We start from the raw sequence: 102,233 nt of genomic DNA, 5'->3' as shown, positions 1-102,233 counted from the left end.
GAGCCCGACCCAGGTCAGGACCGCGCCATCGCCCTGCAAGGAGTCCACGGCGACCTTGGCCCGGTGGGCGGTCTCGGCGAAGTCGTGGAACCGCGACGCGAGTTGCCGGACCCGGGAAGGGTCACCAGGAGTGGGGTCGCCGTCCATGTCGAGGACGTCCCAGTCAGTCGGCCGAGCCATCACCACTCCTGTCTATGCATGTGCCCGACGGAGTCTACGCAGGTAGTTACAGAGGGTTTTGATCCGTCGTAGTACTCTCCAATCGACGGTGGGCGTAGGCAGAGGCGGGTATGAATGGCTTCCGACCGGTTAACGGTGAATTTGGACGGCTTGGCGGACTTCGCCACGCAGTTGGAGACCATTCGTAGCGGTATGGACTCCGCCAGGTCCTGGATGAACGAGTTCTCCGGTGACCTGGGCGGACCCGATGTCGACGGTGCGATCAGTCACTTTGAGTCACATTGGCGCGACGGTCGTGGACAGGTCGACAAGAACTGCGACGCCCTGATCAAGATGGCGAAGCAAGCGGTCGAGAGTCTGCGCAAGGCCGACGACGACCTCACCAAGCAGCTACGTGAGAGCGCCGAGGCCTGATCCGATGACCGCACCGACCACCGCCACCGGATTCTCGATCACCGTCCCGGATTCCTGGTTCGAGATCGAGCTGCACCCCGACGCCCGCAACGCCGCCATCAACACCCTGGTCTCCGAGCGGCTCAAGGAGGTTCCGGAGCTCTACGAGCACCGGGCCGACCTTGCCCGGGTGCTGCGGGAGACGGCGCGGCGGGCGTACGACAGCGGGGCCCGTTTCTGCGGGACCCTGGTCGCCGGTCTCGGCGGGGCCGTGATGACCGCCACAGTGACCGTGACCATAGTCGACGCGCCCAATGAGGAGGGTGCGGCCGACGCGATCGCGTCCTTCCTCACCACGGTGCCGAAACGAGGCGCCGACTCCATCTGGCGTCAGGTCGAGTCGGTGGAGATCCCGGAGGCCGGCCGCGTGCCGCGCACCCGGGGCATCGACGACGTCACGCTGCCTGACGGCGCCGGTTGGATCCGGTCGCTGATCATGCAGACCTTTGTGCCTTTCCCCGGGCCCAACCCCACGCGGGTGGCCCTGATCACCGGTAGTTCTCCGTTGCTGGCGCTGGAGTCGGAATTCTTCGACGTCTTCGACGCCATCACCGGCACGTTCCGATTCATCGGCTGACCGGCCGACTTCTCAACACCGTGCCGTGCTTCGATTCCAAGCCGGCAGTAACCAGGGAGGCAAGACATGGCTAACGTCAATGTGACGTACCAGGAGATGCGTGACGCGGCCAACCGCCTCACGCGTGGCAAGGAAGACATCCTCAGCAAGCTCCACGAGCTGCAGAGCATGGTCAGCAACCTGGTCAACGGTGGCTACGTCACCGACTCGTCCAGCAAGCAGTTCGACGAGTCGTACCGTGAGTTCAACGACGGTGCCAGCAAGATGGCCGAGGGCCTCGAGGGCATGGGCAAGTACCTGACGGCTGCCGCGGACACGTTCCAGCAGGCCGACGAGGAGCTCGCCAAGGCTCTCAACAAGTAGGGCTTCACAAAAAAGGGCGACCCCGTGGGGTCGCCCTTTTTTATGTCCGACTACTCGGGGACCTGCACGGTCAGCGGTTCGCCGTCGCCGAGGTGCAGCATGGCGCGGCCCGGCCGCACCGGCTGGCCCACCGCCGTGCGCTGCAGCCGCAGGCCGACCAGGTCGCCGTCGGTGCGGTTCTGCGGGGAGAGCAGCGCGCCCCGCCGGCTGCGCCGGGCATCGACCAGCCAGCCGCTGAAGCCGACGCTGAGGTCCTCCGGCTCGCCCGCGAAGATGACGGCAAGCTGACGGGCCTCGCCGTTGCGGATGACGTCGCGCAGCTCGCTCGACGCGGCGACGTCCCGTAGCGCCGACGCGTCGTCGACCACGATCAGCGCCCGCCCGGTCACCTGGGCCAGCGCCTCGTTCAGCTCCTCCGGCGTCACGTCGGTGCCGGTGAAGACCGTGATGACGCCCGGGCGCCCGGCCAGGTCCCGCAGCGGCGACGTCCGCGGTGCCATCGCGATGACCTGCTGGCCGTTGTCCAATGCGGACCGTGCCATGGCGACCAGCATGGTGCTGCGCCCCGACTTGGCCGGGCCGCCGATGCCGAAGGACGGCACCCCGGCGGACAGATCCGGACCGTACGCGGTGAGCTGGTCCCCGCCCACGCCGGCCAGCACCCAGCCCTTGCCCACACCCGCACGGGGCAGCGTGGCCGCCTGGTCGTACGAGATCTGGCTGGGCAGCTCTCCCAGCCGGAACGGCCGCAGCTGCGCGGGCACCCCGGCGTCGCGTTGCGCGGACCAGCGCCCGATCTCGGCGAGCGCGGCTGCCTGCGCCGCACCGCTCGCGTCCGGCACCAGCAAGGCGACCTGTAGCTCGATGCCGCTCTCGGCCCGGAACGCGCGGCCGGGGGCGATCTCCTCCGGCAGGTTGCGCGGGTGCAGGCCGATCATCGACATGTCGCCGCGGTCGGCCAGCCGGAACGAGATCTTGTCCTCGGTGAGGGTGGCGACCCGGCCGCTGAGCACCGAACGGTCACCGGTGATGATCACGTGGACGCCGACGCTGGCGCCCTCCCGCAGGAACGTGAAGATCTGGTCGGTCAGCGTGCCGGCGTCCAGCTCGCCCAAGGTGGACAGGAAGCCTTCCCAGCGGTCCAGCAGCAGGAAGATGTGCGACAGCTTGCTCTCCGGGGCGGCTGCTGTGCGCTGCTCGGTGACGTCGGCGAACCCGCCCGCGGCGAGCACGGCCTGCCGGCGACGGATCTCCTCGCCGAGCTTCGTGATCATGCGGACGGCCCGGTCGACCTCGGTGCGGGTGACGACCGCGCCACAGTGCGGCAGCCCGTTCAGCGGCAGCAGCGCGCCGTTGCCGCAGTCCAGGCCGTAGAGGTGCACGTCGGCGCTGGAATGCGTGCGGGCCAGCGAACCGGCGATCGTGCGCAGCAGCTGGGACCGGCCGGTGCGGGGCGCGCCCGCGGCGATCAGGTGCCCGAACCGCTCCAGCTCCAGCACCGCCGTGCGTTGCGCCTGCTGCGCCGGGAGGTCCTCGATGCCGAACGGCACCGTGGCCAGCTTGTGCGGCACGACCGGCGTCGCGGCCAGGTCATCGATGATCACCGCGTCGGGCAGCGCCGCGAGCCACGGGCTGTGCTGAGCCGGCACCTGGGCGATCTCGGCGGCCTTGCGCAGCGCCTCGACCAGCACCTGCAGGTCGGTGATCTCCTCCTGGTCGACCGTGCGGGCCACCTTGGCGACCTCGATCGGCCGGGCCAGGTCGGCCCAGTCCAGGATCCGCAGGTCCGGCGGGGCGGCCTCGCCACCGCCGCTGCCCGGGCGGCGGCCACCGACCCGGCCGGCCTGGAACGGCACGAGAGAGGCATGCCCGAGCCGCACGTACGCACGACCGGGCGTGCTCTTCGAGATGCGTGCCGAGTCGGGGGCGTTGAGCACGTCCTGGCTCTCCGCCGCGTCGGTGACCCGCAGCGCGATCCGCAGGTTGGTGTTGGCCCGGATCTCGGGGGAGACCACGCCGCTGGGGCGCTGGGTGGCGAGCAGCAGGTGGATGCCGAGCGACCGGCCCCGCTGCGCGATGTTGACCAGGCCGGTGACGAAGTCGGGCAGCTCCCGGGCCATCGACGCGAACTCGTCGATGACGATCAGCAGCCGGGGGAGCTTGAGGCTGCCCGGCTGCCGGTCGGCGACCCGGGTGTAGTCCTCGATGTCCTTGGCGCCCGCCGCGGCCAGCACGTGCTCGCGCCGCCGGAGCTCCGCGGAGAGCGACTCCAGGGCCCGGCGCACGAGGTGCTCGTCGAGGTCGGTGACCATGCCGACGGTGTGCGGCAGGCGCACACAGTCACCGAACGCGCTGCCGCCCTTGTAGTCGACCAGCACGAACGTCATCGCGTCCGGCCGGTTGGCGGCCGCGAGCGACGCCACGATGGTCTGCAGCAGCTCGGACTTGCCGGAGCCGGTGGTGCCGGCGATCAGGCCGTGCGGCCCGTCGCGGCGCAGGTCGATCTCGAACGGGCCGTCGAACGACTCGCCGACCACCGCGGTCGTGGTGGCACCCCGGACCGCCCAGCGCGACACGATCGTCTCGGCCTGCGGCGGCTCCAGCGACAGCACGTCCAGCAGCCGGCTCGAACCGGGCAGCGCGGCGTCCTCCTCGTCATCGCTGACGTCGCGGATCGGGGCCAGCGACCGGGCCACCCGCGCGCACCACGCGGGGGACAGGACGTCGGGGCGGATCCCGGTCAGCTCGTCGGCACCGGTGCGCGAGATCCGCAGGGAGCCGCCCTCGGCCACGGCCACCGCCTGGCACTCGGCCGGCAGCAGTCGCTCGTCGGCGTCGAGGCAGATGGCGTAGACGCCGACGGACGGGCCGTCACGCAGCAGCTGGAGGACGCCGGGCAGCGACCGCAGCCGCCGTGAGCCGTCCAGGACCACGATCATGTCGGGCTCGCGGAAGCCGGCCGAGCCGGTCTCCTGGCGCACGGCGAGCCGCGCGTCGATCATCTCGAGCAGCGCGGCCACCCGGCGGCCCACCGACTCGGCGTCGACACCGATCATCACGGCCGGGGCGTTCGGGTTGTTCGACCGGGAGTGCGGCAGCCAGCGAACCCAGTTCCAGCTCTCCTTGCCGGCCGGTTCGGTCAGCACGCTGATCTGGACGTCGTTGGGGCTCTGCAGCACCGCGGCCTGGATCACCGCCCACCGGCCCAGCGCGCGGGCGCTGTCACCGGGCCCGGCGAAGCCGATGACGCCGTGGTCCTTCAGCGGCAGGGTGACCGGAACGTCCGGGATGCTCCAGTGCACCGTACGCCGGTGCTCGTCCTGCTCGGGGTCGTCCAGCGCGACCTCGGCGGGCAGCTCGCCGCTGCCGACCCGCAGCAGCAGGTGGTCCTCGTCGCGGCGGCGGCGCTCCCACAACCGCCGGCGCGGCCCGGTGGCGATCACCGAGATCAGCGCGGGGTCGGGGCAGCCCGCCCGGCGCTCGACCTTCTCGACCTCGAGCGCGTCCTGCGCGTCCTTCTCGATCCGTGCCTTGCGCTCCTGATATTCCTTGCGCAGCTCGGCGTAGGAACGTTTGCCCTGGCGGCGCTGCATCACGTAGTTGCCCATCACGGACAGCGGCGAGAGCAGGGCCAGGAACAGCATCGTCTTGTTGCCGGTCAGGAACATCAGCGCCAGCGCGCCGACCAGCGGCAGCAGCGCCACCAGCCAGGGCAGCGGGTTGCGCTGCGGCTCCTTCGGCGGGGCGGGCAGCCGGAAACGGGTCTGGTGCCGGGGCGCCCGGATCCGCGGCGGCCGGTTGTAGTCCAGTCCGGTGCCGTCCGAGGACGGCTCCAGCGCCGCGTCGGGGCGGGTGTACTCGGCGAGTTCCAGTAACGAGTCGCCGACCTTGAGTAGTTGACCGGGGAGCCACATGAACCGCTCGGTCACGGTTTCGCCATCAATTTCCAGCGGCACCCCGCCCTCTGGCTCCACGAAGCAGCGGGCCTGGACGTCGACACTGATCACCGCGGCGACGGGCGGGACCGCCGGATCGCCGACCGGCACCCAGCAGTGCTGGTCGTTACCGAGGTCGCCGATGCCGGCACCGAGCCGGGCAACGGCACCCGTCGAGGCGCCCGCGATCGTGCGTACCTCGAGCAATCCGGACTGTTCCGGAACAGGCCAGCCGGCAGGCCCGTCGAGGCCGATGACCGAGCCGTCCCGCACGGCCGAACCGTCGAGCGTAAGCGCCGGGTGCAGCGGTTTGCCATTGATATAGAGGGTGGCCGCGCCGGTCGCGCCGCCGGTACGCCGATTCGCGTCGCGAAGAAGCCGTTGCGCTGTGTAGCCGAGCGCATCCACAGTGGTGTGTCCCGCGGCGGTGAGCGCCACGTCAGCGGAGTCGCCCGTTCTGGGATCGACGATTGTCAGTAAGAGCTGCACCATGCCTCCGGGCCGAGGTGTTCCGCACGATCGCGGTCCTTCATCGGAGAGGGGCGAGGCGTGGCGACAGCGCGCGGACAGTGGGCCCAACGCTATCGCACCCCGTAAATGTAGGGTGGCCGCGTATCGGTGATCTGTATGCGAGGAAGTTGGCCATGGCCCGTCGAACATTCCGTCGAGCCAGCACCCTGGTGCTGGGTCTGATGCTCGCCGTGACGGTGGGTGCCGGGACACCGGCTCTGGCGTCACCGTCGTCGTCACTCCCAGGTCTGCACGGCTCTTATGCAGCCGAAAAAAGGGCAGACCCCAAGTGGTACGTAGTGCAGTCCAGCTACAAGGGTCAGCCCGAGTTCCTGTTCGAGATCGCCGAGCGCTTCCTCGGCGACGGCAACCGCAACCTGGAGATCTTCGAGCTCAACAAGGGCCGGCTCCAGTTCGACGGCAAGCGGGTCGAGACGGCCGAGGCGATCGAGCCCGGCTGGATCCTCGTGCTGCCCGACGACGCGAAGGGTGACGGCGTCAACGTCGGCCCCCTGCCGCCGCTGCCCGATGACCCCAACGCCTCGGGCGCACCCAGCGGGGCAGCCTCGGAGTCCCCGGACACCGACCCCACAGCCGCCGCTCCCGGCGCCGCCGACTCGACGAGCAACGGATCGCCGCTGCTGGTGATCCTGCTGATCGTCGGCGTCGTCCTGATCCTCGCCGGCCTGGTGATCGGGTTCCTGCTGATCCGCCGTCGCCGCAACGCCGCCGACAAGCCCCCGGCCGCCGCAACCGCCGGCACGCCGTACGCGCCTGCCGCCCCGAAGGCACCCAAGCCCCCGAAGACGACAAAGCCGCGCCGCAAGGGCAAAGCCGCCACCGGGATGTCGGCCCGCACGTTCGACACCGCCGCTGCCTGGACCGTCGACCGCGCCCTGCGCGTCCTGGTCACCGGCAGCGACGCCGCCGGCCGCCCGGTCCCGCCGGTCTACGGCGTCTCCCTCGACGACACCCGCATCTCGCTGCGCCTCGCCGTCCCCGGCGGCGACCCCACCGAGCCGTGGGAAGCCGTCGAGAGCGGCCGCGTCTGGCAGTCCTCCCTGCGTGACCTGCAGGCCCTGCCCGCCCGCAACGACGTGGTCAGCCCGACCCCGCGCCTCGTCACCCTCGGCACCACCGGCGTCACCCGCGAGCTCGTCGACCTGGGCCAGGCCACCGGCGTGATCAGCATCGAAGGCGACGGCTCCGTCGCCCGCGAGCTCGTCGGCGCCTGGGTCGAGGAGCTCATCCGCAGCCCCTGGGCCGACGACGTCCGCGTCATCGCCGGCGATGTCCGCCCCCACCTGCCGGAAATGGAACGCCTCACCTCCCTCGGCAGCATCCGCGACGCCCTCACCACCGCCGAAGGCGACGTCGCCGAGGGCGCCTACGCCCTGCGCAACGGCGGCAGCGGCGCCGGCCTCGGCGTCCTCATCCTTGGCTCACCCCCCGGCGCCCGCGACATGGAACGCGTCCAGAACCTCGTCAACCGCCCCGACGCCGCCTGGGTCGTCATCGTCGTCGGCCAGACCCGCCAGGGCCGCTGGCGCTTCACCGTCCACCCCGACGGCCGCCTCGACACCGGCGCCCTCGGCCTCAACGTCTACACCGGCCGCGTCCCCGCCGGCCAGGGCAACTAACAATTGTTCGACCTGGTCTTCCGCGACTTCCAGCCCGACCGGAAGCCGCTGCCGCTGTCACCTCCGGGACGCGCCTGGTACCTGCTCGACGGAGCCGCGTTCCCGGAGGTGGGCTGGTCCGACTTCCCGCTCTCCATGCCGGGCTCTGGCCGCGGGGCATGAAGTTGTGTCGAAACCCGCGCTGCCGCAACCTTCTGCGGCGTCAGCTGTCAAGCCTGGGCCATTTACATCTGGCCAGGAAACACATGATGTGCGTTCAGACATGATTGCCCGGATTTGACGAGCTTCACCGCATAAAGTTGACGCATCCCGATGCCCAGCGCAACATCTAGCCTTCCGGCCGGAACGGGATTGTGAAGAGTCCCGGAAGCCCACGCATCGGTCGCCGCGGCGACCGGCCGCGGTGACCAAGCGCCCTCGCCGCCTGAATGCGCACGAATCAAGGACTCGGGACGCTGGCTGGTCACGGGGTCCAGGGGTCGGCGGGCAGGCAGGCGGGGCCGGGGGTGCCGTAGATGACGGTGCCGGTCGGGTCGGTGTAGCAATGCGGGTAGTTCTGCGAGTAGGTGAAGAGGGGCCGGCGGTCGATCTCGGTGCCTGTGGCGTCGTAGCTGACCAGTTGGGCGTTCTTGCGGACGTCTTCGGTGAGGGAGATGAGGCCGAAGGCGCCGTTGCTGATCCGGGCGGTGGTGGTGCGGCCGTTGCCGTGTTCGAGGATCAGGCGGTCGACCCGGGCGCTGACCCGGCCGAGGACCGAGACCGAGCCGCCGTCGGCTTCTGTTGAGGTGAGGCTGAGGCGCTGGACCGGGCCGGGGAGGTAGTCGCGGTGGGGCCAGGCCTCGCCGCCGACGCTGCTCGACTGGAGTTTGCCGAATTTCATGTACATGTCGCAGGCCATGTAGCCGTCCTGCGTGAGGAACAGCACGGCGATCCAGGGGCCGCGCCGGGACGCGATGGTGACGTCCGCGGGCGAGACGGGCACGAACTCCAGCGGTGGGCCTCCGTCGTCGCGCGGTTTCATCTGTTCCAGGCAGTCGCGGACGGCGCGACGTAGCGACGGGTCAAGCTCGGCGCTGCTCATCGCGAGGATCTGGGTACGGTCGGTGTCCAGCTTGACCACGGCGACTCCCGCGATCAGGGCGAGCACCGCCATCGTCGCGACCAGTAGCCGCCGCCGATGAACTCGCGGGCCCCGGGCAACGGTCATCAGCTCCGCACGCATCCGAGCCGCGCGGGCAGGCGGCAGATCCCGGTCGGCGGGGGGCTTGAGCACGTCGTTCATCGCTGTTCCTCCGTGAGCGTGGCGCCGAGCAGGGTGCTGAGCCGAGCCCGGGCCCGGCTCACGCGGGAGCGGACCGCGACCTCGGTGATGCCCAGAGCCGCGGCGGCCTCCGGGTAGCCGACGCCCGACCACAGACACAGCGCGACGGCTTCCCGCTCGGCACGGGGCAGCCGCCGCACGGCCGCTAGGACCCGGCCCATCGAGCGTTCGTCGTCGAGGCGGCCGGCCACGTCGTCGGCGGGGTCGGGGTCGTGCTCGGCGGGCAGCCGGCCGAGCAGGGCCCGCAACCGCCGGGCCGAGCGCCATTCTGTCCGCGCACAGTTGCCAGCCACCACCAGCAGCCACGGCAGCGCTGTGTCGAGCGCGAGCTGCACCGTGCCGCGCTTGCGCCACGCGGCCAGGAACGTCGCCTGGGTAATGTCCTCGGCGACGCTCCACGAGCCGCAGAGCCGGAAGGCATGGTTATAGACCGCCCGCGAATGCCGGTCGAACAGCGTGCCGAAGGCGGCCTCGTCCCCGGCGGCCACCGCGGTCCAGAGGTCCTGGTCGGTCGGCCCGGTCTGCGTCATCACATCCTGCTATGGCCGCCAGGCCGGTATGTGTTGCGGCAAGCTCTAACGCGGGATGTTGCGGAGGTTGGTCCGGGCCAGGTGGAGCATCGAGCCGACCCCGCCACCGAGGACGGTCTTGCCGATGGAGAGCGCGAAGCCCTTCGCCTCCTCGGCGGTGATGTGCGACGGGACCGACAACGCGTCCGGGTCGGTCACCACGTCGAGCAGGGCGGGACCGTCGTGGTCGAGGACGGAGCGGAGAGCGCTGCGGAGTTCGTCCGGCTTTTCTACGCGTACGGCGTGGAAGCCCGCGGCCCGGGCGATCGCGGCGAAGTCCACCGCGTCGTGGTCGGTTTCGAAGGGTGGTTCGCCGTCGACCATCATCTCCAGGCGGACCATGCCGAGGCTCGAGTTGTTGAACACGACAACCTTGACCGGCAGGGCGTGCGTCTTCGCGGTCAGCAGCTCGCCCAGGAGCATGGCCAGGCCGCCGTCGCCGGACATCGAGATGACCTGCCGGCCGCGGTCGACCATCTGGGCGCCGATCGCCTGCGGCAGCGCGTTGGCCATCGTGCCGTGGACCCAGGAGCCCATCAGCCGGCGGCGGGCGTTCGGCGTGATGTAACGGGCGATCCACGTGCAGCACATGCCGGTGTCGGCGGTGAAGACGGCGTCGTCCGCGGCCTCCTCGTCGAGGACCGTGGCGACGTACTCGGGGTGCAGCGGCGTCAGGTGCTCGATGTCGTGGGTGTACGCCTCGACGGTCTGCTCCAGCTTCTCGCCGTGCTTCTTCAGCATCTTGTGCAGGAAATCGGCGTCCTCGCGCGGGTTCAGCAGCGGCAGCAGCCCCCGGATCGTGGCGCCGACGTCACCCGCGACGCCCATGTCCAGCACCGTTCGCCGGCCCAGCCGGGACGGGTCGATGTCGACCTGGATCGTGTTCTGCTGCGGCAGGAAGGCACGATAGGGGAAGTCGGTGCCCAGCAGCAGCAACACATCCGCTTCGTTGCACGCCTCGTAGCAGGATCCATAACCGAGCAGACCGGACATGCCGACGTCGTACGGGTTGTCGTACTGAAGAATCTCCTTGCCCCTGAGGCTGTGCCCGACGGGCGCGTTCAACGCAGCAGCCAGGGCGAGCACCTCCTCACGTGCGCCGGCGCAGCCGATCCCCCCGAAGATCGCGACCTTGGACGAGCCGTTGAGCCGATCGGCCAACTCCTGCAGCACCTCGGCCGGCGGTGTCGGCAGCGCACGCCCCACCGCGGCGGCGGTCTCCCCGGTCGCGTTCACGGCCTCGCCCTGCAACACGTCACCCGGCACGACGATCACCGCGGCACCCTGCTTACCGACCGCCTCCTGGATGCCCACCCGGAGCATCCGCGGCATCTGCGCCGGGCTGGAGAGCACCTCGGCCCAGTGGCTGGCCTGCTCGAACAGCCGCTTCGGGTCGGTCTCCTGAAAGAAACCCGTGCCGATCTCGCCCGAGGCGATCTGCGAGGCGATGGCCAGCACGGGCACCCCCGACCGGTGCGCATCGAACACACCCTGGATCAGATGCGTGTTCCCCGGCCCGCAACTGCCCGCACACACCGCGAGCTTCCCGGTCAGCTGAGCCTCCGCCGAAGCCGCGAACGCCGCCGCCTCCTCGTTGTGCACATGCACCCACTGGATCTCGCCGCTGCGCCGGATGGCGTCACTGAGCGCGTTCAGGCTGTCCCCGACGATGCCGTAGATCCGTGTCACGCCCGCCTGGACCAGCACCTCGACGAACTGGTCGGCGACTGTCTGCTTGTTCCCGAACACATTGACTCCCCGGGGGCGTGTGCGACTGTGCCATGGCAGTTACCCCACGCACGGAACTCCGAACGGAGGGGCCATGGATCTTCAACTCACAGGTAGTGTGGCGGTTGTCACTGGCAGCAACAGTGGAATCCGCCTGGCCGTAGCCCGAGGCCTGGCGGAAGAGGGCGCGCACCTGATGATGTGCGCCCGCAACGAGACGCGCCTCCAGGCCGCGGCCACCACGATCAAGACCGATTTCCCGGTACGCGTAAAAACGGTCGCCGCCGACGTAGCAACCCCGGACGGCGTGGCAACCCTCGCCCTGGCCCCGGGCAGCTACCTGGCGATCTCGCATGCCGTCAACGATGCCCGCCCCGACTACATGGCCCGCATCACCGCCATCTACGAGCGGGTCAACGCACCGTTCACCCCGCGCGACCGCGCCGGCGTCGAGGCCTTCTTCGGCGACTTCGTCCTGGAGGACCCGGGTCTCGTCAACGTCTGGCCCTATCTGTCCCCGCCGCGCGGCATGGATCCCGAGCTGGCCCGCACCGGTTACAGCGCCGTCGCCCGCAAGGCGTTCTGAGGTGGGGGGGCGTCGTCCGCTTCGTGACCGTCCAGGGCGGCGTGGTCACGCGGCACAAGCTGACCGGCGCCGCCTGCTGTTCCGCACGGCCTTCGGCCCGTTCGAGCAGGAGAGGATCTTCGCTCTCCTCGCCGCGCTGCTCGATGCGTTGTCGCGGATCTGGCCTGGTTGGACGGTCGAGCGTCATCGACGATGCCGGGCGCAACGCGTACGAGCTGGACAACTGGGCGTCGCAGCCGTGGCGTCCCGGGGTGGGACTACTCGCGGCGCTCCCCTCGGAGAAGCCCGTGACCGCCTGCGCGACGGCTACGCACCCTCGCCGACCGGGTGGCCAGTTATACCCCGGTCGAGGAGACGCTGCGGAGCCGTCGGGGCGACTTCGAGAGCTGCTACGCGAACCAATACGGCATCACCCGCGCGATCCTCGACATCCACCTCACTCCGGCGGACGTCACCGCGGTAACCACGAAGATCCTCAGCGGCCCTGGAAGAAGGTGACGGCTTCGGTGAGGGCGAGGTCGGTGAGGACCGGGTCGTGGCGTACGCCGATGTCGCGCATGAAGGCGTGCTCGCCCCCGCGATAGATGTGCAATTCGAGATCGTCGAGGCCGGCGGCGTACAACTCGGAGATGATCTGGATTCGGGCGTCGGCCGGGACGTGCGGGTCCTGCGAGCCGAAGACGACGAGCAGCGGTCCCCGGATGTCGGCGGCCCGGGCGAGTGAGCCCGCGTCGGCGTCGGCTCCCAGCGCGCCGTTGTGCAGGCCCGTCGGGTAGAAACACACCGTCGCCGCGACCCGGGGGTCGAACGCGGCGCGGAACGCGAGGTGGCCGCCGATGCAGAAGCCCGTCGCGAGCAGCGTCGTAGTGTCGCTGCGGTTCTCCAGGTAGTCCAGGACCGCGACCCGGTCAGCGTCGAAGTCGGCGATGGAGGTGGCGGCGGCACCGGCCATCCCGGCCCGCTTGCCGGCGTCGTCGAACTCCAGGGCCACGCCGGCCAGGTCACCGTGCGGGTAGATCTCGGGGACGCACACGATGAAGCCGTACGCCGCGAGCCTCCGCGCGGTCCGCAGGGTCGACTCGGTGAGCTGGAAAATGTCGGTGTAGAGCAGCACGCCCGGCCAGGGCCCCTGCCCGACCGGGGTGATCACCACCGACCGGATCTCGCCCGCGGCCGACGGCACCATGACTACGTCTTCAAGCAACTTCATGCCGAGTGACACTACTGGCGCCATTGCAACCAACCGTTGAGTACCACTACTCACGATTGTGTGACGGGGTTCGCGCAGGCTGTGCCTATCAGTTCCTACCCCCGTTCGGAGAGTCCCGTGGTCAACCAGCCTTCTTCCGCCAGCAAGCCCACCGCCGCGTTCGTCGGTGCCTCCTGGGCCGTTCTCTTCATCGGATTCCTGTCGTTCGCGGTGGGGCTGTGGAACGCCACGATGACCAAGAGCGAGAAGGGCTTCTACGCCGCGGTTCTGGTGCTCGGCGTGTTCGCTGCGGTGTCGCTGCAGAAGTCGGTGCGCGATCGGGCGGACGGGCTGCCGGTCTCCGCGTTGTATCTGGGGCTGTCGTGGGCTGTGGTGGCTCTGGGCGTACTGATGCTGGTGGTGGGTCTGTGGAACAGCGGAATGGCGCTGAGCGAGAAGGGTTTCTACGGTCTCGCGTTCGCCATGACGCTTTTTGCCGCAGTGGCCGTGCAGAAGAATGTTCGCGACACCCTGCAATTCAAGGCTCCGGCGCACGCTCCGACCATCAACTACTAAGCGGGTGCGCCGAGGTCGTCGAGGGCCTTGGTGGCGCCGCGGTGCAGGCCGATCGGGTCGGTGTGCCGGGCGGTGGACAGGTCGATCTCCTTGGCCGCCGCGTTGGCCTGCTGCAGCTCGGCCTTACGATCGAAGAGAGCCTTTGTCAGTACGCACGCCACGTCCGCGTCGAGGTCCTGGCGCACGAGCAGCAGGTTGGGCACCACGACGGTTTTGATGTCCGCCGTGGTCTTGTAGGTGGCCGCGGGGATCGTGCCCTGTTCGTAGACCGGGTTGATCGTCTTGAGGGCCGCGAGCTGCGGGGTGATATCGAGGAACTGCACCTGATCGCCCGACGTGGTCAGCAGGTCGGTGATGCCGGGGGTGGGCAGCCCGCCCGACCAGAAAAGCGCGTCGATAGAGCCGTCCTTCATCCCGTCGACCGTCTTCGTGAGGTCGAGACGCTGAGCCTTGATGTCCTTGGCCGGGTCCAGGCCCGCCGCGGTGAGGACGCGGTTGGCGATGACCTCGGTGCCCGACTTCGGGGAGCCGGTGGAGACGCGCTTACCGGTCATCGACTTCACGTCGGTGATGCCGGCCGCCTTGCGGACGATGACCTGGGTGTAGTTGGTGTGGATGCGGGCCAGCGCCGACACCGGCTGGCGGTCGGTGAAGCTGCCTGTGCCGTTGACCGCGTCGGCGGCGCTGTCCGCGAGGGAGAACGCGACGTCGAACTTCCCGGCCACGAGCTGCTGGATGTTCTGCACGGAAGCGCCGGTCTCGGAGGCCGTCGCCTTGACCTTCCCGCCGGCGGTGGTGCCGATCTGCTGCGCGTACGCGTTCCCGAGCGCGAAGTACACCCCGGTCGCGTTGCCGGTGGCGATGCCGATCCGGGTCTCCTCGGCGACCTCGCACGTGACGGTGTCGCCGGTGTCGGTCCGGACGGCGTCCTGCTTCCCACCGCACCCGGTCAGTATGAGTGCGCTAGTCGCCGTTAATGCCAGCACTTTCCGCATGGTCTTTCCTCCTGAGGATGAGAGCGAGCCCGAGCGCGACCACGCCGAGTGCGATCGTCACCGGGGCGAGGTAGAGCAGGAGTACTCCGGCGAGGCCACCCAGGACGCGGCTCGGCACGCCGGCCGCTCCGATGCCGGGCACCCAGCCGCCGGTGGCGATCGCGAGCCCGCCGACGGCGAGCGCGGCGACCGCGGTGGTCCAGAGGATGTCGATGAACGAGCCGCGGCCGAGCAGGTGCTCGCCCGGGCCGGTCAGCACGAACGCGATCGGGGCGAGGAACGCGGGAAGGGCGTACTTGAGGGCCTGCCACATGGTCGGGACGGTCCTGCCGCCGGTGATCGCGCTGGCCCCGACGGCGGCCAGCGCGGTCGGCGGTGTCACCTCGGAGAGCACCGAGTAGTAGAAGACGAACATCGCGGCGGCCGGCGCGGAGACGCCGAGCCCGAGCAGCGCCGGGCCGATGATCACCCAGCCGATGATGAAGCTCGCGGTCACCGGGACCGCCAGCCCGAGGACCGCCAGCGCCACCGCGGCCAGGACGACGGTCAGCGCGAGCACCGCCGTCGGGTTGTCGGTGACCGCCCGCGCGCCGCTGACCAGCAGCGACGCGAGCTGCGCGCCGAGGCCGGTCTTCGTGGTGGTCGCGGTGATGATGCCCGCCGCGGTGCAGACCGCCACCACGGCGAGCACGCCGCGGACGCCGGCGGAGAGCGCGGTGAACAGGCGCCGGGGTGTCAGCCACGAGCGCCGGTCGAGGAAGGACAGAGCGACGGCGGCCAGCGTCGCGTACACCACCGCCCGGGTGGCGCTCTGGCCCACGGCGAGCAGCACGACGATGAGCACCAGGGACGAGAAGTGATAGCCGGAGCGGAGCAGCAGGTGCCGCGCGCTGGTGTCGGGGGCCTCGACCGGGCGTACGCCGAACCGCCGCGAATCGATCTCGACCGCGAGCACGATCCCCAGGTAGTAGAGCAGCGTGGGGATCATCGCCCAGCCGAGCACCGTGAGGTAGGAGACGTCCAGATATTCGGCGACGATGAACGCGGCCGCGCCGAGCGTGGGCGGGGAGAGGATCGCGCCGACCCCTGCCGCCGCGAGCATCCCGCCCGCCTGTTCCGGTGGATATCCCGCGCGGCGCAGCAACGGCCAGGTGACCGCCCCGACGCTGACCGCCGTTGCCGTGCCCGAGCCGGAGACCGTGCCCAGCAGGAAACCGGCGGCGACGGCGGTGCGCCCGGCCGCGCTGCGGGATCTGCGGAACGCCGCCACCGACAGGTCGACGAAGAAGCGGCTCGCGCCGGAGAGGTCGAGCACCGCGCCGTAGATGGTGAACAGCACGATGTAGCTGGCGGCGACGTCGAGCGGGGTGCCGTAGAAGCCGCTGCCCGAGTTGTAGAGCGCGTCGACGATCTGGGCGAAGTCGAGGCCGGAGTGGGCGATGCTCCAGTTCTGGGGGAGCAGGCCGCCGTAGTACGCGTACCCGAGGAAGACGAGACAGACGATCGGGAGCGCGAGTCCCGTGGTTCTCCGGCAGGCCTCCACGACCAGCAGCAGCATGACCGCCCCGGCGACGACGTCCGGGGTGTCGAGCAGTCCCTGCCGGTCGAGGAACCCGTCGTATCCCCCGGTGAAGGGATTGACCGGGTACAGGCAGACCAGCAGCGTGAGGGCGGCCAGCCCCCAGTCGGCGACGGTCGGCCGGTCGCGGGCCGAGCCGCGCAGGCCGCTGCGGTAGCCGAGGAACACCATCGGGAGGGTGCCCGCCAGGAAGATGATCAGGTAGAACTGGCTCCCCTGGGCGAGCGGCCGGAAGACCTGGAACAGCACCAGCAGGGCGACGGCGAAGGCAACGATCGCCACACCCAGACCGATCGGGCCCGCGAGCGTACGCGAGGGCAGCTCTTCGTCGTCGTAATGGACTGATGCCGGGTCCGGGTCAAGAGATCGACCGACGTCCATCAACGGACCCTACTATGGCCGATGCCTGTTGTGACCTGACAAATTTAGGACTGCCGGTAGCCTGACAAAAGGTGCATAACGCGCGTTGAGAGGGTTATGGTGCGACGATCATCGCTGCGGGAGATCCGTGAGCAGACCTACAAGGTCCGGGACGCCTGGTGGACGGTCCTGCTCGTGGACCCGGTGGCCGCGCGGCTCGTGTGGCTCGTCGCCCCCTACCGGTGGATCACGCCGAACGTGCTCACCGCCGGGGCCACGCTGCTCGGGCTCGGGTCCGCGGCGTGCTTCCTGCTGCAGGACCGCTGGTGGGTCGTGGCCGGCGCGCTGCTGTTCCACGTCAGCTTCATCGTGGACTGCATGGACGGCAAGATCGCCCGGTTGAACGGGACCGGGTCGATGTTCGGGACCTGGCTCGACTTCATGTTCGACCGGGTGCGCGTCTTCATCTGCGCGTGCGCGCTGTTCGGTGGGCAGTACGCGAGGACGGGCTCGGTCGCGTACCTGTGGGTCATGCTCGGGGTCATTTTCCTTGATCTCTTCCGCTACCTGAACGGCCAGCAGATGGCCAAGGTGCGCACCACGATGCGCGAGCAGATCCTCGAGGCTCGTGGCGGGCCTGTCCTAACGGCGGCCACCGTCCAGCGCGGGCCTCGTGCGCGGGTGAGGCAGTTCCTCGCTGAACGTCGGATCCGCACCCATTTGTTCAGCGGCATCGAGTACGAGATGACGGTCTTCATCATCGGCCCGCTCACCGGCTGGATCCTGCAGTTCGCGGTGGTGGCCGGCGTGCTGCTGCTGATCTTCGAGCTCCGGCTCATCTACGGGCTCTGGAGGTCGACCCGGGCGTTCCCGGTCGCGCTGGCCCGTGCGCACGCCGAAGCCCCTCCCGCGAGATGAACGCCACCTACGACCGCCGATTGTGCAAACGGTTTCACAGTTAGGCTGCTGGCAGGCAGGACCGGCTGAGGAGGCAGACATGGCGGCTGAGGGTACGACGGCGTTCCGCGCCGCCCGCGACTTCCTGGTCGAGCATCGCGAGAGCTACGCCGACGCGTACGAGCGGTTCCGCTGGCCGGAGCTCGGCGACTTCAACTGGGCGCTCGACTGGTTCGACGTCATCGCCGAGGACAACGACAACCCGGCGCTCTGGATCGTCGAGGAGGACGGCTCCGAGCAGAAATTCTCCTTCGCCGAGCTGTCCCGGCGCTCCAACCAGGTCGCCAACTGGCTGCGCGAGCGGGGTGTGGCCCGTGGCGACCGGGTCGTGCTCATGCTCGGCAACCAGGTCGAGCTCTGGGAGACCATCCTCGCCGTCATGAAGCTCGGCGCCGTCCTGATCCCCGCAACCCCGCTGCTGGCCGAGGCGGACGTGCGCAACCGGGTCACCCGCGGCGGAGCCCAGCACGTGGTCGCGCTCGCGTCGGCCGCTCCCCGCTTCGCGAACGTCGACGCGAGCGTCACGCGGATCAGCGTGGGGGAGGCGGTTCCGGGCTGGCAGATCTTTTCCGACGCGTACGCGCAGAGCACGCACTTTGTCGCCGACAGCAGCACCCACTCCACGGACACCCTGCTGCTCTACTTCACGTCGGGCACCACCGCGCGCCCCAAACTGGTCGAGCACACGCACGCCTCGTACCCCGTGGGTCACCTGTCGACCATGTACTGGATCGGTCTGCGCCCCGGCGACGTGCACCTCAACATCTCCTCGCCGGGCTGGGCCAAGCACGCCTGGAGCAACGTCTTCGCCCCCTGGAACGCGCAGGCCTGCGTCTTCATCCACAACTACACACGCTTCGACGCCGCCCGGCTGCTGCGCGAGATGCAGCGCTGCGGCGTGACCAGCTTCTGCGCGCCGCCGACCGTGTGGCGGATGCTGATCCAGTCCGATCTGAGCGCGCTGAGCACCCCGCCGCGGGTGGTCGTCGGCGCCGGTGAACCGCTCAACCCCGAGGTCATCGATCAGGTGCGCAAGGCCTGGGGCGTGACCATCCGGGACGGCTTCGGCCAGACCGAGACCACCGTGCAGATCGCCAACACCCCCGGCCAGCCGGTGCGCCCGGGTTCGATGGGACGGCCGGTGCCCGGATACCGGGTCGCGCTGATCGACCCGAACACCGGCGAGCCGGCCGACGAGGGCGAGATCTGCCTGGAGCTCGACCCCCGGCCGCTGGGGCTCATGGTCGGCTATCACGGCGACGAGGAGCTGACGGCCACGGCGATGGCCGGCGGCTACTACCACACCGGCGACATCGGATCCCGCGACGCGGACGGCTACATCACGTACGTCGGGCGTACCGATGACGTGTTCAAGGCTTCCGACTACCGCATCTCGCCGTTCGAGTTGGAGAGCGTCCTGATCGAGCACGAGGCGGTGGTCGAGGCCGCGGTCGTGCCGTCGCCCGATCCGCTGCGGCTCAACGTGCCCAAGGCGTACGTCGTGCTCGCCGAGGGGTGGGCCGCCGACGCCGAGACCGCGGCGTCGATCTTCGCGCACTCCCGGGCGCAGTTGTCGCCCTACCAGCGGATCCGCCGGCTCGAGTTCGCCGAGCTGCCCAAGACGATCTCCGGCAAGATCCGCCGGGTCGAGCTGCGCGCGGCTGAGCAGGCAAAACAGACCTCTACGGGTACGCCGTCCGGTGAGTTCCGGGACTGAGGGGCTTCCATTCGACGAACATGTTCGTTACGATCGTGTTCATGGCACCTCGCAGAGAACCCGTCAGCCGGCGTGACCGGCCCGCGAAGGACCCGCTCAGCCGGGCCGTCGTGGTCGCCGCCGCGCTACGGGTGATGCGGGCCGAGGGGCTCGAGCGAGTCACCATGCGCCGGCTCGCCGGCGAGCTGGACACCGGCCCGGCGTCGCTCTACGTCTACGTCGACAACATGGCCGAGCTGCACGGTGCTGTGCTCGACGAGCTGCTCGCGGACGTCGACTTCTCGGTGACCGATCTCGTCGAGCTGCTCAGCCGGTATACGCGGGTGCTGTTCGAGTATCCGAGTCTGGCCCGGTCCGTGCTCACGTTGCGGCCTTCGGGGGCCAACTATCTGCGGCTGATCGATGCCGTGCTGGGGTTGCTGGACGCTTCGGGCGTACCCGTGTCCCGGGCTGCCTGGGGTGTTGATCTGTTGTTGCAGCATGCGACGGCGACGGCTGCGGAGCACGGGACCCGCTCGGAGTCGGGTCTGCATGACGCGTCGGTGCAGGAGGCCGCGCTCTTCGCCATGGACGCCGATCGCTATCCGCACGTTGCCCGGGTCGGCGATCTGCTCTGGTCCGGGTCCGGTGAGCAGCGGTTGCGCTGGGGATTCGCCGTCCTGATCGCCGGGATTTCGGCTACGGCGGTTCCGTAGTCCGCTTTTTTGTATGGTTGACGAACATGTTCGCTACGAACACGTTTTTTCTAAGGGGTTTCGCATGGCTTCTATCGTCATCGTGGGCGCCGGACTGGGTGGTCTCACCCTCGCGCGCGTCCTGCACATCAACGGCATCGCCGCCACCATCTACGAGGCGGAGGCGTCCGCAACTGCCCGCACCCAGGGCGGCATGCTCGACATCCATGCCGACAACGGGCAGATCGCTCTGCGTACGGCACACCTGCACGACGAATTCCGGAAGATCATCCACGAGGGTGGCGAAGCCATGCGCATCCTCGACAAACACGGCACGGTGTTCGCCGACGAGACCGACGACGGCAACGGCGACCGCCCGGAAGTCGACCGCGGCCAGCTCCGCGACCTCCTGCTCCACTCCCTGCCCCCGGACGCCGTCCGCTGGGGCGCCAAGGTCGTCGAAGCCCGCCCCCTGCCCGGCGGCCGCCACGAAGTCATCTTCGCCGACGGCACCACGGTCATCGCGGACGTCCTGGTCGGCGCCGACGGAGCCTGGTCCCGCATCCGCCCCCTGCTGTCCCCGGCCACCCCCACCTACACCGGCATGTCCTTCGTAGAGATCGACCTGCACGACGCAGACGTACGCCACCCGGGCCCCGCCCAGGTCGTCGGCGCGGGCATGCTCTTCGCCCTCGGCGCCGGCAAAGGCTTCCTCGCGCACCGCGAAACCGACGGCAGCCTGCACATCTACTGCGCCCTGCACACCCCGCAGGAGTGGATCACCACGGTCGACTTCACCGACCCGCCCGCCGCCAAACAGGCCCTGCTCGCCCACTTCCCCGACTGGGCCCCCGAACTCCGCGCCCTCATCGAGGACGCCGACGGCCCCCTGATCCCCCGCACCCTCAACACCCTCCCCACCGACCACCACTGGCCCCGAACCCCAGGCGTCACCCTCCTCGGCGACGCCGCCCACCTCATGTCCCCCTTCGCCGGCGAAGGCGCCAACCTGGCCATGCTCGACGGCGCAATGCTCGGCCAGGCCCTCGCCGAGCACCCCGGCGACATCGAGGCGGCCCTCACTGCGTACGAAAAAGCCCTCTTCCCCCGCAGCGAGAAATCCTCCTCCGAAGCCGCCGCCAACCTGATCCTCTGCTTCGACGACCGTGCCCCGCAGAGCCTGATCGACCAGTTCGCCGCCTACGCCGGCCCGGCGTAAATACGTTGATCGCGGTCGGCGCTGTCTTCTACTGTGGTGAGCGTTCCCGGCCAACGGCCGGGAGCGCTGACCGGAGGGAGGCTTCACATGACGATGTGCATGACGACTTGCATGAAGATGAAGCGCCCGGGGCCGGGCCGGCGACGCGGCTGATCACCGCGTTTCGCTCGCCGCCGCCCCCGCAGTTCGGGACGGCGGTTTTTTTGTTGCACCGCATCACGCGCCACTAGCTCAACAGGTAGAGCAACTGACTCTTAATCAGTGTGTTCGGGGTTCGATTCCCCGGTGGCGCACGCATCATCGGGTACGCAGGCGGAGCGCTGGCTGCTCAGCTGCCCCTCATAAGGGCGGAAAGCCCGGTTCGACACCGGGGCCTGCGACGTGGATCCTCAATGGCTGGCGGCGTGGCGGGACGACCTTGATTCCAGGCTGCAGCCATTCTTCGCGGGCTTCGAGCGCATTCACGGTTATCCGCCGGGTGACAACCGGATCGTGGCCGCGACGTCCGGTGAAGTCGACGCCACGGTGCCCCATTCCTTGATCGACTTCTACCGGGTCATCGAGGAAGTGTCGTTGCCGGATGTCGGTAACGGGTACTGGATCCACCCGGCCGACCACGATTTCTCCGGTGGGGTGTTCGCCAGCGACGGCGGTGGGATTCTCTTCGCCGTTCGAGCCGACGGCACGGTCTGGCGTTCGGGAACGGCGTCACGGGACGGCGAGTTCGAGCCTGTGGCCGAGGACCTGAAGGACTTCCTCGACCAGCTGCGCCGTGCCGTGATCCGGTTCATCGAGACGGGGGAGCCGGGGTCGCTCTGAGCGGTGCGCCCACGTCGTGCAGGTGGCGCAGGGCGATGGCGTAGGAGTCGATCAAGCCCGTGACCTCGTACGACACGCCTATTTCTTGGCAGTAGGCCTGGACGATCGGCTGGGCCCTGCGCAGGTTCGGGGTGGGCATCGACGGGAACAGGTGATGCTCGATCTGGTAGTTCAGGCCGCCGAGGGCGATGTCGGTGAGCCACCCACCGCGTACGTTCCGGGAAGTCAGCACCTGCTTGCGCAGGAAGTCCTCATCGCCGGTGGGGTGCGGCATGCCCTTGTGGTTGGGGGCGAAGGTCATGCCCAGATAGAGGCCGAAGACGGCCTGGTGCACGGCGAAGAACGCGAGGGCCTGCAGCGGGCTGAGCACGAGGAGCAGCCCGGCGAGGTAGCCGATGATGTGGAGGGACAGCAGCGCCGCTTCCCGGGCGCGATGTTTTACCGGGCCGTTGATCAGGGCGCGGATGCTGTCCTTGCGCAGGCTCAGGCTCAGCAGGGTGGTCAGCGGGAAAAAGAGCCACGCCTGGTTGCGGGTCAGCCAGCGTGCGAACGTGCCCTTGCGCTCGGCGGCCGCATCCTGGGACCAGACCAGAACGGCCGGGGTCACATCGGGGTCGAGGTCGTCGTGGTTCGGGTTCGCGTGGTGTTTGGTGTGCTTGTCCTGCCAGTAGCCGTAGCTCATGCCGATCAGCAGGTTCGCGGCGAGGACGCCGGCGCGGGCGCTCGGGGTGCTCGTGCGGAAGACCTGGCGGTGGGCGAGGTCATGGGTGACCAGCGCCACCTGGGCGAAAACGATGCCCAGGAAGACGGCGACGGCCAGGGTCCACCAGGAGGAGCCGAGCGCGAAGAACGCGGCCCACCCGCCGGCGAGCGTCAGGGCCACGAGGCTGATGCGCAACGCGTAATAGGCGGGTTTGCGGTTCAGCAGGCCCGCCCGGGTGATTCGCCGGCCAAGCTCGGCGAAGTCGCTGCCGGCCGCCGTGCGCGGCCGTTCCGTCGTCGTTGTCATACCGTTCAGGCTTCCGCGCGCCGATGCCATCGACAGGAGTGTGAGGTCCCCACCCCTGGTAGGGCTAGCACCCCTGTTTCCGCAGGCCCCGGTGGCCGACAATAAGGACATGGAGACGAGATCGTGGGTACGCCATGGGCTGCGAGCCGTCGCCGTCGGTGCCCTGGAGATTGTGCTGTCCGTCTTCAACGTGCCGCTTCTCGTCTTCTGGCTGGTCGCACTCGCGCTCACCCCCGCCGCCGGCATCGGCATGGTCGCGCTGCCCCTGATGACCAAGGTCCTGCGGGCCCGCACCGACCTCGTCCGGCGGCTGGCGACCGGCGCCGGCGTGGTCATCGCCCGCCCGTACGCGCCGCAACCACAACCGGCGCTGACCGGCGGCTGGCGGCGCTTCAAGTGGATCCTCACCGACCCGGCGACGTGGCGTGACGTGGCGTGGCTGCTGCCCGGCGGGATCATCGGGGCCGCTCTCGGCGTACTCATCCTGCTGCTGCCGGCCTACGGTCTGCAGGGCATCATCCTGCTCCCGCTGTGGGTGCACCTCGGTGATGTCTGGTACGGCTACGGCGTCTACTGGCCGATCGAGAACTTCAGCGAGGGCCTGCTCTCGTTGCCGCAGGGCGCGCTGTTCCTCGCCGCCGGCCTCATCGTCGCCCCGCAGCTGCGCAAGGTCGACGCGCTGTTCGCGAAGCTGTTCCTCGCCCCGACCCGCGCCGCCGAACTGCGCCTCCGGGTCGCCCACCTGACCGTCACCCGCGCCGACACCGTCGACGCCCAGGCCGCCGAGCTACGCCGCATCGAACGCGACCTGCACGACGGCGCCCAGGCCCGGCTGGTCTCACTCGGCATGACCATCGGCCTCGCCGAGGAACTGCTCGACCGCGACCCGGCCGCCGCCCGCAAACTGCTCGCCGAGGCCCGCGAGGCCAGCGGCATCGCCCTCGTCGAACTGCGCCACCTGGTCCGCGGCATACATCCCCCGGTCCTCGCCGAACGCGGCCTCGACGGCGCCGTGCGAGCCCTGGCGATCAGCATGTCCATGCCCGTCGAGGTCGACATCGACCTCCCGGGCCGCCCCCAGACCCCCGTCGAATCGGCCGCCTACTTCGTCATCGCCGAGGCACTGACCAACGTGGTCCGCCACAGCGGCGCGCAGACAGCCGCGGTCACCATCGTCTACCACGACGGCACCCTCGCCGTCGTCGTCCTGGACGACGGCCACGGCGGCGCCGACCCCGGCAAAGGAACCGGCCTGCGAGGGATGGAACGCAGGCTGGCAGCATTCGATGGGACGATGACACTGTCCTCCCCACCGGGAGGCCCGACCGTCGTCACCCTGGAGTTACCGTGCGTGTTGTCCTCGCCGAAGACCTCGCCCTCCTCCGCGACGGACTGACCCGTCTCCTGGAGGCCTTCGACTTCGAGGTCGTCGAAGCGGTCGACAACGGCCCCGCCCTGCTCCCAGCCCTGCTGAAGTACCGCCCGGACGTCGCAGTCGTCGACGTCCGCCTCCCCCCGACCTTCACCGACGAGGGCCTGCAGGCTGCCCTCGCCGCCCGCATCGAAGTCCCCGGCCTCCCGATCCTGGTCCTCTCCCAGCACGTCGAGCCCCTCTACGCCCGCGAACTCCTCAGCGGCTCCGGCGGCGGAGTCGGCTACCTCCTCAAGGACCGCGTCTCCAACGTCGGCCAGTTCGTCGACGCCGTCCGCCGAGTAGCAGCCGGCGGAACCGCCATGGACCCCGAAGTCGTCTCCCAACTCCTAGCCCGCCGCGAACCCCTCGCCATCCTCACCGGCCGCGAACGCGAGGTCCTCGCCCAAATGGCCGAAGGCCGCTCCAACGCCGCCATCGCCGCAAAGCTCTACATCACCGAAAAGGCCATCAGCAAGCACATCAACAACATCTTCACCAAACTAGCCATGCCCCCCTCCGACGACGACAACCGCCGAGTCCTCGCCGTCCTCACCTACCTGAACTCCTAACCCCCTCGCGCCCTCGCGCTCGCTTGCGTGGCCCGCTCTGGTTCGCATGCGTGCGTCCTGGCTCGCGTGTCCCTTACCTGGTTCGCATGCGTGCGTCCTGGCTCGCGTGTCCCGTACCTGGCTCGCACGCGTGCGTCCTAGCTCGCGTGTCCATCTCCTGGCTTGGGTGCTGAACTCCCGCCCGGTGTGGTGACCTCCTTGATGGCGAGCTGTGCGGCCCAGGCCGCGCGTAGGGCGATGTCCTGGATGTGGCGTGGGCGGATAGGCTCGGCGACCGGGACGATGACGAAGAGCTCTACGCCGGTGATCGTCCATGGTGGAACCGTGTTGTCGACGTGCACGATGCGCTGGACGTCCCCGATCGTTCCCTTGACCTGGAACCGCTCGTCGAACGTCTTACCCGTCGCATCGGGGCGCAGGTGTACTGCCGCCAGGGGCAGCGGCCGGGGCAGATGGACACACGCGAACACCCCGGTCCCGTCGAACTTGCCAGTCAGGTCCCGCAGGCCCATTCCCGACCAGGTGATCACGCCGGCCTTGACCGGGAAACCGTCGGCCCAGCCGGACCACGCCGCGGTTGGCGTGGCTACCGACGTCCGGGTCAGGACCATCGCCCATGGCCACGGCCCGTCCGTGCCGATGTCCTCCCAATCCGTCCAAGCATCCAGCTCACGCTTCGCGCGCCCGGTCTGGACCTTCTGGTACGCCAGAGCCGCTCCCAGGGCGACGACCACCGCCGCCCCGATCGCGGGCCAGATGTACGGCGTCTGGTCGAACATCTCCCCGATCGAGGAGAGCACGCCGGCCGCACAGCAGATAGCCACCACCGCGGCGGCGATGCCACCGACTGTTTTCGCGGTTTTACCCATGAAGCCTCGCCACTCGACCCTGTTCGCCGGACGCCCAGCACGACCCACCGGCGCAGAGCACCGCGTCGAAGCTGCCCGCTTCGAACTCGCTCCAGCTACGGCCGCCGTCGTAGCTGATGTCGCTGCCGGTCGGCCCGACTGCAAGCGCAGTGGTCACACCTCGCCATGCCACCCCCGAACGGTATTCACCCGGCTCTGCACGGGCCGGGGTCCACGTGCGCCCACCATCGCGCGTGGTCGCAGCCGCGTCCGGCGCGCTCTCCGGCACCGCGTAGTCGCCGCCGACCGCGATGCCGTGCCACGGGTCGCGGAACGCCAAGCTGTAGACCCCGGCGCTCGGCCCGCTCGGAATGCCGCTGTCGGTCACCCGCCAGGTGCGGCCGCCGTTCGTGGTAGCGAAGATGCGCGCCCGCTCGCCGCCGCCGCCGGTCGCGAACCAGGCCCGCCCCGAGCCGAGATGGTCGGCGGTGACCAGGCAGGTGCCACTCGCCGCGAACGCGAACTCGCCGGTCAGCGCATCGGGCATGCCGGTGCTCGGCTGCACGGCCCAGCTCTTGCCGCCGTCCGACGTGGCGAGGATGCGGAACTTCCCGTTCACCGGGTCGGACAGCGCCAAGCCGTGACGGCGGTCGGTGAACGTCACGCAGTCGTAGAACGCCGCGGGGTCGTCGTTGCGGAAGCTCTCCTTCCAGCTACGCCCACCGTCCGCCGTCGCGTACAGCCGAGACTGGTCTCCCTCGCCGATCGTCAGCGCGACGGCGTGGTCGGCATCGAACGCCTCGATGTCCCGGAACTGAAGCTCGGCCGTGCCCGGCGGATCCACGCGCTGCCAGTTCCGAGCGCCGTCCACCGTACGCAGAATGGTCCCGCCGGAACCCGCCACCCACGCCACTTTGTCGCTGACCGGAGCAAGCCCCCGGAAGCGCGCCGTGACGCCCGTATCGGAGAGCCGCCACGACGGTTTCGGGGTGGTCGCGGTGAAGCCGCTGGTTGCGGTCAGGGTGACCAGACCAATAGCGGCCATTGAAAGCTTTCGAAGCGCCGTCATGGTCGGGAACCTACCTCAGCCACGGTAACGTCGCGGGATGGGAGACACCGGCACCGCTCCGGACGGCACCTCCACCAGGGACTCGATCCAATCCTGGCGGCTGGCAGGCGAGCACGGGGACGCGCAGGCCGCCGCGGCGTGCCTGGCCCCTGACGTCGTCCTGATCTCGCCACTGACCGCCGCGTTCCGATTCGAAGGCGTCGCCCAGGTGACCGACGTCCTGGCGAGCGCTTTCGAGGTCATCCATGACATTCGCTATCACACGCAGACCGGCGGCGGGGACACCTGGGCGCTGTTCTACCACGGCCGCACCAGGCACGAAGCGATCGAGGAAGCCCAGCTGATCCGGCTGGACGACAACGGGCTCATCCGGGAGATCACTCTCTTCGGCCGTCCGCTGCCCGCTCTGACCGACGTGATGGCCGGCATCGGCCCGCCACTGCTGCGCCGGCAACGCCAACCCACTCTGGCCCGCCTCGTGGGCCTCGCCACCGCCCCGCTGAACGCCCTGACCAGGATGGGCGAACGCACGATTTTGCCCCGTACCAACCCCAACGTTCACAAGGACTGACCTTCCTGCTCGCACCGGCCTGCTCGCACCGGCCTGCTCGCACCGGCCTGCTCGCATCGGTGTATCGGATGTCTCGCTTCGGGAGGTTGCCGCACGCCCGAAACACTGGCGTCGCACTATGTGGGAATGGAGACCGCACCGCACGAGCTCGCCGTCACCGTGGCGATCACCCGCAAGGCCGATCCGTCGAGAAATGCGGAGATGCTCGCGTGGGTTCGCGCCGGCACGACGCTGGCCGAGGACTTCCCCGGATTTCTCGGGGTCGGCTGGGTCCGCCCGGCGCAGGGCTCCACTGAGTGGCACATGCTGTATCGGTTCTCCGACGCGGCCGCTCTGCACGGCTGGGAGGAGTCGCCCCAGCGCCAGTGGTGGCTCAGTTCCGCCCAGGGCATGGTCGAACACACCCGGGTCGAGAAGCGCACAGGAATCGAAGGCTGGTTCGACCCGCCACAGGAACATTCGATCGACGACCTGACCCCGGCCCCGACTCCGCCGCCCCGCTGGAAGCAGGCGGTGACGATCTGGGTGGGCTTCTTCCCGCTGAGCCTGCTGGCCGCTGTGACCATCGGACACCTCCTCGCGGACATCAATGTCGTTCTCCGAACACTGGTTTCCACGCTCTGCCTGACCCCTCTGATGACGTACGTCGTCCTGCCCCGCGTCACCCAGTCACTGCAGTGGTGGCTCCAAGGCCAACGCGCACCCTGGCGCCGCTGACAGATCTCAGCCCTTGCCGCAGTTTCAGCCCTTGCCGCGGTCTCAGCCCTTACCCGGATCCCACCCCGTGTCCTGATCTCAGCTCCTAGGCGGCGGGTTCACGGACGCGGAGGGCCTGGATGAACCAGTTGAGGGAGGGAGCGAGGTCGTCCGGCGGAGCCCAGCCGTTGATGACGGAGAGGTGCTGGAGGTATCGCTCGCGGCGGGGGTCGTTCGCGGTTTCCAGCCGGGTGAGCAGGCGTCGCCGCAGGTCGGCGTCGTCCGGGTGGCCGCAGGCGAATGAGTAGTGCTGCGTTACCGCCCTGATGACGCTGTCGGCATGGGGGGACGCCGGGTCGACACCGGCCTGCACAGCCGGGCCGGCGAGATCGCGGACCGTGGCCACGGGATCTCGGTGAACACCAGGTGCTCCGCCGGCGCGGTCGGCGGCGTGGTGTTCGGCCATGCGGCGCACCCCCGCTCGAAATTCCGGGTCCTGAGCCAGCTCCGCAAGCTCGACCCATGCCTCGACCTGGTCGGCGTCGGGATTGTCGGGAAGCTCAGCCGGGGTCATCGTGCGGGCGATGCCCTCCAACTCGGGGTGGGCTTCCATGTCCCCGAACGCGGCGTCGATGAATTCGTTGATCATGCGTTGACGCTCGGTCTCGGAAAGCTTGATCAGTTTCTGCATGACGTCCAGCTCCTCTGGCGTGGATCCTCGTCGGGCAACGGCGGTGAACACTGCGCGGCGCAGCCGCAGTGCCTTGATCTGGACGGCCAGCGCGTCGGCGTGGGCTCTGGCTACGTCGGGCAGCGCGATTTCCCGGTCCACGACCTTCTTAACGGTGGGAAGGTCCAGGCCGAGGTCACGGAGAGTGCGCACAAGATCCAGACGTGCAACTGCGTCCACGCTGTAGCGCCGGTAGCCTCGTGAGTTGCGCTCCGTGGGCGGCACGATGCCGTTGTCGGAGTAGAACCTGATGGTTTTGATCGACAGGCCCGTGCGCCGGGCCAGGTCTCCGATCGAGTAGTACGTCTCGCCGTCCATGCATCCACCATGGCGTCTCCCCTTAGGGGAGATGCAAGTGTGGCGTGGGTGACAGTTGACTCTCCAGCAAGTGGAGACGGCACGGTCATGTCGTGAGCAGATACGGAACATGGCTGGCCGCGACCACATTGTCGCTGCTGGGGACCCAGGCGATGGGCTTCGCCATGGCGTGGACGGCGGCCGGCCACGGGGCGACGTGGGCGGGTCTCGTCCTGACTGCGATCAACCTGCCCCGTGCTCTGCTTCTCCTGTTCGGTGGTGCGGTGGCCGATCGGGTCGGCGCGTGGCGGGTGATGATCTCCGCGGATGCCGCAATGACCGCGGTGACGCTCACCCTCGCCGCCCTCACCTGGCAAATGTCTGACAGGCTCCTTCTGCTCGTCATGGTGGCGCTTGCCATCGGCATAGCGGACGCCTTCTACCTCCCGAGCTCCGGCTCGATGCCGCGCCTGCTCGCGCCGTCCGCCTCTCTGCCGCGGGCAACCTCTGCCCGCCAGATCGCGGGCCAAGCGGCCGCCTTCACCGGCCCTGCCATCGGTGGTCTGCTCCTCGCCACCTTCGGTCTGGCCGTTACCGCCGTAGCGAACGCCGCGACCTTCGCGATCATGGCGGCAGTGCTCATAGCCCTCCGCCCAAAACCGGCCCAGCTGATCCATCAACCACCCACGCATGCCGGCGCCTCAGCCGTGCTGGGGTCGAGCTCCGATGACCTGCGACTGCCGACGTCTGGGTGGGGTAGGCAAGCGTTCGACGGGCTGAGAGTCGCGTTCACCGACCCGGTGCTACGGCCGCTTTTGCTGATGACGGCTGCGGCGGCAGGCCTGCTGCTTCCATCCGCGGGATTGCTGGTTCCCGTGCTCGCTCGCCAGTTGGGGTGGCCTCCCGCATCAGCGGGGGCGGTGACGGGCACGATCGCACTGGGGTCCGGGACGGTCGCGTTCGTGGTTCTGGTTCGCGGCGCCCTGACCAACCCCCGGCGAACGGCGTCACGAGGACTTCTCGTTGCCTCTGGGGGAGTGGCATTCCTCGCGTTGGTCGGCATCGCAGACCGGTCCACCTCGTTCGGCCCAGGGCAGGTGCCTCTACCTGCGGCGTTGACTGCGGCGGCTCTGATCGGGGTCGGGTTGGGGATGTTCGGCACGAGCGTCGCCCCGCTGGTGCTGGGAGCTACGCCTGAGACCCATCTGGCGCGTGTGCAGGCGGTTCTCGTCTTCGCCCAGAGCGTCCCGCTGCTCATCACCAACAACCTGTTGGGGGCTTTCGCCGACGTGGTGCCTGCAGGGTCCGTCCTTCTGACCTGCGCGGGCCTGCTCGCCGGAGGTGTCGGCGTCATCCGGCTCCACGAGTCCAGGACTGCGAGCCGAGCGACGGTTCGTGGAGCAGTCCCGTGAACGCCGCCGGGCTGACACCTTGCTTGATGGTGCAGCTACTGGTGGTGCCTCTGCCCACGCGCGGGGCGGATGTGACGGGAACCGTTTTCTTCAGATCCGGCGGATCCTGCCCGATGGGACCGGTGAGGAGGCAATCGATGCGGCTGCGCAACTGGATCGCCGTGGTCGTCAGCGTTCTGCTGCTGGTGGCCGTCGGCATCGTCGGTGTGCTGGTGAACAGGTCAGCGCTGCGAGCGGCCGACACCGTGCACCGCGCCGACACACAGGCGCTCGCCGTCAACAACGCCACGCTTGCCGGGCAGATGCAGCTGCTTTCCGCCAAGGATCTTGCCGCGTTCGCCGACAGCTATCCGTTCAATCTCGGTGCCGGGGTCGCGAGCGACAGGGACGCCCTCAAGGAGTACGTCCGCAAGTCGTCACTGTTCTCATATGGCGCGGCGATCACCACGCTGACCGGCGCGGTGCTCAACGCCACCACGACCAACGCGCTGCCCGTCGCGTCCGATCCCGGGTATGCGGCCATGCGTAAGCTGCTGCTCGCCGGTCAGGCCGGATTCTCGCCCGTGATGCTGGTGCCGAGCAGCGACAACAAGCCGATCGCGGTGCAGGCCGTTGCCGTCCCCATCAAGGTTTCCGGTGCTGCGACGGCCGTGCTCATCGGGTTCAGTGAGTTGGCCCGGACCACGCTCCAGGCGTACACAGCGAAGCTCAAGAGCTCTGCGCACGTCACCTTGATCATCGACAGTGCCGGAGTGGTCGGCTACAGCAGCGAAGCCGGCACCATCGGCACCGCAGTTGACGCGTCGATCATCGCGGCGATCAAGGCGAACCCCGACGGGCCCAGTTTCGCCGAGTATTCCTCCGGCGGCGCCGACCAGATCGCCTCCGTCGTGACCGGTGACGTCCTCCCCGGCGGATGGGCCTATGTGCGGACCCAGACGATGGCATCGTTCGACGGCGCGGTCCACAGCCGCAGCCAGACCATCAACATCACGCTGCTCGCCATGCTGCTCATCGGCGCGGTCGGCATCTCGATCCTGGGCTACCGCACACAGATCCAGCGGCGCCGCGCGGACGAGAAGTTCCAGGCACTCTTCCAGCACGCACCCGACATGGTGGCCGTGCTCGATGCCGAGGGCCGCGTGGAGTATGCGAGCCCCAGCGCCGCGTCCGTGCTGCACTTTCCCGCCGGATCCAAGCAGGGCAGCAGCGTCTTCGACCTGGTTCACCCCGACGACCGGCAGAACATGATGGGTGCGTTCGCCAGCCTCATGCAGCAGCGCGACGGGGTGCTGCGCTTGCAGACCCGCATCCTCAACGCCTCGGGGACGGCGACGTGGTTCGAGTTCACCGCCTCCAACCAGATGTACAACCCGGCCCTGAACGGCATCGTCATCAACGCACGTGACGTCTCCGAGAACAGGGCGTTCCAGGAACGGCTCACCTACGAGGCACAACACGATGCGCTGACGGGGCTGCCGAACCGGCGCAGGCTGCAGGACGCACTCGACTCGTCGCTGCGGAGCGACTCGGTGGCGGTGCTCTTCGTCGACCTGGACGGCTTCAAACCGGTCAACGACGCCTACGGCCACGAAGCCGGCGACGAATTGTTGCGGCAGGTGGCCGACCGCCTCTCCGCATGCGTACGCGAAGAGGACGTTCTCGCCCGCGTCGGCGGCGACGAGTTCGTGGTCCTGATGCCCGGCATCGTGGCCGGACCGGACGCCGAGACGATGAGCAACCGGGTGCGCGCCGAGGTGGAGCATCCCTTCCTCGTCCTGGGCCACGAGGTCCGGATCACCGCAAGCGTCGGCGTCCACCTCGCCGACCCGTCGGACGACCCGGACCAGGCCCTGCGCGCGGCCGACCACGCCATGTACACGGAGAAGCGCCAAACCGGAGGCCGGACCAGCGGCGTCGCCCCGATGCTGCCCGCGGTGCCTCAACCGGAGCCGCACGTGGGCCCGCGTCAAGCTGCTCTGACAGAACCAACGTGGTCCACGATGCCCGAGTCACACCCGGCACGGGGAGTGGACCCGCTCGGATTCTCGGAGTCGGACTCGCCACGGGCGGCCGGAATCGGTTCGGCGGAGCCACAGTTGCCCACGGAGATGGACCGGTTCGCAGCTACGGCTCCGCAGCCGCACCTGTCGCTCATGACGGAATCGCGCATGCCAGACGTCGCGGAGAATTACGAACCCGTAGCGCCGGAACTGGGGCTGTACCAGGAGAACCAGCCCGAGCCGAAGTCGAAGTCCCGCTGGTTCGCGGTGTCCCCGACCGCACAGGGCCGGGCCACGGTGCCGGTGGTCGATGCTCCTTGGGAAACAAAGGGCGGCTCGGAATTGCCGGCGGATTCGCAGTGGGGCGCACCGCTGGCGTCCGAAGGCTCCCCTTGGGGGACGCCGTCCGGGGCAGGTGGTCCTAGCGAGTCGCAGTGGAGTGCAGTCTCGGGGTCGGCGGCGACGTCGGATGCGCCGCGGTGGGCTGTTGCACCGCCTACGAACCCGCAGAGATTCGTGCCGCCGCCCCCGTTGTCGACTGATCCGCGACGGTCCAGCGCCCCGCGAGCTGAGCAGTGGGCAGGCGGTTCGACCAATGAGCCGAGTCGGGCCGATGAGACAAGATTTGACCCGCAGCAGGGCAGCCGCTCCGACACCGGCCAGCTATTGCCCGGCGCGACGGCTGCCGGTCAGCAGTGGCCTGGGGGTCCAGCTGCTAGTCAGCAGTGGCCCGGCGGAGCGAACGCCGGTCAGCCGTGGTCGGGTGGGGCGAATGCCGGTCAGCAATGGCCTGGTGGGGCGAATGCCGGTCAGCGATGGGATGGCGATTCGAACGCCGGGCAACAGCGGCCTACCGGAGCTAACGCTGGGCAGCAGTGGTCGGGCGGGGAAAATGCTGGGCAGCATTGGGCTGGTGGGGCGAACGCTGGTCAGCAGCGGGCGGGCGGGGCGGGCGGTGGGCGACGGGGTGCTGTTGCGTCGGGCGGTGGGCGGCAGGGTGTTGTCGCGCCGGAGGGTGGGCGGCAGGGTGTTGTCGCGCCGGGCGGTGGGCAGGGGCGGGTGATTACGCCGAGCAGTGAGCAGCAGCGGGTGAATGCCTTGCAGGCTGGGCAGCAGTGGGGTGGGGGGACGCCGCATGCTGAGCATCGATGGGCTGAGTACAGCGAGGCGGAAAGGTCCGGGCGGCATCGTGCTCGGTGAGGGCGGCGCTGGGCAGGGGCAGGGCGGCGCAGGGCAGAGCAGAGCGAGCGTGGGCCGGGGCAGGGCGGGGCAGGGCAGGGCGGCGCGGTCCGGGCAGGGCAGGCGCGGTCCGGGCAGGGCGGCGCGTGGCAGAGGGCGCGGGGCAGGGCGGGGCAGGCGTGGGCGGGCCCGAGCAAGGCAGCGTGGCGTGGCGTGGGGCGGTTATAGGTGTGAGGGGGAGCGGGGGGTGGGCTGAGCAGCTACGTTGTGATTTATGGCTACTAAGTCGCCTGCTGTTGAGGTCGGGGCGGGGGAGCACACTGTTCGGATCTCGAATCCGGATCGGGTGTATTTTCCTGAGCTCGGGCTGACCAAGATTGACCTTGCTAACTATTACCTGAGTGTGGGCGACGGGATTGTGCGGGCTTTGCGGGAGCGGCCTTGCATGTTGCACCGGTTTCCTGAGGGGTTGGCGGGGGACAAGGTTCATCAGAAGCGGGTGCCTCATGGGGCTCCGCCGTGGTTGCAGACTGTGCGGGTTACTTTTCCGCGGTACAACCGGCATGCTGATGAGCTTTGTGTGGGTGGGCTTGGGGAGGTTGTCTGGGCTGTGCAGATGTCGACCGTTGAGTTTCATCCGTGGAACTCGCGGCGGGCTGATGTGGAGAGGCCGGATGAGTGGCGGATCGATCTTGATCCTATGCCTGAGTGTGGCTTTGGGACCGTGCGGCGGGTGGCGAATGTTGCCCATGAGGTGCTCGACGAGTTGGGTATTGCCGGTTATCCGAAGACGTCGGGTGGGCGGGGGCTGCACATCTACGTGCGGATCAAGCCTGACTACGGGTTCGGGGACGTGCGGCGGGCGGCGCTGGCCTTTGCTCGGGAAGTGGAGCGGCGGGCGCCCGATGAGGTGACGACGACGTGGTGGCGCAAGGACCGGGACCCTCGGGCGTTGTTCGTCGACTACAACCAGAACGCGCGGGACCACACCATCGCGAGCGCCTACTCGGTACGCGGAAACCGGCGGGGCACCGTGTCCACCCCGATCCGGTGGGACGAGGTCGACACCGTGGAGCCGGACGACTTCACTCTGCTTACAGTGCCGGCGCGGTTCGCGGAGCTCGGTGATCTGCATGCGGGTATCGATGATGTCGCGCATGATCTGCGGCCGCTGCTCGAGTGGGCCGAACGTGATGAGAAGACCGGCCTCGAAGGACCCGCCGATCCCGACGCCGGCGCATAGATCCGGGAATTGATTACCGCTGAGACCGGGGCGCCTGCTGTGAGGCAGGCGCGAGTTACGCCCGGGCGTAGGCGAGAGTTGGGAATTGCGCGGCCACTGAGGGTTGAACGCGGGGCGCGGTTGAAACGCCGGGCGTGAGGTGGCGGCGGGCGTGAGGGGATGCCGGGCGTGAGGTGGCGGCGGGCGTGAGGTTGAGCCGGGCGTGAGGGGATGCCGGGCGTGAGGGGATGCCGGGCGTGAGGGGATGCCGGGCATGAGATGGCGCCGGGCATGAGGTTGAGCCGGGCGTGAGGTGGCGCCGGGCGTGACGTGGCGCCGGGCATGGACGCCTGCCGGGTTGAGCGGTAGGCGCGGTATGGGCTGGGTAGTTCTGCCAGGCGTGGAGGCAAAAGGGTGGGGGGTGGTGTCGGGGGCGGGAAAGTTGTTCGGGATGGGTGCGGCGGGCGGGAGATAAGGCAGGGGACGGCGCCGGGGGCGGGAAAAGGCGGGCTCAGGGCGGCGGTGCTGGGCTGGTGTCCACTTGGTGCCATGTCGACTGTGCGGCAGGGGTTGGAAACATTTTCGTGAATATAGGGATCCGATGATGCGTGGAGTGAACAACGCATTAAGGAGTTCCTATGCTCGGTCGACTGCTAGCCGGCGTACTGATCGGCGCCGCGGCGATACCTGTGCCTGCGGTGGCGGCGGGGGCGTCAGCCGTTGGGGAGAAAGACGAAGCGTCGGTGCAGGCGCAGAGCATTACCCTGATTACCGGGGATGTTGTGCGGTTGGCGCCGGTTGAGGGTGGGAAGTTCGCTGCCTCGGTGACGCCTGCGGCGGGGCGTGAAGGCATCAGTTTCCATACTTTTGAGGGTGATGGCGGGATTCGGGTTGTTCCGTCGGACGCGGTGCCGCTGATCTCGGATGGACGGGTTGATGCGGAGCTGTTCGACGTCGAGCACCTGATCGCTGATGGGTTCGGCGATGCCAGCTCGGCGACTCTGCCGCTGATCGTCAAGGGTGGTGGCACCGCGGGGCTGCGTACCTCGGGGGCCTCTCCCGATATTTCCAGCATTGGTGCCACCGCTGTCAAGCCTGTGAAGAGCAGCTTGGCGGAGTTCTGGAAGAGCCAGAACGGGCAGGCGCGGTTGAGCAGCGCCACCCAGATCTTCCTGGACGGCAAGGTGAAGACGGCGCTCGACAAGAGCACCGCGCAGATCGGTGCGCCGACGGCGTGGCAGCAGGGGCTGGACGGGCGCGGTGTCAAGGTGGCCATTTTGGACACCGGAATTGATGCCACCCACCCTGACCTGGCGGGGAAGATTGCCGGGACGGCGAACTTCAGCAGCAGCCCGGATGTGGTTGACCGGTTCGGGCACGGTACGCATGTGGCGTCGACGATTGCCGGGTCCGGGGCTGCTTCCGGGGGGAGTCGCAAGGGTGTCGCGTACGGGTCGGAGCTGCTGATCGGCAAGGTGCTCGGTGATGACGGGACGGGGTACGAGTCCGAGATCATCGCCGGGATGCAGTGGGCCGTGGGCTCGGGGGCGAAGGTTGTCAACATGAGCCTCGGGGGCGGAGCTACCGACGGGCTCGATCCGATGAGTCTGGCCGTCAACGAGATCAGTGAGGCCAGTGGCGCGCTGTTCGTGGTTGCTGCCGGTAACGAGGGCGCCGATTCGAGTGTGGGGACGCCGGGCGCGGCGACTGATGCGCTGACCGTCGGCGCGGTCGACCGTACCGATCAGATCGCGAGTTTTTCCAGCCGTGGACCGCGGCTCGGTGACCTGGGGTTGAAGCCGGAGATCACGGCTCCCGGGGTGGACATCGTGGCGGCCCGCGCGGCCGGGACCACCATGGGTGAGCCGGTGGACGAGTTCTACACGGCGGCCTCCGGGACGTCGATGGCGACGCCGCATGTTGCCGGGGCGGCCGCGATCGTGGCTCAGCAGCACCCGGACTGGTCCGGTGCGAAGATCAAGGAAGCCCTGGTCAGTACGGCAAAGACGACAACCGGACCCGATGTGTACGCGCAGGGCGCCGGCCGCGTCGACCTCGCTCGCGTGACGACCCAGGCGGTGACCGGGACCCCGATCGCCGACTACGGCGTGCACACCAAGGGGACGGCGCCGACCACCGGGTCGAAGACGATCACGTACTCCAACACCGCCGCGACCCCGGTCACCCTGAAGCTCACCGCCCCCGCGGCCGTGAAGCTGAGCGCCGCCACGGTGACAGTGCCCGCGAAAGCCACGGCGACGGTGACCGCCACGATCGACTTCGCCGCGCAGAAGCCCGGCAAGATCAGCGGCTGGATCAGCGCCACCGCCACCGGGATCACCGTCACCACCGCGGTCGGTGCGGTGCTGGACGGGCCGAGTCACAAGGTCACCGTCAAGGCCGTGAACCGGTCCGGGCAGCCGACCACCGTTCCCGTGCTGGACCTGCGCGGCGACGACAGCCGGTTCGACACGCTGGGCTGGCTCACCCCGGCCGGCGCCACGTACGAGCTGCAGGAAGGCACGTACCTGCTGGACGCGCTCATCGAGGACGGCGCGCCGCTGGACGAGCAGGTCACCTTCGTCACGATCCCCGAGCTGAAGGTCGACAAGGACATCACGGTGCTGGTCGACGCGCGTAAGGGCACGCCGATCACGATCGAGACACCGAAGCCGGCCGAGCAGCAGACGGTGCTCAGCTACTACATCCACCGGACCACCGGGACGGGCCGCAGCATCTCCCACGGTGTCATGCATTTCAGTACGGTTCAGCAGGTCAACGTCTCCCCGACGAAGAAGGTCGCCGAGGGCAGCTTCGAGTTCTCGTCGCGGTGGCAGCTGGTCGCCCCGCGGGTCCAGACGAAGGTGCCCGGGGTCAGCGAGCCGGTCGACGCGAACCTCGTCGGCGAGTCGCCGTGGTTCGACGGGACGAAGAAGTTCCCGCTGGTCAAGTGGGGCACCAAGGACGTACGTGGAAAAGCCGTCCTGATCCCGGGAAGCTGGGAGACCGACGAGAACGAGCAGGTCATCGCCGCAGCCAAGGCCGGCGCGGCAGTCGCCTTGGTGGTGCGGCCTGCGGACCGCAGCGCGTGGACGGTTTTCAATCCGACGATTGTCGAGCGGTTGCCGATCGTCGCGCTGGCTGTCGCGTACGACGATGGTCAGAGGTTGTTGAAGAAGGCGCCCTCGACACTTGACCTGACTTTGACGACTTCCAGCCCGTACCTCTATGACGTTCTTCAGGTTTCCAAGGACCGGATCCCGGAGAAGGTCGTCTACAAGGTCACCACGGCCAACAGCATGCGGATCACGTCCAGCTATGCGGACAACGGCGGCTTCGACTGGGTACGCGAGCAGCGCTTCGGCTGGCGCCCCTGGCAGACCGTCGCGTGGAACGACACGTCGCGCCCGGTCAGGACACCGTCGACCCGCGAGGAGTGGGTCTCGGCCGGCGACTCGGTCTGGCGGCACGCCGTCACCCACGAATACCCGTGGAACACCGAGGGCCCGCTGCTCGACGGATTCCGGGGCGCTACCACGAGCTACAAGGCAGGCACCAAGTCGGAGAAGTGGGGCGGCGCGGTCGTGCGGCCCGCGAACATCGGCTCGTACCGCTCCGGCGACGTGCTGCACCTGCAGGTTCCGGAGTTCGTCGACAGCGATGGCCACTACGAGTTCGCCACGTACGGCGACAATGCCACGGGCACGTTGTCGCGCGACGGCAAGCAGATCGCCGACCTGGCCGGGGGCGTCGGGGACGTCACCACCACGGCCGGGCAGGCGACGTACAAGCTGAAGGTCGGCACGGCTCGCAGCAACGAGGACTGGGTGTACGGCACGCGTACCGAATCGGAGTGGACCTTCACGTCGAAGTCCGAGGGTGACCTGCCGCTTCTCGGGGTGAACTACACGCCGCAGCCGCTCGGCGTGAAACTCGCCTTCTCCGCGAAGCTGAAGTCGCTCAAGGTCGAGGTGTCCACCAACGATGGTGCCGGCTGGAGTCGCGCTGTCGTCATCGGCACGACCGCGGTTGTCCTGCCGGGGCGTACGCCGGTCTCGCTGCGGGTCACCGCTGAGGACACTGCCGGTAACGCTCTCACCCAGACCGTCATCCGGGCCTACGGTCGCAGCTGAGCGAGAAAGGTTGTGTGCAATTTGGTTGTGTGCAATTTAGTTGTGCACAACTAAATTGCACACAACCTCTGCGCCCTGGCGCAAGTGCTGTGCGCCGCAGCGAAAGACCGCGCGCGCCCCGGCCGCGAGTGTTGATCGGGCACGGGGTAGGCGCGGATTTCACAAGGAGTGAGTGGCTCGTGGGCGAGAAGATTCTGTCGGGCAAGGTGGCGCTGGTGACCGGGGGTAGCCGGGGGATCGGCGCGGCGACGGCCCGGCGGCTGGCTTCGCTGGGCGCGGACGTGGTCATCACCTATGTCGCACAGGCGGAGAAGGCGAAGACGGTGGTCGAGCAACTGCGGTCGCAGGGCGTACGTGCCGAGGGCATTCAGGCCGATCAGGCCGACCGTGCCCAGGTGACGGCCATGGTGGACGCGGTCGCTCAGCAGTTCGGCGGGATCGACATCCTGGTCAACAGCGCCGGTGTCTTCCGGCCCGGGGAGCTGACCGACGCCGGGCGCGACGAGCAGGTCGCGATCAACGTGACCGGTGTCGCCGACACGACCTACCGGGCCGTGCGGCACATGCGCGAGGGCGGCCGGATCGTGAACCTGTCGTCCGGCCTTGCCAGCAAGACCTTCGCAGCCGGCATGTCCGACTACGCGGCGACCAAGGCTGCGGTCACGGCGTACACCCGGGGGTGGGCCCAGGATTTCGCCGCCCGCGGGATCAACGTGAACGTGATCGAGTGCGGCATCATCGACACCGATATGGCCATGTCGAAGGATTCCGAGGGCGGCCGGTTCATGCTTCAGGCGGTCATCCCGATGCACCGGTACGCCGATGCCGACGAGGTCGCCGGTGTGGTGGCGTTCCTGGCCGGGCCGGACGCCGCGTACATCACCGGCAGCACCGTTCGTGTCGACGGCGGCGCCCTCGCCTGAGACCTGGCTTCAGAACTCACCGCGGCGGTCGCCGCGGGTCTCGCGGCGCGTGAAGTCGAACTCGCGGCGGTCGCCGCGGGTCTCGCGGGGCGTGTCACCGTACTCGCGGCGGTAGGCGGTGGCGAACGAGGCGTGGCTGGCGAACCCGGACGCGTGCGCGACCTGCGCGATCGAGCGGTTGTCCCAGGTTGAACTGGCCAATCGGGTCCGGGCCAGCCGCAGCCGCTCCGCGCGGATCAGGTCGCGGGAGGTGGTGCCGGCGGTCTGCAGCACGTCCTGCAGATATCGCGCCGACCAGCCCAGCGCCCGGGCGATGCCGGTGATGGAGAGGCCGGGGTCGGCAGCGTGACGGCGGACGTACTGCCTCACCTGCGCCTCGACCTCTTGTCGCTGGGCGGCCGGCGCCGAGTCGCCGGCGCCCTCGGCGACCAGGCAGAGCAGGTCGAGCAGCTGGTCGCAGGCGATGTCGAAGGTTGCCTCGGAGAGGTGTTCCCGCTCCTGTTGGAGGGTGAGCACCGTCTGCCGGATCAGCCGGCCGAGCCCCGCGGTGCCGTCGAAGACCTGCTGATTCCGGGCCGCGGTGGGATTCCGGCGGTGGATCGCGTCACTGGGGAAGATCAGCGCAACTGACTGGAATTCCTCACCGTGGGTGAAGGTCACCGGGCGGTCCACGTCGCACAGCGCGAGAGTGCCCGGCCGGATCTCGCCCGCGGCTGCGGCCTGCTCCACCTGGGCGCTCCCGGCGGTCGGCACCAGCAGCTCGAACACGCCGCGCGGGTCTGTCCGGATGTGCCGCCGCTCCCGCACGAACTCCTCGCGGACGTTGCCGCAGAGCGCGATGCCGTACGACCGTGACCGCTGCCACTCCAGCCGCCCCGCCCACGGGCCGGCATCCGTAAGGGTGACCCGGCTCTCCCCGTGCAGGTCGATGAACGCTTCCCGCCAGGCATCGGGCGTCGGTGTCAGACCACGCTCGTTCCAGCGATACATGCCAGAACAGTAGCCAACCCCTGACGAGGCCGACCGCTAGGCGTTCGGGGCTGAGAGCCAGCCCCGGCGGGCGGCCTGGAAGGCGAGGCCGGTGCGGGTGTCGACGCCGGCGAGGTCCATGAGGCGGTCGAGGCGGCGCTGGACGGTTCGTTTGCTGACGCCGAGGTGGGTGGCGATGGACTTGTCCGGCATTCCGGAGACGAACAGCGACAACAGCAGGACCTCGGACTGTTGCAACTCGGCGCGCGGCGTCTCTCCGACGAGAGGCGTCGCGCGTTCCCAGTAGCTTTCGAAGAGGGCGACCAGGGCGTCGAGGAGTTCGCTGGAGCGGATCAGGGCGGCGGTCGGTTCGCCGAAGCCGCGGGACTCGTCGGGCACGAGCGGGCAGATCGCGAGGGAGCGGTCGGCGATTGCCAGGCGTACGGGGAGGGTGGGGAGCGTGCGGGACTCCTCGCCGGCGGCCATTGATTCGAGGATGCTCTGCAGCTCGCCGGGTTTTTCGAGCAGTTCGCGTTCGTAGATCGCGCGGTATTTCACGCCGCGGCCGAGCGCCGAGTTCTCCTCGGCGTTCTCGGGTCCGGCCATCGCGAGCGGGTTGGCTCGGCAGAACCAGAGGATCTCCTCCTGGGCGGCGTCCTGCATCGCGCGCAGCCGCTGTCGCAGGACCTGCGCGCCGACCACGATCTCGACGAGATGTTCTGAGCTGCGCCGGCGGGTGTGGTTGCGGTAGTCCTCGCTGAGGGCGGCCACGGTCTGGCGCGCGTTCTCGAGCGTCTGTTGCCGGCGCAGGAGCACGTCGCCGAGTGCGACGTCCGGCGGCAGCGGGTGGTAGATCGGCCCGGCGCCGGCCAGCCCTTTGGTGCGCAGGCCTTCCAGGACCGCCGCTGCCTCGGCGGGTGACATCGCGTCGTGCGCGGCGAGGTCGTCGGCGCCGGCTCCGCCGAGCCGGACGAGCAGGCGGTACGCGTGCTGCTCCGCTTCCGTCAGCACGCCGAGATCGGGCTCCATGCGGCAACTCTACGAACACACCCGCCCGGCGATCACATTCTGGTGGCCGATCAAGCTGCTACCTTCACTTTGAGTAACCGTGATCTAACTGGAGGAGGCGCAGATGCCGACATCCGCACGGATAACGGTCGCGGCTGCCGCAGCCGTGGCCCTGAGCACCGTGGCTGTGCCGACGACCGCGGGCGCGGCGCCTGTCGAGCGGGCCGTGGTTGCCGTCGCTCCGGAGACCGACGTCGTACCCGACAGCTACGTGATCCTTCTGAAGCAGGACGACACCGCGGTCAAGACCCAGGCCAGGGCGCTCGCGAAGAAGCACGGCGGCAAGGTCCGGCAGACCTATTCGCATGCCGTACGCGGATTCGCGGCGACGATGACCGCCAAGCAGGCCGCGAAGATGGCCGCCGACCCCGCGGTCACCGCCGTGCAGCCGAACATCGTGCACCACGCGAGCACCACGCAGACCGATCCGCCGTCGTACGGACTCGACCGCATCGACCAGCGCACCCGGCCGCTCAGCACGACGTACACGTATTCGACATCCGCGTCGAACGTGCACGCGTACATCATCGACACCGGCATCCGCACCACGCACGCGGACTTCGGCGGCCGTGCGACCAGCGGGTTCGACGCGATCGACGGCGGTGCGGCCGATGACTGCAACGGTCACGGCACTCACGTCGCGGGTACGGTCGGGGGCAGCTCGTTCGGGGTCGCCAAGGGCGTACAACTGGTGGCGGTCCGGGTGTTGAACTGTGAAGGCAGCGGCACGACCGCGCAGGTCGTCGCGGGGATCGACTGGGTGACGGCGAATGCGGTCAAGCCCGCGGTCGCCAACATGAGCCTCGGCGGCGGACCGGACCCGGCCCTCGACGCCGCCGTCAGCCGCTCGATCGCCGGCCGCGTGAGTTACGCGATCGCGGCCGGCAACGGCGGACCGCTCGGCCTCCTCCCCCTGGACGCCTGCACCCAGTCGCCGGCCCGGGTTCCGGCCGCCCTCACCGTCTCCGCCGTCGACAACACCGACCAGAAACCGAGCTGGGCCAACCGCGGCACCTGCGTCGACGTCTTCGCACCCGGCCTCACCATCACCTCGGCCTGGATCACCGACGACAACGCGACCAGGACGATCAGCGGTACGTCCATGGCCGCCCCGCACGTGGCCGGCGCGGCGGCGCTCTACCTGGCGAAGCACCCGGCGGCGACCCCGGCGGACGTGCACGCGGAGATCGTGTCCGCCGCGACCCCCGGCGTCGTCGCCGGCCCGGGCGCCGGAACCCCGAACCGGTTGCTCTACACAGGAGCGTTCTGACCCTCCCCGTCACCCGAACGAAGGACCCTGCGCCGCGGCCGGATCGTCAGATCATGCAGCTCACGGGCGATCTGACGGCTCCGGTCCGGTCCCGTTGAGGTGGCCGCGGTAGGTACCCGGTGACAGCATGTGTCTATGCGTTACGGCCACCGAAAGGAACCCCGCAACACCCACCGAGAAGACCCCCGGGAGCGGCAGTCCTGGTTCGAGCCCCGGGCCCGGATTCCCGCGCCGCGCCGCCGTCCGCAGTTGCCCGACCGTCCGCAGCAGCGCCGGGTCTCCGAATGGGCCGCCGCCCGCTGCGACGAGATAGCCGGCGACGTGGCCCGTGGTGGACTGTGGCGTTTCACCGAAGTGGTTGCCGACGTGCTCTACCCGGGGGTCGGAGTGGCGGTCGCCGCGGCGCAGCGGGCCACCAAGTGGGGGCCGGAACTGGTCGGCCTCAACGACGAGCGCGGCTCCGACGTGAAGATCGGCCTGGTCGGCTCCGAGCAGCTCGGCCTCTGGACGATCTTCCGCACCCGGCTCGGCCAGTCCGACCCCGGCCCGCGCCCGGCCTGGTGCACCGAACTCCCGATCGGCCCGGTCGGCGCCGAAGGGGTACGCCGCGAATCCACGATCATCTCCGGCATCGAGGACGCCAAACCCGCCGACGTGGCCGGCCTGCTCCTGACCCCGCCCACAGCCGCCGCCGGCACCCGGCTCCTCGCCCGCGTCGACGTCCGCCTCCGCTCCGGCGTCCTCGCGGTCGACCCCGGCGACGGCCGCTGGCAACGCCGGATGTTCTTCACCGTCGTCTTCCCCCCGAGCCGCGGCAACACCCACCACGAGCACTACCGCGTCGTCTGCCCAGCCTGCGGCGGCCGCCGCCTCGCCCAGTTCCGCGGCTTCGACGTCTGCTCCGACTGCGGCTGGCTGGACCACCAGACCTGACCGCCCACGCCGGCCAGACCTGGCGCCCGACCTGGCAGAACCGGTCAAACGCCCAGGCCGGACTTGAGCGCGTCGGCATAGCGCATCTGCAACGGGCGTGGGTCGAGGCCGAGTAGGTGGAGCAGCTCGTGGTGCTGGGAGTTGGCCATGGACTGCTCGGATGTCAGGTTGGCCCGCACGGCGGGCAGATCGACGTCGCCCGGGGCGAAGGGTGCGAAGACCTCGGGGTCGGCGCCGTATGCACCGGATGGGGGAGTTGCGTCGAGGGGGTAGATGCGGCCGAGATGGTCGACCTGGATCTCGTTGTCGTCGTCGTCCCAGTCCTGCTCGACGAGTTGCTGTTTGTTCAGGTAGTCGTGGAATGCGCGGCCCTCGCGGAACAGGCCGGCCACCAGGACGTCGGAGTCGAAGACGCTGAAGGCGGCGGCCAGTGCGCCGGCCGGGCGGCTCAGCAGGCGGGCGAGATCGTCGGTGGGGGCCCAGCCGTTCTCGTCCTCCGGCACGACGGCCCAGCGCTGCTCGCCGACCGGGATCACGACCGCCCGCTGCCCCGACCCGGCCACCGCGGCGCGCACGTCGTCAAGCGCGCCGGTAGCGAGAATCGTCTGATAAGTGCTGCCCATGATCCCGGACCCTACGGGCCGGGTCCGACAAGAAAGCACAGCGAGAAGCCCGGGCCCGGTCCAGCGAAAGGACCAGGCCCGGCCCCCGAGTGCTATGCCGCTGCGCGGTGGCCCGCCGCCCGCGAGGTGAACGTCCCGCGCCCACTCGTCCGGCTGCGCAGCTGAGTCGCGTACCCGAACAATTCAGCGAGCGGAACGAGCGCGGTCACCGTACGTGCCGATGAGTTGATGATCTGGCCGTGCCGCGCGGCAAGATCACCGAGCACGGCACCGAGCGCGTCCTCCGGCGCACTCACCGTGACCTCCGCGACCGGCTCGAGCACCACCATCTCGCAGGCCTGCAGCGCCGCCCGCAGCCCGAACCGCCCGGCCGCGCGGAACGCCATCTCCGACGAGTCCTTGGAGTGCGTGGCACCGTCGGTGAGGGTGACCCGCAGCCCGGTCACCCGATGCCCGCCGACCGGACCTGCCCCGAGCGCTTCCCGGCAGCCGGCCTCGACCGCGCGAACGTACTCGCGTGGCACCCGCCCGCCGGTCACCGCGGACTCGAACTCGAAGTCACCCTCCGGCAGGGGAGCGACATCCAGTACGACGTGGGCGAACTGACCCGCGCCGCCGTCCTGCTTGACGTGCCGGTGAACGAATCCGGTCACCCCACGCACGATGGTTTCGCGGTAGGAGACCTGCGGCCGGCCGACGGTGACAGCCAGGCCGCTGTCGGTGCGTACCTTCTCCACGGCGACCTCGAGGTGCAGTTCGCCGAGGCCGGACAGCAGGATCTGCCCGGTCTCCGGATCGGTGCGCACGACCAGCGACGGATCCTGCTCAGCGAGGTACGCCAGCACGGTGGACAGCCGCTGCACGTCGGTGTTGCTGCGCGCCTCGACCGCCACCGAGACGAGCGGCTCGGCCGTGCGGGGTTCCTCGAGCAGCACCGGGTGCTCGCGGGTGCAGAGGGTGGTCCCGGCCGTCGCGGCCTTCATCCCGGTCAGGGCGACGATGTCGCCGGCTTCCGCCTGCTCCACCGCGGTGTACCGGTCGGCCTGGATGCGCAGGATCCTGGCAATTCGCTCGGTACGCCCACCGCGCGCATCCCACACCACGTCCCCCTTCCGCACAGTCCCGTCGTAGATCCGCACGTACGTCAGCCGCCCGAGCCTGCTCGCCTGCACCTTGAACACCAGAGCCGCCAGATCACCGCTCGCGTCGCCACCGGGCCCGGGGCGGGACAGGTAGTCGACCGCGGCGTCCAGCAGCGGCTCGATGCCCTTGTTCCGGTACGCCGACCCGCACAGCACCACCACGATCCCGCCGCTGTGCGTCAACTCCTGCAACGCCAGTCGCAGGGTGCCATCGGAGACGTTCCCGAGCTCCCGCAGCGCTCCCTCGTGCCGTTCCGCGACGGCTTCCTCGAGCGCTGTACGCGCTGTCAGTGCCTGGGCCGACCGGGCCGGCCGGGTGCGCAGGACACCGTCCGCCCACGTCAGCTCGCGCATGGCGACGAGATCGATGACGCCTTCGAAGCCGTCCTCGCGCCCGATCGGCAGTTGCACCGCGAGCGGGGTGACACCGAGCCGGTCCCGGATCGAGGTGAGCACCGCGTCGAGGTCGGCCCCGGCGCGGTCGAGCTTGTTGACGAAGGCGATCCTCGGTACGCCGTACCGGTCGGCGGCCTGCCACACGGACTCGCTCTGCGGTTCGACGCCCGCCACCCCGTCGAAGACGACGACAGCGCCGTCGAGCACCCGCAGCGAACGCTCGACCTCGTCGGAGAAGTCGACGTGCCCGGGGGTGTCGATCAGGTTGATCCAGTCGCCGTCCCACTCGAACGTGACCGCGGCCGCGGAGATGGTGATGCCGCGGTCACGTTCCTGCGGGTCGAAGTCGGTGACGGTGGTCCCGTCGTGCACCTCGCCACGTTTGTGGGTAGCGCCGGTGGCGTACAGGATGCGTTCGGTCAGGGTTGTCTTGCCGGCGTCGACGTGGGCGAGGATGCCGAGGTTGCGGACACGCATGATGATGATCTTTCGAGCTTGATCCGACGGTGGACAGCGCCCGCCCGCCCGTTCCCCTGTGCGGGGTAACGGTCAGGAACGTCCAGCTCCGGTGGCGCACCCGGAGCCGGGCACGCGGGACACGAGGATCAGCTCGAAACGCGACGCGGGGATGACGAGGTCGATGCGGTAACGCATGGCCTGCCCCCTTCGCTCGCGGTGATGATCGAAGGGTAGGCCGCCGGGTCCGGAGACCGCACGGCATTTACGCCTGGAAGCATGAAAAAACCGGCTCCGGGACCTTGCGGGTCACCGGAGCCGGTCTAGAGGTTCGCTTGAACTTGGCCCTGCAGTATTAGTCCTGTGAGAGAGACAGGGACACGCGGAGGGGGTCAGGAGATGGAAACGCTCGAGACGCCAGAAAAATCGCCGCTGTCAGCACGGTAGGACACAACAGAGTAAGAAGAGCCCGCGACAACGGAAGAAGAGGACAGCGAGAGCTGTTCGGTCGCGGTGCCGGTGACAAGGCCGAGACGGTCCAGGAAGTGGGTCTCCCCCGCGGAGGCGCCCTCGACCATGATGAAGGCCTGAACAGAGACCGATCCCGCCGGCGCGACAACCGAATACGAGCTGGTCACCCAGCCGGAAGCGGAATCCACGGCAGCCTTGTTGGACGTCGCGAGACGCGTGACTTTGCCATTCGCGTCGGTAAAGGTGAGACCCGCGCGGACAACCCGGCCGGTCGACGAAGCCTGGAAAGACGCCACCGAGGTGTACGTCGTGCCGGCGGTGACCGTCGACTTGCGACCCGTCACGTTGATCTGGCCCGCCGAAGTGGCCGTCAGCGCCAGCGAAGAGCCGCCGATCGCACCCGACGACGTGTTACGGGCGATCTTCGTGGTGGAACCGGCCGTCCAGGCGGAAACGCCGGAAACCGACTCCAGGCTCGCCGCGTCGTCGTCCATCAGGTTCGCGGGGACCGCCGAGCTGCCGACCGGAAGATCCGCGATCTGCTTGCCGTCACGGAAAACCTTGTAACCCGCGACGGTGTTGACCCCGGCGTAGGACTCGGTCCAGGTCAGCGAGTTGCTGTCGGCTGCGAGACCGGTCGCCCCTTCCGGAGCCAGCGCTGCCGTACGCACAGCAGCGCCGACAATCCCGGAAGTCGTGTTCTTCTCCCCGTTAGGGCCGGTCAGCACCGTGCCGGACGGCGCGGACGACTTGCTGCGGGCGCCGAGGTGCACGCCGTACCACGTGGTCGGCTTGGCCTGGTCGTCGACGATCGTGTTGCCGTAGATCGCGTCTCCGGTGCCCACCGACAGCGCGATCCCCGAGGTGTCGACGCGGCCCGCACCCGTGTTGTACTCCGTCGACCCGCCGAAGCCGGCGTCGACGACCCGGTTGCCCGTGATCGAGTCGGCGGTGGTCTTCACGTCCTGGTTGCCGTACACGAGGATGCCGGACTGCCGGGACCGCTCGATGACGTTGTCCCGGACGACGTTGTTGCCGCCGGCCCGGACGTAGTGGTCCCCGCTGTCCCCGCTGTCATCGCTCAGGCTGCCCAGGGTGCCGTAGGTTCCGTCGGCGTCGAGGTAGTCGCTGTAACCGATGGCCACCCCGACGGTGTACGAGTCGAGGATCCGGTTGCCCGCGATCAGGTTGTCCCGCGGGTTCGTGATGTCCTTGTTCGGCGCGACGTGCGTGTAGTTCGCGTTGGAGGTCAGCACGATGTGCGCGCCCTCCAGCGTGTTACCGGTCGCCTGCGCCTGCGTGAGCCCCTCGAAGTACATGTTGCCGTACTCGTTGACGCCCCGGGCCGCCGCGACAGCCGGCCTGGTGTGCACGACGTTGTTCCGCACCGTCGTCCGGACCGAGTTGACGAAGTCGAAGCTGTTGCCCCGGATCGTCGCGTCGAACTGGTTGTTCTCGATGACGACCCCGTCGTTCCGGCCGCCGCCGATGTTGTCCTCGTCGCCCGACTCGGCGCCACCCCAGTTGTCGAACCGGTTGTCGACGATGCTGACGTTCTTGACCTGCGACACCCACAGCTTGAAGTACTCGAGGTTCGTGAACCGCACCTGGCGTACGGTCCAGTTGTCCCCGGCCTTGATCCCGCCGCCGGTGTTCGTGCTCGCCCCCAGCGCCGACCGGAAGTCACAGTCCACACCCGGCTGTCCCGGCAGATCAGCGGCGGTCGCCGAACCCGCGTCGGTCCGGCAGTTCCCGTTGACGGTCAGGTCGGCGACGAGGTTCGTGCTGCCGGCCTCCTTCGCGTCAGCGGGACGCACCAGGAACCCGAAGCTGAAGTTCTTCCAGTTCACCGTCGGATCCATGACCAGGCTCGTGGCCGTGATCCCGGCACCGCGCAGGTTCACGTTCACCGGCAGCGCCAGACCCTTGGTCAGCCGGTACGTCCCGGCCCGCAGCAACACCGTCGCAGTAACCGGAGCCGACGTCACCGAGCCGTCAGCCGCGACCACCGCGGAGCGCGTACGAGAAGCAGCCGAAGCCACCGCCTGCGAAAGCGACGTGTAATCGTCAGCGGCCCCGCCCTTGGGCGCGGCAGCCACAACACAGGTCGAATCGGCCGCACAGTCCGCGAACGTCATCGCGGCCGGGCTCACGCTGGAAGTCAGCGAGTAGGCCGGCGCAGCAGACGACACCGCGGCGGACGCGGCATACGCGGGGGCAGCTGCCATGGCTGCGAACGCAGCCGGCAACGCCACCGCGGCGGCGATGACAGCCACCCTCAGGCGGACGGTATGGGACAGGCGCATCAGTTCTCCGGGGGTTGCGGTCTCGGTGCGATTCGGGGTGCGAATCGGGTGCAACCGTAAGAGAAGCCGCCTTCCGCCGGCCTCCACCAAAGGGTCGATTAGAGACTTGCCCGATCGGCGGCCCACGCTCAAACCGCAGCATTTGTGACAGATGCCACTTGCCCGACTTGCGCTATTCGCGGGGTTGCGCTGTGTGGTCAGGCTCGGATTTCGGAAAGACCGCTTCCGGCCCTGCGCTGGGGACCTGATTGTCTATGACCCGATTCTCTACACCGTCATAGAGGCTGCGCCGGACCAGCAACGCACCGCACCCGAGAACAAAGACCACCGCGATCACCCCGAGCCGCGCCCAGGGAACATCCTTCAGCCGCCGGTCCAGGCCGATGGAGACACTGGGGGAGGTGGAAGCATGGTGGGGTGACTCGTCGTTTTGCGCTTTGGCAGGCTGATCTTGATGGTGGGCTCTGTGCTGTGCCCGAGGAGAGTCTGGAGGCTCTGGCGGGGCGGGAGCGGATCTCGTTCGTGCTGGAGCATCAGGAGCCGGGTGGGGGCAAGACCCGGAAGGTTTTCGAGACCGTGCTCCGGGAGGACATCGAGTGGCAGTTCACCGAGATCGAGTGGCCCGGTGATGTGCGGGCCGGGGTGCTGGTGAGTGTGTCGTGGCATGCGCAGAAGCAGGAAGTCGTCGCGCGGACGACGTCCCTTGAAGAGCCGGTTCGGGTCGACGGGGTGGACTTTTTTCACGAGTATGACCCGAAGGTGGTCACCCGGGAGTTCGAGGCGGGGAAGTCGAACCGGGGTCAGGTGATGTTCGCGGTACGGCGGCAGGGGCGCATTTTCCCCGATGGGAGCGCCGTGCTCGACGAGGCCACGTTGCCGGCGCAGACGAAGTCGCTGGGCCGGGGGGCGAAGGGGACGTTTTTCCGGGATCAGGCTGTTGAGCAGCTGATTCGCGAGGGCTACCTCACTCGCGTGCCGGGCAGTGTCGACGCGCACGGCTATCCGTCGTATCCGGCTGTCGAGGGGCAGAAGGAGGCGGAGATGCTGTTCTACGCGCCGATGCTGGAGGAGGTTCCCGATCCGGAGGACCCGGATGCGCAGGAGCGGCGGGACCACTGGGTGAACGGGTTTGTGCGGAAGCTGCCGCCCGGGGCGCAGCCTTCCGAGAAGCAGCTGGAACTGCACGAGCGGGCTGTCGAGAGCGCTCAGCTCGACGACAGCCCGCTCGCACCGGGATACACCTTCGTGAAGAAGCACCACCGGACCTGAGGTCAGGCGAAGCTGAACGTCACCCCGTCGCTGGTGCCACCGGGGGTGGTCACCGTCAGGGGTGCCGACGTGCCGGCCGCGCGGGCCGGGATCGAGACCTTGAGCTGGGTGTCGGAGATCTTGGTGAAGCCGAGCGTGGCCGTGCCCAGCATGACCTTCGTGACGCCGGCGAAGCCCGTGCCTGTGATGGTCACCGGGGTGGCGGCCTTGGCCGAGCCGGTGGTGACGCTCAGCGAGGTGATGGCAGGCAGTGGCGGGGCGTTGTAGGTGAAGGCGGTGCCGGCGGCGGAGATTCCGCCCGGCGTCGTGACCTGGATGTCCACCGGGCCGGCGGCGTGGATGGGCAGGGTCAGTTTGAGCTGGGTGTCGGAGACCTTGGTGTACGGGGTGACCACGCCGCCGACCGTGACCTTCGTGGAGTCGGTGAAGCCGGTTCCCGTCACGACGATCGGGGTGCGGGCGTTGGTCAGGCCGTTGTCCGGGCTGAGGGTGCTGATCTCCGGGGTCGGCGGGGCGGCGTAGGTGAAGGTGCCGCCCGTGCTGACGCCGCCGGGGGTGGTGATCACGATGTCGACGGGGCCGGCTGCATGGACCGGGAGGGTCAGCTTGAGCTGCGTACCGGAGACCTTCGTGAAGGAGATCTGCTTGCCGTCGGCGGTGACCTTGGTGGCACCCCCGAAGTCAGTTCCGGTGAGTACGACCGGAGCTGTCTTGTAGGTCAGACCGGTGGCCGGGGTCACGGCGGTGACGACGGGGGCGGGCGGGAGCGCGTACGTCAGCTGGCCTGCGGGGTTGCTCGTGCCGTAGGTGTTGGTGACGGTGACCGGGTAGGTGCCGGCCGGGCGGACCGGGGTGGTGAACGTCAGCGACGTCGGGCTGAGCACCTTGGCGGGCGCGGTCATCGTGCCGATCTTGACGCTGGTGACGCCGGTCAGGTCCGTGCCGGTCAGCGTGACCGTCTGGCCGCCGATCGTGGTGACCGCGGCCGGGTCGAGCGTGCTGACGCCGGGAGCCGGGGGCACGTACGTGAACTTGCTGGCGGTCGACACCGCGCTGGTGCCGGTGGAGTTGGTGACGGTGATGTCGACCGGGCCGGCCGCGTGCGCCGGGGCGGTCGCGATGAGCTTGGTGACGCCGCCGACGACCGTCGGGGTGAAGGAGGCTGCCGTGTCACCGAACTTGACCGAGGTCGCGCTGGACAGGCCGGAGCCGGTGATGGTGACCGCGGTGCCCCGGGCCGCCTTGTTCACCGACAGTGCCGCCACCGTCGGGGCGAGCGCGAGCGGTGTCGACGGGGTGGTGATGCCACCGACCGCGAACGCGCTGGTCGCCTGTTTGGTCACGAAGGCCCAGGAGATCTTGGCGTCGCCGCCGTTGCCCCAGTACGGGCCCCACGAGTTGCGGATATAGATGCCCTGCGCGTCGTAGCCGTACACGGCGATCATGTGGCCGCCGAGGTTGGAGCCGGTGGTGGTCGAGTAGAGGCTGTGCGTACGCAGGTACATGAAGTCCTGGTAGACCGGCATGCCCATCGCGACCGGGGTGCCCGAGGCGAGCGCCTGCATGATCGCGGACTGCGCGCCGGCACCCTGGTTGTTGCCGTTGAACAGCCGGGTGAAGTTGCTGACCTTGTAGTTCTTGGCGTTGTCCATCTCCGCCTGGGTGGGCGCCGACTGCCAGTTCGTGGTGCCCTGCCAGTAGTCGTCCTGGGTGTCGATGCCGGTGCTCTTCGCGTTGGCCAGCACGTAGTCGGCGATCAGGCCGGACTTGGGGGCGCCGCCCTTCGCGACGTTGGTCATGTACATGTACAGCGGGGCGTACGGGGCACCGGAGCCGTTCGTCCGGTTCGACCAGTAGCCCATGATGCTGTAGCCGATGCTCCACGCGACACACGCGCCGATCTGGCCCTGATCGCCGACGGCGGGAGCGTATTCGCGCAGGTCCACGCTGGCCGGCAGCACCTCCTGGGCGCGCAGCCCGACACGGGCCACCGTCCGGCCGGGGCCGGGCAGCAGGTCACCGACGGCGTGCGGGTAGGTCCTCGTGCGGGTGGCAGCCTCGGCGGGCAGGGCCGGGAGCAGCGCGGGGAGGGCGGTCAGAACGGCCGCGGCCAGCACCAGCCGGCTCCGATTCAGCGCGTGGGGCGTCAGGCGCATCCGTGGTCCTCCTCAGGATCATGACAAGGCTCGCCTCATCGGCACGGTGACCGGCGGGTTGAGGAAAACGTGACCGGTGGGGATAGCGTTGCGGCCGTGTGGAGCAGCCGGGCATCAGCAGCGACCGTGGTTCTGGCACTGACCGGCGGTCTGGCGGCGTGCTCGACCCGCCCTCCGGCGACGCCGATCGCGGCCCCGCCTCCGTCCTCGCCCCCGTCCTCGTCGGCGGCGAGCGCATCTCCGGCTCCGGGTGTGTCTCCGACCAGGGCAGACTGCGTCTCCAAGACCTTGGCGGGCCTGTCGCGCGAGGAGCGGGCCGGGCAGTTACTGATGATCGGTACGCCCGTAGATGCGCCTCGCCCCCTCGCCCGCGACATCGACGCCCTGCACCTCGGCGGCGTGTTCCTGGCCGGGCGCAGTACCCGGCCGGCGTCCGCCCTGCGCGCCGACATCGCCGCGCTGACCAGGGCCGGTGACATCCCCGCGCTGGTCTCGCTCGATCAGGAGGGCGGCAGCGTGCAGACGCTCAAGGGCCCGGACTTCCCGCTCCTGCCCTCGGCGCAGCGCCTCGGCACAAAATCACAGACAGAACTGCGCGGCACCGTACGCGAGAGCGCGCGTCGCCTGGACGCGATCGGCATCACGCTCAACCTGGCACCGGTGGCCGACACCGTCCCAGACGACGTCGGCGCGGCGAACCCGCCGATCGGGGCGTTCCGCCGGCAGTACGGCTCGGACCCCGCGAAGGTGGCCGAGGACATCGCCACGGTGGTCCCGGCGTCGCAGGACCAGGGCGTACTGACCGTGTTGAAGCATTTTCCGGGGCTGGGCCGGGTCCGCGCGAACACCGACGTGTCCAAGGACGTCGTCGACGCGCAGGCGGACGCCGCCGACCCGTACCTGCAGCCGTTCGTCGCCGGGATCAAGGCGGGCTCGGCCGCGGTCATGATCTCCTCGGCCCGCTACCCGAAGCTCGACCGCTCGAACATCGCCGCCTACTCGAAGCCGATCGTCACCGGCCTGCTGCGGGAGCGGCTCGGCTTCCAGGGGATGGTGGTCTCGGACGATCTGGGCGCGGCGGACGCGGCGGCGATCGTGCCGGTCGGCGAGCGCGCGGTCAAGTTCGTCGCGGCCGGCGGGGACCTGGCGCTGACGATCCGGCCGCAGGACGCCGAGCCCATGGCGGCGGGCCTGATCGCCGAGGCGGGCAGGTCACCCGAGTTCGACGCCCGGGTGACCGACGCCGCGCGGCACGTCCTGACGGTCAAGGACCGCGCCGGTCTGCTGCACTGCTGAGACTGTTCACATCGGTCTGCTAGACATCGATGATCATCCCTCGTCGATGGGAGACTCCCCATGTCTCGAAACGATCTGTCCCGGCGCTCCCTGCTGCTCTCCGGCGGTGCGGCCGCCCTCGGCGCGGCAGGCCTGCTCACCGGCGCGACCCCTGCCGGTGCCGCAGCCGCCGAGGATCCGGCGGTCACCCCGACGGCGGCGCTCGGACGGCTGCTGGCCGGTAACCGGCGCTTCGTCGCCGGGCACGCCCGCCACCCGCACCAGGGTCTGCAGGACCTGCACGACCTTGCCACCGGCCAGCACCCGTTCGCCATCACCATCGGGTGCGCCGACTCACGGGTCTCCCCGGAGGTGCTCTTCGACCAGGGGCTCGGCGACATCTTCGACAACCGGGTCGCCGGCAACATCGTCGACGACCTGCTGCTGGGCAGCATCGAGTTCGCCGTCGAGGAGTTCGGCAGCCCGCTGATCGTGGTGCTCGGCCACGAACGCTGCGGCGCGATCAACGCCACCATCAACGCGATCACTTCCGGCGGCACCGCCCCCGGCCACATCGGCGCGATCGTCGACGCGCTGCGCCCGATCGTCGAACCGGTCCTGAGCCACCCGGGCGACGTCATCGACAACGCCGTCCGCGCGAACATCGAGGCCCAGGCCGCCGAGCTGGTCCGGCGCAGCGCCCTGATCGCCGAGCACATCGCCGCCGGCCAGGTACGCGTCGTCGGCGCCCGCTACGACCTCGACAACGGCCACGTCACCCTGCTCTGACGACCCTGCTCTGACGACCCTGCTCTGACGACCCTGCTCTGACGACCCTGCTCTGACGACCCTGCTCTGACCGGGCCTGCTCTGACCGGGCCTGCTCTGACCGGGCCTGCTCTGACCGGGCCTGCTCTGACCGGGCCTGCGGTCCGGTGAGTCGGGGAGAGCCGGCTCACCGGCCGGTTCACCAGCCGACCGGGCCGCTGACGTCGAAGAAGGTGCCGCTGGGGCCGTCAGCCGGGATGGTGGCGGCCCGCACGACGACCTTGGCGCCCTCGGACGGGTGCTGCCCGGCGCCGGTGCTGCCGTTCATGTCGGTGTCGTTGTAGCCGGGGCACACGGAGTTGACCTTGATCGGCGTATCGCTGAGCTCGACGGCGAGCTGCCCGGTGAGCGCGTTCAGGATGGTCTTCGACGTGGAGTAGGCGTAGCTGCTGCCGTACTGTCCCAGCGGGTTACCCGGGGACACCAGCGTGGAGACCGACCCCATCGTGCTGCTGACGTTCACGATTCGCCCGGCCGGCGCCTTCTGCACGAGCGGCAGGAACGCCTGGGTGACCCGCAGCGTCCCGTAGAAGTTCACGTCCAGCGTGCGCCGGATCGTGTCGGTGCTGATGGTGCTGGCCGGTCCCTCTTCGTCCCCGAGCGCCACGGCCGCGTTGTTCACCAGCACATCGAGGGCGCCGGTCGTGTCGCTGACGTGTGCCGCGGCGGCGTTGACGCTGTCCGCGTCGGTCAGGTCGAGGCTGACGAATCGAACGTCTCCCTCCCCGGCCAGTTTCTGCGCCGCGGCCTCGCCACGGGCCTGGTCCCGGGCTCCCAGCCAGACGGTGAAACCCTGCTGCGCGAGCTGGCGCGCGGTCTCGAATCCGATGCCCTTGTTGGCGCCTGTGACGAGCGCCGTCTTCTTCGTAGTGGTCATGGAATCGATCGTCGTACCCCGGAGCGGTACGATCCATAACGTGGAATCCGCAATATCTTACGCATCGTCCAGCGCTGCATCGTCCAGCGCTGCATCGTCCAGCGCTGCATCGTCCAGCGCTGCATCGGCCGGTGTTGCATCGGCCGGTGTTGCACCGTCCAGCGGCATATCGGCCGGCGCTGCATCGGCCGGGGGCATGGCGTCCGCCGGTGTGGCGCCGCTCGGGCACGATGATCCGATCGCGGCGGCCATCGGCCTGCTCCGGCCGCGCACCGTGGTCGAGGCCGGGCTCCACGCCGCCGGGTCGTGGGCGGTGCGATACGACGCTTTCCCGCACGTGAAGATCGGGGGCGTCGTGCGGGGTGAATGCTGGCTGGCCATCGACGGGCACGAGCCCGTGCTGCTGCGCGAGGGTGACATCTTCCTGCTGACCAACCCGTCGTCGTACCTCATGGCCAGCAGTCTCACCGCGCCGACGCAGGCCGCGGAGCAGTTGTGGGAGACCGCCTCGAACGGCGTGGTGCGGATCGGGCCCGAGGCGGACGAGGACACGTACCTGTGCGGGGGTTATTTCTGGTTCGACGCGTCCAACGCGTCGCTGCTGATCGACGTTCTGCCGCAGCTCGTGCACGTCCCTGCCGCCGATCCGCGTAACAAGCAGCTCGCGTACGTCACCGAGATGCTGAACGCCGAGGTCGAGCACAACGCCGCCGGCAGTTCCCTGGTCATGGACCATCTCGTGCAGATCCTGTTCGTCCATGCCCTGCGCGCCCACGCCGAGCGGACCGACCGGCCCGCCGGCTGGCTCGGCGCGCTCAACGACAACGGCATCGGTGCGGCGCTGCGCGCCATGCACGCGGACGTGGCGCGCCGCTGGACCCTCAAGGAGCTCGCCGGGATCGGCCGGATGTCCCGTTCGGCGTTCGCCGCGGCCTTCAAGGACCAGGTCGGGTCCGCACCCCTGGAATACCTCATCGAGTGGCGGATGAAGCTCGCCCGCGACGCCCTGTGCCGCAACTCCCGATCGATCTCCGAACTGGCAGCCGCGACGGGCTACGAATCCGAGAGCGCCTTCAGCACCGCGTTTCGCCGGGTGGTCGGCTTCTCACCCAAACACTTCCGCGACGGCTGTGCGACCCGGGTTGCGAACGGCGGGGTTGCGAACGGCAGGGTCGCAGACGGCAGGGTCGCGAACGGCAGGGTTGCAAACGGGTAGTGGGTTTCACTCAAGCCGGGTCCGGCGCGGACGATAGTCCGCGACGTGACCGCCACGAGCATTGCCAAGCCCCCCGTCACGGCCGCGGCCGTGCAGGTCGCGGCGCTGCTCGACCAGGCCGAGGAGGCCCGGTTGCGCGGTGACTACCGGGCCGGGTCGGAGCTCGCGCGGCAGGCGGCGAAGCTCGCCGGGGTCTGTGGTGACGGTGCCGGCGAGGCCGCCGCGCTGCGGTCGATGGCCAATCAGCTGATCCGGCTCGGCGAGCAGGAGGCCGCGGTCACCGCGTGCCGGGAGGCCGTCGCCGTGCTGGAGACGCTGCGCGACGACGCCGGGATCTGCGAGGTCCTCACCGTGCAGGCGATGCCGCTCAACGGGCTCGGCATGCACGAGGAGGCCCTCGAGGCGCTGGCGCGCGGCCGGGAGATCGCCCAGCGGCTCGGTGACCGGGACCTGCTCTACTGGGTGCACAACCGCACCGGCGTCGTGCACGGCAGCATGGGTAACCGCGAGCAGAGCACCGATTATCTGATGCGGGCCCTGAGCATGGCCGAGGGCATGGACGTCGAGGCGCGGTTCTGCATCCTCAACAACCTCGGCGACAACGCGGTCTACCAGGTTCCGCGGCAACGGGCCAACGGCGACGCGGAGGGCGCGGGGGAGACGCTGCGCAACGCGCTCGGATATGTCGACGAGGCGCTGCGGCTGGCCCGCGCGGCGCGGCACCCGTTCCGGGAGTCGATCTGCCTGGACAACTACGGGATGCTGCGGGCGCTCGATTACGACTTCGAGGCCGCGGACCGGATGATCGAGGACTCGCGGGCGATCGCGGCCATTCACGGGTACCGGTCGCTGGAGTCGGCGGCGCTGCAGCACCAGGCTCACGTACGCCTCATGCGCGGCGAGTGCGCGAAGGCGATCGAGGGGCTGCTCGAGGCGCTGGACCGGGCCCTGGAGGCGGGCGAGACGCCGATGGCGATGGAGATCCACCGGGAGCTGTCCGAGGCGTACGAGCAGGTCGGCAACTTCGCGGCGGCGCTCGGCCACTACAAGGCGTACCACCTGCTGGAACGGACCGCGCACAACGACGTGGCCGCAGCCCGCGCCCGGATGGCCGTGCACCAGTTCGAGTTGGACAACGCGCGGCTGGAGGCCGAGCTGGCCCGGGTCCGCAGCGCCGAGCTCGAGGTGGCGACGCTGAGCTGGCAGCGCCAGGCGACCGAGGACTCACTGACCGGGCTGCCGAACCGCCGCTTCGCCGAGCTGCGCCTGCCGGAGATGGTGGCCTCGGGTGGCCCGCTCTGCGTGGCGATCGCCGACGTGGACCTGTTCAAGGGCGTCAACGACCGCTTCGGCCACTTCGTCGGTGACGAGGTGCTGCGCCAGATCGCCGCCGTGCTGCGCGACAACGTGCGCGACCTCGACCTGGTGGCCCGGCTCGGCGGCGAGGAGTTCCTGATCGGTCTGGACGGCGTGGACTTCGAGGACGCCCGGGCGCGGTGCGAACTGCTGCGGGCTCAAGTGGCCGCGTACCCATGGGAGGGTCTGCAGCCGGGTCTGAGCGTGACCATCAGTCTCGGCCTGGCCATCGTCCGCGCCGAGGAGGACCTGCCGGCGGCGATGATCCTGGCGGACCGCCACCTCTACGAGGCCAAGCGCGCCGGCCGTAACCAGGTCGGAGCTTAGCCGTAACCATCGGATGCGTCCTGGCGAGCGCGCACGTCAGGAAGCCGACAACAGGCATCACCGGGCTCCGGCCAGGCCTCTTGTCCCTGGGCGCGCCGAGGGGGACGCGTCCCGCCGCCCGCCCGGCATCCGGGCGGGCGGTCGTGCGTCTGCCATCATGTCCGAATGCTTCAGGTTGGCCGGGTGCTTCGCAGTGTTGTCACCGTCCTTGCCGTCGCCGCCTTCGCGGGCTGCTCCTCGGACGACACACCGGAGCCCGACAAGAACGTCATCAGCGTCGACACCATGCGTGCCGCCCTCCTCAAAGCCGCGGACATCGGCCCGACCTGGAAAGACCCGGGCGAGTCGGCGGCACCCGCCGAGCTGGTCAGCATCTGCGGCGCCGACACGGCGGCGGCCGCGGTGCCCGGCAAACCGTCGCCGGTCTCCGCGACACTGTCCGACGAGGGCACCGGCGGCGTGCAGAGCCTGACCCAGCACGCCCTGGTCTACGACGACGCGATCTCGTCCGCGACGGCCCTCGCGACCCTGCGCGCGGTCGCCGACGCCTGCCCGCCGAGCGTGCAGAAACCGGCGAAGACCGGCGACCGCGACGAACCCGCGTACACCGAGACGGCGAAGACCACCACGCTCGGCCAGGGCGCCTGGAACGGCTTCGTCACCCTCCGCAACAAGCAGTACGACAAGGCCCACGCCGCCACCGCGGACATCGCCGTCGTCGCCCTGACCCGCGACAACGTCCTGCTCGTCGACCAGTACGCCATCTACCGCCTGGGCAAGTCCGGCGCCAGCGCCAACCCGGAATTCTCCAACGACTGGCAGAAACTGGTCGGCTCCACCCTCAGCCGCGTGAAGTAGTCAGCGTGCCTTCCCGGCCTTGAGCATGGTGACCGACTTCTCGATGCGCCGGGCCCGGGTCTCCGCGGTCTTCGCCCCGGTCACCTGCAGCACATGCCAGCCCTTGTTGCTCGCGGACAGGCCGTCCCAGAACGCCTTCGCCTCCGGGACGGCCTCCAGCGCCGCCGCCAACTCCGCCGGCACCTCGACCTCCCGCGGCGCGGCATCCAGCACGACATCCACGTCATGCACCTCCCCGGCGGCGATCCCCGCCGCACCCCGGCGCTCAGCACTCACCCCGAGCCAGTAGGCGCCGCCCATCTTCGCGATCGACCCCCGCCACTCGTACCCGTTGACCGTCACCACGACCTTGGGACGACCCCCACCACCCAGCTCCGCCACGACATCGTCGCCGACCCGGAATCCGGTGGTCGTCCCGCCGGTCGCCTGCAGTTCCCCTCGAAACCTCATCCCCCGATCTTCCCGGAGACCCGGCCGCGGCACGCCCGGCCCGCCCGCGAACTACCGGATCAGAGGACACCCGCGAACCGCAGGAAGTCGGCGATCGAGTTGACCGGGCTGCCGTCCGGGAATCGGACGCCGTCGACCGGGGACCAGCTGGTCTGGTTCAGGTAGGAGGTCCGGTCGAAGCGGACCTGGCCGATGATGGTCTCGGCCACGATGCGGCTGCCGACCGCGCCCAGCGTGTTGCCCTGGGCCTTGACCTCGGATTCGCGCAGGACGTAGAACCACAGCGGCGTCCTCGCGTCGAAGCCGTTGTCCTTGATGACCTTCTGCAGGGCGGTCGGGCCCTTGTCGGGGTCGGCGATCCGGCCGACGACCTCGTCAGGGGTCAGCGGCGTGATGCCCAGTTCCTCGGCGACGGCCTGGCCGGTCGGCAGCGCGAGCCGGTAGCCGCGCAGCAGATTGCGCCGGGCCAGCTGTTTGAGCAGGGTCAGCACGTCCGGGCCGTCGTTCTGACCGGCCGTCTGGTTCACCATGTCGGACAGCGGGAGCGCCAGGTGGGTGTCGATGCGGCGGGCGAACCGGTCGGCGAACAGGCTGTCCTTGTCCACGAAACGGTTCCACTCGGCCGCCCAGTTGGTCGGCAGGGTGTCGTTGCCGCCCAGGTCGCCCGTGCCGGTGAAGATGAACATGAACCGGAACGGGGCGTTCGGCAGCAGGTTGTTGCCGGGCCGGCCGAAGTTGCGGTTCCAGTCGTAGACCCCGCGGACCATGCTGTGGCCGAACCGGTAGGCCGCCACCGAGAATTCCAGCGGCATGTACGGTTTCGCGGCGCCGGTCAGCCCCAGCAGGTCGTCGCCGTCGTTGCCCAGCACGAAGTCCACGGTCTCCGGCCCGGTCACCGTACGCAGGAAGTCGTGGATGGTCAGCCACTGGTACGTCCACCGGGTCAGGTCCCGGGCGCGCAGGAACACGTCGCTCAGGCCGGTGCGCTGGGGCTCGTTCGCGCGTACCCAGTCGACCGTCGCATTGTGGAAGCGCAGGAAAGCCACGTGCAGCTGGGCCACGATGAGGTTCTCGTCGTTGCGGGCGTCGCCGACCAGCGGCACCTTGTCCGCACGCCGGGGCAGGTCGCGGGCCATGTCGTCGACCGGCGGGATGAGCACGCCCGCGTTGACCGTGGTCAGCTGCCCGAGACTCAGCTTGGCCCGGTCCTCGACCTGGTAGGGCACCTCGATGCGGTCGGGGTCGTCACCCGGCGCCACGAACGGGCCGTCGCCGTACACCGAGTCGAGGTTCAGGGCCGGGTTCCGGGCGTTCTTGAGCAGGTCCTTGACCAGCGCCGGGTCGAGCGGTGGCAGGTGGGTGTCGCGAATGCTGATCTTGCTGTCGTTGTCCGTGGCGGCCGTCAGGTCGTGATCGACGAACTGCCCGTAGTACGTGTAGATCGGCGGGATCGGCGAGCTGCGATCATCGGCCGGGGGTTCCTGGTCGATCATCGCGTCACCGAGTTGGTTCAGCCCGGCCACCGTTGCCGCCACCTCGGCGTCGCTGCCCGCCGGCAGATGCTTGTCGGGCTTGCCGACGAGATCCTTGAACAGGTAGTCGAAGTCGGTGGTACCGATGTAGTGATCCTTCGCATCGGCGCCCCGGGCCTGCGAATCCTGAACCACCTCGCTCAGTGGCGTCCAGCCGGCTTCCTTGAGCTCATCCACGTCCGGCGCGTTGTCGGCGATGGCGTGCCCGCCGTGCCTCAGACCGGTGATGATCCGGCTTACCTCACCGCTCCGCTTCATGTGCGGCTCCTCGTCTGCTTGTACGACGTCTTCGTGTTCGACGAGTCAGCGTCGCCGGGACCTGCGTACGGTCGCTTCGGGGAGGTCCCGGGGATGCTGGAAACCTGACACTTCGGCGGGCCGTTCGGCTGTGGGGGAACTCCCTGAGATGCCGGTTCCTGCGAGGTAGCGGACGAGTTGGGTGCGGGAGCGGACGCCCAGTTTCCGGTATGCGCTGGAGAGGTGGGTCTCCACCGTTTTGCGGGAGACGAACAGGGCCGCTGCGGCTTCCGGGTTGCTCAGGCCGTCGGCGACCGCGCGGGCGACCTGGAGTTCGCGGGGTGTCAGGGAGGCCAGGACCAGCGCCGGGTCCGGGTTGGGACGTTCTCCCGCCGCGGACAGCAATGCCGCCGTACGCGCACAGAACGGTTCCGCGCCGAGTCGCCGGAACGTGGACATCGCGTCGACGAGCAGCGGGGTGGCCCGGGTGTGCAGTCCGTGGCGGGTGAGGAGCTCGCCGTGGGCGAAGGTGGCGCGGGCGCGGGCGAAGGGCTGGTGGGCGTACCCGTCGAGGGCCTGGCGGAACCAGATTTCTGCCTCGTCGGGATCCGTGGTGAGGGCTCCGCGCTGGGCTGCCACCGCGGCGCACACGCTCGGCAGGGTGCTGCTGCGTTCCAGGGCCTCGAGCTGTTCGCGGGCGCGGTCGAGGTCGCCGGTCAGCCGGTACGCCTCGACGAGGTCGGCCGACCACGATGCCATGACCGGGTTCTGGGCTCCGGAACGGTCCGCGAACTCGCGTACGGCTTCGAGGCTGGCGACCGCGTCGGCGGCATCTCCGGCGGCGAGGTGGCGCAGCCCGAGTGCCGAGCCGTGGAACACGGTCAGGCCCGCGACGCCGGAGGGGCCCGCGATCCGGGCTGCTTCGGCGAGGTGGATGTCGGCTTCGGTCAGCCGGCCCAGGGACGCGGCGTACCGGCCGAGGACGACCAGGGCGAGCCCGGTGGTGGAGACGTCGCGGAGTTCCCGGGCGAGGCGCAGGGCTTCGTCGGCTTCGGCGTACCCGATGAGCCAGTCCCCGGTGGTGTGCCGCAGCATCGCGGTGAAGACCAGGGCCCGGGACAGCGGTCCGAGGGCGCCCGCGCGACGCGTGGCTTCGGTGACCGCGGTCAGGGTGGCGCGGGCCCGGTCCGGTTGGTCCAGCCAGAGCCGGGTGAGGCCCACCATCGCGAGGTCCTCGGCGTCGTCAAGCGGGTCGAGCCCGTCGAGGAAGTCCCGCTCCTCGTCGAACAGCCGCTGTCCTTCGGCGACCCGGCCGCGCACGACCAGCGCCTCGGCGAGCAGAATCCGCGCCGGCGCCAGGGCGGGCGTCGCCACGATGGTGCCCGTGCCGGTGAGCAGGGCGACGGCCCGGTCGGCGTAGCTGACGGCTTCGCGGACCCGGCCCTCGGTGAGTGCGGGGTTCACCGCCGCGCACCACAGGGCGGCCGCGCGGTGCGGGTCGGTGGCCAGGACCTGACGGGCGGCCCGGGACAGCACCTGCTGGGCGGTGGCAGGTGCGCCGCAGCGGTTCAGCACCCAGCCGTACGCGAGAGCGACGTCAGCGCGCAGCGCGGGGTCCTCGGCCGCGGGCAGGGCCTCGCCGAGCCAGCTGGACGCCTCCGGCAGGTGACCGCAGACCTGCGCGTCGTTGGCCGCGACAACGAGCCGGCGGACCCGGGTCCCGCGGTCGCCGGTCAGCTCGGCCGCACGGTGCATGGCCCGTGCCGCGGCGGCGAACCCGGCGCGGCGGCGCATCCCGTCGGCGGCGTTCTCCAGCTCGTTGGCGGCGGCCTCGTCCGTGCCGGTGAGTTCGGCCGCGCGGTACCAGGCGCGGGTCTCGCCTTCCGAGGTCGCGGCGAGCGCGTCGTAGACCCGGCGACGGTCGACGGGGGTGGCGGCGTGCCGGACTGCCGCGCGCAGCAGCGGGTGGGTCAGCGTGACGCGGGTGCCCCGGTATGCGAGCAGTTCCGCGCATGTGGCGGCGGCGAGCGCCTGCGAACCGACGCCGACCGTGTCGAGGGCCGCGGTGAGCGTACCCACATCGGGTGTTGCGGAAAGCGCGACCGTGAGCAGAGCGGTCCTGGTTTCCTGAGGCAGCGGAGCGAGCCGCGCCGCGAAAGCGTCCCGCAGGCCGGCGCCGAGCGGCAGCGGATCGGGGAGGGCGACCGCCCCGGCGAGCTGGTCGTCGGTGAGCACCCCGCAGAGCTGGGTCAGCGCCAGCGGATTGCCACCGGTCGCCGACCACAGCCCGGTCCGCACCTCGGGGTCGACCCTGCCGGGGCGCAGCACCTCCAGCAGATCGCCGCCGGCCGCCAGGCTCAGGCCGTCCAGGTGCAGCACCTCGACCCCGGCCGCGAGGAACTCGGGCGGCACCGGGTCGCGGGCGGCGAACACCATCGCGACCGCGTCGTTCTCGATGCGCCGGGCGGCGAACAGCAGGGCGGCCAGCGACGGATGGTCGATCCAGCCGGCGTCGTCGACGACCACGAGCACCGGTTGCCGGTCGGCCGCGGCGGTGAGCATCGTGAGGGTCGCCATGCACACGGCGTACGGTGCGGCGGGCCCGTCGGGGCGGGTCAGCGTGAGTGCCGCACCCAGCGCGTCGGCCTGCGGCCCGGGCAGGTTCGCGAGCCGGGGCAGCAGCGGGCGCAGCAGGTCACCGAGCGCGGCGAACGGCAGTGACGTCTCCGATTCCAGACCCGAGGTGGCCAGGATCGTGACGTCCCGGGCGCGCCCGAGCAGCCGGGTGAGCAGCGCCGACTTGCCGATTCCCGGCTCGCCGGTGAGCACGGTGACGCCGCCGCGCCCGCCCCGCAGTCCGGTGGCGAGGCGGTCCAGCCGGCGCAGGTGCGGGGCCCTGCCGATGATCGGGTGCGCGACCGCATCTGCCCTGAACGGCATCCGGTCCCCTTACGACAGCGACCGGCACAGGGCCGGCGGGGTGCCCTCGGCCCACAGCTTCAGCGCGGCCGGGCCGGGCTCGCGCAGTGCCTTGATCCGTTGCCCGCGCAGATCCTCTGTGGCAACCTTGGACAGCTTCCAGGCCAGCGGCGCCGGGAGCCCCGGCGAGATCTTCGGGCTGATCCGCAGGTAGCGCCCGGCCGGCGGGTCGACGTCGCAGTCGGCGGCCAGCCCCGGCACCGGGCCGTCGAAGATCGCCTCGGTGCGCGCCCGCAGGGTCAGGTCGTCGAGCTCGTCCGGCCGGTCCCGGGTCAGCGGCGGGACCAGCGTCTCGACCGTGTGGGCGGGCGCGGCGGGCGCGGCGACGGCGGCGTAGTGATTGTCCACCTCCAGGAAGACCGGCACGATCGGCGCCGCGCCACCCGTCGCGTTGTGCGCGGCGATCAACTTCTCCAGGCGCGGCCACACATCCAGCAGCAGGCCCATGCCGGTGTTGTCCGCGTAGCCGCCGTCGACCACGGCGATCCGGGTGGCGTCGGTGCCGGTGCCGGCCACCTGATCGGCGCAGCGGTAGAGCTGCCCGGACGGCGACACCCACGGGAACCGCGCGGAGAGCAGCGCCGCCGTCGCCCGGGAGATGCCCGAGCCGGGGCTGCCTCGTTCCGGCCCGCACACGTAGTCGAGCAGGTCCGAGACGGCGGGTGCGTCCTGCTGGCCGGCTCCCTCGTGGACGGTGGTGCAGCTGCTCTCCTGCCGGTGCACCACGGGGTCGGTGATCCGCAGCCCGCCGACGTTGAGCCGGCACCCGGTCTCCACCTGCGTACCGGTCAGCAGCGGCACCGGGTCGGTGCCGCCGAGCCCCCAGCTGCCGCCGAGGAAGTCCCCGCCGAGCCCCGGGACGTGGTGCGTCCAGCGGTTCTCGAGCCGGCGCGCGCGGTCCTGGCCGTGATAGCCGAGATAGCTGCGGGCCAGGTCCACGGTGAGCAGCCAGGCCAGCGGGTCGGTGAGGAAGTCCGGCCGGGCCAGCTCGGTGTCGTACCAGGTGGCGTCGCGATCGCCGGCCAGGCCGCCGATCCAGGCGAGCTCGCCGAGGCTCCCGCCGGACGCGCCGCCGACGGCGAAGACCCGGTTACTGGCCGCGGCCCCGGGACAGCTCGCCGCCTGACCGGGGAAAAGATCGGACAGGCTCGAGGCCGTCCAATAGGCCGCTCTCAGACCGCCTCCGGGCGCGGAGACCAGCACCATGGGTACGGGTTCCTTGTGCGCTGCGTCGGCACAGTTGCGCGCCGCCCACTGCTGGAACGCGACATCCAGGTCGATGCCCTGCCGGATCGCCCCGGACGCCTTACTTTCAGGCATGGGGCCGGATGTCATTTCCGTGGGCAGTAGGCCGGACCGGAAGACGGCGTGACCCGAACTGTCGCTGAACGCCAGCCCGGCCACGAGCGCGGTCAGCACCAGCAGCGTCACCGGCGGCACCCGGGTGAAACCCGCGAGCAGGAAGCTCGGCGGTGCCTCGTGCCGTTCGGAGCGCAGCTGCGCCTCGCCGAGCACGATGATCACGGTGGCCAGGAACGCGGCGACGATCGACAGCGGCCCGATGACGGCCCAGTGCGCGGCGCCGCCGATCAGCCCGAGCGCGGCACCGAACACCACGAGCGGCGCGACCCACTGGTAGCGCAGCTCCAACGCCCGGGGCACCTCGCCGTCCAGCGCGCGCAGCCCCAGGTAGCCGCCGACCGCCGTCGCTGCCGGGGCGACGAGCAGGAACAGTGCGAGCAGGGTCGCGTACCAGAAGGTGCTGGTGCTGGACTGCCCGGAGAGCCGGAGCACCAGCGGGACGGGTGCGAACGCGCCGGCCGCCGCGATCAGCATCGCCACCGGCGCCGCGAGCGCCACGAAACGGGCCATGCGCCGGGCGATGAGATAGTCGGGCTGCTCCGGCTGCGCCAGATCCCGCTGCCTGGCGAGCGTCGCGCCCGTAGCGGGTGGCCGGCGGCCGGCCCAGGCAGCCACTTCGAGCACCAGCACGGCGGTCGCCACCGTGGCGGGAGCACCAAGCTCGCGCCAATCGGCCACCGCGAAGACGATCCACGCCGCGACCGTCGCGATCAGCAGGACCGCCCGCCAACCGCCCAGCAACGGGAACCGCACCGCGAACCGGCTGCCCGGCACCAGCATCGCCACGAGCAGAATCGCGGCCGTGGCGGCCAGAATGAGCGACGTCTCGCGGTCCATACCCCAGCGCAGGATGACCATCGCCGTGCCCGCCGCGACCACGCCGACCCCGATCCAGATCCAGGTCATCCGCAGCTCCTCCCGGCGGCGCCCGGCACTCGCATCGTCCCGCGGGGCGCTCTGGTCGTCCTGCGAGGCCAGCACGAGCCGCCGGGTGATCAGCCATCCGGTGAAGCCGAGCAACGCCGCCCCGGCGACGGCGAACACCCCCCGCCCCGCATCGGCCCAACTGTCGATCCAGCTGCGGATCAGGTCAGCGCCCTGCCCGGTCGGATCACCGAGCAACAGCCCCGCAAACGCCAGCGTCGCACCGATCGGCACCCGCAGCCGTCGCACCGACCACCAGATCGACCCCCACCTGCCCCGCGTGACCCCGCGATCGTGGGCCAGCAGCACAATCACCGCGACCGACAGCACCAGCAACACGATCTTGGCCGTCGTGGCGAGCCAGACAGCGCCGACCACCATGCCGGGCGGAGAGTAGCCGTCCCCGGCATCGCAGGCCTCCCGCACGAGCATCCAGCGCAGCACATCCTCGATCGCGTCAGCAGCCGCCGCGACAACCGGAATCCGCCAGGCCCGCCCCGAGACAGCGATCCGGTGAAACAACTCCCACCGCGCACCGACCGACGCATCCGGGTGCGCCGGCAGATCGTGCAACCGCCGGCAGACATCCACCAGCAACGCCAGACAACAGAGGATCAGCAACCCGTCCACCAGCGTATACAGCGTCGCCGTGGTCACAATGGTCTCGCGAACCTGCGCCTCAGCGGCATGCCACACCCGCAGCAACGACCCGGTACGCGCCATCGCCGACCCCGGCAACAACCCACCGCCGAGCGACTCCATCCCGCCGAACTGGTCGCTGCCCGACTCCTGCACCTGTTTCAACAACGAGTCAACCGACCGCAGCACCCAGTAGAACGTCATCGCCCCCGTCAGGTAGGCGAGCCATCTGAGCCGATACCCCATTCTCCGGAAAGTACCGAACTGCGAAGATCAAGCCCATCGTCCAACAGGTCCCGACCCCGTCAAGCCCTGTCGACTTCCCGACGCCGATCAGCCCACCGATTCCCCCTGCACCCCGATCCCGCGGATAGCATCGGGGCGGTGGATGACGCGGAGCTGGTCAGGGCTGCCCAGGCGGGTGATGCGGGTGCGCTCGGGGTGCTGCTGGGCAGGCACGAGGCCGGGATGCGGGCGGTCGCCCTGAGCCTGCTCGGGTTCGGGCCGGACGCGCAGGACGCCGTTCAGGACGCGATGCTGGTCGCGTTGCGTCGCATCGGCGAGGTGCGGGATCCGGCTGCGGTGGGTGGCTGGCTCAAGACCGTTGTGCGCAACAACTGCCGGACGAGGCTGCGTGCCAATCATGCGCTCCCCGTCGCCGATCCGGGGTGGATGCTGCCACCGGCGGAGTTCGGTGACCCGGCTGTGGCGATCGAGCGTGGGGCGCTTCGAGTTGTGGCACCCCGACGCCGAGATGATCGCGCCGGGTGGGCTGCGCGGCGACCGCGACTTCGCCGTACGCGGCATGTCCGGTGGCCTGTCCGCGGGGGTGGGTCAGCGGCTGCTGAACGTTGCCGCCGCTGACGATCTGCTCATCTGGGAGGTCGAGTTGATCAGCCCGCCGGACGACCCTGCGCACTGCCCGCCGGGTGCGGTGTGGCTGCAGACGTTGCGCGGGGGCAGGGTGAGCCGGTTGAAACTTTTTCATCCCGCCGTCGAACTTCCGGTGGGGTAGTCGCGTCCGGTCCGGTCACATCGTCTACCGATCGGAACATCATGCGCACGTCCCACTTCGAGTTCGAAGGCGTCCGGCAGGTCTACCACGTCGCCGGTCACGGCCCGGTCTGCGTCGCGCACTCGGGCGGCCCCGGCATCGACTACGCCTACCTGCGCTCACCCGAGCTCGAACAGCATTTCACGATGGTCTACCTCGAACCCGTCGGCACGGGCGGTTCCGGTCGGCTACCGGCTTACACCCTTGAAACGTACGCCCGATTCCTCGCCGCCGTGGTCGACCACCTCGGCGAACCCCGCGTGTACGTGCTCGGCCACTCCCACGGCGGGTTCGTCGCCCAGCGCTACGCGCTCGACCACCCGTCGCGTGTCGCGGGCCTCGCCCTCTACGACACGTCACCGATGACCGGCGCGGGGTTCTGGGCCGCCGCGATGCAGGGGCTGGCCGCGTACCCCGCCCGGTATCCGTCCGAGCCGGAGGCCGCGGACGTGCCCGCCGCCCTGCAACGAGCAACGAACGCGACCAGCGACGACGAGATGAGCGCGGGGTTGCGGGACGCGCTGCCGGTCTACTTCGCCGACTTCTGGAACCGGCGCAAGGAGTTCGAGCCGTTCCGTCTGTCCGTACGGGCGTGGGCCAGGCCGGCCGGCCCGGACGACCCTTTCGACGTCCGGGACCGGCTCGGCGAGATCACCGCCCCGACCGTGGTGATCGTCGGCGCGCACGACTTCATCTGCGGGCCGCGCTGGGCAGCCATGCTGCACGAGGGCATTCCCGGCTCGCGCCTGGTGACGCTCGAGGACAGCGGCCACTTCGGTCATCTCGAACAGCCCGACTCCTTCGTACGCGCTATGACGATGCTGGGTGCGCCATCTTGAGTGCCGCGTACACCACGATGTTGTCCTCGTAGTGGCCCGCCGTGCTGTCGAAGTCACCACCGCAGGTGATCAGGCGTAGCCCGGCATAGTTGATCGCACCGTAGACGGCATCCGAGGGAAACTTGTCCTTCGGATACCGCTCCACCTTCGTCACGGCGAACATCGCCATGCTGCCGTCCTCGCGCTCCACGGTCACCGGGTCGCCGGCCTTCAGGGTGGACAACCGGGCGAACGTACCCGGCCGCTTCTTGAAGTCGACGTGCCCGGCCAGCACCGCGGGGCCGAGGGCGCCAGGCGTCGGCGCCTTCGTGTACCACCCGACCGTCTTCGCGTCCCCCGGCACCGCCATGCTGCCGTCCGCCTGCTGACCCAGCCCGACCACCGGCACCGTCACGTTCAGCGCCGGAATCGACACCCGTGTCGGCGCCGACGTACTCATCAACGGCCCGGTGGTCAGCACACCGGTCGCTGCCGCCCCGCCCGTCGTCGCGGCGGCAGGTGCCGAGCCGCCCGGCTGTGCAGCTGCCGTGTCGCTCGCTGTGGGGGCGGCGGCGATCCGTGGCTCGGCCGGGCGCGCTTCCGACCGGCCGCGGACGATCGCGGTCACGCCGGCGATGGTGCAGATCAGGATCAGGGCGGGAAGCAGGTAGCGCCGCACCATGATCAGCGCTCGTCGCTGATTCGGTTGCGTGCAATTGAGTTGTGTGCAATTAAATTGTGCACAACTTTATTGTGCACAACAAAATTGTGCACAACCGAGTTCGCGAAGATCCGCCGGCGCGTGAGGAACGCGGCGCCGAGCAGAGCAGCCCCGAGCAGCGCAATCCCAAGCGCATACATCCCGCTGCCATCGTTGCGAGTACTGCCGTCACCGGTGGCGACCCCGCCGACCGGGACCGACCCGGCAGCAGCACCGGAGACCATGCCGCAGGTGGCGGGGTCGGTGGCTTCCTCGGGGATGCCGGTCAGCCCGGCGGACTTGGCGAGCGTGGACTCGCCGAGGCCGTCCATGTCGTACTTGCTGTTGTTGTTCGCGTCGATGCCGTGCTCGACGATGTGCAGGTCCTTGAGGTGGGCGATGGTGCCGTCGGGCAGGTCGGCGGCGGGGATGGTGCGGTTGTAGGCGAGGTTGCCCTTGGCGTCCGCGAGCGGCATCCGGTCGACCGCGAGGCCGCTGGCCTTGGAGGTGTCGCCCTTGGTGGTCAGCGAGACGAAGATGTCGCCGTAGACGGGCATGCCCTCCTCGGTGCTGACGTAGCCGTTGCCGTCGGTGTCGGCGGACATGTCGGGGCAGTGGAAGTCCATGCCGCCGGTGGAGCCGTGCAGGTGCTGGGCGTGCGGGGAGTTCGGGACCAGGCCCCGGGAGCGGATGGAGATTGTGAGGTCGCCGCGGTCGGTGGCGGTCAGGGTGGCCGTGCCCGACGCGCCGGAGTTGTTCAGCGGGTCGAGCTGGACGTGCACGCTCTCGTCGGCGTGGGCTGCGGTCGGGACGGCGAGCAGCAGGGCCATCGCTGCGGGCACGGCGAGCAGGGTCCGGAACGGTTTCACGGGGGGTTCTCCTTATTGTTTGCGAGGGCCGGGGCCGGGGACGGCCCACGGTGACGCGGAGTTGGTGGGGTCGCGGAAGCCGTCCAGGAAGGTGCGCTCGGTGCTGAGGCCGGCGTTCCAGTCCCGGTCGCGGGTGGTCCAGGTCAGTTCGAACTTCCGCGCGGCCAGCACTTTGTGGCTGTGCAGGCGAGGCCCGTCCGGCGGTTGCCACGAGAACTCCCAGTCGGCTCCGCCGCCGGTCACAAGCAACACACCCATAGAGATCCGTTGGTACGCAGTGAGCGCACTCGCCGCTTCCGCCGTCTCCCAGTACCGCAACGGGTCGCCGGTCACGGGCGGGACGCTGCGCACGGTGAAGGTGCGGGTGCCGTCCGGGTCGCTGAAGCAGACGGTGCCGTCGGGGGTGCTGGTGCGGGTCCAGCCCTGGGGGATCGGGACCTGGAAACCGGTGGTGGACGCGGGTCTCCCGGTTGCCGTCATCGCCGCGCAGCTCACGAGCGCGACGCTCGGGGCGCCGGCCGCTGCTTCGGCGGAGTTGGAGTCGGGGGCGGAGTCGGCGGCGGAGATGGAGGTGGAGTCGGGGGCGGGATCGGCGGGCTCCGTGCGTACCGAAAAAGTGATTGCGGCGGCGACGGCCAGGACCGAACCGACTGCCGCGACGACGACCTTGGTCCGCTTGGGGGTGGCGCGTTTTTCCACAGCGACCGCGGGGAGCGGGAGCGGGACGGCGACGATGCCGATCGCGCGCTCGCTCAGCTTCTGCAGTGCCGCCCGGGTCTGCTTTGTGCCGGGACGCTTCCCGGGGTCGCGGGTGAGCAGGCCGGCGATGATCGGGTGCAGGGGGCCGGGCCGGGTCGTGGGGTCGGGGTCGTCGGTGAGCAGCGCCGCGAGGGCCTCCTTGACGCTCGGCCGGCTGAACGGCGGACGCCCCTCCACCGCGGCGTAGAGCGTCGCGCCCAGCGACCAGAGATCCGATTTCACCCCCGCCTTGCCGTTACGGACGCGTTCTGGGGCCACGTAGTTGGGGGAGCCGAGCATCGGCCCGTTCTCCTGTGTCGCGTCCATGGCCAGGCCGAAGTCGGTGAGCACCACCCGGTCGTCATCGGCGATCAGCACGTTGTGCGGCTTCACGTCGAGGTGCAGCAGCCCGGCGTCGTGCGCCGCGGTGAGCGCGTCGAGCACGGCCAGCCCGACGCGGGCCGCCTCGCGATGGGACAGCGGGCCGTCGCGGGTCACGACCTCGTGCAGCGAGCGCGACGGCACGTACTCCATGACGATCCACGACCGCCCGGTCGCCCGGACCACGTCGAAGACGCGTACGACGTTCGGGTGGTCGAGCCGGGCAGCGGCCGCCGCCTCCTGCTCGACCTGGACCCTGGCCTCCTGCCGGTCGCCGCCCGCGAACAGCTCCTTGACGGCCACCACGCGGTCGAGCAACTCGTCGTGCGCCCGCCAGATCCGCCCCATCCCGCCCGTGCCCACCACCGCGATCAGCCGATAACGCCCGGCCACGGTCATCGGCCCGGGCCCGAACGCCACCCCGATCTCGCTCCTGGTCGCCACCGTCTCCGCACCGCCCCATCCGTCACCCGGACACCATCGGAAGCGATTCGAACCAGATTCACCATCGGCTTGGTACGGATCGAAAGTGATGGCTTTCCTGCCGCTCTATCTGTCGTTTGGGGTAAATACAGTCTTTAGTCCTATATTTTGGACAAACCTGCCGTGCGGTAACGGCGTGATCTTTCTCGGGGGATGTCCGAATGCTGAGGTTCAAACGACCGCGCTCCACGCTGAGCACCAGAATCCCGGCCTGGTCAGGCGTCCTGGCCGCCGCGGTCCTGGCGGTGGGCATCGGCGCGGGCACCCCGGCCGCCGCCGCCCCCGCCACTCCCGCATCCGGCAGAACCGCTCCTGCCGCTGCCAAGCCGGCCGCTGTCACCAAGCCGGCCGCTGTCACCAAGCCGGCCGCTGTCACCAAGCCGGTTGCCGCCGCTAAGCAGGTTGCCGCTGCGAAGTCGGTGCGGGCGCAGAAGTTCGCCAAGGCGACCGCGCTGTGCCTGGTGGCCCGGTCGACCTGCGGCGACACACCCGCGCTGACGTTCGCCGTTTTCGACACCGAGATCGAGGATCACCGGGCGACCGTTTTCACGTTCTACCTGAACCGCTCCTTCACGCAGGATGCCGCGACCGATCTGGGGTTCGTGTTCGCCCTGCCGACCGGCCTGGAGATCGAGGACTACAACGACACCCTCACCTGCGACGGCACGGTGAGCGCCGGCCGGGGTAGCTCAACGATCGAGCTGAGCAACGCGACGATCATCGCGGGCAACACGGGGTGCCAATTCTCGGTGCTGGTGACCGGTACGCAGTCGGGGACCTACCCGCTCGACGGGGACAACATCACCGTGACCACCAACGTCCACAACGTTGCCGGTTCGGCCACGTTGAAGGTCGTGCCGGCGTTGCCGACGCTGTTCGCGATCTTCTCGCAGTCCTCGATCGATGTGCTCTCCACCTCGACGCTGAAGCTGTACCTCGAGCGCACCGACGCCAATCCCACCGCGACGGCCCCCGGCCTCGGCTACACGGTCAACCTGCCGCCGGGGCTGGAGGTCGGCCCGGACAGCGTGGTCTCGAACTCGTGCGACGGGACGGCCACGGCCGCCCCCGGTGCCACTTCCGTCGTGTTGTCCGGTGCGACGCTGGGGGCCGGCAACGACGGCTGCCGGCTGAGCGTCTCGATCAAGGCCACCACCGGCGGTGCCCATGTGCTCGACGGCTCGAACGTGATCCCGCTGCCCACCGTCGACCTGACGATCGGCAACGGATGTCTCGACTCCGTCGGTGGTGTGGCGAACCAACCCGATTGCCTGCCCACCCTGACCGCCAACAAGCTCGAGCAGACCGTGACGTTCGCGCAGCCGGCCGACCTGACGGTCGGCGGCCCCGCCACCCTGACCGCGTCGGCGAGCTCCGAGCTGCCCGTCACGTTCACGTCCGGCACGACGGGCGTGTGCACCGTCAGCGGCACCACGGTTACCCCGGTCGCCGCGGGCACCTGCACCGTCACCGCGGCCCAGATCGGCAGCACCGTCTACGTTGCCGCCACCCCCGTACCGAGGTCGTTCGGTGTCACCGCGGCCAACCCGCCCGTGCTGCAGAACCAGACGGTCTCGTTCACGCCGCCCACGTCGGTCGCGCTCAGCGCCGGCACGCTGACCGTCTCCGCGACCGCGACCTCGGGCCTCACGGTCACCTTCCAGACCGCGACCCCCTCGGTGTGCACGGTCGCCGGCACGACGGTCACGCTGCTCACCGCCGGCACCTGCACGATCCAGGCCAATCAGTACGGCAACGGCACGTACGCCTCCGCGACCCCGGTCCTGCGCGACATCACCGTCGCCACGGCCGCGCAGACGATCACCTTCGCCCAGCCCGCCGCCGCGGAGCTGGCGGACGGCAAGGTGACCCTGAAGGCGACCGCCTCCTCGGGGCTGCCCGTCGCCTTCCAGAGCAGCACTCCCACGGTGTGCACGGCCGACGGTGCCGCGGCAACGCTGCTCACGGCCGGCACCTGCACGATCGCGGCGACCCAGCCCGGCAACACCCAGTACGCCGCCGCCGCGACCGTGACCCGCTCGTTCACGGTCGTCGCCACGATCCCGCCGCCCGCTGCCCCGCGCCGGGTGACGGCAACGGCCGGCGTCTCGTCGATCACGGCCTCCTGGGACGCGCCGGCGGACAGCATCGGCATCACCGGCTACCGCGCGACCGCCTCGCCCGGCCCGGCGACCTGCACGACAACCGGCGAGACCACCTGCGTCCTGGGGGCAACGGCAGGCGTGGCGTACACGATCACGGTCGTGGCCATCAGCACGAGCGGTCCCGGCGACGCGTCCGGCGCCTCCAACGAGGCGACCCCCACCGCCCCGCAGCCGCCGGCGGCCCCGCCGGCCACCAACCTCGACCTGACCACCGACAAGGGCCTGATCAGTACGGCTGAGCCCGGCCAGGTCGTCGTCTTCATCGGTACGGGCTTCGCGCGCTACTCCACCGTCACGATCAGCATCTACTCCGAACCCACGATCCTCGGCACCGTGGTGACCGACGGCAAGGGCGACTTCCGCAAGCCCGTCACCGTCCCGCCGGGCCTCGAAGCCGGCGCTCACACGGCGGTCGCCCAGGGCGTGGCTCCGGACGGCTCGCCCCGCGCGATGAACCTGGCCATCAAGGTCGCCGCAGCCTCGTCCGGCGATGACGACGACCCGGACACCGGTTCCGACCCGGACACCGACGACGGTGACGAGTTGCCGACGACGGGTTCGGACGTCAGCTCCGTACTGCTGGCCGGCCTCGCCAGCCTGGTGACGGGCGCCGGCCTGTTCATGGCGGCCCGCCCGCGCCGGCGTACACAAATCTGATCGGTCTTTGAAGGCGGCGCCGGAAGCTTCCGGCGCCGCCTTCGTCTATCCGGACTGTGACGGGGTAGTCGCAGGCATGCGACTGTCACGGACGGCCCGGATGAGCCCCGCCGAAGAGCGCCTGACGCGCGCCGCTCCCCGGCCCGCCGAAGGGTTCACCAGCGAGACGGTGACGGCCCGTGGCCTGCGTCTGCACATCCGCCGCCGCGGCGTCCCGGCCACCACCGAACCGGCCTGGGTGCTGCTGCACGGCCTGGCGGTGTCGCACCGCTATCTGATGCCCACCGCGGCCGCACTGCCCGGCGCGGTGTTCGTCCCCGACCTGCCCGGCTTCGGGCTCTCCGAGAAGACCCCGCGGGTCCTCACCACCGGCCAGCACGCCGACGTGCTCGCCGCCTGGATGGGCACCGCCGGCATCACCACCGCGAACATCCTCGCCAACTCGTACGGCTGCCAGATCGCCGTCGAACTCGCGATCCGCCGCCCGGACCTGACCGCCGCCCTCGTCCTCGTCGGCCCGACCGTCGACCCGGCCGCGCCCACGTCATCCGCCCAGATCCGCCGCTGGTCACGCGACCTGCTCAGCGAGGACCCCAAGCAGATCCCCGCGATGCTGACCGATTTCCGCGAGGCCGGACCGCGGCGCGTCCTGCGTACCCTCAAAGATGCCGTCACTCACCGCATGGCCCGCCGGATCCCCCTGGTTTCCGCACCGATCCTGGTCCTGCGCGGTCAGCACGACCCCATCGCCCCGGCCTCCTGGGTCGAGCAGGCAGCAGCACTGGCCCACGCCGGCAGCACCGGCGAGATCCCCGGCTCGGCCCACAACGCGGTGACCACCGGCGGCACCCGGGTTGCCGCGCTCGCTGCCGCTTTCGTGCGTGATCCACGTTTGCAACCCGTGAACCCGCTCCCATGAGTGACCGCATCCCCACGGAAGAAGTCATGTGAATCAGCCCGGTACGCCACCCCCACCACCGGCGACCACCCCGCCTGAACCTGTTCAGCCATCCATGGTTTCGACGGGCTGGCCGGTGATGGTGGCAATCAGGTCGAAGTCATTGTCGACGGCGAGAACAGTCAGCGACGCCTTCTCCGCCATCGCCGCGATCAGCAGGTCGGGTATTGACGGGGCGCGGTGCTGGCCACGGTCTGCCAGGAGCATCTGCACCTGGAAGGCCCTGTCCTCGATAGCAGGAGTCAGGTACTCGATCGGCATCAAGGACAACGGCGGGAGGGCAAACTGTCGGCGACCGGCATCACCGGAGCGCGCCGAGTAACCGAGCTCGAGCCGGGTGATCGTGGAAAGCCGGACCAGCCCGCGGCTGATTCGTGTGTTCCACAGATCACGATTTTCCGCTTGCCCGAGTTGGAGCCTTACATACGCGGACTTATCGATCAGCCATCTGGTCACCGCCACGCTGAGTCCATCACCGTCGGGTCGGCCAGGTCGGCAAACACGTCTGCAGATCGTTGCCAATCCTCGGCGGTGACCGCCCGTACACCGGCAGGGCCGGAGCCCTCCTCCAGCTTGCGGCGCAGGTATTCATTGCGTGACAACCCAAGGTTGGCGGCGGCGGCGTCAATATGGTCTACGGCATCCTGGCTCAGATCGCGAATGAGGATGTTGGGCATCGGGCACCTCGCAAGACGTATGTGATATCACGATATCACCGTGCCCGCTCAGGCTGTCGAACTACGTGACCACGGCCTCATCCGCGCGGGAGCGTGAAGCCGTCAGTTCACCGCGCGGAGGCCGCGCTCCTGGAAGATGAGGGAGCGCAAGGCGTTCTCGGCGGCCGAGTCCGCGGGGGTGATGACGGACAGGCGCTGGTCGGAGCCGTCCTGGACGGCCAGGACGTCGTAGCGCACGGTCATGACCCCGGCGATCGGGTGCAGGACGCGTTTGGTGCCGTTCGTACGTTCCTGGACGGTCTGGTCGTCCCACCAGGCGGCGAAATCGGTGCTCGACCGGCGTAGGTCGCTGATCAGGGCCTTGAGCCGGGGATCGTCCGGGTGCCGGGCCAGGTTGGCGCGCAGGTTGCCGACGTGCTCGCGGGCGATGCGGGTCCAGTCCAGCTGGAAGTCGCGGGCGCCCGGGTTGAGGAAGAGGGGCTCCGCCGTGTTGGCCCCGACAGCGATGCCGGTTCCGAGGACCGCTACCGCGGCTGCGTTGTGCGCGAGGACGTCGAATCGGAAGTCCAGGATCCAGGCCGGGGTGGTCGGCATGCTGTGCAGCAGCATCTGCAACGACTCGCTGGCCGGCGCCGGGACATGCCGGGACGGCGGGGCCTCACCCCGGGCGATCAGGTGCAGATGGTGTCGTTCGGCCTCGGACAGCTTCAAGGCCTGGGCCACCGCATCCAGAACGGCAGTTCCGGGTACGCCGACCCGGCCCTGTTCCAGCCGGATGTACCAGTCGATGCTGACAGCGGCGAGCTGCGCGACCTCCTGGCGCCGTAAACCGGGCGTCCGGCGCCTGCTCATCTCCGGCAGCCCGACGTCTTCCGGGTGCACGCGGGCGCGCATCGCCCGCAGGAACGCGGACAGCTCGGGCCGGTTCGTGGCTCTGGGCGCTGGCATTGTCCCAGTTTGCTACGGCGGCGCGCCGTGCGTCGACCGTTGAAGGTGGCACTCCGGGCACCAGGATGCGGAGGATCTCCCTCACCGTCGTCGCAGGTCGCAGGCTGTTGACCATGACTACTGCCACCAACGACCCGTTTGCCCGTCTCCCGCAGGTCCCGGCCTTCGAGGTCAAGAGCGCCGCGGCCAACGACGGCCACCCGCTGCCCCTTGCCCAGATGTCCGGCGCGTTCGGCATCCCCGGCGGCCAGGACATCTCCCCCGACCTGACCTGGTCCGGCGCCCCCGAAGGCACCAAGAGCTACGCGGTGACGGTCTACGACCCCGACGCCCCCACGATGTCGGGCTTCTGGCACTGGGCCGTCGCCGACATCCCGGCCACCGTGACCACCTTGCCCGCAGGAGCCGAGCTTCCGGCCGGCGCCATCCAGCTCAAGAACGACGCCGGCCTTCCGCAGTTCATCGGCGCCGCCCCGCCCGCCGGCCACGGCCCGCACCGCTACTTCATCACCGTGCACGCCCTCGACGTCGAGAACATCGGCGTCCCCGCCGAGGGCACCCCGGCCTTCCTCGGCTTCACCATCGCCAGCCACATCCTCGCCCGCGCCACCATCGTGGCCACGGCCGAAACCCCCGCCGCCTGATCTCGTGCCGGTCCGGTTTCCTGGGGAAACCGGACCGGTCCTCAGCCCACTCGCCAGAGGTCAGCGCCGTTTCAGCGCCGCGTCATCGCGTCCATGCACGGTGGACGGACTATTCGTGTGCGGAAGACGGAAGGCGAACCATGAGATGGCGAAAAGTCCTGACAGGATTCGCGATGGCGATGTGTGCGGCGGTCGCGGCAGAGACGATCACCGCCGGTCCGGCCTGGGCGGACCAGGAGCCGACATCGGTGGCGCTGACCCCGCAGAGCGGCACCGCATATCTCGGCTACGAGGACCAGGACCAGATGCGGGTCGACGTCGCCGGCGGTGACGGGCTCGGCTTTTTCGGCGTACGTCTCGGGTCGACCTGGCTGTGCACCGGCTCGGTCGTGAATCACACGGGAACCTGCTCGATGCCCGCCTCCCAGCTGGCCGTCGGCACCTACCAGATCTTCGCGTACTACGGCGGCAACGAGAATTCCGCCCAGGCTGCTTCCGGCCTACTGACTCTCACCGTGGCCAAGCAAACGAGCAGCACGTCCCTGACGGTGCTCGACCCCAACGGCTCAACCGTGACGAACGACCCGATGCTCGTCTTCGGCAACGAACAGGGCTACTCGTTCACCGGCACAGCCTGGGCCTCCCATGTCGGCACTCCGACCGGGACGGTGACCATCACGGACACCACAGCTTCCGGATCGTTCACCATCTGCACCACCACCCTGGACCGCACCGGATCGGGCGGCTCCTGCTTCCTGGGTGCGACCACCCTGCCGGTCGGCAGCAGCCAGCTCACCGCGGTCTACAACGGCGACAGCAACTTCTTCAGCTCCTCCGTCCAGCGGACGATCACCGTGCTGGCCGTGCAACCCACGACCACGACCCTGACGTTGTCCGCCCCCTCGGTGCCCTACGACGCCGAGCAGACCGAGATCTTCACCGCCAGGGTCACGCCCGCTGCCGGCGGCACCCCGACCGGCAGGGTCACGATCAGGACGGGTACGACGACCATCTGCACGATCACCCTCTCCGCCGGCACAGGCACCTGCAGAACAACAACCGGCAACCTGCTCCGCCCCGGAACCTACCCGTTGACCGCCACCTACAGCGGTGACGCCACCAACACCACCTCCACCGACACCTCCCAGACCCTGATCGTGGCGAAGGAACCAACCACCACCACCCTGACCATGTCAGCGGACACGATCGCCGTCGGAGCCGAGGACGCCGAGGTCTTCACCGTCGAAATCACCCCCGCCACCACCGGCACCCCCACCGGCAACGTCACCGTGAAGGCCGGAGCCGTCGCCATCTGCACCATCCCGCTCGCCAACAACGTCGGCTGCTCCCCGAAACCCAGCCTCTTCAGAGTCGGCACCTACCAGATCACCGCCACCTACAACGGCGACAGCACCTACACCCCCTCCACCTCCACCCCGTCCCAAACCCTCACCGTCGTCGAACTCCTCCACAAACGCCCCAACATCTGACGCCCACCAACCCAGGTCCTCGCGCCCTGGAAAGGGCGCGAGGACTCCGCCGCATAATGCCTGGGTGGAAGCTGCCGCACTGCCTTCGCGATTCGCCGAGGTGCATCGCCGCATACCCAGTTCCTGGCAGGAGCTGCGCGGCCCAGCGGCGGGGGTTGTGCATCTGCCCAACCGGTTGTGCTGGTCCGGTCCTGCCGATTTCGACGTCACCGACGCCGGGCAGCGACTCACCCTCTACACCACACTGCTCGACTGCGGGCAGCTCGGTGATGTCGTCGAGCACATCAACCCGGACCTGCTGGAGCAGGACTGGCCGAAGATCCGCCGGCTGACTGCCCGCCAGCTCGTCCATTTGTGGGAGCAGCGGCTGCTGCCACTGGCCATGACCTGACGACCATCGTCGGGCCCTTCTTGTAGAAGGACGCCAAATAATCGGGCGGCGGCGAGATAGCGACCGCGAAGGGGGCAAGTGCTGAAGGCATGCCACACGAAGTGCCCGACCCGCTTGTTGCAGCGCTGATTGCGCGGCGGCGGTTGCGGCTGGCGGACGGACCGCAGCGGGCGCCGATCGAGGGTGCCGGGGCGGAGCTGACGTCTTGAGGGGGCGCGGATCTATCCCTCGGTGATTGAGCTGGAGGCGGGTCTCTGCGCGAATATGCCGGCGCTGGTGCTCGGTGGCGGCAAATTCTGACTTCCGGCCGCGGGTTGTTCTGTTTCATCGGTGCGCGGCCCGCCACGGATTGGCAGCCCGCGGAGGTTCGGCGGGACAAAGATGGATTTCTCGTGACCGATGTCGGCGTCAAGGCGGAACGGATACGGCTGCCGGACCGACCGACCGGCCGCCGCTGCCACCTGCATGAGTAGTATTCATGCCGTTTGCCGCGGCACGTGCGTCCGGCTCCAGATACTGAGAGGCGGCATCGTACGGTGGCTCAGCTGCACTATCGGCACGCGGCGATGAACAGTGGCAAGAGCACGATGGTGCTGCAGTACCGGCATACGTACGCTGCCTGCGGGCGTAACGGGCTGCTGATGACCCGGTTGGACCGCGCGGGTACGGGGATAGTGTCGTCGCGGATCGGGCTGGCGGCGGATGCGCTGGAGATCGGGGCTGAGACCGACCTTACCGACCTGGTGCTGGATCGGCCCGGCAAGCGGGTTGACCACGTGATTGTCGACGAGGCGCAGTTCCTGTCGCCGGAGCAGGTCGATCAGCTTGCCGCGCTGGTGGACAACTATGACATCGATGTGTTCACGTTCGGGCTGCTGTCGGACTTCCGGGGGCTTCAGTTTCCCGGGTCGGCGCGGCTGGTGGTGCTCGCCGATATCGTCGAGGCGTTGCAGGTCTATCCGATGTGCTGGTGCGGGCAGCCGGCCCGGATGAACGCCCGCGTCGTCGACGGGGAGATGGTCCGGGACGGCGACACCGTCGTGGTGGGGGACACCGACACGGGCGTGGGCTACGTCGTGCTGTGCCGGCGTCATCACCGGGCCGGTCAGCCGTATTCTCCGGCGCTGGCCAAGGCCGCCTGACGGCAGGGGGAGTCAGACTTTGCGGTAACGCGACTGCACGATCGAGAACAATCCGTACGCCGCGAAGCCCAGCGCGACAAGTGCCAGGAGCCACGGACCGTACGCCTGTCCGGCCAGCGCATTCAGAGCGGCGTCCAGCCCGCGCGCCTTGTCCGGGTCGTAGCGGATCGCTGCCACCACGAAAAGCAGTCCGGCTATCGCGTAGGAACCGCCCTTGGCGGCGTACCCGATGATGCCGAGACGCTGCGTGAGCCTGCGAATGTGGGCGCTCATCTCCCGCAGCTTGAGGTGTTTCTCGAATTTTTTCGTGATTCCGAAAATGACCAGCCCGATCCCGATGGCGGCGATCGCGACCCCGGCCAGCGCCACAACGAAACGGCCGCCACCCGAGGTCATCAGATCCTCGCTGGCCTGCTGCTGCATGTCGGCGCTGGACTTGTCCTTGCCGCGCAGCACCTTGATGCCGGACCAGCTCAGATAGCTGTAGAAGGCCGCGCGACCGGCGGAGATGATCCGTTCCTGACCGACCACAACCTCGAGCAACTGCCAGATCACCATGGCGATCAGCCCGACGACGATCAGCCCGATCAGAACTGTCCCAAACGGTTTCCCGGCGAGCCGGTGCAGAGCGCCGGACTGGTCGCCGTCGGTGCCCGCGCCACTGAACGCGATCCGGACGATCAGCCACGCGAAAAGCAGATGGATCACGCCGTACCCCACGAGCCCGCCGCGGGTCAGATGTTCCAGCCAGGTGCTGTCAGCACCACGGGAAACCGCACCGCGGGCCCGGGAGGGAAAAGAAGGCATACCCCTGTTTTGACCGTACGCCGCCCGCGCGAAACCTCACCCGAACGCCACCCGCGCATCGTAGGAGAGTCCCGCGTTAGGCTGGTGGTGGGCCGCTACTGGCGTAGGTGGATCACCACCGGGGAACCGGCCGTGTTGTTCGTGTTGGCGCCGACCGCCTGGGCGCTTCCGGAGCAGACGTTTCTGCGATCGGAGGCACCATGCAACTGCGTTACGGCCTGAATCCGCACCAGGGCCCATCAACGGCGACGCCGATCGACCCGGCCCGCGAGCCCTTCCGCTTCCTGCACGGCAACCCGTCCTACATCAACGTGCTGGACGCCGCAGCATCGTGGCAACTCGTCAAGGAAGCCGCGAATGCCCTGGGCCGCCCCGCCGCGGCTTCCTTCAAACACGTCTCACCGGCCGGAGCGGCGACGGCCGGGCCGATCGATGCCGTCATGGCGGCGACCCACGGGCTGGATCCGGCGGCGACCGGCGCGGTGACCAGCGCTTATGTCCGGGCTCGGGACGCTGACCCGAAAAGTTCCTACGGCGACTTCATCGCTGTTTCCGGGCCTGTCGACGCGGAGCTCGCCGATCTGCTGCGCCGGGTGGTCTCGGACGGCATCGTTGCGCCGGGCTACGAGCCGGGAGTCATGGCCACGCTGTCGAAGAAGAAGGGCGGCCGCTTCCTCGTCGTGCAGGCCGATCCGGACTTCCAACCCCCACAGACAGAGACCCGCGAGGTGTACGGGCTGAGCCTCACCCAGCCCCGCGACGCCCTCGCCCTGACCCGTGACCTGGTGTCCGACCCTCGACTCCCGGCCCGCGCCGTGGACGATCTGCTCCTCGGGCTCATCGTCGTCAAGCACACCCAGTCGAACTCCGTGGCGTACCTGCGCGATGGGATGACCCTGGGCATCGGCGCCGGCCAGCAGTCACGGGTGGACTGCACCCAGGTCGCCGGTGCGAAGGTCGACACCTGGTGGCTCCGGCGCGATCCGGGCGTGCTGGACGGCGTCGCATTCGTATCCGACGGCGCGCTGCCGTTCGCCGACAACGTCGAGGAAGCTGCACGGCACGGTGTCCGGTATATCGCTGAGCCCGGTGGCTCGATCCGGTCCGCTGAGGTGCTCGCCGAGTGTCAGCGGACCGGCATTACTTTGGTACGTACGGGAGTTCGCCTGTTCCGGCATTGACGCGTGCGGTCAGCGGCGGACCTTTACCGTGGCGCTGGTGGAACGGCCGTCCACGTAGCCGGCGCGGACGGCGATCACGGTGACCGTGAGTTTCTTGTCGCGCATGGTGGACTTCAGTTTCAGGGTTTTGCCCGTAGCGCCCTTGATGAGTGTGCCGTTGAGGCGCCATTCGTATTTGTAGGACGTGGGCTTCGGCGACCATGTGCCGGGCGTTGCGGTGACCGTTCGGGCGGCTTTGGGCGTACCCGTAATCTTGGGCTTTGTGGTGGCCTTGGCGGCAGGGCCCTTGGCCACGGCAGGGGTCGCGGCCGAAACCGTGCTGGTGGTGGTGTTGCCGGATCGGGAAGCGGTCACCGTGACGGTGAGCCGCTTGCCCAGCTGCGAAGCAGGGATCGTGTACGACGAGCCGGTCGCGCCCGCGATGGCAGTCCCGTTGGACTTCCACTGATACTTCACCGACGTCGCCGCCGGCGTCCAGGTGCCGGCCGTGGCGGTGAGTTTGGCGCCGACCTTGGCGCTGCCGGTGATCGCGGGTGCTTTTGTGACGCGCAGGGCGGGCGGCGGGTCGATGATGATCGTGTAACGGCCGGCGAGCTCGCCCGTGGCGGCCGAGTGCAGGACGATGTCAGCCAGGCCGGCTTTTGCGCTGGTCAGGTCGGCGGTGAACGTCAGCGTGGTCAGGTCCGCGGAGACCGACGTGATCCTCGTGGGTGCCGATGAACCACCGGGCAGCTGGACGGTGATCTTGTCCTGCGCGGTCAGTTCCGTGCCGGCCAGGGTGATCGTCCGGGGCGCGCCGGCCTGGACCGCGTGCGGGCTGAACGAGGTGAGGGTGCCGGTGCGCGGCGCCACGGTGAAGGTGTGAACGGCCGTGAGTTCCGAGCGGGTGCCGTCCGCGGTGAGGCTGCGGACCGACAGGGAGTACGAGCCCATGGCGGGCGGCGTCCAGGCGAGTGTCCCCGTACCGTCCGGATCAGTAGGCAGGGTGGTCGGGGAGCCGCCGAAGCTGTACTCGTACGCGGTGGTGCCGCCGAGCCGCGGGCTGAAGGTGAACGTTCCAGGGGCTAGGCGGGCGGCGCCGTCCAGCGGGAATTCCGCGGAGGTGACGATCGGGCGGTCCGAGGCCGTCCACGTCCGGACGCGGCTCCCGGTGCGTGCCCCGCTCGCGTTGACGGCGTGGATGACGACGCTGTGCTGGCCGCGCTTGGAAACCGTGTACTGCAAGGAGGCGCTGCCGTCCGGTCCGGCGCTCACGACCTGCTGGGTCGACGGGGTGTTGTCGAGGACCGCGGTGTATTCCGTGACGCCCGGCATCGGGGACAGGGCCCGGAACGTCATCGGCATGTTGAGGCCGTAGCCGCCGCTCTGGGTGATGACGGGGTCGGCGCCGTTGACCGAGAGGTAGGGGTAGCGGGGCTCGGACAGGGTGCCGTCGGCGGTGCGGCTCCGGACGGACAGGGTGCGGATGTCCGGGTGCGGGATCATCCAGGTGTAGTCGGCGGTGCCGTCGGCACGGGCGGGGACGGTGAATTCGGTCAGACCCTCGGCCTGGAACACGTACGCCGTGACGCCCGGCCGCCGGGGCGCCAGGTGATAGGTCAGCGTCGCACCGACCAGCACCGGCTCGTCCTCCGCGGTCATGCCACCGGTGACCAGGGGGCCGTTGTCGACGCGGAACTCGTACGCGGTCGTCCCGGAGCGGGTGCCGTCACGCTCGACGCCCAGCACGGACAGGGTCTGCCATCCGGGGCGGGCCGGGGCGATGACCGCCGTTCCCCAGCCGGTCGCGTCGGCCGGGGTCGTCCCGGACGGGCCGTCGCCGTCGATCGACCAGACAAACGATTCCGTGTCGTCGTCCCGGGACGAGAACCTGAATTCGCCGGGTACGCCGACATTGAACTTGAGGTCCGTCTCGCCCCGGCCGTAGTCGGCGAAAACCGAGGGGCCGACGACGTCCGCGTCGGCGACACCCGGGGCGAAGTAAATGCCCAAACTGACGATCGATGCCGTTACCAGCCCTATTACCCGCGTACGCCGCACGAATTGCCCCCGCAACTTGATCTACAGTCGCAAAAGGATCGCACACGCCGAATCGCCCGCGCGGGGTGCGCGGGCGATCGAACGTCGGGGGCGTCAGCGGTTCTTGGTGCCGACCTTGGCGTCGATGCCGGAGACGGTGGCGCCGACGGTGGTCTCGGTGCCGGTGAGGCCGACGGTCGCGCCGACGGGCAGCTTCGACAGCGAGGCGTTGACGCCGTTGACCTTGACGCTGGCCTTCGGGTCGACGTTCAGCTTCACCGCGGTGGCGGGCGAGCCGGTGTTCACCGTGACCGTGCCGTTCGCGGCGTCGACCGCGGCGACGGTGCCGGAGAGGGTCAGCGCCCAGCGGGACAGGGCGGTCAGGGACTTGGCGGAGTACGTGCCGGTGGTGACCGTACCGACGACCAGGATCGGAGCCTTGGCCGGCAGCGCGGAGAGCGCGACCGTCCTGCCGTCGAGAGTGATCATGGCCTTGGCGGCGACCGGGATGACGTCGGTGGCGCCCTTGCCGTCCAGCGAGACCCGCTTGACCGAGACGGTGCCGGCGGCCGGGTTGACCGAGACGACGGTGCCGGCGGCGGCGAACGGCCAGGCGGTGGTCGCGTCGACCTTCGTGGCCACGGTGGTGCCGTTGGTGACGTTGCCGGAGAGCTTGACCTGGGCGCCGACCGGCAGCTTCGCCAGCTTGGCGGTGTCTCCGTCGACGGCAACATTCGCGGTGGGCGCCACGGTGACGGTGGTGTTGCTGCCACTCACGCCGGCGACCGTGACGGTGCCCTTCGCGGCGTTCAGGGCGGCGAGGGTCCCCGCGAGGTTGAAGGTACTGGCCGGAGCGCTGGCCGCCGCCTTCACGGCGGTGCTGGTCGCTGCCATGGCGGGGCCGGCGGTGGCCAGCCCGGTCAGGGCGATTCCGGCAACGGCGGTGATTACGGCGGCACGGTGACGCAGGCGCATGGGTCGAGCTCCTCAGGGGGTCTTCGGCGGTGGCGACCCTAGCAATCGGTAGTTATTTGGCTACCTAGAGTATTCCTGAGGTGTGATCCGGGTCCGATCCGGTTGTCAGGCCTTCGTTCGTTGCCGGACCCCGGTTCGGTGTCAGGCCTTCGGGAACGCTGCGCGCAGGGCGGCCTGTCGGGTGACGACGGCGGCCACGATGACCGGGATCATGCAGACGGCCTGCATGGCGGCGTACCAGGACGGGCAGACCCCGGGGATCAGGTCGACGGCGATGATCGCGATCGGCAGGATCATGGTCACCGCGCGGATCCGGTCGAAGGCCCTGGCGGAGCCCCGGGAAGCGGCGAGGGTCACCTGGTAGAGAACCACGGCGATGATCGGCAGCAGAATGCTGCGAACCCACATGAAGGTGTTCACGGTGTGCCCCGTGCCCGCCATCGCGATGGTGGCCGCCAGGGCGATCCCACTGAGCGCGGTGTACGCCTTGAAGCAGGTCGCAACCACCCCGAGTGCATCCTGCGCGGCGGTGGGGGCGGCGGTGGCGGCGGTGGCGGTGGCGGCGTGCGTCATGTTTTCCATGCTGATGACGCTACGGAGCGCGGCGAACGGGCGGAATCGGTGTAGACGGAGGGTTCAGTGGGCCTAGCCCCACCCTCCGCACCGCCGCCATGAGCAACCGCCAGAACGCCTCCACCTCGATCCCCACGGCAACGTCCGCGTTTGCGACGGCCCCGCTCCGGCCATGAAGATCAACAACAGTCGCACCCTTGGTGTACGCCCCGACGAGCTCAACGGCGACCGGCACCGCGACGGTCACGATGATCGACGGGTCGATGACACACGCGACGGCGATCGGATCGTGCACCGGGGGATGCTCGAACCCGAACACCCGGCGGTAGGTGCTCGCGAAGAACGTCATCAGGTCCGCGCAGATGACGCCCAGCCGGGTGCCCATCCCGCGGAACTCCTCGATGATCTGCGTGGTCGCCAGCGCCTGATGCGTGACGTTCAGCCCGATCATCGTCACCGGCAGCCCCGACCGCAGCACGATGTCGGCGGCCTCGGGATCGGTGACGATGTTGAACTCGCCGTAGGGCGTGGTGTTGCCCCGATCGGTCGAGCCGCCCATGAAGACGACGCGGCGAACGTACGGTAAGACCTCGGGGTGCCTGCGCAGCAGCAGAGCAACATTTGTCAGCGGCCCGGTGGCGATCAGGGTGACCGGCTCCCCGTAGCCCAGAATGAGCCGCCGCATCAGCTCGACCCCGTGCACGCCCGCGGCCTCGCCCACCGGCACATCGAGATCGGGCCCATCCAGCCCGGACTCACCGTGGATGTCCCCGGCCACGGTGAGCTCCCCGACCAACGGCCGATCACAGCCGGCAGCCACCGGAACATCGATCGCACCGGCGAGCGCGAGAATCTTCAGCGCGTTCGAGGTCGTCTTGGCGAGCGTCTGATTACCGGCCACGGTGGTGACCCCGAGCAGCCGCAACCGCGGATCACCCACAGCGAGCAGCAACGCCAGCGCATCATCATGCCCCGGATCGCAGTCGATGATCACCGGCACCGCAGCGACGTCTCCCATCCCCCGACGATAGATGCCGCTTCCTCGTCGGAGCTGCTAACGTCGGATCCGGCGTGGCCCACGCCGAACCTCCTGTGACCGCCCCCGCTGCGCGGTCCTCGACGGAGGCAAAGGGACTCTCGTCTCGGGTTACTGTCCTGGCTCGTTCGTCTCGGACGTCCTGATCGCGCGGGGGATCGACGTGCGGGACAGCGGAGGCCCCATGACAGCCAACAGGAACTACGCCCGGCCCTGGCGCAGAGTCGCCCGCGGCGGCCTGTACGCCCGGTACCAGGCCCCCGACGATCCTCGGAGCCTCAACCGAGCCGAGCTCTGATGCCGTCACGCCGTCGCCAGCACGAGGGTTTCGAGCACGTCGGTGCCGCGGGTACGGCGCTGGATCAGGCAGGTGGCCGCGGCCAGGTGACGCAGGTCGGCGGCCATCTCCCGGCGCCCGCCCGCCACCGCCTCGGCGGCCAGCACCAGAGCCGGCAGGCGCACCCTGGTCGCCGTCTCCGCGGTCAGGGTTGCTCGTCTCTCCAGCATCGGAACGGCCGCCGCCCGTAGGCCGTGGAGAACGGAGTTGGCCCATTCCGGTGCACTGGAACGCCGGCCGACCGGATCCAGGATGACCTGGAGCCGGCCGGTCAGGCGTCCCAGGTCCACGGTTGCCGGCTCGGGATCGCCGCCGGTCGCCAGGCGCAGCAGCGCGGTCACGAAGAGGGTGGCGTCGTCCTTCTCGTCGCCGACGGGCCGGGGTTTCAGCATGTCGGTGACCACTTTGCCCAGGGCATCGCCGGTGACTTGGGGGTGCCGGTCCTTGTCCACGGCGAGACACCGTTCCAGCAGGGATGCCGGTGGCCCGGGCTGGGAGTGCGACTTGTCGCCGTACTGCTGGCGGGCGCGGTGCACCTGACGCTGGATCGTGATGGCGACGGGCAGCACCTGGTCGACCCCGAGGTCCCTGTTCCAATCCTGCGCGATGGCGACGTCGCGGCCCAGCGAGGCGGCCCGGGTGAGGCTGTGGACGACCTCGTCGATCGGGAAGCGGCCGAGGACCCGGCCCACCACCGCGGCGTCGTCCCCGTGGATCGACTGCAGATGCTGCAGGGCGCGATCGATCTTCGTGGTCTCCCGGCGGGCGCGGGCCAGATGCCCACGCAGGTCCTCCAGCGCCGGCGAATTCTCCAGGCCGGCGGCGTCCTGCCCGGACCGCAGCGACGCCATGCCCCGCGCGATCTCCCGGGCAGCGTCACGGATCGGCCGCCCGGCCGGGTCCAGGCGCCCGGCCGCCCCCACCGCGGTGAGCGTCAGGAGCCGGGGGAGCAGACCGGAACCTCGCAGGTCCGCGACGAGAGCAGCCAGGAGTACACCCGGGGTCACGACGTTCGCGGGCTCGACCCCGGGGGCGCACCACACCGATGGTGGCTCATCGCGCCCGCCCGTGTGCCATGCCCTGCGGACGGTGTTGCTCAACAGCTGCGACGCCGGCCCGCCGCCCGTGGCCAGCGCGTCGAGCTCGGCGGCGGTGGGCAGCCGGTAGAGCACGCCGGTGCCCTGTGGCACCGGGCCGCCCACCCCGGCCACCCGGTTGATCCAGCGTACGAAGGCGACGGCATCGCTGCTCCACATCCCCCGCGCCGGTGCCGCCGATGACCGGGGCGTCCCGGCATCCGGAGCGGGCGTCCCGGTGTCCTGACGGAACAGCCAGTAGAGATCGGCGCCGACGGCTTCCGGGCAGACCCGGGTGCCGTCCTGGCCGGCGGGCACGAGCAGGCGCCGATGCCGGCTGGCCAGCACTCCGGCCACCAGCCGCCGGCTCTCCGGGCTCGCCTGCGGGGCGAAGGCCTCCCGCAGCACCCCGGTGAGCCGCTCGCGCAGTTCGGGAGCGAGCTCCGCCCCGATCTCGTCGCATTCGAAGGCGAGTGAGAGCGCGGTGGGCGTCCCGGACCTCAGCGCGGCCTCGACGATCGGGTCGGCGTCGGCCCCGGCGAGGTAGAGCAGCGTCGTCTCGCGCCACCAGGGGTCGTCCACCGCGGTCACCAGGACCTGTTCCAGGCCGTGCTCCTGGATGTAGCGGGCGGCGAGATACTCCTGGAAAGTCAGGTGCGCGAACTCGTACTGATCGCGCTCGCGCTCGACGAGCAGCCCGTTGGACCCGATGTCGTTGACGAACTCCTCCGGAGTGATCGTGGCGGACACCCGCTGCAACCGGGGCCGGACGCCGTCGAGCAGAACCCGCCTCGTGACGTCCCGGGTGCCCTTGCGCATCATCTCGAACGCCAGCCAGGCGAGGATGCGCTGCTTGCTGATCCCGGGCAGGTCCAGCTCCATCCGCTTCGCCTCCTGCCGGCGCCACAGCATCACCTCGCACACCTCGCCGTACAGATCGGCACGGCTGTTCGGCAGCGACCGGCGGAACCGGTGCACGTTCGCGATCATCGTCAGCAGCAGCGGGTTGATGGTCAGGTCGTAGAGCGCCGGAGCCGTCGCCAGCCGGTCGAGCAGGTCGTCGGCCGCCTCCCGGGCGAGCATCTCGACGTCGCGGCCGGTGGTCCCGGTCGCGCGTTCCTCCACCGCCCGGTACCACGTGTGCAGGAACTGGCGTACCTGATCCGGGGTGAACGAGAGGATCTGCAGGGTCGTCGCCGAAGCCACGTACGCGTCCCGGTAGCCGTGCGGCCGCGACGTCACGACGAAGTCGTTGCGCGGGTGAAGCGCGATCCGCTCGTTCACCCAGGCCACTATGTCGCGGCGCTGATCGGCGTTGGCCACCTCGTCCAGCCCGTCCAGCAGCACGACGCACCTGCCCCGGGCGAGCTGATGGTCCCACCACCCGGCGGGCTCGGACTCGGTCAGCGTCGGCAGCGCGCGGCGAACGAGCTCCGCCAGGGAGATGCCGGGTTCGGCGGCCACGGTGGCGGCGTGGTCGCGCAGCTGCAGCACCACCGGGATGCCGCGGCGACGCTCGTGGACCGAGCGGGCCGTGACCCGGGCGACATGGTTGAGCAGGGTCGTCTTCCCGCTGCCCGGGGCACCGATGACCGCCAGGACGACGGGCTGCTCGTGATCGAGGAAGTCCCGGATGGAACGCCGCTGGGCGTCATCGGCGGGCGCGGGCCCGACCAGACCCGGATGCACCTGCCGCGGCGCCCGCGCGGCGAGTCCGACGTCGACGAACACCTCGTCCATCTCGGGACTGAACATGCCGACGGTGGCGAGCCCCTTGGCGTCGAGGAACCGGCGGGAGTCCATGACCCACTGCGCGTACACCTTGCCGTAGCGGCTCAGCCGCCGCCGGACCAGCCGGTCGAAGGCCGTCGCCCACTCCCCGAGATGCTGATCGACCGACTGGGACGCGATCCGCCAGAACAACCAGCCGGCCGCCACCACCCCCAGCCACGCGGCCGCGACGAGCAGCGCGACCCCCGGGCTCCGCTCGACCAGGGCCCGCCACCCGGCAACCAGCGGCGCCGCGAAGAGCACAAGCAGCGTGAGAACCGTGCGCCAGGCCTTCTCCACGGCCACCACCGCCTCGCCCGCCGACCGACGACCCCCATTATCTCGACGCCATCAGCCGGACCCAACCGCCGATCCGGGGGATTGCCAGCCCTCGTACGCCCGAATCTCCGCAAGCCACTGCATCCCCAGCCGCCGCCCATCCGGAAGCTGATCCTCCCGATCCCAGCGCCACGTCGTGATCATCGCCAGCACCAGAACCCGGCACTCCTTCAGAAGCCCCCGATCGACACCCGGATAACGCTCGCCGACCTCCTCGGGCGCATGGGCCAGATCAAATTCGACAGGCCCACGGCAACACGTCTCAAGATCGATGAACAGCAACCCACCCTTCGATTTCAGTACGTTCCCCGGGTGCGGTTCGCCGTGCAAAAGCTGATCGGTTCCGCGGACGGGCCGCCGCAGCACGGAGTCGAGGAGCTGCCGGTCGGCCTCGGCGAGTTCCGGCGTGAGGTCACGGTTTTCCACGAGGTGCTGCGCCTGCGCGACGCGATCGGTGAAGTGCGGTGTGCGTACCTCAATCGTGCGCATTGCTCTGTGCAGTTCGTGAAGCGCATCGGCGTAATCGGCTGGTGCGATCTCGTCACCGGTGACGGTTTCGTGGAAGGTCCAGAACGTGACCGCGTACCCGGTCCGCTCGTAGACCCGTGGCTCAACCCGGGGATCAAGAGCCGCAATCGGACTCCCGGCCTCCGTCAGTCGTTGCGCGACGTCAATTTCAAACTGCGCGATCCCGTCCTGTACGGGTGCCACGCGGGCCAAGACGTCACAGGGCAGCAGCCGCAGACTCGCCTTGTTCGAATTCTGAAGAACAACCGCGTCGTCAGCAGCCAGACCGAGATCTGCCGCTATCGACAGCGCCGCACCGGTTGCCTTCGGAAGATCCGCCGCTCGCATCGAACTCTACGCAGCCAGCCCGGCGGCGATCAGAAGACGCCGCCAACTGTCCACGTAGTCGCCGGTCTTTCGGTGGCGCTGCTCCGCGACCTCCGGGCTGAGGACCACTTCGACGAGTCGGGGGTACTGGTCGCCGAGTACGTACCGGTCGAGGAATGTCATGAGATCGGGGGCGAGAACCTCGACCTCCACGTTATCGGCGTCGGGGTTCTTGTAGAGGAAAACGTAGTCCTCGGGGTCGATGTAATAGACGTGACCGTCGGCGAGGCTCATCCGGATGGGCGCGCCGCCGTACCCCATCGTGTCCTCGCCGGATTCATCCTCGCCGGATTCATCTTCACCCGGCAGGAATTCGGGGTTGCTGAAGATTTCGGCGCCGACCACCAGCGCCTCACCCAGGGCGAAGTTGTCCGAGGTACGCTCCCGCCATGCGGTCGGCGTGCGGATGGAGCTCGGCGGCTTGAACAGCAGATAGTTCCCTTCCAGCCGGTCGGACAGGCTGAACACCTCGGTGGTGCCCGCAGGCAGCGCCGGGATGGGAGCGAGCTCGACGCCGGGCCCGATGACGGTGCCGAACCGTCGTTGGGTTTCGACCGACCGAAGCAGATCGAGCTTTTCCCGCAGCGTCGCGATAGTCGTCACCTGATCACCCTAGAACGCGGGCAGGGTGGCACAGCTGAATGCCGTACCACCCTGGTCTGCTTCGGTCAGATCTGCTTCGGTCAGGCGGTGAACCGGGCACGGCGGCGGGTGGCGACGAGGCCGAGGATGCCGATGAGCAGGGCGCCTGCGCCGATTGAGGCGATCAGGCCGACCGGGGAGCCGGTGATCGGCAGGGTGCCGCCGCCGCCCTCGCCGCCGGTGTCGCCGCCTGCGACGGGCGGGGTGGTCGTGGGAGTGGCGGTGGGAGCGGACAATGACGGCGACGGAGACGGCGACAGGCCGGCCAGGATGGTGACCTTGCCCTCGGCGAGGTTGTCGCTGAAGTCCGGGTCCGAGGCGGGCACCCGCGCGGCCGCGGCCACGGCGGGCAGCTCGACGAGCTTGAGCGGGGCGCCGCTGTCGTGCGGGTAGTCGCTCATGATGCCGAGATCATCGATGTCGTCGAGAGTCCAGACCGCGGCGGCGTACGAATCCTGGCCGGGCTTGGCGTCCTTGCGGACCCCCAGGACAGTGCCGTCGACCACGTACGTCTTACCGGGCTCGAGCGTCGTCTCGAAGCGGCAGAACGTCTCGACGTCGTTGTTCAGGTGGTAGCAGTTGTCGAAGCTGCCACGCCGGGTGAGGGGACCCCCACCGCCGATGCGCAGGGCAACGCCGGGAATCGCGTTGGTGCCCCGATTGGTGATCCGGACGCCGAGGGGCACCAGCTCACCGGGCTTGGCCTCGACCGTCGCAGGGGCATCGCTGATCGCCAGGTCGACCTGCTCCGCAACGGTCACCGCCGGGGCGGCGACGAGGGGCTCGATCCCCTTCGCGGTGAGGGTGACCTTGAGCTTGCCGGTGCTGCCGGGCGCCGTACCGGGCTTCGCCGTGACCAGCATGGTGGGCTGGGCGTCATCGTCCGCGCTGCCGATCGAACCCAGATCGCAGGTGGTGACCGTGCCCGCCGTGGTGCACTCCGGGGTGGCGCCCGGCGCGATGGTGGCCAGCGCGGTCACGGAGGTGATGTCCGTGGTGTCGATCGCGACCTGGACATCCTCGATGAAGAAGCCCTCCTGCATGTCCGGCACCCGGAGGCGGATCGGGAACTGCTTCCCACCCTCGGTGGTGATGCCGTCCTTGATGGTGAGCGTCAAATCCTGCGGAGCGGCATGGGCGGCGGTGGGAAGTGCGATCGCAGCACCGATGATCACTGCGCCTAACAGAACATTGCGAATTCGGGACACGTACATGAAATCCTCCCCCGGGATCAATGGACGCCGGAGAGTATCCTCCCCGCCGCTGGATGTCCACGGTGCTCGGTGATAGGACAATCCGGCTGTGGTGAAGGTTTCGGGTGCGGGAATGATCTAATGCGCCGGTGCTGACATCGACGGGGGTTTGTCCTCAGTGTTCCGGAGTGCTGGTTACGGTGGGCGATCGACCCTCGTGGTGTGGTGCCTGTGAGTGGAATTTGGACGCTTTCGTGGGTGGCGATGGCGGGTGGTTCGGGCGGCGGATGGTGCTGCTCGACCGGCGGGCCGGGTTCCGGGGTGACCGGGTGCTGGCGGGGCGCGATGAGCGGGCTGTCGGGCGGCGGGTTACGGCTGGGCGGGTGGTTCTGCTAGGCGTCTCGATGCTGCTCGGGGCCGGGGTGCTCGCCCTGGCACTGGCGGGGGTCTGGCTGATTGTCACCGGGCGATTGCTGCCGCCGATCGCCGCCGGGGCTGCTCTTCTCGGGTTGGCCTGGGTGTTGCGGCCCCGGCTCGGCAGTCGCAAGGACGCGGTTGCCGGTGGGTGGGTGCTCGATGCCGGCAGTGCGCCGGTGCTGCGGGGGCTCGTCGACCGGGCCGCCGAGAAGACCGGGGCTCCCCGGCCGGATCTGCTGGTGGTGGACACCGAGTTCAACGCTTGGGCCGCTGTGGTCGGGTTTCGGCGGACGAAGGTGCTGGCGCTGGGGTTGCCGATGATTCTCGCCCTCACCGAGCAGCAGTTGGTCGCGGTGATCGGGCATGAGCTCGGGCATCTGGCGTATCAGGACGGGTTCCGGCGGCTTCTCGAGCAGCCCGCGCGGACGGTGTTCGGCGCGCTCTCGCGGATTGTCGCGCCGCCCCGGGGTGACGGTGTCGACAAGGATCTTTCCGGCCTGTTGCTGATGGCGTTCACCGCGTGGCAGGTGATCGCCGGGATGGTGTCGTTCGTGTTGTTCAGCGCCCATCTGGGGATGTTCCTGCTGGCCGCCGGGGAGGATCGCCGGGCGGAGGTCCGGGCCGATTCGATGGCGGTCCGGGCGGGCGGGTCACGTGCCACGCTGGAGATGCTCGACGCGTTGGTGCTGATGCCGGGGCTCACCGATCTGCTGCACCCGCGGGTTGCGCACGGCGAGGCCGCGCAGCGGTGGCGGGCACTGCTCGCCGACACGCAGGCGCGCCGGGCGGAGTTCCTGCCGGTGCTGCGTCAACTGTCCATGCGGGAGGATGCGTCGTTGCTGGCCCGGCATCCGTCGTCGGGGCGCCGGCGGCAGTGGGTGAGCAACCAGCCGTACGTGGATCCCGCTGTTGTCGTCACCCCGATGGAGGCCGAATGCCTGCAGGCGGAGCTGGCACCGCTGGCCGAGCAGCTCGCCCAGCAGATGCGCCGCGACTGACCCGGGTCACACGGGGGTGCGCAGAGAGCGCAGGGTAGCGACGGCGTGGGTGGTGGTCAGGGCCCAGAGGATGAGCAGGGGCTGAAAGAGCAGGCGGACCGCGCGGGCGGTGTCGGTGTTCAGGCCGAATGCGTCGCGGTGCTCGGTCAGCTGGGCGATGTTGCCGGGGAGGACCGCGAGGAAGAACAGCGCCACCACCGCTCCGGTGAGACCCCGGAGCGGTTGCCGCCAGGCGGCCAGCAGGGCCAGGCCGAGGGCGATCTCGACGACTCCGGACGCGATGACGACGAAACCCGGGTTGAGGGGAAGCCACGGTGGCACCTGGGCCTGGAACTCGTCGCGGGCGACCGTCAGATGGGTCGTGCCCGCGACGAGAAGGAAAGCACCCAGGGCCACTTGACCGATCACACGCAGCATCCGGGGGATTCTTCCAGGTCCTGGGTTCAGCCGGCGTAGGTCTCGTACTCGGCGACCTTGGGGGTGGCGCTCGCGGTGAGGATGCGGAACGTGAGCTTGGTCAGGGACGTCGCGGGGAACGTGATGGTGCCCGCTCCGGTGCCGGAGGCGAGGACGGCTCCGCTGCCGTAGTTGATGACCTGCCACGATCCGATGGTGCCCGCGGAGCCGGACGCCTCGCGGATGACGGCCCGCGAGACCGTGGTCGCCGTACCCCACTTGATCGAGATGTCTCCGGTCGTGCCCACCGGTGACCAGTAGGTGGTGAGGCTGGCGTCGCGGACGTCGCCGTAGCCCGTACCCGTTGCCTTGCTGGAACCGTCGGAGCCGGCGCCGATACTCAGGTTTGTCCCTGACGACGGCGGCGGGGTGGTGGGTACAGGGGTCGTCGGAGTGGGGGTGGGAGTGGTGGGTGCGGAGGTTGTCGGCTGCGCTGTCGAGCAACTGCCGTTGGAGACCTGCAGGCCGTTGTTGGCGCCGGCTGTCAGGCTGACGATCGAGGGTACGCAGCTAGCGGCGTCGAGCGTGTACGCGTACGGAATGCTCACCGTGGTGTTGGAAACCGGGTTGGGCCCCGCGGGATTGTTGTCGGTCCCGGGGCTGGACCACGTCACGTTGTCGAAGATGTTGCCGCTGACCTGCCAGAACCCGGCCTCGGACGTGTAGAACGTGCCCAGGACGTCCTTGGAGTCCTCGAAGTAGTTGTTGTCCACCTTGGCGCTCGCGCCGGCCCGGGAGTTGATGCCGGACTCGTTGAGGCTCACGTAATAGTTGTTGTAGATGTGCGCGATTCCGCCGCGCAACAACGGCGTACGCGAATCGATGTTCTGATAAAGGTTGTGGTGGAACGTGACGTAGCCGTTCGTGCGGTCGCTCTCACTGGAGCCGATCAGGCCGCCGCGTCCGGAATTGCGCAGAGTGCTGTAGGACAACGTCACGTACTGCACATTGGCCTTCATGTCGAACAGGCCGTCGTATCCTTCCGACTCGCCGCCCGACGCTTCCAGGTTGACGTGGTCGACCCAGACGTTGCGCACATCGGACTCCATGCCGATGGCGTCGCCGCCGTTCGACGTGGGGGAGCCCGACTTCTTGACGTTCCGTACGGTCACGTTCTGAATGATGATGTTGCTGGATTCCCGGATGTGGATCCCCAGCTGGTCGAAGACCGCGCCGCTGCCGACCCCGATGATCGTGACGTTGCTGATCTGCTTGAGCTCGATCACGTCGGCGGCGGTGTTGCAGCTGGCGCCCGATACCTTCGTGGTGTTGCCGTGGTTGATGGTGCCGCTGACCTCGATGATGATCGGGGTGCTGCTGCTGGCCCGGCCGCACAGCGCGGTGTGGATCGCGGTGCCGGTGGTGGCCCGCACGGTGGCGCCGCCCGCGCCGCCGGTCGTGCCGCCGTTGCGGGTCGCGAAGCCGGTGACGGTGCCGGTCGCGGCGTCCGCCCCGGAGATCGGAAGGGCGACGCCGATTGCCGCCGTGGTGATGGCGGCGAGCCCCATCAATAGCGCTGTTCTTCTCATTATCGTCCCACCTTCAAATATGACACCAATAGACGAAGTTAAATGTGAGTACGCCCCGGGTGTCAACGATTTTGATGTGCAGGAAGTTTGCAGCGGTCGCCGTTCCCACCGGCAGCCGGCCGCCGGCGCCCGTCTGCCGGTGCCCGTCCGCGATGTCGAAGGGCGAGTTGTACGTTGTCGGTGACGGTCTCGACCGGGACTCACTCTGGCTCACGTTTCTCGATTCCTTCCCCGCCGGCACCAATCCGCGGTTCCGTGAGCGGTCCGAGTACGACTGCTCGACCTGCCGCGGGTTCATCAAGAACTTCGGTAACGTCGTCGAGATCCACAACGGACAGATCCGCACCGTCTGGTCCGGGGTTTCCGGGTCCGACCCGGTCTTCTCCGTCGTCGCCGCCGCGATCTGGAGGTCGTCAAGCACGTCATCGCCATCCGCCTCGCGGAAGACCAGGTGGCGAAGGCAGCGGCGGCCAATTAGCTCGAGAAGGAGAAGCTGCTGGCCGTCCTGGGCCGCAAGCAGGACGCGGTCCTGGAGAACCTGACCGAGGCAGAGCTGATGGCCCGGATCAACAACCTGTGACCCGGTGATCGGGGCCTGTCCTGTCGATCACTGGCAGGACAGGCCCCTCGGTGTACCGGTTTCTACTTCGTGACCGTGACGGTGGTGCTGGTCGCCTTGCCGTCCTCGTAGCCTGCCCGGACCGCGATCGCCGTCACGGCGATCTTCTTGCCCTGCATCGCGGTCGTGAGCTTCAGCGACGCCGTGGTAGCGAGCAGCGTGCCGCCCGTCCGCCACTCGTAGCGGTACGACGTGGGCGTCGGCTTCCACGTTCCGGTCGACGAATTCAGCGTGCTGCCGACCTTCGCCGTACCGGTGATCTTCGGTAGAGCCGTGTTCACCGCGGCGGGGCCTTTGGCGATCACAGCCGTGGCGGCGGACTTTTCCGTCACCGGAAGGTAACCGGTCTTGGTCGCGGTGACCGAGACCGAGAGCATCTTGCCGAGGTCGGCCGGCTTGACCACGTAGGACGAGGCGGTCGCCCCGCTGATCGCCGTGCCGCCGGCAGCCCACTGGTACGTGTAGGCCGAGGCAGCCGGCGTGTACGTGCCGGTCGACGACTTCAGCGTCGAGCCGACCGCCGCCGTGCCGGTGATCACGGGCGCGGTCACCACCTTGAGCGGCGTCGACTGGTTGGCGACGGTGAACGCGTTCGCCAGCGTGACCGGCGAGTTGTAGCCGTCGGCCTGCACGTCCAGCGAGGCCGCTCCGAGGGCTGCCCCGGTCAGGTCGTACTCGGCGGTCAGCGTCTTACGGTCGGCCGAGATCCCGGTGATCGTGCCGCTCACGTAGCTGCCGTCAGACGTGTGCACCGCGGTGTAGTTAGCCTTTTGGAAGCCGGAGCCGGTGACCGTGAGCGTGCGCACCCCACCGGGGGTGACCGTGCCGGGCGATACCGATGTCACGGTCACCGGGTCGGCCGCGACGGTGAAGCTGTAGTAGGTCTCCGACGATCTGGTGCCGTTCGAGGTCTTGCTCGTCACGTGCAGCGAGTAGGACCCCGAGGTTTCCGGCGTCCACGGCGCGGTGGTGGCGGTGCCGTCCGCGCCGACCGGCACCTCGACCTGGAACCGGTCGGTACCGTCGATCGAATAGACGAATGCGGTCGCCCCGGCCTGCTGCGCCTTGAACGTGAAGGTGCCCGCCGTCATATGGCCGGAGCCGCTCGCCGGGAAGTCGGCTGAGGTGACCGCCGGCCCGTCGGTGACGGACCAGCTCGTGCTGCCCTCGTCGGTGTGCACTCCGGCGGCGTTGCGGGCGATGACCGTGACGTAGGTGTACTGCGCCTTGGTGGGCGTGAACTTGAACGTCGCGGTACCGTCCGCCGCCGCGGGCACGATCTGCTTGGTCGCGTCGTCGCGGTTGAGAACCGCCTCGTACTCCTTGACGTTCGTCATCTCGGTGCGCACGGTGATCGTCGCGGTGCTGCCGACGACCGTGCCACCGGTGCGATTCACCGTGGGCGCGGCACCCCAGACACTGATCGGCAGCCAGCGCGCCTCCGACAACGTACCGTCGGCGCTGCGGGCCTGCACCCGGACGCCGTTCGTGTTCTCGGTGGTGTTGTCGGCCAACCAGGTCAGGTCGGCTGCCCCGGCCCCGTCGGCCGGGATCGTGACCTTCGCGGACTCGTGCGAGCTGCTGTCCTCGTTCCAGTAGACGTACGCCGTGACGTCGTCCGTCCTCGGCGCGAGGTGGAACTTCAGCGAGGAGCCGATGATGACGCTCTTGTTGATGTCCCCGGTGACCTGCGGCGCGTTGTCCACGTAGAACCGGTAGGCCCGCTCCGGGTGCGGCGCACCGTCACGGGCGACACTGCGTACATAGAGCGTCTGATAGCTGGCCTTGACCGGGGCGATCATCACCGCGGCATTGCCCTCGGAATCGGCGTCGGCCGTGCCGGAGGGGCCATCCTGGTCGATGTGCCACACGAACGACGTCGTGTCCGGGACGTTCGAGTCGAAGTCGAACTCGCCGGGCACCCCGACGTTGTACTTCAGGTCGCCGTAGCCAGCGCTTTCCTGGTAGGCCGCGGAGAAGACCGAGGGCCGGGTCTCGCGTACGTAGAACGTGTAGTCCTGCCGCTCCGAGTAGTTCCCGGCGCGGTCGATCGCATAAACCGTCAGCGAGTTGTAACCGGCAGCGCGCGGCGCCCAACTGATCGTCACCGGCCCGCCGAGCCGAGGCGCCGCGATGGTCTGCTTCGGCTCAGAGGTGTTGTCGGCGTAGAAGTCATACTGATAGCTGACCGCGTCGTCGTCAGCCGGGGTGAACGTGAACGAGCCCGCCGTGCCGATCTCGCCGTTCGAGTTATCCCAATCGCCTGGCGGATACTCCGCGGACGTTACGGCCGGCGCCGCCCCGCCGCTGCGGTCGACCGTGTAATAGCAGGTGTCGCTCCACGGTGACGACGCCTCGCCGTCCACCAGCCGCACCTTCCAGCCATACGTGACACCATCCAGCTGCCGCGACGGATCCTCGAGCTGGACGAGCAGGTGCCCGTCTGTCGCCCCACCGCGGTCGCTCCAGTCCTGTGGCTCGTCCGGCGTGGTCACGTCCCACACCTGGAAGTCGGCGGTGGAGTCGTCGCTCCAGACCGAGGCATCGTATTCGCCACGGAGCAGGACGGCCTGGGCGTCGTTGAGCCGGGAGGGGCTCAGGTAAGGCCCGGGCGCCGTGGTGACGCACGCCTGACCGGCCGTGGTGAGCTCGGTCGGACTGCCCGCGGCGGCGAAGGCCGGCGCGCCGAGGCCCACCACCGCTCCACACCCGAGCGTCGAAGCCAGTATCAGCGCAGATATTCGCTTATGGACACGCACGCGTTCCCCCGTGATGGTCTGTGGGCCTCAGACGGACCCGAACGCGGAGCAGTTTCGCATAGACCTACGACAGTTCGGGACTACAGAGGCTTGTGGTTGTCGACTTTCGCCCCCGCCCGTTGGACGCTCTTAGCTATCGTCGTCGATGGATTGACCAAAGGGGGAGCAGGGTGCAGGAACCGTTGTCTCCGTGGTGGGCCGAGGTGCACGACGTCGCCCAGCTGCTGGTCTCCCAGCTCGACGCAGTGGTCACCCACGCCGCCCGGGTCGGGGTCTACACCCCGCCGCCCGGATCACCGCCGCCGCGCCGCCGCCGGCAGCCCGGCTCCCTGCGCCACCTCGCCGAGGTGATCCGCAGCCACCGTCTGGCTCCCGGCCTGTCCGTCGACAAGGACGACGTGGCCGCCGTCCTCGCCGGCGACCTGCGGCACCTCACCAATGCGGCTCTGGTGGTCGCGGTAGCCCGGGCCGGGCACCTGATCGCCGGCGAGCGCCTGGACGACCTCGGCGCACGCCGGCTCGTGGTCGCCAGCACGCACGTCTCGGCGCTGGTCGAC

General features: G+C 69.4%; 82 protein-coding genes, 1 tRNA gene, 2 pseudogenes and 1 riboswitch. Of the genes and pseudogenes, 44 read left to right on the top strand and 41 right to left on the bottom strand.

Features of this window, described 5'->3' with window-relative positions:
• A partial coding sequence (locus Ahu01nite_RS26470; protein ID WP_203839336.1) for a hypothetical protein occupies window positions 1-180 on the bottom strand: 180 nt, incomplete at its 3' end.
• 114 nt (window positions 181-294) lie between these two features.
• Here Ahu01nite_RS26470 and Ahu01nite_RS26465 point away from each other — a divergent pair.
• The 3 genes from Ahu01nite_RS26465 (at window position 295) to Ahu01nite_RS26455 (ending at window position 1,573) form a co-directional block, all read left to right on the top strand.
• Window positions 295-594, top strand: coding sequence for a hypothetical protein (locus Ahu01nite_RS26465; RefSeq protein WP_203839335.1), 300 nt, complete (start codon window positions 295-297; stop codon window positions 592-594).
• 4 nt (window positions 595-598) lie between these two features.
• On the top strand, window positions 599-1,210 hold the full coding sequence (locus Ahu01nite_RS26460; protein ID WP_203839334.1) for a hypothetical protein: 612 nt from the start codon (window positions 599-601) through the stop codon (window positions 1,208-1,210).
• Window positions 1,211-1,276: 66 nt separating this feature from the next.
• Window positions 1,277-1,573 (top strand): WXG100 family type VII secretion target, encoded by a 297-nt coding sequence (locus tag Ahu01nite_RS26455; RefSeq protein ID WP_203839333.1) that lies wholly within the window; start codon window positions 1,277-1,279, stop codon window positions 1,571-1,573.
• A gap of 50 nt (window positions 1,574-1,623) precedes the next feature.
• Here the strand turns inward: Ahu01nite_RS26455 and Ahu01nite_RS26450 are convergent, their stop codons facing one another.
• Window positions 1,624-5,997, bottom strand: coding sequence for an FtsK/SpoIIIE domain-containing protein (locus tag Ahu01nite_RS26450; protein ID WP_239159150.1), 4,374 nt, complete (start codon window positions 5,995-5,997; stop codon window positions 1,624-1,626).
• Window positions 5,998-6,152: 155 nt separating this feature from the next.
• On the opposite strand from Ahu01nite_RS26450, the gene Ahu01nite_RS26445 reads away from it, so the two are divergent.
• Both Ahu01nite_RS26445 and Ahu01nite_RS26440 read left to right on the top strand, forming a co-directional pair.
• Window positions 6,153-7,658 carry a LysM peptidoglycan-binding domain-containing protein gene (locus Ahu01nite_RS26445; RefSeq protein ID WP_203839331.1) on the top strand — a complete coding sequence of 502 codons (1,506 nt, stop codon included), beginning with the start codon at window positions 6,153-6,155 and terminating at the stop codon, window positions 7,656-7,658.
• A 3-nt stretch (window positions 7,659-7,661) separates the two neighbouring features.
• Window positions 7,662-7,820, top strand: coding sequence for a hypothetical protein (locus Ahu01nite_RS26440; protein WP_203839330.1), 159 nt, complete (start codon window positions 7,662-7,664; stop codon window positions 7,818-7,820).
• Between the two features lie 301 nt (window positions 7,821-8,121).
• On the opposite strand, the gene Ahu01nite_RS26435 is transcribed toward Ahu01nite_RS26440, so the two are convergent.
• From Ahu01nite_RS26435 to Ahu01nite_RS26425, 3 genes are read right to left on the bottom strand one after another with little or no spacing between them, the layout of a single operon-like run.
• Window positions 8,122-8,940 carry a hypothetical protein gene (locus tag Ahu01nite_RS26435; protein WP_203839329.1) on the bottom strand — a complete coding sequence of 273 codons (819 nt, stop codon included), beginning with the start codon at window positions 8,938-8,940 and terminating at the stop codon, window positions 8,122-8,124.
• Window positions 8,937-9,509: an RNA polymerase sigma factor gene (locus tag Ahu01nite_RS26430; RefSeq protein WP_239159149.1), complete on the bottom strand. Its 573-nt coding sequence runs from the start codon at window positions 9,507-9,509 to the stop codon at window positions 8,937-8,939. The genes Ahu01nite_RS26435 and Ahu01nite_RS26430 overlap by 4 nt, the downstream gene beginning before the upstream one ends.
• 45 nt (window positions 9,510-9,554) lie before the next feature.
• Window positions 9,555-11,297, bottom strand: a complete 1,743-nt coding sequence (locus Ahu01nite_RS26425) for a pyruvate dehydrogenase (RefSeq protein WP_203839327.1) — start codon at window positions 11,295-11,297, stop codon at window positions 9,555-9,557.
• A gap of 73 nt (window positions 11,298-11,370) precedes the next feature.
• Here Ahu01nite_RS26425 and Ahu01nite_RS26420 point away from each other — a divergent pair, with 73 nt between their 5' ends.
• Window positions 11,371-11,862 (top strand): SDR family NAD(P)-dependent oxidoreductase, encoded by a 492-nt coding sequence (locus Ahu01nite_RS26420; protein WP_203839326.1) that lies wholly within the window; start codon window positions 11,371-11,373, stop codon window positions 11,860-11,862.
• 327 nt (window positions 11,863-12,189) lie between these two features.
• Window positions 12,190-12,360, top strand: a complete 171-nt coding sequence (locus Ahu01nite_RS26415; RefSeq protein WP_203839325.1) for a hypothetical protein — start codon at window positions 12,190-12,192, stop codon at window positions 12,358-12,360.
• On the opposite strand, the gene Ahu01nite_RS26410 is transcribed toward Ahu01nite_RS26415, so the two are convergent.
• Window positions 12,338-13,072: a dienelactone hydrolase family protein gene (locus Ahu01nite_RS26410; protein WP_203839324.1), complete on the bottom strand. Its 735-nt coding sequence runs from the start codon at window positions 13,070-13,072 to the stop codon at window positions 12,338-12,340. The two genes, Ahu01nite_RS26415 and Ahu01nite_RS26410, sit on opposite strands and share 23 nt — an antisense overlap.
• A gap of 117 nt (window positions 13,073-13,189) precedes the next feature.
• On the opposite strand from Ahu01nite_RS26410, the gene yiaA reads away from it, so the two are divergent.
• The gene (gene yiaA / locus Ahu01nite_RS26405) at window positions 13,190-13,627 is read left to right on the top strand and encodes an inner membrane protein YiaA (protein WP_203839323.1); all 438 of its coding nucleotides are present in this window, start codon (window positions 13,190-13,192) and stop codon (window positions 13,625-13,627) included.
• Here yiaA and Ahu01nite_RS26400 read toward each other — a convergent pair.
• Together Ahu01nite_RS26400 and Ahu01nite_RS26395 are read right to left on the bottom strand one after the other, a co-directional pair.
• Entirely contained in the window at window positions 13,624-14,622 is a 999-nt protein-coding gene (locus tag Ahu01nite_RS26400; protein ID WP_203839322.1) for a TAXI family TRAP transporter solute-binding subunit, read from the bottom strand. The two genes, yiaA and Ahu01nite_RS26400, sit on opposite strands and share 4 nt — an antisense overlap.
• Complete coding sequence (locus Ahu01nite_RS26395; RefSeq protein ID WP_203839321.1) at window positions 14,591-16,582, bottom strand: TRAP transporter permease; 1,992 nt, start codon at window positions 16,580-16,582, stop codon at window positions 14,591-14,593. Before Ahu01nite_RS26395 ends, Ahu01nite_RS26400 begins: the two co-directional genes overlap by 32 nt.
• Window positions 16,583-16,678: 96 nt before the next feature.
• Between Ahu01nite_RS26395 and Ahu01nite_RS26390 the strand changes: the two genes are divergently transcribed.
• The 6 genes from Ahu01nite_RS26390 to Ahu01nite_RS26365 all read left to right on the top strand — a co-directional run bounded on the left by Ahu01nite_RS26390 (window position 16,679) and on the right by Ahu01nite_RS26365 (window position 21,947).
• The gene (locus tag Ahu01nite_RS26390) at window positions 16,679-17,479 is read left to right on the top strand and encodes a CDP-alcohol phosphatidyltransferase family protein (RefSeq protein WP_203839320.1); all 801 of its coding nucleotides are present in this window, start codon (window positions 16,679-16,681) and stop codon (window positions 17,477-17,479) included.
• 79 nt (window positions 17,480-17,558) lie between these two features.
• A complete protein-coding gene (locus tag Ahu01nite_RS26385) occupies window positions 17,559-19,235 on the top strand; it encodes an AMP-binding protein (RefSeq protein WP_203839319.1) in 1,677 nt (558 codons plus the stop codon).
• Window positions 19,236-19,276: 41 nt separating this feature from the next.
• A complete protein-coding gene (locus Ahu01nite_RS26380; RefSeq protein ID WP_203839318.1) occupies window positions 19,277-19,930 on the top strand; it encodes a TetR/AcrR family transcriptional regulator C-terminal domain-containing protein in 654 nt (217 codons plus the stop codon).
• A 64-nt stretch (window positions 19,931-19,994) separates the two neighbouring features.
• On the top strand, window positions 19,995-21,128 hold the full coding sequence (locus Ahu01nite_RS26375) for an FAD-dependent oxidoreductase (protein WP_203839317.1): 1,134 nt from the start codon (window positions 19,995-19,997) through the stop codon (window positions 21,126-21,128).
• Between the two features lie 220 nt (window positions 21,129-21,348).
• Window positions 21,349-21,421, top strand: a tRNA-Lys gene (locus Ahu01nite_RS26370).
• Window positions 21,422-21,509: 88 nt separating this feature from the next.
• Window positions 21,510-21,947, top strand: coding sequence for a hypothetical protein (locus tag Ahu01nite_RS26365; RefSeq protein ID WP_203839316.1), 438 nt, complete (start codon window positions 21,510-21,512; stop codon window positions 21,945-21,947).
• Here the strand turns inward: Ahu01nite_RS26365 and Ahu01nite_RS26360 are convergent.
• Window positions 21,916-22,956 (bottom strand): fatty acid desaturase family protein, encoded by a 1,041-nt coding sequence (locus Ahu01nite_RS26360; protein ID WP_203839315.1) that lies wholly within the window; start codon window positions 22,954-22,956, stop codon window positions 21,916-21,918. The genes Ahu01nite_RS26365 and Ahu01nite_RS26360 overlap by 32 nt on opposite strands.
• A 109-nt stretch (window positions 22,957-23,065) precedes the next feature.
• Here Ahu01nite_RS26360 and Ahu01nite_RS26355 point away from each other — a divergent pair, with 109 nt between their 5' ends.
• Both Ahu01nite_RS26355 and Ahu01nite_RS26350 read left to right on the top strand, forming a co-directional pair.
• Complete coding sequence (locus Ahu01nite_RS26355) at window positions 23,066-24,352, top strand: sensor histidine kinase (protein WP_203839314.1); 1,287 nt, start codon at window positions 23,066-23,068, stop codon at window positions 24,350-24,352.
• A complete protein-coding gene (locus Ahu01nite_RS26350; protein ID WP_203839313.1) occupies window positions 24,304-24,939 on the top strand; it encodes a LuxR C-terminal-related transcriptional regulator in 636 nt (211 codons plus the stop codon). Before Ahu01nite_RS26355 ends, Ahu01nite_RS26350 begins: the two co-directional genes overlap by 49 nt.
• Before the next feature lie 137 nt (window positions 24,940-25,076).
• Here the strand turns inward: Ahu01nite_RS26350 and Ahu01nite_RS26345 are convergent, their stop codons facing one another.
• Window positions 25,077-25,808 (bottom strand): hypothetical protein, encoded by a 732-nt coding sequence (locus Ahu01nite_RS26345; protein ID WP_203839312.1) that lies wholly within the window; start codon window positions 25,806-25,808, stop codon window positions 25,077-25,079.
• Complete coding sequence (locus tag Ahu01nite_RS26340; RefSeq protein WP_239159148.1) at window positions 25,801-26,856, bottom strand: WD40/YVTN/BNR-like repeat-containing protein; 1,056 nt, start codon at window positions 26,854-26,856, stop codon at window positions 25,801-25,803. Before Ahu01nite_RS26340 ends, Ahu01nite_RS26345 begins: the two co-directional genes overlap by 8 nt.
• A gap of 37 nt (window positions 26,857-26,893) precedes the next feature.
• On the opposite strand from Ahu01nite_RS26340, the gene Ahu01nite_RS26335 reads away from it, so the two are divergent.
• Both Ahu01nite_RS26335 and Ahu01nite_RS26330 read left to right on the top strand, forming a co-directional pair.
• On the top strand, window positions 26,894-27,427 hold the full coding sequence (locus Ahu01nite_RS26335; RefSeq protein ID WP_203839311.1) for a nuclear transport factor 2 family protein: 534 nt from the start codon (window positions 26,894-26,896) through the stop codon (window positions 27,425-27,427).
• 126 nt (window positions 27,428-27,553) lie between these two features.
• Window positions 27,554-28,144, top strand: coding sequence for an antibiotic biosynthesis monooxygenase (locus tag Ahu01nite_RS26330; RefSeq protein WP_203839310.1), 591 nt, complete (start codon window positions 27,554-27,556; stop codon window positions 28,142-28,144).
• Between the two features lie 85 nt (window positions 28,145-28,229).
• Here the strand turns inward: Ahu01nite_RS26330 and Ahu01nite_RS26325 are convergent, their stop codons facing one another.
• Complete coding sequence (locus Ahu01nite_RS26325; protein WP_203839309.1) at window positions 28,230-29,171, bottom strand: MerR family transcriptional regulator; 942 nt, start codon at window positions 29,169-29,171, stop codon at window positions 28,230-28,232.
• A gap of 92 nt (window positions 29,172-29,263) precedes the next feature.
• Between Ahu01nite_RS26325 and Ahu01nite_RS26320 the strand changes: the two genes are divergently transcribed.
• The 5 genes from Ahu01nite_RS26320 to Ahu01nite_RS26300 all read left to right on the top strand — a co-directional run bounded on the left by Ahu01nite_RS26320 (window position 29,264) and on the right by Ahu01nite_RS26300 (window position 40,022).
• Window positions 29,264-30,562, top strand: a complete 1,299-nt coding sequence (locus Ahu01nite_RS26320) for an MFS transporter (protein ID WP_203839308.1) — start codon at window positions 29,264-29,266, stop codon at window positions 30,560-30,562.
• Between the two features lie 137 nt (window positions 30,563-30,699).
• A complete protein-coding gene (locus Ahu01nite_RS26315) occupies window positions 30,700-33,765 on the top strand; it encodes a diguanylate cyclase domain-containing protein (RefSeq protein WP_203839307.1) in 3,066 nt (1,021 codons plus the stop codon).
• 253 nt (window positions 33,766-34,018) lie between these two features.
• Window positions 34,019-34,987 (top strand): non-homologous end-joining DNA ligase, encoded by a 969-nt coding sequence (gene ligD, locus Ahu01nite_RS26310; protein ID WP_203839306.1) that lies wholly within the window; start codon window positions 34,019-34,021, stop codon window positions 34,985-34,987.
• An 887-nt stretch (window positions 34,988-35,874) separates the two neighbouring features.
• Complete coding sequence (locus tag Ahu01nite_RS26305; protein WP_239159147.1) at window positions 35,875-39,099, top strand: S8 family peptidase; 3,225 nt, start codon at window positions 35,875-35,877, stop codon at window positions 39,097-39,099.
• A 179-nt stretch (window positions 39,100-39,278) separates the two neighbouring features.
• On the top strand, window positions 39,279-40,022 hold the full coding sequence (locus Ahu01nite_RS26300; RefSeq protein ID WP_203839304.1) for an SDR family NAD(P)-dependent oxidoreductase: 744 nt from the start codon (window positions 39,279-39,281) through the stop codon (window positions 40,020-40,022).
• Between the two features lie 9 nt (window positions 40,023-40,031).
• Here Ahu01nite_RS26300 and Ahu01nite_RS26295 read toward each other — a convergent pair whose 3' ends face one another.
• Both Ahu01nite_RS26295 and Ahu01nite_RS26290 read right to left on the bottom strand, forming a co-directional pair.
• A complete protein-coding gene (locus Ahu01nite_RS26295; RefSeq protein ID WP_203839303.1) occupies window positions 40,032-41,012 on the bottom strand; it encodes an AraC family transcriptional regulator in 981 nt (326 codons plus the stop codon).
• Between the two features lie 36 nt (window positions 41,013-41,048).
• Window positions 41,049-42,020 carry a helix-turn-helix domain-containing protein gene (locus Ahu01nite_RS26290; RefSeq protein ID WP_203839302.1) on the bottom strand — a complete coding sequence of 324 codons (972 nt, stop codon included), beginning with the start codon at window positions 42,018-42,020 and terminating at the stop codon, window positions 41,049-41,051.
• Window positions 42,021-42,123: 103 nt separating this feature from the next.
• Between Ahu01nite_RS26290 and Ahu01nite_RS26285 the strand changes: the two genes are divergently transcribed.
• A complete protein-coding gene (locus Ahu01nite_RS26285) occupies window positions 42,124-43,329 on the top strand; it encodes a S8 family peptidase (protein WP_203839301.1) in 1,206 nt (401 codons plus the stop codon).
• 135 nt (window positions 43,330-43,464) lie between these two features.
• On the top strand, window positions 43,465-44,262 hold the full coding sequence (locus Ahu01nite_RS26280; protein WP_203839300.1) for a hypothetical protein: 798 nt from the start codon (window positions 43,465-43,467) through the stop codon (window positions 44,260-44,262).
• Window positions 44,263-44,306: 44 nt separating this feature from the next.
• Here the strand turns inward: Ahu01nite_RS26280 and Ahu01nite_RS26275 are convergent, their stop codons facing one another.
• The 3 genes from Ahu01nite_RS26275 to Ahu01nite_RS26265 all read right to left on the bottom strand — a co-directional run bounded on the left by Ahu01nite_RS26275 (window position 44,307) and on the right by Ahu01nite_RS26265 (window position 49,656).
• Window positions 44,307-44,885 carry a hypothetical protein gene (locus Ahu01nite_RS26275; RefSeq protein ID WP_203839299.1) on the bottom strand — a complete coding sequence of 193 codons (579 nt, stop codon included), beginning with the start codon at window positions 44,883-44,885 and terminating at the stop codon, window positions 44,307-44,309.
• Window positions 44,886-44,977: 92 nt separating this feature from the next.
• Window positions 44,978-46,906 carry an elongation factor G gene (gene fusA / locus Ahu01nite_RS26270; protein ID WP_275411783.1) on the bottom strand — a complete coding sequence of 643 codons (1,929 nt, stop codon included), beginning with the start codon at window positions 46,904-46,906 and terminating at the stop codon, window positions 44,978-44,980.
• 365 nt (window positions 46,907-47,271) lie between these two features.
• Window positions 47,272-49,656 carry a right-handed parallel beta-helix repeat-containing protein gene (locus tag Ahu01nite_RS26265; RefSeq protein WP_203839297.1) on the bottom strand — a complete coding sequence of 795 codons (2,385 nt, stop codon included), beginning with the start codon at window positions 49,654-49,656 and terminating at the stop codon, window positions 47,272-47,274.
• A gap of 471 nt (window positions 49,657-50,127) precedes the next feature.
• Here Ahu01nite_RS26265 and Ahu01nite_RS26260 point away from each other — a divergent pair, with 471 nt between their 5' ends.
• Entirely contained in the window at window positions 50,128-50,925 is a 798-nt protein-coding gene (locus tag Ahu01nite_RS26260; protein WP_239159146.1) for a hypothetical protein, read from the top strand.
• A 2-nt stretch (window positions 50,926-50,927) separates the two neighbouring features.
• On the opposite strand, the gene Ahu01nite_RS26255 is transcribed toward Ahu01nite_RS26260, so the two are convergent.
• Complete coding sequence (locus Ahu01nite_RS26255; protein ID WP_203839295.1) at window positions 50,928-53,081, bottom strand: IPT/TIG domain-containing protein; 2,154 nt, start codon at window positions 53,079-53,081, stop codon at window positions 50,928-50,930.
• Window positions 53,082-53,333: 252 nt separating this feature from the next.
• Between Ahu01nite_RS26255 and Ahu01nite_RS26250 the strand changes: the two genes are divergently transcribed.
• The gene (locus Ahu01nite_RS26250; protein ID WP_239159145.1) at window positions 53,334-54,377 is read left to right on the top strand and encodes a glycoside hydrolase family 3 N-terminal domain-containing protein; all 1,044 of its coding nucleotides are present in this window, start codon (window positions 53,334-53,336) and stop codon (window positions 54,375-54,377) included.
• Between the two features lie 60 nt (window positions 54,378-54,437).
• Window positions 54,438-55,145 carry a carbonic anhydrase gene (locus Ahu01nite_RS26245; RefSeq protein WP_203839293.1) on the top strand — a complete coding sequence of 236 codons (708 nt, stop codon included), beginning with the start codon at window positions 54,438-54,440 and terminating at the stop codon, window positions 55,143-55,145.
• 178 nt (window positions 55,146-55,323) lie between these two features.
• Here the strand turns inward: Ahu01nite_RS26245 and Ahu01nite_RS26240 are convergent, their stop codons facing one another.
• On the bottom strand, window positions 55,324-56,061 hold the full coding sequence (locus tag Ahu01nite_RS26240; RefSeq protein WP_203839292.1) for an SDR family oxidoreductase: 738 nt from the start codon (window positions 56,059-56,061) through the stop codon (window positions 55,324-55,326).
• Window positions 56,062-56,257: 196 nt separating this feature from the next.
• Here Ahu01nite_RS26240 and Ahu01nite_RS26235 point away from each other — a divergent pair, with 196 nt between their 5' ends.
• The 3 genes from Ahu01nite_RS26235 (at window position 56,258) to Ahu01nite_RS26225 (ending at window position 59,818) form a co-directional block, all read left to right on the top strand.
• Window positions 56,258-57,277, top strand: a complete 1,020-nt coding sequence (locus tag Ahu01nite_RS26235; RefSeq protein WP_203839291.1) for an AraC family transcriptional regulator — start codon at window positions 56,258-56,260, stop codon at window positions 57,275-57,277.
• Between the two features lie 45 nt (window positions 57,278-57,322).
• A complete protein-coding gene (locus Ahu01nite_RS26230; protein WP_203839290.1) occupies window positions 57,323-58,960 on the top strand; it encodes a GGDEF domain-containing protein in 1,638 nt (545 codons plus the stop codon).
• Window positions 58,961-59,125: 165 nt separating this feature from the next.
• Entirely contained in the window at window positions 59,126-59,818 is a 693-nt protein-coding gene (locus Ahu01nite_RS26225; RefSeq protein ID WP_203839289.1) for a hypothetical protein, read from the top strand.
• On the opposite strand, the gene Ahu01nite_RS26220 is transcribed toward Ahu01nite_RS26225, so the two are convergent.
• From Ahu01nite_RS26220 to Ahu01nite_RS26205, 4 genes are read right to left on the bottom strand one after another with little or no spacing between them, the layout of a single operon-like run.
• Entirely contained in the window at window positions 59,819-60,268 is a 450-nt protein-coding gene (locus Ahu01nite_RS26220) for a YdeI/OmpD-associated family protein (RefSeq protein WP_203839288.1), read from the bottom strand.
• A gap of 59 nt (window positions 60,269-60,327) precedes the next feature.
• Entirely contained in the window at window positions 60,328-62,058 is a 1,731-nt protein-coding gene (locus Ahu01nite_RS26215) for a peroxidase family protein (protein ID WP_203839287.1), read from the bottom strand.
• Window positions 62,059-62,103: 45 nt separating this feature from the next.
• Complete coding sequence (locus Ahu01nite_RS26210) at window positions 62,104-64,977, bottom strand: helix-turn-helix transcriptional regulator (RefSeq protein ID WP_203839286.1); 2,874 nt, start codon at window positions 64,975-64,977, stop codon at window positions 62,104-62,106.
• A 9-nt stretch (window positions 64,978-64,986) separates the two neighbouring features.
• The gene (locus Ahu01nite_RS26205; protein ID WP_203839285.1) at window positions 64,987-68,187 is read right to left on the bottom strand and encodes a hypothetical protein; all 3,201 of its coding nucleotides are present in this window, start codon (window positions 68,185-68,187) and stop codon (window positions 64,987-64,989) included.
• 222 nt (window positions 68,188-68,409) lie between these two features.
• On the opposite strand from Ahu01nite_RS26205, the pseudogene Ahu01nite_RS51865 reads away from it, so the two are divergent.
• The 3 genes and pseudogenes from Ahu01nite_RS51865 to Ahu01nite_RS26195 form a co-directional block, all read left to right on the top strand.
• Window positions 68,410-68,523, top strand: a pseudogene (locus Ahu01nite_RS51865) (sigma-70 family RNA polymerase sigma factor); the annotation flags it as partial.
• A 112-nt stretch (window positions 68,524-68,635) separates the two neighbouring features.
• Window positions 68,636-68,956: a hypothetical protein gene (locus tag Ahu01nite_RS50595; RefSeq protein WP_239159143.1), complete on the top strand. Its 321-nt coding sequence runs from the start codon at window positions 68,636-68,638 to the stop codon at window positions 68,954-68,956.
• Window positions 68,957-68,997: 41 nt separating this feature from the next.
• Window positions 68,998-69,834, top strand: a complete 837-nt coding sequence (locus Ahu01nite_RS26195) for an alpha/beta fold hydrolase (protein ID WP_203839283.1) — start codon at window positions 68,998-69,000, stop codon at window positions 69,832-69,834.
• Here Ahu01nite_RS26195 and Ahu01nite_RS26190 read toward each other — a convergent pair.
• Genes Ahu01nite_RS26190 through Ahu01nite_RS50590 form a run of 3 tightly spaced genes read right to left on the bottom strand, consistent with a single transcriptional unit; the run spans window position 69,806 to window position 72,945 of the window.
• A complete protein-coding gene (locus Ahu01nite_RS26190) occupies window positions 69,806-70,495 on the bottom strand; it encodes a class F sortase (protein ID WP_203839282.1) in 690 nt (229 codons plus the stop codon). The genes Ahu01nite_RS26195 and Ahu01nite_RS26190 overlap by 29 nt on opposite strands.
• A 2-nt stretch (window positions 70,496-70,497) precedes the next feature.
• Window positions 70,498-71,382, bottom strand: a complete 885-nt coding sequence (locus Ahu01nite_RS26185) for a GVDTG sorting domain-containing protein (protein ID WP_203839281.1) — start codon at window positions 71,380-71,382, stop codon at window positions 70,498-70,500.
• A 12-nt stretch (window positions 71,383-71,394) separates the two neighbouring features.
• On the bottom strand, window positions 71,395-72,945 hold the full coding sequence (locus tag Ahu01nite_RS50590) for a serine/threonine-protein kinase (RefSeq protein ID WP_239159142.1): 1,551 nt from the start codon (window positions 72,943-72,945) through the stop codon (window positions 71,395-71,397).
• Between the two features lie 200 nt (window positions 72,946-73,145).
• Between Ahu01nite_RS50590 and Ahu01nite_RS26175 the strand changes: the two genes are divergently transcribed.
• Window positions 73,146-75,806, top strand: coding sequence for a fibronectin type III domain-containing protein (locus tag Ahu01nite_RS26175; RefSeq protein ID WP_203839280.1), 2,661 nt, complete (start codon window positions 73,146-73,148; stop codon window positions 75,804-75,806).
• Window positions 75,807-75,906: 100 nt separating this feature from the next.
• Window positions 75,907-76,725 (top strand): alpha/beta fold hydrolase, encoded by an 819-nt coding sequence (locus tag Ahu01nite_RS26170; RefSeq protein WP_203839279.1) that lies wholly within the window; start codon window positions 75,907-75,909, stop codon window positions 76,723-76,725.
• 84 nt (window positions 76,726-76,809) lie between these two features.
• On the opposite strand, the gene Ahu01nite_RS26165 is transcribed toward Ahu01nite_RS26170, so the two are convergent.
• The 3 genes from Ahu01nite_RS26165 to Ahu01nite_RS26155 form a co-directional block, all read right to left on the bottom strand.
• Complete coding sequence (locus Ahu01nite_RS26165) at window positions 76,810-77,226, bottom strand: PIN domain nuclease (protein WP_203839278.1); 417 nt, start codon at window positions 77,224-77,226, stop codon at window positions 76,810-76,812.
• Window positions 77,217-77,441, bottom strand: a complete 225-nt coding sequence (vapB, locus tag Ahu01nite_RS26160; protein WP_203839277.1) for a type II toxin-antitoxin system VapB family antitoxin — start codon at window positions 77,439-77,441, stop codon at window positions 77,217-77,219. Before vapB ends, Ahu01nite_RS26165 begins: the two co-directional genes overlap by 10 nt.
• Window positions 77,442-77,543: 102 nt before the next feature.
• Window positions 77,544-78,389 (bottom strand): helix-turn-helix transcriptional regulator, encoded by an 846-nt coding sequence (locus Ahu01nite_RS26155; RefSeq protein WP_203839276.1) that lies wholly within the window; start codon window positions 78,387-78,389, stop codon window positions 77,544-77,546.
• Window positions 78,390-78,502: 113 nt separating this feature from the next.
• On the opposite strand from Ahu01nite_RS26155, the gene Ahu01nite_RS26150 reads away from it, so the two are divergent.
• From Ahu01nite_RS26150 to Ahu01nite_RS26135, 4 genes are all read left to right on the top strand, one after another.
• The gene (locus tag Ahu01nite_RS26150; protein WP_203839275.1) at window positions 78,503-79,033 is read left to right on the top strand and encodes a YbhB/YbcL family Raf kinase inhibitor-like protein; all 531 of its coding nucleotides are present in this window, start codon (window positions 78,503-78,505) and stop codon (window positions 79,031-79,033) included.
• A gap of 140 nt (window positions 79,034-79,173) precedes the next feature.
• On the top strand, window positions 79,174-80,523 hold the full coding sequence (locus tag Ahu01nite_RS26145) for an Ig-like domain-containing protein (RefSeq protein ID WP_203839274.1): 1,350 nt from the start codon (window positions 79,174-79,176) through the stop codon (window positions 80,521-80,523).
• A 64-nt stretch (window positions 80,524-80,587) separates the two neighbouring features.
• Window positions 80,588-80,914, top strand: a complete 327-nt coding sequence (locus Ahu01nite_RS26140; protein WP_203839273.1) for a hypothetical protein — start codon at window positions 80,588-80,590, stop codon at window positions 80,912-80,914.
• Window positions 80,915-81,450: 536 nt separating this feature from the next.
• Entirely contained in the window at window positions 81,451-82,056 is a 606-nt protein-coding gene (locus Ahu01nite_RS26135; RefSeq protein WP_244876518.1) for a thymidine kinase, read from the top strand.
• A gap of 12 nt (window positions 82,057-82,068) precedes the next feature.
• Here Ahu01nite_RS26135 and Ahu01nite_RS26130 read toward each other — a convergent pair whose 3' ends face one another.
• A complete protein-coding gene (locus tag Ahu01nite_RS26130) occupies window positions 82,069-82,863 on the bottom strand; it encodes a DUF1206 domain-containing protein (protein WP_203839272.1) in 795 nt (264 codons plus the stop codon).
• Between the two features lie 84 nt (window positions 82,864-82,947).
• A riboswitch (ZMP/ZTP riboswitch) is annotated at window positions 82,948-83,034 on the top strand.
• Window positions 83,035-83,063: 29 nt separating this feature from the next.
• On the opposite strand from Ahu01nite_RS26130, the gene Ahu01nite_RS26125 reads away from it, so the two are divergent.
• Window positions 83,064-84,044 carry a hypothetical protein gene (locus Ahu01nite_RS26125; RefSeq protein ID WP_203839271.1) on the top strand — a complete coding sequence of 327 codons (981 nt, stop codon included), beginning with the start codon at window positions 83,064-83,066 and terminating at the stop codon, window positions 84,042-84,044.
• A 9-nt stretch (window positions 84,045-84,053) separates the two neighbouring features.
• Here Ahu01nite_RS26125 and Ahu01nite_RS26120 read toward each other — a convergent pair whose 3' ends face one another.
• The 8 genes from Ahu01nite_RS26120 to Ahu01nite_RS26085 form a co-directional block, all read right to left on the bottom strand.
• Window positions 84,054-86,036, bottom strand: a complete 1,983-nt coding sequence (locus tag Ahu01nite_RS26120; RefSeq protein WP_203839270.1) for a hypothetical protein — start codon at window positions 86,034-86,036, stop codon at window positions 84,054-84,056.
• A 141-nt stretch (window positions 86,037-86,177) separates the two neighbouring features.
• Window positions 86,178-87,038, bottom strand: a complete 861-nt coding sequence (locus tag Ahu01nite_RS26115; RefSeq protein WP_203839269.1) for a hypothetical protein — start codon at window positions 87,036-87,038, stop codon at window positions 86,178-86,180.
• A gap of 141 nt (window positions 87,039-87,179) precedes the next feature.
• Entirely contained in the window at window positions 87,180-87,620 is a 441-nt protein-coding gene (locus Ahu01nite_RS26110) for a hypothetical protein (RefSeq protein ID WP_203839268.1), read from the bottom strand.
• 10 nt (window positions 87,621-87,630) lie between these two features.
• The gene (locus tag Ahu01nite_RS26105) at window positions 87,631-88,629 is read right to left on the bottom strand and encodes a nucleoside hydrolase (RefSeq protein WP_239159140.1); all 999 of its coding nucleotides are present in this window, start codon (window positions 88,627-88,629) and stop codon (window positions 87,631-87,633) included.
• A gap of 321 nt (window positions 88,630-88,950) precedes the next feature.
• Window positions 88,951-92,130, bottom strand: a complete 3,180-nt coding sequence (locus Ahu01nite_RS26100) for an NACHT domain-containing protein (protein WP_203839267.1) — start codon at window positions 92,128-92,130, stop codon at window positions 88,951-88,953.
• A 51-nt stretch (window positions 92,131-92,181) separates the two neighbouring features.
• Complete coding sequence (locus Ahu01nite_RS26095) at window positions 92,182-93,024, bottom strand: phosphotransferase (RefSeq protein ID WP_203839266.1); 843 nt, start codon at window positions 93,022-93,024, stop codon at window positions 92,182-92,184.
• Window positions 93,025-93,030: 6 nt separating this feature from the next.
• The gene (locus Ahu01nite_RS26090) at window positions 93,031-93,666 is read right to left on the bottom strand and encodes a hypothetical protein (RefSeq protein ID WP_203839265.1); all 636 of its coding nucleotides are present in this window, start codon (window positions 93,664-93,666) and stop codon (window positions 93,031-93,033) included.
• 80 nt (window positions 93,667-93,746) lie between these two features.
• Entirely contained in the window at window positions 93,747-94,880 is a 1,134-nt protein-coding gene (locus Ahu01nite_RS26085) for a hypothetical protein (RefSeq protein WP_203839264.1), read from the bottom strand.
• Between the two features lie 260 nt (window positions 94,881-95,140).
• Between Ahu01nite_RS26085 and Ahu01nite_RS26080 the strand changes: the two genes are divergently transcribed.
• Window positions 95,141-96,313, top strand: coding sequence for a M48 family metalloprotease (locus tag Ahu01nite_RS26080; RefSeq protein WP_203839263.1), 1,173 nt, complete (start codon window positions 95,141-95,143; stop codon window positions 96,311-96,313).
• Window positions 96,314-96,319: 6 nt separating this feature from the next.
• Here the strand turns inward: Ahu01nite_RS26080 and Ahu01nite_RS26075 are convergent, their stop codons facing one another.
• Together Ahu01nite_RS26075 and Ahu01nite_RS26070 are read right to left on the bottom strand one after the other, a co-directional pair.
• Complete coding sequence (locus Ahu01nite_RS26075) at window positions 96,320-96,730, bottom strand: DoxX family protein (protein ID WP_239159139.1); 411 nt, start codon at window positions 96,728-96,730, stop codon at window positions 96,320-96,322.
• 26 nt (window positions 96,731-96,756) lie between these two features.
• Window positions 96,757-98,298, bottom strand: coding sequence for a pectate lyase family protein (locus Ahu01nite_RS26070; protein ID WP_203839262.1), 1,542 nt, complete (start codon window positions 98,296-98,298; stop codon window positions 96,757-96,759).
• Window positions 98,299-98,450: 152 nt separating this feature from the next.
• Between Ahu01nite_RS26070 and Ahu01nite_RS26065 the strand changes: the two are divergent.
• Window positions 98,451-98,702 (top strand): annotated as a pseudogene (locus Ahu01nite_RS26065) (DUF8224 domain-containing phage-derived protein); the annotation flags it as partial.
• Between the two features lie 238 nt (window positions 98,703-98,940).
• Here Ahu01nite_RS26065 and Ahu01nite_RS26060 read toward each other — a convergent pair.
• Entirely contained in the window at window positions 98,941-101,613 is a 2,673-nt protein-coding gene (locus Ahu01nite_RS26060; protein ID WP_203839261.1) for a hypothetical protein, read from the bottom strand.
• Window positions 101,614-101,846: 233 nt separating this feature from the next.
• On the opposite strand from Ahu01nite_RS26060, the gene Ahu01nite_RS26055 reads away from it, so the two are divergent.
• Window positions 101,847-102,233, top strand: a 387-nt coding sequence (locus Ahu01nite_RS26055; RefSeq protein WP_203839260.1) for a hypothetical protein, incomplete at its 3' end; no start/stop codon positions are given.

The organism is Winogradskya humida (genome assembly GCF_016862215.1).
Classification (GTDB): Bacteria; Actinomycetota; Actinomycetes; order Mycobacteriales; family Micromonosporaceae; genus Actinoplanes; species Actinoplanes humidus.
This window is presented reverse-complemented; position numbering and strand designations above follow the sequence as displayed.

Coding starts and splice junctions, on each gene's coding strand:
- Ahu01nite_RS26105 (WP_239159140.1), bottom strand. CDS start 88,629: ATGGGAGACGTCGCTGCGGTGCCGGTGATCATCGACTGCGATCCGGGG.
- Ahu01nite_RS26315 (WP_203839307.1), top strand. CDS start 30,700: ATGCGGCTGCGCAACTGGATCGCCGTGGTCGTCAGCGTTCTGCTGCTG.
- Ahu01nite_RS26390 (WP_203839320.1), top strand. CDS start 16,679: ATGGTGCGACGATCATCGCTGCGGGAGATCCGTGAGCAGACCTACAAG.
- Ahu01nite_RS26435 (WP_203839329.1), bottom strand. CDS start 8,940: ATGAACGACGTGCTCAAGCCCCCCGCCGACCGGGATCTGCCGCCTGCC.
- Ahu01nite_RS26235 (WP_203839291.1), top strand. CDS start 56,258: ATGGCGTCCGCCGGTGTGGCGCCGCTCGGGCACGATGATCCGATCGCG.
- Ahu01nite_RS26255 (WP_203839295.1), bottom strand. CDS start 53,081: ATGCGCCTGACGCCCCACGCGCTGAATCGGAGCCGGCTGGTGCTGGCC.
- Ahu01nite_RS26110 (WP_203839268.1), bottom strand. CDS start 87,620: ATGGAAAACATGACGCACGCCGCCACCGCCACCGCCGCCACCGCCGCC.
- Ahu01nite_RS26210 (WP_203839286.1), bottom strand. CDS start 64,977: ATGCCGTTCAGGGCAGATGCGGTCGCGCACCCGATCATCGGCAGGGCC.
- ligD (WP_203839306.1), top strand. CDS start 34,019: ATGGCTACTAAGTCGCCTGCTGTTGAGGTCGGGGCGGGGGAGCACACT.
- Ahu01nite_RS26070 (WP_203839262.1), bottom strand. CDS start 98,298: ATGAGAAGAACAGCGCTATTGATGGGGCTCGCCGCCATCACCACGGCG.
- Ahu01nite_RS26195 (WP_203839283.1), top strand. CDS start 68,998: ATGCGCACGTCCCACTTCGAGTTCGAAGGCGTCCGGCAGGTCTACCAC.
- Ahu01nite_RS26115 (WP_203839269.1), bottom strand. CDS start 87,038: ATGCGCCTGCGTCACCGTGCCGCCGTAATCACCGCCGTTGCCGGAATC.
- Ahu01nite_RS26205 (WP_203839285.1), bottom strand. CDS start 68,187: ATGGGGTATCGGCTCAGATGGCTCGCCTACCTGACGGGGGCGATGACG.
- Ahu01nite_RS26240 (WP_203839292.1), bottom strand. CDS start 56,061: ATGACCACTACGAAGAAGACGGCGCTCGTCACAGGCGCCAACAAGGGC.
- Ahu01nite_RS26220 (WP_203839288.1), bottom strand. CDS start 60,268: ATGAGGTTTCGAGGGGAACTGCAGGCGACCGGCGGGACGACCACCGGA.
- Ahu01nite_RS26325 (WP_203839309.1), bottom strand. CDS start 29,171: ATGGACGGCGAGACGTACTACTCGATCGGAGACCTGGCCCGGCGCACG.
- Ahu01nite_RS26340 (WP_239159148.1), bottom strand. CDS start 26,856: ATGACGGCGCTTCGAAAGCTTTCAATGGCCGCTATTGGTCTGGTCACC.
- Ahu01nite_RS26380 (WP_203839318.1), top strand. CDS start 19,277: ATGGCACCTCGCAGAGAACCCGTCAGCCGGCGTGACCGGCCCGCGAAG.
- Ahu01nite_RS26125 (WP_203839271.1), top strand. CDS start 83,064: ATGCAACTGCGTTACGGCCTGAATCCGCACCAGGGCCCATCAACGGCG.
- Ahu01nite_RS26400 (WP_203839322.1), bottom strand. CDS start 14,622: ATGCGGAAAGTGCTGGCATTAACGGCGACTAGCGCACTCATACTGACC.
- Ahu01nite_RS26190 (WP_203839282.1), bottom strand. CDS start 70,495: ATGGTGCGGCGCTACCTGCTTCCCGCCCTGATCCTGATCTGCACCATC.
- Ahu01nite_RS26225 (WP_203839289.1), top strand. CDS start 59,126: ATGCTTCAGGTTGGCCGGGTGCTTCGCAGTGTTGTCACCGTCCTTGCC.
- Ahu01nite_RS26130 (WP_203839272.1), bottom strand. CDS start 82,863: ATGCCTTCTTTTCCCTCCCGGGCCCGCGGTGCGGTTTCCCGTGGTGCT.
- Ahu01nite_RS26335 (WP_203839311.1), top strand. CDS start 26,894: ATGGGAGACACCGGCACCGCTCCGGACGGCACCTCCACCAGGGACTCG.
- Ahu01nite_RS26275 (WP_203839299.1), bottom strand. CDS start 44,885: ATGGGCAGCACTTATCAGACGATTCTCGCTACCGGCGCGCTTGACGAC.
- Ahu01nite_RS26360 (WP_203839315.1), bottom strand. CDS start 22,956: ATGACAACGACGACGGAACGGCCGCGCACGGCGGCCGGCAGCGACTTC.
- Ahu01nite_RS26290 (WP_203839302.1), bottom strand. CDS start 42,020: ATGGAGCCCGATCTCGGCGTGCTGACGGAAGCGGAGCAGCACGCGTAC.
- Ahu01nite_RS26285 (WP_203839301.1), top strand. CDS start 42,124: ATGCCGACATCCGCACGGATAACGGTCGCGGCTGCCGCAGCCGTGGCC.
- Ahu01nite_RS26410 (WP_203839324.1), bottom strand. CDS start 13,072: ATGAAGTTGCTTGAAGACGTAGTCATGGTGCCGTCGGCCGCGGGCGAG.
- Ahu01nite_RS26155 (WP_203839276.1), bottom strand. CDS start 78,389: ATGCCAGCGCCCAGAGCCACGAACCGGCCCGAGCTGTCCGCGTTCCTG.
- Ahu01nite_RS26145 (WP_203839274.1), top strand. CDS start 79,174: ATGAGATGGCGAAAAGTCCTGACAGGATTCGCGATGGCGATGTGTGCG.
- Ahu01nite_RS26420 (WP_203839326.1), top strand. CDS start 11,371: ATGGATCTTCAACTCACAGGTAGTGTGGCGGTTGTCACTGGCAGCAAC.
- Ahu01nite_RS26345 (WP_203839312.1), bottom strand. CDS start 25,808: ATGGGTAAAACCGCGAAAACAGTCGGTGGCATCGCCGCCGCGGTGGTG.
- Ahu01nite_RS26075 (WP_239159139.1), bottom strand. CDS start 96,730: ATGCTGCGTGTGATCGGTCAAGTGGCCCTGGGTGCTTTCCTTCTCGTC.
- Ahu01nite_RS26150 (WP_203839275.1), top strand. CDS start 78,503: ATGACTACTGCCACCAACGACCCGTTTGCCCGTCTCCCGCAGGTCCCG.
- Ahu01nite_RS26175 (WP_203839280.1), top strand. CDS start 73,146: ATGCTGAGGTTCAAACGACCGCGCTCCACGCTGAGCACCAGAATCCCG.
- Ahu01nite_RS26465 (WP_203839335.1), top strand. CDS start 295: ATGGCTTCCGACCGGTTAACGGTGAATTTGGACGGCTTGGCGGACTTC.
- Ahu01nite_RS26265 (WP_203839297.1), bottom strand. CDS start 49,656: ATGCGCCTGTCCCATACCGTCCGCCTGAGGGTGGCTGTCATCGCCGCC.
- Ahu01nite_RS26455 (WP_203839333.1), top strand. CDS start 1,277: ATGGCTAACGTCAATGTGACGTACCAGGAGATGCGTGACGCGGCCAAC.
- Ahu01nite_RS26170 (WP_203839279.1), top strand. CDS start 75,907: ATGAGCCCCGCCGAAGAGCGCCTGACGCGCGCCGCTCCCCGGCCCGCC.
- Ahu01nite_RS26095 (WP_203839266.1), bottom strand. CDS start 93,024: ATGCGAGCGGCGGATCTTCCGAAGGCAACCGGTGCGGCGCTGTCGATA.
- Ahu01nite_RS26395 (WP_203839321.1), bottom strand. CDS start 16,582: ATGGACGTCGGTCGATCTCTTGACCCGGACCCGGCATCAGTCCATTAC.
- Ahu01nite_RS26445 (WP_203839331.1), top strand. CDS start 6,153: ATGGCCCGTCGAACATTCCGTCGAGCCAGCACCCTGGTGCTGGGTCTG.
- Ahu01nite_RS26385 (WP_203839319.1), top strand. CDS start 17,559: ATGGCGGCTGAGGGTACGACGGCGTTCCGCGCCGCCCGCGACTTCCTG.
- Ahu01nite_RS26355 (WP_203839314.1), top strand. CDS start 23,066: ATGGAGACGAGATCGTGGGTACGCCATGGGCTGCGAGCCGTCGCCGTC.
- Ahu01nite_RS26280 (WP_203839300.1), top strand. CDS start 43,465: ATGCGTTACGGCCACCGAAAGGAACCCCGCAACACCCACCGAGAAGAC.
- Ahu01nite_RS26215 (WP_203839287.1), bottom strand. CDS start 62,058: ATGAAGCGGAGCGGTGAGGTAAGCCGGATCATCACCGGTCTGAGGCAC.
- Ahu01nite_RS26375 (WP_203839317.1), top strand. CDS start 19,995: ATGGCTTCTATCGTCATCGTGGGCGCCGGACTGGGTGGTCTCACCCTC.
- Ahu01nite_RS26460 (WP_203839334.1), top strand. CDS start 599: ATGACCGCACCGACCACCGCCACCGGATTCTCGATCACCGTCCCGGAT.
- Ahu01nite_RS26245 (WP_203839293.1), top strand. CDS start 54,438: ATGTCTCGAAACGATCTGTCCCGGCGCTCCCTGCTGCTCTCCGGCGGT.
- vapB (WP_203839277.1), bottom strand. CDS start 77,441: ATGCCCAACATCCTCATTCGCGATCTGAGCCAGGATGCCGTAGACCAT.
- Ahu01nite_RS26295 (WP_203839303.1), bottom strand. CDS start 41,012: ATGTATCGCTGGAACGAGCGTGGTCTGACACCGACGCCCGATGCCTGG.
- Ahu01nite_RS26330 (WP_203839310.1), top strand. CDS start 27,554: ATGGAGACCGCACCGCACGAGCTCGCCGTCACCGTGGCGATCACCCGC.
- Ahu01nite_RS26430 (WP_239159149.1), bottom strand. CDS start 9,509: ATGACGCAGACCGGGCCGACCGACCAGGACCTCTGGACCGCGGTGGCC.